The organism is Caulobacter zeae (genome assembly GCF_002858925.1).
In the GTDB taxonomy this organism is placed as follows: domain Bacteria; phylum Pseudomonadota; class Alphaproteobacteria; order Caulobacterales; family Caulobacteraceae; genus Caulobacter; species Caulobacter zeae.
The window spans coordinates 55,574-148,460 of sequence record NZ_PJRS01000001.1; the positions used below are offsets into that span (position 1 = coordinate 55,574).

The window sequence follows — 92,887 nt, forward strand, 5'->3', positions numbered from 1 at the left end:
GCCCGCGGCCCATTCCTTCTGCGCGGCGTCGCCGCCCATCGGCGTGTCGGTCCCGCCGGGCAAGAGGGCGTTGGCGCGGATCCCGCGCGCGGCGTAGTCGGCGGTCAGCCCCTTCACCAGGCCCATCAGTCCGGCCTTCGACGCGCCGTAGGCGGCCATGCCGGGTATGCCGACGCTGGTCCCCACGAAGGTCGAGACGAAAACCAAGCTGCCGCCGCCGCGCGCCAGCATGGCCGGAACCTGCGAGCGCGCCCCCAGAAAGGCCGAGGTCAGGTTGGCGGCCAGCACGGCGTTCCAGTCGTCCAGCGCGATGTCGGCGAGCGGCGCATAGGGGCCGACGGCGCCGGCGTTGTTGATGGCGATGTCCAGCCCGCCGAACCGCTCGACGGCGGCGGCGACCAGAGCCTCGTGGGTGGCGGGGTCGACGACGTCGCCCGTGACCGCATGCACCTGTCCGCCCTGGCTGCGGATCTCCTCGGCGACGATCTCCAGAGCGTGACCGCCCCGGGCGTTGATCACCACCGCCGCCCCCTCGGCGGCCAGCCGCAGGGCGGTGGCCCGACCGATCCCCGACGACGCGCCGGTGACGATCGCGACCTTGTTGTTCAGCATCGACATGCTTGCCTCCTGATCTGGAGGCCAGGGTCCGGCAAACGGCGTGGAACGGCCACCCGGATCCTGCTGCGGCCTCAGGCGTAGGCCGGATCGGCGGCGTTGATGTCGGCGGGCGCCGCGCCGCGCAGGTTCTGGCGGCGCCAGGCGTTGGGGCTGATGTCGAAGGCGCGGCGGAAGCGGTTCGACAGATGGGCCTGGTCGGAGAAGCCGCAAGCAATGGCGATGCGGCCCAGCGGCTCGGCCGAGTCCAGCATCATGGCGCGGGCCTGCTCCAGGCGCAGATTGAGGATGTGGTCGCGCGGGGCCATGCCGTAGCTGGCGGCGAAGGCGCGCGAGAAATGGCTGACGCTGAGCTTGGCGATGGCGGCCAGATCCGTCACCCGCACCGAGCCGTCGAGATTGGCGGCCAGATGGGCGTCGATGCGGCGCATCTGCCAGGGGGCCAGGCCCCCGCGGTCCAGTTCGCCCGGCGCGGCGGCTTCCAGGAGGCGCAGGCCCTCGCGCTGGACCAGGGCCATGGCTTCCTGGATGCGGCGCTCGGCTTCCGAGCGGTCCTCGCGGGCGGTGCGCTGGGCGTCGCGCAGCAGGTCGGCGATGCGCTTGGGCAGGGCGCTGGCCTGGATGTCTTCGTGCTCGCGGGGGGCGAAGCTGCGCGAGGCTTCACCGATCTGGGCGGCGCGGGCGGTCATCGTCTGGGTGGCGAACATGGTCTCAAATCTCCCCTGGCGGGCCCGGCGGCCGCGGCGTCGAAGGAGAGAATGGCGGGGTCCGAACAATCGCGAAATGGAAATGATGGAAAGTTATCTTTTCCGATTTTTACGCAATAATCGTGAGGTCTTGGACATTCCGGTCGTCGATTTCACAGCCGGCTTGTCCCAGTTCCGGCCTGGGTCGGCGCAGGGGGGCGCCCATCTATCGGCGGCAAGCCACGAGGTTCCCCATGACCGCTCCGCCCCTGACCACCAGCCGCTGGTTCAACACCAAGACGCCGCTCGACCTGCCCGCCCTGGCCGGCCGGGTGGTGGCGGTCTACGCCTTCCAGATGCTGTGCCCCGGCTGCGTGGCCAACGCCCTGCCCCAGGCCCAGCGCCTGCGCGAGGCCTTCGCCGAGACCGACCTGGCGGTGATCGGCCTGCACACGGTGTTCGAGCATCACGAGGCCAACACGCCTGCGGCCCTGGAGGCCTTCCTGCACGAGTACCGCATCAGGTTCCCGGTCGGGATCGACGCCCCCGACCCGAACGGCGGTCCTATCCCCCAGACCATGGCCGCCTACGCCCTGCAGGGCACGCCCAGCCTGCTGCTGTTCGACCGCCAGGGCCGCCTCGTGCACAAGCTGTTCGGCCACCCGCCCGACCTGACCCTGGGCGCGGCCGTCCAGGCCCTGGTGCAGTCGGGAGCGGTCGCCGCGCCCGCTGCATCGGCCGAAGCAGAAGATGGCTGCGCGGACGGCGTCTGCGCCGCACCGGTCGGCTAGCCCCCCAGCGGAAACCTCGTCCTTCGACAGGCTCAGGATGAGGTTTCCTATCCCGAACGCATCAATGATCCTCACCCTGAGCCTGTCGAAGGGCGAGGATCACGCCCCCTACCGCGCCAGCCGCCCGTCGCTCAGCGCCGCCGGCTCGAAGCGGAAGATGACCTCGGGATCCGGCTCGGGCACGCCCTTGAGGATCTTCTTGCCCGCCGCGCCCGACGGCGCGGCCGCGTGCAGCAGCCAGCGGATGATGTTCAGCCGGGCGGCCTTCTTGTGGTCGGCGCGCACGCACACCCAAGGCGCGGCCTCGGTGTGGGTGCGGGTCAGCATGTCGTCGCGGGCGGCGGTGTAGTCGTCCCACTTCTCCTGGGCGACGGCGTCCAGCGAACTGGTCTTGAAGGCCTTCAGCGGATCGTCGCGCCGGGCCTTCAGCCTTTCGGCCTGGGTGTCCTTGCCGATGTCGAGCCAGAACTTCGACAGCCGCATGCCGTTCTCGACCAGCATCCGCTCGAAGCCGGGCACGTCGCGCAGGAACTGCTCCTGCTGCTGCGGGGTGGAAAAGCCCATCACCCGCTCGACCCCGGCCCGGTTGTACCAGGAGCGGTTGAAGATCACCGCCTCGCCACAGGCCGGCAGCCATTCCACATAGCGCTGGAAGTACCACTCGCTGGCCTCGCGATCGCTGGGCTTGGGCAGGGCCGCCACGATGGTCTGCCGCCGGTGCAGGTGCTCGGTGATGCGGGCGATGGCGCCGTCCTTGCCGGCCGCGTCGCGCCCCTCGAAGATCGCCAGCAGCTTCCACTGCTTGTCGATGGCGTGCTTCTGCAAGGCGATCAGCGCGATCTGGAGGTCGCGCAGTTCCTCGTCGTAGTCGCGGGTCTTGCTCATGCCCACTCCTTGCTGCTGGCGGGAGCCTACCCCCGAAACGGAAACCTGGGCTAGAAGGAGCGCATGATCCGCCTCTTCGTGCCCCAGCCGCTGTCCAAGGACGCCGGAATCGCTCCGACCCAGGAGCAGTCGCGCTATCTCGTCCAGGTCATGCGCCTTGCCGTCGGCGCCGAGATCCTGGTGTTCAACGGGACCGACGGCGAATGGCGCGCCAGCCTGGTCGACGCCGGCAAGCGCGGCTGTCTCCTGAAGGCCGAAGAGCAGACCCGCGAGCAGACCACGCCGCCCGACCTCGACCTCGTCGTCGCCATGGTCAAGCGCGGCCGGGTCGAGACCATCGTCGAAAAGGCCGCCGAACTGGGCGCCCGCCGAGTGCGCCTGACGGTCACCCGCCGCACCAATGTCGACTACATGAAGCTGGCCCGGCTGGACGCCATCGCCATGGAGGCCGCCGAGCAGACCGGCCGCCTCGACGTGCCCGCGATCCTCGATCCCGAGAAGCTCGACAAGATCCTCGACGGCTGGGACGAAAGCCGGCGGCTGGTGTTCTGCGACGAGGGCGGCGACGCCAAGCCCGCCATCGAGGCCCTGGCCGGCACGGGCGATCCCGCCGCCATCCTGATCGGCCCCGAAGGCGGCTTCGCCCCCGAGGAACGCGAGCGCCTGCGCGCCCTGCCCTTCGTGACCCCGGTGTCGCTGGGCCCGCGCATCCTGCGGGCCGACACCGCCGCGATCAGCGCCATGACCCTGTGGCAGGCCGCGGCGGGGGACTGGCGCTAGAAGATCCTCCCCCTCTGGGGGAGGTGGCCCGCAGGGCCGGAGGGGGCCCTTTTCAGCTTCCGCGGATCTTAGCCGATCCCGCAGCTGCTCCCCCTCCCCGTCCGCTTCGCGGACACCTCTCCTAGAGGGAGAGGATCGCCTGAGACCGAACGGTAACGCTAATTGTAGCGGACCCTCTTGAGGTCGGCTAAGACAGCGCCCAACTGCGCTCCACGCGTTTCGTGGCGGTCGGGGGGAATTGGGCCCCTCCCCTCCTGTAGCATCTGTTTTTAGGGGAGACGGCGATGGCCGACACCGCCAGCCTGGATCAGCGCCCGCTGACCCTCGAAGACCTGACCGCCTACTTCGCCAAGGGCAGCAAGCCCAAGTCGGCCTTCCGCGTCGGCGCCGAGCACGAGAAGTTCGGCTTCTATCTCGGCTCCCACGCGCCGGTGCCCTACTACGGCGACAAGGGCGTGCACGCCCTGCTGGTCGGCCTGCAGCGCTTCGGCTGGAAGCCGGTGATGGAGGGCGATGTGATCATCGGCCTCGAGCGCAACGGCGCCAATGTCAGCCTCGAGCCCGGCGGCCAGTTCGAGCTCTCGGGCGCCCCGCTGCTGACCATGCACGACATCTGCGAGGAGACCGGCGGCCACCTTGACGAGGTCAAGACCGTGGCCGACGAGCTGGGCCTGGGCTTCCTCGGCGTCGGCTTCTCGCCGCAGTGGAAGCGCGAGGAGGTGCCGGTCATGCCCAAGGGCCGGTACGTGATCATGCGCAACTACATGCCCAAGGTCGGCAACCTCGGCCTCGACATGATGCTGCGCACCTGCACGGTGCAGGCCAATCTCGACTTCGAGAGCGAAGCCGACATGGTCGCCAAGTTCCGCATGAGCCTGGCCCTGCAACCGATCGCCACGGCGCTGTTCGCCAATTCTCCGTTCACGGAAGGCAAGCCCAACGGCTTCCTCTCGTCGCGCGCCAACGTCTGGACCGACACCGACCCCAACCGCACGGGCCTGCTGTCGTTCGTGTTCGAGGACGGCTTCGGCTTCGAGCGCTACGCCCAGTACATGCTCGACGTGCCGATGTATTTCGCCAAGCGCGGCGACCGCTATATCGACCTGGCCGGCCGGTCTTTCCGTGACTTCATCGACGGCAAGATCGAGGAAGTCGGCGGCGAGCGCGCCACGATCAAGGACTGGGCCGACCACGCCACCACGGCGTTCCCGGAAGTTCGTCTCAAGACCTACCTGGAAATGCGCGGCGCCGACGCGGGCCCGTGGAGCCGCCTGTGCGCCCTGCCCGCGCTGTGGACCGGCGTGTTCTACGACGACGCGGCCCTGGCCGCGGCCTGGGACCTGGCCAAGGACTGGACCGTGGAAGACCGCGAAGGCCTGCGCCGCGACGTGCCGACCCTGGGCCTGAAGGCCAAGGTCGCCGGCCGCACCGTGCAGGACGTGGCCAAGGACTTCGTCGCCATCGCCAAGCAGGGCCTGAAGGCCCGCGGCCAGCTGAACGGCGGCTTCCTCGACGAGTCGATCTATCTGGGCGAACTGGAAGAGATCGCCGACAGCGGGATCACCCCCGCCGAACGCCTGCTGGAAAAGTTCCACGGCCCGTGGGGCGGCGACATAGGCAAGCTGTTCGACGAAGGGGCTTACTGAGCGGGGGAAGACCCCCTCAGTCGCTCCGCGACAGCTCCCCCAGAGGGGGAGCACCTGCCTTGCTAAATCCTCCCCCTCTGGGGGAGGTGGCCCGGAGGGCCGGAGGGGGTCAGCGCAGCATCCCCACGACGATCCCCGCCTGGCCGCCGATATAGAGGAACCACACGGCCCACGCCGTGAGCCTCGCCGAGCCCAGCAGCTTGGCGCCCTTGAACAGGTCGAAGGCCAGGATCGCGTCAGAAGCCATGAACGCCACGGCCCCGACCGTGGCCGGCCAGCGCACGGTCGGCAGGGCGGCCGCCGAGACCACCATGGCCAGGATCGCCGCCACATAGGCCAGCACCGCCGGCCGCAGCGGCCCGAGCGACCCCCACAGCCGCCGCAGCATCACCGCGCCCACCAGGGCCGCCACCGGGGCCAGCACCAAGAAGGTCTGGCTGGGCGCCGTGCGCTCGCGCCAGAAGACGATCACATAGACGACGTGCCCGACCAGGAACGCCGCCAGGCCGAACGGCAGCCAGCGCTTGGGATCCCCGGCCAGGAAGGTGTCGCCCAGCGCGCACAGGGTCAGGGCCACGGCCAGCAGCACCGTGCCGCCCTCCAGATAGGCCAGCACCGCCAGGGCGCCGGTGGACGCCGTCTTGACCACCGTACGCAGGAAGGACGGCGGCCGTTCGACCAGCACCAGGCCATAGGCCAGGGCGCACACGCCGCAGATCGTCCACAAGACGGTGTCAGTCATCCTTGGAGAGCTTGCTCAGGAAGGCCTGGGCGGCGTCCTTGTGGCGGGCCTTCAGGTTCTTGCCGACGATTGCCAGCAGGGCGGCGATCACCGCGGCGTCGTCGGTGAAGCCGATGGCCGGCAGCACGTCGGGAATGGCGTCGGTGGGCAGCACGAAATAGGCCAGCGCCGCGAACATCATGCCCTTGGCGGCGGTCGGCGTTTCCGGATCCTTGGCGCACCACCACAGCGACAGGGCGTCGGCGGCGAACGGGATCTTCGAGGCCACCCTGCGCATCTTCGGCCAGAAGCCGCGGCTCACCCGCTGCTCGTTGACCCGCACCGTGGCCGGCACGAGCGCCTTCTTCGGATCCAGCACGTCGTCAGGCGCAACACCGCCGTTGACGTCGGGGGATGGTTTGGCGTCGGCGCTCATCGGGTTAAACCGCTCCTCAACAGAGACCAATTAAACGCAACCCCAGGGGAAACGTCCATGAAACTCGACAACACTGTCGCCGCCGTCGTCACCGGCGGGGCCTCGGGCCTCGGCGAGGCCACCGCCCGCGCCCTGGCCGCCCAGGGCGTCAAGGTCGCCATCTTCGACATGAACGAGGCGCGCGGCGAGGAAGTCGCCAAGGAGATCGGTGGCGTCTACTGCAAGGTCAACGTCACCAGCGACGCCGACGTGGACGCCGGCTTCGAAAAGGCCCGCGCCGCCCACGGCCAGGAGCGGATCCTGGTCAACTGCGCCGGGGTGGGCAACGCCGCCAAGACCGCCAGCCGCGACAAGGCCACCGGCGAGACCAAGCACTTCCCGCTCGATATCTTCGACCGGGTGATCCAGATCAACCTCGTGGGCACCTTCCGCTGCATCGCCAAGTCGGCCAAGGGCATGCTCGACCTGGAACCGCTGCAGGACGGCGAGCGCGGCGCCATCGTCAACACCGCCAGCGTGGCGGGCGAGGACGGCCAGATCGGCCAGGCCGCCTATTCGGCCTCCAAGGGCGGCGTCATCGGCATGACCCTGCCGATCGCCCGCGACCTGATGAACGACGGCATCCGCGTCAACACCATCCTGCCGGGCATCTTCAACACCCCGCTGATGAACGCCGCGCCCGACAACGTGAAAGACGCCCTGGCCGCCTCGGTGCCCTTCCCCAAGCGCCTGGGCAATCCGGCCGAGTACGCCCAGTTGGCCCTCACCATGATCACCTGCGGCTACTTCAACGGCGAGGACGTCCGCCTGGACGGCGGCATCCGCATGGCGCCGCGCTAAGATGATCCTCCCCCTGAAGGGGGAGGTGGCCCGGAGGGCCGGAGGGGGAAGTCGCGGCTGAACGTCAGCATGCAGTTCCCCCTCAGTCGCTTCGCGACAGCTCCCCCTTCAGGGGAGCATCCTGCCTCAAAGCCACTAGCGCTTTTCTTTTACGCATGTAATCTTTTCGTGAAACGAGGAGGAGACACCGTGTTCAAGACTGCGCGCCTCGCCGGCGTCAGCCTGCTGTCCGCCCTGATCGCCCTGCCGGCCGGCGCGGTGACGCCGCCGCGGCCCATGCAGGACGGCGCGCCCACGGTCGACGCCTGCGCCGCCCTCGGCTTCACCGGCCGGGCCGACGTGGACGAAAGCGTGGTCGTCTCAGGCAAACGGACCAAGCGCACGACCGTCCACGCGCCACCTCCGCCTCCTCCGCCGCCTCCTCCTCCGCCCGTGGCCTACGCCCCCTTGGCGATCCCGCCGGTCAAGGAACGCAGCGACGTCGGCGCGCTCGGCTACGCCCCCGCGCGTCCCGCCGTCATCCAGTCGGTCCCGATCCAGGCTCCGCGCGACACCGAACGCTATCCCGGCGCCGCCTCCAACCCGATCAAGCGGACGGCCGACGAGCCGGTCTCGACCTTCTCGATCGACGTCGACACCGCCGCCTACGCCAATGTCCGCCGCTTCCTCGACGACGGCCGCCCCGTGCCGCGCGACGCCGTGCGGGTCGAGGAGCTGGTCAACTACTTCGACTACGGCTATCCGCGCCCGGCCTCGGCCGACACCCCGTTCCGGGCGACCGTCGCAGTCGCGCCCTCGCCGTGGTCAGCGCAGCGCAAGCTCGTCCACATCGGCCTGCAAGGCTATGAGCGGCCCCGCGCCAACCAGCCGCCGCTGAACCTCGTCTTCCTGGTCGACACCTCCGGCTCCATGCGCGGGCCCGACCGCCTGCCGCTGGCCAAGAAGGCGCTGAACGTGCTGATCGACCAGCTGCGGCCGCAGGACCGGGTGGCCGTCGTCGCCTATGCCGGCTCGGCCGGGGCCGTGCTGGCGCCCACCGACGGCCGCTCCAAGCTGAAGATGCGCTGCGCGCTGGAGGCCCTGCAGTCGGGCGGCTCGACCGCCGGCGGCCAGGGGCTGGAGCTGGCCTACGCCCTGGCCCGCCAGAACTTCGACAAGGGCGCGGTCAATCGCGTGATCCTGCTGACCGACGGCGACTTCAATGTCGGGATCGCCGATCCCTCGCGGCTCAAGGACGTGGTCGCCGACCAGCGCAAGAGCGGCGTCTACCTGTCAGTCTACGGTTTTGGGCGCGGCAACTACAACGACGTGATGATGCAGACCCTGGCCCAGAACGGCAACGGCGTGGCCGCCTATGTCGACAGCCTGCGCGAGGCCCGAAAGCTGCTGCGCGACGACTTCGCCAGCAACCTCTTCCCCATCGCCGACGACGTGAAGATCCAGGTCGAGTTCAATCCGCGCGAGGTCTCCGAGTACCGGCTGATCGGCTACGAGACCCGCCTACTGAACCGCGAGGACTTCAACAACGACCAGGTCGACGCTGGCGAGGTCGGCTCGGGCGCCTCGGTCACCGCGCTCTACGAGATCACGCCGGCCGGCGCGGCGCCCTCGTCGGACCCGCTGCGCTACGGCGAGGCCAAGCCCGCCCCGGCCGGCGGCAAGGCGGGCGAGCTGGCCTATCTGAAGGTGCGCTACAAGCCGCCGGGCGGCAGCGTCTCGAAACTGATCGAGCGCCCTATCGGCAAGGCCGACACCTACGCCAGCCTGGCGGCCGCGCCGGAGGCCACCCGCTTCGCCGTGGCGGTGGCCGCCTACGGCCAGAAGCTGCGCGGCGATCCCTGGCTGGCGCCTGCGTTCGACTGGCCCGCCGTCACCGCCCTGGCCCAGGGCGCGCGCGGCGACGACCCCTACGGCCTGCGGGCCGAGTTCGTGCAGCTGACGCGGGCGGCTGCCGGGGTGAAGGGAGACTAGAACCCTCTCCCCCTGCGGGAGAGGGTGGCCCCACGTAGTGGGGTCGGGTGAGGGGTCGCACCAACAGAAACGCCGCGACGGCTGCTCGGCCGTCGCAGCGTTTGACGTCTGAGACACCCCTCATCCGTCGGCTTCGCCGACACCTTCTCCCGCAAGGGGAGAAGGATCCGGATCAAAGATCCTCCCCCTGAAGGGGGAGGTGGCCCGTAGGGCCGGAGGGGGGGCGGTTGCTGATGCGCCGCTGGAACTTCCCCCTCAGTCGCTTCGCGACAGCTCGCTCTTCAGGGGAAGCATCTTCGACGACCCTACTTCTTCACCCAGCCGCCGCCGAGCGGCTTCCAGTATTGGCCGGCGGCCAGGCAACCTGACCTGTGCGACAACTTGTCACAGTAAAGAATTGGTAAACCGCCGTTCCGGCGCTAACGAATCTTCTCATTGTTAGGATGGTGCTCTGCTGTAGAGCGCTGATGCGAAAGGCCTCGGTTGCCCCCGAGGCCCTCCATCTTGGAAACGCCTGTCAGCGTTTGCCGTAACAATTTCATAGGTGGCCAATTTGCCGCCTAGGTCAACTGCTGGCGGGCCCGTTTTGCGCGTTGAAAGGACGCATCAAAACGATGGCTTATCGCAAAGAAATCACGCCCAATATGGTGGGAGTGATAAAATATGCTCGTGCGCTTGGGTATAAATACCAGCAAATCGCGGCGTACTACGTCATCAACCAAGGCGGCATTGCCGACGTGATGAAGGGGCGTATCGGTCCGGAAATTCCGCCCGCCTCCATTCTTCCGACTGACTTTCCGGCTCTCTAGAAAAGGGCGCGAGCGGCAACGCTCGCGCCCAACCAGCATTCTTACCTACTTCTTCACCCAGCCGCCGCCGAGCGGCTTCCAGTATTGGCCGGCGGCCAGGCGGGCGTAGAGCTGCTTGGCGGTGGCCTGGCCGGCGGCGTCGGCGGTGACGCCGGTCTTGGCGGCGGTGTCCTTGTAGACGGCCGCGCGGCCGGTGTTGATCTCGGCCACGGCGGCGCGCAGGTCGGCGTCGCCGCCCGACACGATGCCGAGGAAGCCGTCGGCCTGCTCGCCGACCGTGCCGGCGGACTTGGCCGAGTCAACGGCGGCCTTGGCCGCGGCCGACTGGGCCATAACGGGGGCGGCGGCGACCGCGCCCAGGGCGGCGGCGATGGCCAAAACCGTCATCGTCTTGCGGATCATGGCGGTTCCTCCTTGTTAGAACAGGTTCGGGTTCTGCTGGATCAGCGTCTGGACTTCCTTGTCCAGCCGCACCCGCACGTCGGCGTCCAGCTTTGCGTAGATGTTGATCGGGTCGACCTTGACGCGGACGGTCGGGGTGCAGGCCGCAAGGCCTCCCGCCGCCAGCAGGGTCGCGATCAGGACGCGCTTGTGCATGGCTTTGTCTCCATTTCGGGCTTTAGGGTCGTCGTTCACGGCTGAACCGGCGCTGAACGGCGGGTCTCTTCGGTTTCCTCGGCGAAGCGACGGCCCCAGGCGGCCAGAAGCTCGTCGAAATTGAGCGAGGTGTCGAGCGTCAGGTCCACCGGCGTCTTGGCCGGCAGCGGGATCCGCCGCTGGAAGGCCTTGCCGCGGATCAGCTCCAGGATGCCCACCCGGGCCTTCTCGGCCACCTTTGGATCGTGCTCGCCCTTGATGTGGAACAGCATGCCCAGGCGCCCGTTCGGCGTCGAGTTGACGCCGGCCTCCAGGGTGTCGAACGACAGGTTCTCCATGGCCTGGTAGGCGAAGTCCTGGATGGCGTTCACCGGCGCATCGGCGGGCGGCTGGTTGTTGGGATTGCCTGGGCTGTCGCTCTCGCCCTGGTTGGCCTCGACGCCGGTCAAGGCCTCGCGGGCGATCGAGATGCGGCCGGGCTTGATGGCCGACAGCTTGCCGTCCAGCAGCTTGAAGCCCTTGTCGCTGAACTGGAACGGCAGGCGGCCCGAGACCACCGCGTCCAGCTTGACCTTCTCGGCCAGGGTCGAGCCGGCGGTCAGTTCGCCCAGGTCCAGGCCGTCGATGACGATGACGCCGCTGATCGGGCCGCCGTTCAGCGGCACGTCCACCGGCTCGATCGAGATCTTGCCCTTGGCGGCCGTCAGGCTGGCCTCTCTGACCTTCAGCGAGGTGGCGCCCAGGGTGAACACCGCGCCCACGGCCTCGAGCGGCACGATGGAGTCGATGCGGGTGACCTTCAGGCTCTGGTCGGGAGCGCTGGTCAGCGGGGCCAGGCTGTCGAACTTCACGTCGCCGGCCAGGGTCGCCACGAAGCCCAGCGGGCTGGCGCGGAAGTCGAGGCCCTGCGTCGAGACCTCGCCGCTGCTGGTCACGCCCTTGTCGGTCCAGTCGAACCGGCCCTTGAAGCTGGCCTTGCCCTCGGCCTCGCTGGCGAAGGCGGCCATAGGGCTGACCGCCACGGGCTGAAGGCCCGCCTCCTTGGTGAAGACGATGTTCGAGGCGTCGATGAGCGCCGAGCCGCGACCGCTCTCCACACCGTGGCGGATGTCGATGCGGCCGAGGGCGAAACCGCTGGCGGTGCCGACGTCGACGCCGCCGCTCCAGACGCCCGAGGCCAGGTTGAGCTTTCCCGTCGCCTTGACCGGCTCGAAGCGCTTGGCCGAGGCGGCGTCGATCAGCCGGCCATCGGTCAGTCGCACCTCGGCGCGGTCGAAGCCCTGCCCGCCGCCGACGAAGGTTCCGGCCACGCCTTCGGCTTTCGCTTCGGCGGCCGTGATCGTCCCGCGTCCATTGGCGAAGCGGGCCTGGGCCTCCCAGCGGCCATTGGCCACCCGCACCAGCGGCGCGGCGACGGGGCAGACGTCCAGGGCGATGTCCTGGATCGGCCGCTCGCCGGCCTCGCCCGCCTCGATGGCGGCCACCGTGACCGGCGTACAGCCCGCCAGACGGAAGTCGAACACGCCGCCGGCGGCGCGGGCCTGGCCCTTGATCGTGGCGCTGATCCCCTCGGCGGGCGGCACGTCCAGCTTGCCGGCCAGGGTGACGGGCGAGGTAAAGCCACGCGCGTCGGCCCGCCAGTCGCTTGCCTTCAGGGTCAGTTCGGGCAGGCCGCCGCCGCCCAGCGCCAGGGTCGCGGCCCCGCGCGAGACGCCGTGCAGGCTTTCCATCAGTCGCCCGCCGCCGGGGGTCAGGGTGGCCTTGGCGCCGCTGGCCGCCGTCAGGGTCACCGGCTTGCCGGCGAAGGCGGCCACGCGGCCCTCGCCGATCTCCAGGCGCAGGTCGTCGGCGTCGAGCGAGAAGTCGGCCAGGGCCTTGCGGGCCGCCGCTGCATATTCGGGACTGGGCAGGCCGGCGGTCAGGCGCTCCGCGTCGGGGGCGGCCACCGCCCCGTCGGCCCCGGCACGGCCCTCCAGGGTCAGGCTCAGGGCCTGGCCCGCCTGGAAGCGGCCCTTGGCGTCCAGCACCAGGGCCGACAGCCCCAGGCCGTCGCGCGCCGCGCGGCCGACGCCGGCCGCCACCTGGATCGGACCCGACACGCTCATCGGCCGGCCCTTGGGCGCGCTGAATACAAAGGTCTTGGACTTGATGTCGACCGCCGTGCGGGTCAGGGCCGCGCCGCCAGCCACCGCCCGCTCGGCCGTGCCGCGCAGGCGCGCCGGACCCAGCACCCGGGCGCCGGCCTTGTCGAAGTCCACCCGCAGGGCGTCGCTGTCGAGCTCGGCGGTGAAGCTGCGGGCCTCCAGCCCCGGCGCCACCAGCCGTCCGGCCCGGGCCTGGCCCGACAGCCGCGCGGCCGCGCCGCCTTGAGTGAAGTTGCCGGCAACCAGGCCCGCCAGGGTCAGGCGGGTCTCGACGTCGTCGAGGCTGGTCTCGCCGGCTCTCAATCCTTGCGCCTTGATCGACAGCTTGACGTCGGCCGGCCCGGTGGCCGCCAGGCGCTTGAGGTCGGGATAGGCCACATCGGCCTCGACCCGGGCGTCGGCGCCTTCCAGGTCGACCTGCTCGGCGTCCAGGGCGTCGATCTGCGCGCGCGCATCGATGGCCAGGCGGTCGCCGCGCTTGCGGGCCTTCAGCATCGCCCCGCGAAGTTCCACCTGAAGGTCGCCGGTGGCGTAGCGCATGGCCGCGATCGCTGCGTCCAGCCGCAACAGCTGGCCGTCGTCGAGGCTGGCGTCGCCGGTCAGGCGGGCGACGCCGCCCGGGGTCTGCAGGGTGACGCGGGCGTCCTCGACCAGCACCGCCGGACCGCCCTCCTTCTCCTCGCCGGGCGACTTGAGCGCCTCGTCGATCAGGGGCTGCAACTTGCCGAAGGTCAGCTTTTGCCCGTCATAGCGGGCCTGCAGGCGGGGGCTGGTGATGCGCACGGCCCGTGTGTCGATGGCGAACGGCCCGCCCGACCACGGGGCCTGCAGGTCGTAGGCCACCTCGATGCGCTTGGCCGAGAAATAGGGATCGTTCTTGGGGCCCAGCCGGATCGAGCCGGCAAAGCCCGAGGCGTCCAGGCTCTCGACCGAGATCAGGCCCTCGATGCCGCGCTCGGCCAGCCAGGCCTCGGCCAGCGCCTGGCTGATCTCGCGCCGGCCGGCATAGGCCGACAGGCCCAGCGCGATGAACGCCATCATGGCGAACGACGCCGCCTCCAGCCCTGCATCAGCCAGCGCGGCCTTGCTCAGGCGCGGGCTCCGCGCGGGCTTGGCGGGTTTCGTGACGGAATCGGGGTCGGCGTGAGGCTCGGCCATCGGCCGCACCATGCCGCAAGCCGTGGCGTTTGTGAGGCCTGAGTTCGAGAAAAGTCTGGAAAGCGACGGTGGGGAAACATTCCCCGCCCCAAACCTCCCGTCATTCCCGCCACAAGGGCGGGAATGACGGGAGGTTTGGGGAGTCCGGAAGCCCTAAACCGCCTTGAACCCCAGCACCTGCTGCATGTCGTAGATCCCCGGCGCCTGCCCCTGAGCCCACACCGCCGCCGCCACCGCGCCGCGCGCGAACAGGCCGCGGTCGATGGCCGAGTGGGCGATGGTCAGGCTTTCGCTTTCGCCGGCGAAGATCACGCTGTGCTCGCCGATGATGCCGCCGCCGCGCACCACCGAGAAACCGATCGAGCCTTCCTTGCGGGGCCCGGTGACGCCGTCGCGGGCGCGGTCCTCCACGTCGGAGAGAACGACGCCGCGGCCGTCGGCGGCAGCCTGGCCCAGCATCAGGGCCGTGCCCGAGGGCGCGTCGATCTTGCGCTTGTGGTGGGCCTCGAAGACCTCGATGTCCCAGTCGGCCGCCGGCAGGGCGGCGGCGGCCTGGCGCACCAGGCCCATCAGCATGTTGACGCCCAGCGAGAAGTTGCCCGAACGAACGATCGTGATCTTCTCGGCCGCCTTGGCCAGGCGCGCGTCCTGCTCGGCCGTGAAGCCGGTCGAGCCGATGATCAGGGCGATCCCGCCGCCGGCCGCGGCGATGGTCTCGGCCAGGGCGACCGAGGCCTCGGGGATGGTGAAGTCGATGATCGCCTGCGCGTCGGCCAGGGCGCTTTCCAGCGCCACGAGGCCCTCGCCTTCCGCGCCCGGACGGTCGAAGCGGGCCACGGCGGTTGCGTCGGCGCGGCCTTCCAGGGTGGCGGAGACGGCCTTGCCCATGCGGCCCAGGGCTCCGGCGACGGCGATCCGAACGGGGGACTGGGACACGGGGTTTTCTCCACGAAACTTGCGCCGCGCCTCGTCGCCCAGCCCCTCTCCGGGGTCAACGGATTTATCCGGCGGGCTTCCGTAGCGGGAGCGACCGCGAAACCGCAAACCTTTGCCCAACAAGCGTTTGTACCGGTACCATTTGATATTGTCCGGTTGTAGCCGGCCAGACGCGTCGCTAGGCTGACCCTCGCATAAGGACGCGTCGCATCGTTCGGCGGGTCCATTTCAACTGGCTACGCAGGACAGGAAACGCCGCCATGAGCGACGCGGAACGCAAGACCTTCACCGACGCGGAGGCCCTGGCCTTCCACCGCTATCCCCAGCCGGGCAAGCTGGCGGTGACCCCCACCAAGCCGATGGCGACCCAGCGCGACCTGTCGCTGGCCTACTCGCCCGGCGTGGCCGTGCCGGTGCACGCGATCGCCGCCGACCCCGACATGGCCTACGAGTACACCTCCAAGGGCAACCTGGTGGCGGTGATCTCCAACGGCACGGCGATCCTGGGCCTGGGCGACCTGGGGGCCCTGGCCTCCAAGCCGGTGATGGAGGGCAAGAGCGTCCTCTTCAAGCGCTTCGCCGACGTCGACAGCATCGACATCGAGGTCACGACGAAAGACGCCGACGAGATCATCACAGTCGTCAAGAACATCGGCGTCACCTTCGGCGGCATCAATCTGGAAGACATCAAGAGCCCAGAGTGCTTCCGCATCGAGACCGAGCTGCAGGAGCTGCTCGACATCCCGGTGTTCCACGACGACCAGCACGGCACCGCCATCATCTGCGCCGCCGGCCTGATCAACGCCTGCCACATCACCGGCAAGAACCTGGCCGATATCAAGGTGGTGCTGAACGGCCCCGGCGCGGCCGGCATCGCCTCGATGGACCTGATCAAGGCCATGGGCGTGCGCCCCGAGAACGTCATCGCCTGCGACAGCAAGGGCGTGCTCTATCGCGGCCGCACCGACGGCATGAACCAGTGGAAGAGCGCCCACGCCGTCGACACCGACAAGCGCACCCTCGCCGAGGCCGTCCAGGGCGCCGACGTCCTGCTGGGCCTGTCGGCCAAGGGCGCGTTCACGCCTGAGATGATCGCCAGCATGGCGCCCAATCCGGTGATCTTCGCCATGGCCAACCCCGATCCCGAGATCACCCCGGAGGAGGTGCACCGCGTACGCCCCGACGCCATCATGGGCACGGGCCGCAGCGACTATCCCAACCAGGTCAACAACGTCCTGGGCTTCCCCTACATCTTCCGCGGCGCCCTCGACGTGCGCGCCCGCCGCGTCAATCACGAGATGAAGATCGCCTGCGCCCAGGCCCTGGCCATGCTGGCCCGCGAGGACGTGCCCGACGAGGTGGCCGCCGCCTATCACGGCCGCCAGCTGAAGTTCGGCCCCGACTACATCATCCCCTCGGCTTTCGACCCGCGCCTGATCTGGTACGTGCCGCCGTTCGTGGCCCAGGCGGCCATGGACACGGGCGTGTCCCGCAAGCCGATCGCCGACATGGAGGCCTATCGCCAGAGCCTGGCCCAGCGCCTCGATCCCACCGCCGGCTTCCTGCAGAAGATCGCCGGCTCGGTGCTGGCCAAGCCCAAGCGCATCGTCTTCGCCGAAGGTGAAGAGCCCAGCGTCATCCGCGCCGCCTACGCCTTCCAGACCGGCGGCTACGGCAAGGCCATCCTCTGCGGCCGCGAGAACCTGGTGCACGAGAACATGAAGCTCGTCGGCCTGGATCCCGAGACCGCCGGCATCGAGATCCACAACGCCCGGCTTTCCGACCGCAACCCCGACTATGTCGACGCCCTCTATGCCCGGCTCCAGCGACAGGGCTTCCTCAAGCGCGACGTCCAGCGCCTGATCAACCAAGACCGCAACAGCTTCGCCGCCTCGATGGTGACGATGGGCGAGGCCGACGGCATGGTCACCGGCGTCACCCGCAGCTTCGACCAGGCGCTGGACGAGGTGCTGCGCGTTGTCGACCCCGCCCCCGGCGGCCGGATCATGGGCATGTCGGTGGTCCTCGCGAAGGGCCGCACCATCTTCGTGGCCGACACCAACGTCACCGAGCTGCCCGACGCCGACGAACTGGTCGAGATCGCCTGCGAGGCCGCTTCGGCCGTCACCCGCCTGGGCTTCAAGCCGCGCGTGGCCTTCATGAGCTACTCGACCTTCGGGAATCCCATGGGCGAGCGTTCCGACAAGGTGCGCCAGGCCGTGGCCACGCTGGACGAGATGGGCGTCGAGTTCGAATACGAGGGCGAAATGCCCCCCGAACTGGCCCTCGACCCCGAAAAGCGCCTCGCCTACCCGTTCATGCGCCTGACCGACAGCGCCAACATCCTGATCATGCCGGCCATCCACGCCGCCTCGATCTCGACCAAGCTCGTCCAGTCGCTGGGCGGCGCCACGGTGATCGGCCCGGTGCTGCTGGGGCTCTCCAAGTCGGTGCAGATCTGCCCGCTGGGGGCCTCGGTGTCGAAGATCCTCAACATGGCGATGATGGCCGCCTACGACCAGCCGGTGGAGGCGGGGGAGTAGGGAACCCCCTCAGTCGCTCCGCGACAGCTCCCCAGAGGGGGAGCATCTCCAAGGAGCGCCGGCGCCGATAGATCCTCCCCCTCTGGGGGAGGTGGCCCGGAGGGCCGGAGGGGGGACGTTCTCAGCTGCCGCGACGCCTGAAGCCCCCCCACCGATCGCTCGCGCGATAGCCTCCCCCACAGGGGGAGGTTTAGAATTGCCCCTTTCACCTCGTGCGCGAACGGGGCCATGATATCGGTCCCGTCGCCTGCTCCCCTCGGAGACCGCCCGGACCGATGATCGATACGGTCTCGCCCAGCCTGACCACGGCGCTGATGCACGCGCCGATGGGGATCGCCATTTTCGACCGGTCGATGCGGTACCTGGCCCACTCGGCCCAGTACCTGACCGACCAGGGCCTGCCGGCCGACCTGCCGCTGCTGGGGCGCGTGCACTACGAGGTGTTCCCCGAGATCCCGCAGTTCTGGCGCGACCTGCACGCGCGGGTGCTGAACGAAGGGGTCGAGCTGCGCGAGGACGGCGGCGACCGCTATGTCGACCGCCATGGCCGGGTCGAGTGGATCCGCTGGTCGATGGCGCCCTGGCGCACCGACGAGGGCGCGGTCGGAGGCCTGGTGCTCTATACCGAGGTCGTCACCGCCGCCGTCGAGGCGCGCCTCAGGCTGGAGGCGGCCGAGGCCCGCTATAAGGCGGTGTTCGAGCAGGCGGCCATGGGCGTGGCGCGGATCTCGCCGCGCGGGGTGTTCCTCGAGGTCAACGACCGCTTTTGCGCCATCACCCGCCGCAGCCGCCAGGTCCTGGTGGCCGGCAACGCCGCCGAGCTGATCGCGCCGCAGGACCTGCCGGGCGCGCAGGCCCACGTGCGCGCCCTGCTGGCCGGCCGGCTGGACACCTACGCGGCCGAGCGCCGGCTGATCGCCGGCGACGGCGAGGTCCTGTGGATCCGCCTGACCGTCTCCAAGGTGCAGCCGCGCGGCGGCCTGGCCTATCTGGTGGCGATCATCGCCGACATCACCGCCCGCAAGGTGGTCGAGGCCGAGCAGGAGCGCCACCAGGGCCAGCTGCGCCTGCTGATCAACGAACTGAACCACCGCGTGAAGAACACCCTGGCCACCGTCCAGTCGATGGCCGCCCAGACCCTGCGCAACGAGCCCGACCCGGTCACCGCCTTCGAGAAGTTCGAGCTGCGGCTCCTGGGGCTGTCGCTGGCCCACGACGTGCTGACCCGCGAGAGCTGGCACGGGGCGGACCTGTGCGAAGTGGCCCAGCGGGCGCTCGCGCCGTTCACCGCCGCGGCCGGCCGGGTGTCGGTGGCCGGGCCGCCCTGCTTCCTGCCGCCGGGCGGGGCGCTGACCATGTCGCTGGTCTTCCACGAGCTGGCCACCAACGCCCTGAAGTACGGGGCGCTGTCCAATCTGGACGGCTCGGTGGCGGTGGCCTGGCGGTTCGACGAGGCGACGCGGGCCCTGTCGCTGACCTGGACCGAGACCGGCGGCCCTAGGGTCGAGGGTCCGCCCTCCCGGCGCGGCTTCGGCTCGCGGCTGATCGAGCGCAGCCTGCGCGGCGAGCTGCGCGGCCAGGTCCGGATGGAGTGGCGCGAGGAGGGGCTGGTCTGCCGGCTCGAAGCCGTCGCGCCCCTGCCCACCCCGCCCTCGCCCGAGCTCGGCGTCGTCGCCAGCCTGGACGAACGGAGGTAGGACCTCCTCCCCTTTGCGTGGTCCTCGCCCTTCGACGGGCTCAGGGTGAGGACCAATTCACGGCCCTAGCAGTGGAAAGCCCTCATCCTGAGCTTGTCGAAGGACGAGGGCTTTCTCCGCCCCAAGCGTTCCAGGAGTAAAGAATGCAGCTGTCCGACCAGATCGTCCTCGTCACCGGCGCCGGCCGGGGCCTGGGGGCCGAGATCGCCCGCGCCTTTTCCCGCCAGGGCGCCCGCGTCGTCGTCAACTACCGCGCCAGCCAGGACGCCGCCGAGGCCCTCGCCGCCGAGCTGGGCGGTCCCGGGCGCGCCATCGCCGTCCAGGCCGACGTCGCCGACCGCGCCGCCGTCGAGGCCATGCTGGCCGCCGCCAAGCAGGCCTTCGGAAGCCACGTCACCACCGTGGTCAACAACGCCCTGGACTACAGCTTCAACGGCGACGCCCGCGCGCATCTGGCCAGCATCGCCTGGGAGGACTTCGAAAAGCAGAACCTCACCGTCCTCAAGGGCGCGCTGAACGTCATCCAGGCCGCCGCCCCCGACATGGCCGACGCCGGTTTCGGCCGCGTCATCAACGTGGGCACCAACCTCTTCCAGAACCCGGTCGTGCCCTATCACGACTACACCGCCGTCAAGGCCGCCCTGCTGTCTCTGACCCGCACGGCCTGCGGCGACCTGGGCCCCGCCGGCATCACCGTCAACATGGTCTCCGGCGGCCTCTTGCGCGTCACCGGCGCCAGCGCCGCCACGCCCGAGCCGGTCTTCGACCTGATCGCCGGCATGACCCCGCTGCGCTCGGTGACCACGCCCGCCGAGTTCGCCGACGCAGTGCTGTTCTTCGCCAGCCCCTGGGCGCGGGCCGTGACGGGACAGAACCTGGTGGTTGACGGGGGCCTGGTGCGGGACTGATCTGAAACGACGCTCTTTCTTTATCCCGTCATTCCCGCCCTTGTGGCGGGAAACCCTGGGTCCGCTTGCACGTGCAGCGCAGGCGGACCGCCGGCGGTCCGCCCCTACCGCACTTGCGGCTGAAAGAGGGGTTCCCGCCACAAGGGCGGGAATGACGGGAGTTGAAACAGAGGGAGGGGATACGCCCCCTGCGACGCCCTGCCCTCTTGAGCGACTCGCCCCGTAGGCGGACGGTTTCCCGGTGACGCTTAACCGTTGTCGGAGACTGCTCTCGATGACTTCCCGTGCGTTCGAACTGCAGATGCTGGGCTACGGCCTGACCACCGCCAACATCTGCTACCACCTGCCCGACCATCCGCACCTGCTTCAGCTCTATGTCTGGCAGGAGTACGACCTGGCGCCGAAGTTCCCCACCCTGAAGGGCTTCCTCGACTTCTGGAGCCGGGAACTGGACGGGGTGCTGCACTCGGTGCAGGTGGCCCACGACCGGCTGATCGGTCCGGCCGAATGGAAGGCGGTCAACGGGGTCTTCACCCTCCAGTGAACCCCGGCGGGGGTTGCGCTGGCCGCTTCCCCACCGTAACTCCCCCCGATGACCACCAAGGCCAAGATCTGCGGGCTCTCGACGCCGGAGACGGTGAAGACCGCCTTCGACGGCGGCGCGGCCTATCTGGGCTTCGTCTTCTTCGCCAGGAGCCCCCGCAACGTCGAGCCCGAGACCGCCGCCCGTCTCGTGGAGCCCCTAAAGAGTGATTTTGGGCGCGGCCGCGGCGTGCAGACGGTGGCCGTGACCGTCGATCCCGACGACGCCCTGATCGACCGGCTGATGGCCACCATGCGCCCCGACCTGATCCAGGTGCACGGCAAGGAGACCCCCAGCCGCGTGCGCGAGATCGCGCAGCGCAGCGGCGTCGGCGTCATCAAGGCCTTCTCGGTCTCCAGTTCCGCCGACGTCGACCAGGCCAAGGCCTACGAGACCGTGGCCGAGCAGTTTCTTTTCGACGCCCGGCCGGTGGAAGGATCCGCCCTGCCCGGCGGCACCGGCGCAAGGTTCGACTGGAGCCTGCTGCAAGGCCGGCGATTTTCTCGCCCGCATTTCCTCGCGGGCGGCCTGGATCCGTGGAACGTGGGCGCCGCCGTGGCCGCCTCCGGAGCCCCGCTGGTGGACGTTTCCTCTGGCGTGGAACGCGGTCCGGGCCTAAAGGACCCGGCTCTGATCACGGCGTTTCTCGACGCCGTCAAACGCGCCTGACCTAACTGGAAACGCCCGTGAACGCTCCTGTCCAAGCTTCTGACCGGCCCAACGACTGGTCCGCCTATCCCGACGCCAAGGGGCGCTTCGGCGAGTTCGGCGGCCTGTACGTGGCCGAAACCCTGATGCCGCTCGTGCTGGAGCTGGACAAGGCCTACCAGGAAGCCAAGAACGACCCGGCCTTCCAGGCCGAGCTGCGCGGCTACCTGACCCATTACGTAGGCCGTCCCAGCCCGCTCTATTTCGCCGAGCGCCTGACCCGCCATTTCGGCGGCGCCAAGATCTATTTCAAGCGCGAAGAGCTGAACCACACCGGCGCGCACAAGATCAACAACTGCATGGGCCAGATCCTGCTGGCCCAGCGCATGGGCAAGACCCGGATCATCGCCGAGACCGGCGCTGGCCAGCACGGCGTGGCCTCGGCCACCGTATCGGCGCGCTTCGGCCTGCCCTGCATCGTCTACATGGGCGCCGTCGACGTCGCCCGTCAAAAGCCCAACGTCTTCCGCATGAACCTCCTGGGCGCCGAAGTCCGCCCGGTGACCTCGGGGGCCGCGACCCTCAAGGACGCCATGAACGAGGCCATGCGCGACTGGGTCACTAACGTCGAAGACACCTACTACCTGATCGGCACCGCCGCCGGCCCGCACCCCTATCCGGCCATGGTCCGCGATTTCCAGGCGGTGATCGGCAATGAAGCCCGCGAGCAGATCCAGGAACTGGAGGGCCGTTTGCCTGACGCAGTCCTCGCCTGCGTTGGGGGCGGCAGCAACGCCATCGGCATGTTCCACCCGTTCCTCGCCGACGAGGGCGTGAAGATCTACGGCGTGGAAGCCTCGGGTCATGGCCTGGACACCGACAAGCACGCCGCCTCGCTGACCGGCGGGCGTCCGGGCGTGCTGCACGGCAACCGCACCTACCTCTTGCAGGACGACGACGGCCAGATCCTCGACGCCCACTCGATCAGCGCCGGCCTCGACTATCCGGGCATCGGTCCGGAGCACTCGTTCCTGCACGACATCGGCCGCGCCCAGTACCTGACCTGCACCGACGACGAGGCGCTGAAGGCCTTCCAGCTGTGCGCCGAGCTCGAGGGCATCATTCCCGCCCTGGAAAGCGCCCACGCCATCGCCAAGCTGCCGCAACTGGCCAAGGAGATCGGCGAGGGCGGCGTGATCGTCATGTGCCTGTCGGGTCGTGGCGACAAGGACATCTTCACCGTGGCCGACGCCCTGGGGCGCAGCATCTAGATGCTTCGACCGGCGCGCCAAGCGCCCTCGTCCTTCGACAAGCTCAGGATGAGGGCTATCTCCGACCTCGCAGTAGAAAACCTCACCCTGAGCCTGTCGAAGGACGGGGTTTTCGGCTCCGCCGTCGTCAGCGGGAACTGAGACCAATGACTAAAGACCGCATCGACCGCCGCTTCGCGGCGCTGAAGGCTGAAAACCGCGCCGGCTTCGTCGCCTATGTGATGGCCGGCGATCCCGACGCCGCAACCGCGCTCGAGATCCTGAAGGGCCTGCCCGCCGCCGGCGCCGACCTGATCGAGCTGGGCTTCCCGTTCTCGGACCCGATGGCCGAGGGCCCGACCATCCAGCGCGCCAGCCAGCGCGCCCTGGCCGGCAAGATGACCCTGAACGGCACGCTGGACCTGGCGCGCGCCTTCCGCGAGGGCGACCAGGACACCCCGCTGATCCTGATGGGCTACCTGAACCCGCTGGTGAACAAGGGCTTCGACGTCTTCGCGAAAGACGCCGCCGCGGCCGGAGTCGACGGCCTGATCGTCGTCGACTGCCCGCCGGAAGAAGCCGATCCGCTGAGCGACGCGCTGGAGGCCGAGGGGATCTCGCTGATTCGCCTGGCCTCGCCGACGACCGACGAAAAGCGCCTGCCGGCCGTCGTGCGCCGCACCTCGGGTTTCGTCTACTACGTGTCGGTGGCCGGCGTGACCGGCGTCAAGGAAGCCGACGCCGACGCCGTCGCCCCCGCCGTCGAGCGCCTGCGCGCGGCCGCGCAACTGCCTGTGGCGGTTGGCTTTGGCATCCGCACGGCCGAGCGCGCCGCCGAGGTGGCCCGCGTCGCCGACGCCGCCGTCGTGGGCTCGGCGCTGGTCGACGAGATTGAATCAGCGGGCAAGCTGAACGAAAACGTGACCCAAAAGGTTCTTTCCAAGGCGTCGGAGCTGGCTAAGGCTGTGCGATCCGCGCGACAAGATACGGTGTGAGGCTGTAAGGCTATGGCGATGGCTGAACCCCAAGGCCCCAAGAAGGGCGACAAGACCAAGAGCTCGACCGACCGCCGAGGCGGTTGGCTGTCGCGTATCGCCCCCGGCGTGCGCGGTGCGTTCGCCAAGCGCGAAACGCCCGAGAACCTCTGGGTCAAGTGCCCCGACACGGGCGAGATGATCTATCGCTCCGACCTGGAGGCGGCCCTTTGGGTCACCCCGGCCGGACGCCACATGCGCATCGGTCCCGAGGCGCGCTTCAAGTTCACCTTCGACGACGGCCAGTACGAGGCCCTGCCGACCCCGTCGGTGGTCGAGGACCCGCTGAAGTTCTCGGACGGCAAGCCCTACAAGGACCGCCTGGCCGCCGCGCGCAAGAGCACCGGCGAGCAGGACGCCATGGCCATCGGCTACGGCAAGATCGCCGGCGTCGACGCCGTGGTGCTGGTCCAGGACTTCGCTTTCATGGGCGGCTCGCTGGGCATGGCCGCCGGTGAAGGCTTCATCGCCGCCGCCAAGGCCGCCCTGGCCCGCCAGGTCCCGCTGGTCGCCTTCACCGCCGCCGGCGGCGCGCGCATGCAGGAAGGCGCCCTCTCCTTGATGCAGATGGCCCGCACCACCCTGGCCATCAACGAACTGAACGACGCGGCCCTGCCCTATGTCGTGGTCCTCACCGACCCGACCACCGGCGGCGTCACCGCTTCCTACGCCATGCTGGGCGACGTGCACCTGGCCGAGCCGGGCGCGCTGATCGGCTTCGCCGGTCCGCGCGTCATCGAGCAGACCATTCGCGAGACCCTGCCGCCGGGCTTCCAGCGCTCGGAATACCTCGTCGAGAAGGGCATGGTCGACCGCGTCACCGCCCGCAAGGACCTGCCGTCCACCCTCGGCTCGGTCCTCGGCACCCTGATGCTGGGCCGCCGCAAGGCGGCTTGAGCCTGAAGTTCCTCCCCCGTGAAACGGGGGAGGGGGACCGCGAAGCGGTGGAGGGGGCGACCGCCGCACTCCGTCCCTCGCCCCCTCCGTCACGGCGCTGATAGCGCCGCGCCACCTCTCCCGCTCGCGGGGGAGGAGCTTTCGGGGCTCCCATGACCGACCACCTCCGCGCCCACGACGCCGCGCTGGAGCGCCTGCGGGCGCTGCATCCGCTGAAGATCGACCTGTCGCTGGGCCGCATGCGCCGTCTATGCGCCGCCTTGGGCGACCCGCAGGACCGCCTGCCGCCGGTGATCCATGTGGCCGGCACCAACGGCAAGGGCTCGACGGTCGCCTATCTGCGCCACATGGCCGAGGCCGCGGGCCTGAAGGTCCACGTCTTCACCTCGCCGCATCTGGTGCGCTTCGTCGAGCGCATCCGCCTGGCCGGGACGCTGATCACCGAGGACCACCTGGCCGAGGTGCTGGAGCGGGTCGAGGCGGCCAATGACGGCCAGGCCATCACCTTCTTCGAGATCACCACGGCCGCGGCCTTCGTCGCCTTCGCCGAGGTTCCGGCCGACCTCTGCATCGTCGAGGTGGGCCTAGGGGGCGTGCTCGACGCCACCAACATCATCGCTGCACCCGCCGTCAGCGTCATCGCCCCCATCGACCTAGATCACCGCGAGTTCCTGGGCGACACCATCGAGCAGATCGCCGTCGAGAAGGCCGGGATCATCAAGCCCGGCGCGCCCGCCGTCAGCGCCCGCCAGCAGGACGCCGTCGACGAGGTGCTCGACACCGCCGCCGCCATGGCCGGGGTGGAGCTCACCCTGATGGGCCGCGAGTTCGACGCCTGGGAGGAACGCGGCCGCCTGCTGGTGCAGATGCCCGACCGCCTGCTCGACCTGTCCGCCCCGGCCCTGCCCGGCGAGCACCAGTTCGCCAATGCGGGCCTGGCCGTCGCCGCCCTGCTGGCGCTGGGCGATCCTCGCATCGACGAAGAGGCCATGGGCCGGGGGATCGCCGGCACGGTCTGGCCGGCCCGCTTCCAGCGCCTGACGGCCGGTCCCTACGCGGAGACCGCGCAAGCCGCCGGCGCCGACCTCTGGCTCGACGGCGGCCACAACCCGCACGCCGGCCGCGCCGTGGCCCGCGCGGTGGCCGATCTGGCCGCCCGCGACGGCCGCCCAGTGGCGCTGATCTCGGGCCTGCTGGCCAACAAGGACGCCGCCGGCTTCTTCGAGGCTTTCCGGGGCGTGGCGACCAAGGTCTTCACGGTCACCTTCGAAGGCCACGCCGCCGCCAGCGCGGCCGAAACCGCCGCCGCGGCCGAACTGGCCGGCCTGCGGGCGGCCGCCTGCGAAGGGTTGGACGACGCCCTCAAGCGCGCGCTGGCGCTGGACCCGGTCCCGCACGTGCTGATCTGCGGCTCGCTGTATCTGGCGGGCGAGGTGCTGGGCGCGAGCGAAGCCACTTGGCCGGCCTAAACCGCGCCTCCCCCATCCTCCCGTCATTCCCGCCCTTGTGGCGGGAAGCCCTCTGTCAGCCGCAAGGGCAGTAGGGGCGGCGTGCTGAGCACGCCGCTTGCACTTCACCTGCGAGCGGAACTAGAGGTTCCCGCCACAAGGGCGGGAATGACGGGAGCTTGGGGCCTGAGCCCTAAAAATTCCGCGTCGAGATGTCCGGCACGGCCAGCACGCCGGCCTCGCCGCTTTCGTCGCCCCAGGCCAGGCGCGTGCCGTCGGCGTTGACCGACAGGCTGCTGATGGCCGCGCCCTTCTCGGCTTTCAGGGTCTCGATGCGGCCCGAGCGCAGGTGGCAGGCCCAGATGCGGCCGTTGTCCTGGCCGGCGATCGCCACCGGCAGGGCGTCGACGCCCGCGACCTGCACCACCAGCGAATCCCGCGAGAAGCCGATCTCGGCGGCTTCCTTGCCCATCGGGCCGTTGGCGCCGGCGAACGGCCAGATCACCGCACCGTTGGCGCCGGCCGTGGCCAGCAGCGCGCCCTTGTCGAGGAAAGCCATGCTCTTGATCTTGGCAGGATAGCCGCCCATCCGCATGTCCTTGCCGTCCGACAGGCGCCAGCCGTGCAGCTGGTTCTCCTGCATGGCCGAGACCAGGAACTTGCCGTCGGGGCTGTAGGCGAGGCCGACGTGGCTGCCGGCCCATTTCATCACCGTCGGCTTCTGGTCGGCGATGCGGCCCCACCACAGCGACACGCCGCCGTAGCCGGCCGCGGCCAGGCGCTTGCCCTTCGGGTCGAAGGCCACCGCCGAAACGGTCTTCTCGTGCGCGTAGACGCGGCGGAAGCCTGGGTCGGCGGCGTCCAGCACATGGACCTCCTTGCCGGCCGTGAAGGCGATCAGGCCCGAGGCGGGGCTCGCGGCCACGTGCTCGATCCACTTGCCCTTGACCTCGGCCAGCAGGGTGGCGACCAGTTCGTCGCCTTCCAGCCGGCTCCAGACCACGCGGCCGTCGTCGCCGCCCGTCACCAGGCCGCGGCCCGACGGGTGGACGCAGGCGGCCAGCGCCGCGCCGCCCAAAGACGCCCCCTGGGCCCCGCCATGGGCCTCGACGGTGACGAAGCCGCCCTCGGCCTCGAATCGGACCGTGCCGTCGCCCAGGGCGAATCCGGCGCGGCCAGCGCGATCGAACAGGGCGGCGGTGACGTAGGCGTCGAACGAAAAGATCATGCGCGGGGGCTTAGCGCGGCCGGTTTGCGAGCGCTAGTCGCGTCTTGCGCGAAGGCCTGGCCTGGATTCCGCCTCCTGAACGCCGTTAGGCCAAAAAGACTCACAAAAGGGGTTGCCAGCGCAGCGTCTCGTCGGGCTTTACTTCCGCGCTCGTCTGCGCCAGACGTGGCATCTAACAATTTCTGGACCGCCTGGGGGCGGTCCCCGGGAGACAGTCAGGCTATGGCGGCTAAACTTGCTGGCGGCGGCGGCGGTCGCTACTCGCTGAACCAGAATTCCGAAATCAACGTCACGCCCTTCGTCGACATTCTGCTCGTTCTGCTGATCATCTTCATGGTCGCCGTGCCGATGGCCGTGACCTCGATCAAGATCGATCTGCCGCCGGCCGTCCCGCCGCCGCCGAACGCGCCGAAGCCGAAGGAACCGGTGTTCATCTCGATCCAGAAGTCGGGCGCTCTGTTCATCGCGGACAAGCAAACCAGCCTCGACAACCTGCCGATCGACCTGGACGCTTCGTTCACCTCGAAGGGTCAAGCCGGTCCGAAGGACGATCAGCGCGTCATGATCCGCGCCGACGCCGACGTGCTGTACTCGGACTTCATGGGCGTCCTGAACCAGCTGCAGACTGCTGGCTGGTACAAGGTCGGCCTGATCAACGAAGACATCCACTAAGACGTCTTCGGCGATCGCCGAAAGTATCGAGGGGCCGGCGGCGAAAGCTTCCGGCCCCTTTTTCATGCCGTTTGACCGGAGCTCCCCATGCCCGACGCCAAGACCTGGATCGCCTTCTGCCTCGTCTGCCTGGGGATGGCGCTGACGCCGGGTCCCAACATGCTCTACCTGGTCAGCCGATCGATCTGCCAGGGCAAGTGGGCCGGCATCGTCTCGCTGGCGGGCACGGCGGCGGGCTTCGTCGTCTACCTGGTCTGCGCGGCGCTGGGGATCACCGCCCTGCTGATGGCCGCCCCGATCGCCTACGACATCCTGCGCTTCGGCGGCGCCCTCTACCTGGGCTGGCTGGCCTGGCAGGCGATCAAGCCCGGCGGCCGCTCGCCCTTCCAGGTGCGCGACCTGCCCAAGGATCCGCCGGCCAAGCTGATGGCCATGGGCTTCCTCACCAACCTGCTCAATCCCAAGGCGGCGATGCTCTATCTGTCGCTGCTGCCGCAGTTCATCGATCCGAAGCACGGGAACGTGCTGTCCCAGTCGCTGCTGCTGGGCGGCAGCCAGATCGCCATCAGCCTGTCGGTCAACGCCGCGATCTGTTTGGCGGCCGGGACCATCGCCGGCTTCCTGGCCACGCGCCCCAGTTTCGCGCTCATCCAGCGCTGGCTGATGGCCAGCGTCCTGGGGGGCCTGGCCGTCCGCATGGCCACCGAAGCCCGCCGCTAGCCTCCAGGACTGCTGAGGATCGCTCAGCAGGCTATGGACGAGGCTCCAGCTAATCGCCGCCGCCCGACGGCGCTATGACGCCCTCCTGAGCAGGGAGAGGCCATGAGCCAGGTCATCGTCGTCATCGGGGCCGGCCAGATCGGCCAGACCATCGCCCGCCGCGTGGGCCTGGGCAAGCGCGTGCTGCTGGCCGACATGAAGCCGCAGAACGCAAAGGCCGCCGCCGAGGTGCTGGCCGACGCCGGCTACGACACCCATGTGGCCACGGTCGACGTCGCCTCGCGGCCGTCCGTCGAGGCCCTGGTCGCCACGGCCACGGGCCTGGGCGAGGTCGCCGGACTGATCCACGCCGCCGGCGTCTCGCCCAGCCAGGCGCCGCTGGAGATGATCCTCAAGGTCGACCTCTATGGCACGGCCCTGGTGCTGGAGCTGTTCGGCGCGGTTATCGCGCGGGGCGGCTCGGGCGTGGTGATCGCCTCGCAATCGGGCCACCGCCTGCCGCCGCTGCCCGTCGAGCAGAGCCATGCCCTGGCCACGACGCCGGCCGAAGAGTTGCTGGCCCTGCCCTTCCTGGCCCCCAGCGAGGTCACCGACCCGCTCAAGGCCTACCAGCTGTCCAAGCGCGGCAATTCCCTGCGCGTCGCCGCCCAGGCCGTGCGCTGGGGCGAGCGCGGGGCGCGGATCAACGCCATCAGCCCGGGCATCGTCATGACGCCCCTGGCTCGTGACGAGCTCTCAGGCCCGCGCGGCGAAGGCTATCGCCGGATGATCGAAGGCTCGGCCGCCAAGCGCGCCGGCACGCCCGACGAGGTCGGCGCGGTGGGCGCCCTCTTGATGGGGCCCGACGGCGGCTTCATCACCGGCAGCGACGTCCTGATGGACGGCGGCGTCACCGCCGCCTGGTGGTACGGCGACCTGGCGAAGGGATGAGCGACGAGGCCCTCCGGAAGCCCTGAAGGCCTCGCGGAGGACCCCGGCGAGGATCAACCGAACAGGATGTCCGAGCCCAGCAGATGGCCGCCATGCGAGCCCATCAGCCACTCGGTCGTCGCCCCCGTGGAGGCGTTGCGCCAGATGATGTCGGCGATGCCGTCGTGGTTGACGTCCTGGACCGCCGAGACGCTCCAGGCCGCCCCCATCGCCCCCGGATCGACCGACCCGGCCCAGCCGCCGTTGTTGAGCAGCCAGATGTCGTTCTGGCCGGTCTGGGTGTTGCGCCACAGGACGTCGTCGGTGCCGTCGCCGTTGAAGTCGCCCACGCCCGCGAACACCCACTGGGTATTGTAGAAGCCTGGCTGCACCGAGCCGGCCCAGATGCCGTCCTTCAGCAGCCAGACGTCGACCTGACCGGTGGTCGGGTTGCGCCAGAAGATGTCCGACGAGCCGTCGCCATTGAAGTCGCCCACGGCCTGCACGCCGTAGTCGGTGTTGTGGACGCCCAGAACGAAGGAGCCGGCCGCTTTGCCGTTCTCGACCAGCCAGGCCATGGTCTGGCCCGTGGCGCGGTCGCGGTACAGCAGGTCGGTGGTTCCGTCGGCGTTGAAGTCGCCGTAGTTCTCGAGCGTCCAGGCCGCGCCGGGGCCGCCCGGGCTGAAGCCGGCCTTGTAGTAGCTGTAGTTCAACAGCCAACCGTCCAGGCTGCCGTCGGCGTTCTTCCAAAGGAGGTCGTCGAAGCCATCGCCGTTGAAGTCGCCGACCGCGGCGATGGTCCCGCCGTGATTGCCCGGCGAGACGGTCCCGATCACCTGGCCATTCTGCATCAGCCAGGCCTCGCTGCGGCCGGTCGCGCTGTCCAGCCACAGGAGATCGTTGAAGCCGTCGCCGTTGAAGTCGCCCGCGCCGGCGTAGGACCAGTTGGCGGTATGCTGGCTGGGATCGGACGACCCGCGCCATTGCACGCCCGTCAGTTCCCACAGATCAAACGCCCCGGTCGCATCGTTGCGCCAGAGAACGTCGCCATAGCCGTCGCCGGTGTAGTCGGCCACGCCCGCCACCGACCAGCCCGCCACGTGAGCGCCGGTCTTGCCGAACGAATTGACCGTGCCACCGTTGGTGATGGCATAGATCTCGATGGTGTTGGCCGCGTTCAGGAACACCAGGTCCGAGACCCCGTCGCCGGTCATGTCGGTCACGCCGACCAGCGTGCCCGGCAGGTTGACCCGCAGGGTGACGTTGAATCCCGTCGCGGTCTGGGTGGCGATCTCCAGCGTATTGGTGGCGGCGTTGACCCACAGGATGTCGGCCTTGCCGTCCTTGTTGAAGTCCGTAAGGCTCTTGACCATCCAGTCGGTCGACCGCGCGCCGCCGTCGAACGTGCTGACCTGCACGCCCTGACGATAGATCTGACCGTTGAGGGCGCCGGTGGCGCTGTCGCGCCACAGGATGTCGGTCGAGCCGTCGCCGTTGAAGTCGCCAGTGCCCACGACCTGCCAGGTCGCGCCGGGGCTGTTGGGCGCGAAGCCGCCGATCCACGAACCGTTCTTGAGCAACCACACGTCGGCTTGGCCGGTGGCGTTGTTGCGCCACAGGATGTCGCTGTCGCCGTCACCGTTGAAATCGGCCACCGCCGCCACGCTCCAGCCGGCCCCGTGCGAGCCGGGAACCAGCGTGCCGGACCACTGGCCGCGCTGCTGGGTCCAGATCTGGGTCGCGCCGGTGTTGTCGGCGAACAGGATGTCCTTGGTTCCATCGCCGTCGAAATCGCCGGGGGCCGAGACGCTCCAGGCGGTTCCCAGGGCGGTGGCCCCCCCGGCGCTTGTCGTGCGGCTGGGCAAGGTTTCCTGAGCCAGGACCTTGACCCCGTAGGTCCCGATATTGGCCAGCAGGACCGCCGCGCCGGCGCCGCTGCCGTCGGCGTCCCACCACAGCGTGCCGTCGCTCGACTTGTAGATCAGGGTCGGCGCATGCGCGCCCGGCGCCTCGGCCGCGAAAACCACGCCCGCCTGGCTGAGGTCGCCGGCCTGGACGCCAAAGCCCTTGGCGTCGAGCACGATGCGGTCGACGCCTCCGCGGAAGTCGCTGATGACGTCGCCGCCCTCGCTGGGGTTGCGGAACACGAAATCGTCGGCGCCCAAGCCACCCGAGAGGAAGTCGGCTCCAGCGCCGCCGGTGATCACGTCGTCGCCGGCGCCGCCATAGATCAAGTCGGCGCGCGCGCCGCCTGTCAGGACATCGCCCGCCGCACCGCCCTGCACGATCAGTTGCGTGGTCGCCGGCGTGATCAGGTCGCTGCCCTGGACAACGGCGTTGCGCACGATCAGGCGCCCCTGGAAGACGCCGCGCGCATCAGGCGCGAACCAGACGTAGCTGTCGCCGTCCTCCTGCACCTCGATCAGCACCCGCGAGCCGGCCACGGCGCCCAGGTCCAGCTTGTCGACGCCCGGACGGAAGTCGATCACGTAGTCGGAGCGGGTTGACGACGAATGGGCCGCATTGTTGACGGCGAAGGTGTTGGCCGCACCGGCGCCGCCCTCGAGGTATTCGATCTGGTCGGGGTTGCTGCTGGCGATGCGATCCGCGCCGTAACCGCCGACAACGTGCACGCCCCAGGAGCCGCTGACCGTCTGGGACTGGCTGGCGATGGCGCTGGTGTCGACATTGGCGGCGGTCAGGGTCACGCCCTTGACCAGCACCGCCCCGCGGTAGCCGCCCAGTCCGTCGGCTTCGAACAGCAGCAGGCTGTCGCCATTGCCCTGGACCTGGATCTCGTAGGCGACGTTGGCGCCGATGCCGATCTTGTCCACGCCGACCTGGAAATCGAACACGGTGTCGGGCGCGTCGAAGCTCGATTCCAGCGCATTGACCAAGAACAGGTTCTTGGAGCCTACGCCCGCGTACAGCAGGTCGGCGCCGCCGCCCCCGCCGATGATGTTGGTCAGGGCGCTGTCGGACGGCGCGCCGACGATCTTGTCGACGCCGTCGCCGCCGAAATAGGTCTCGCCCCGGCCGTCGCCCAAGCGCGCGTCCATCTGGTAGCGGAAGCTGTTGGAAATCTGCGCCATGTAGACCGGGACCGGCGCCGAACCGGGCGCCAGGATCAGGTCGTCGCCCGAGATCCAGGCATTGGCGACGATGATCTTGCCGGCGAAATTGCCCTGGCCGTCGCCGCCGAACAGGATCGTCGTGCCGGCCGGCCCGCCGCCGCGGTTGGCGTTGTCGTTGTGGATGATCCGGACCTCGCCGGACACCATCGACAGGTCGACCTTGTCCACGCCGTGGACGAAGTCGGTGATGGTGTCGGGCCGGGCGAAGGTCGAGTCCTGCGCGGACTCGAACACGAACCGGTCCTCGCCGTCGCCGCCGCTCAGGGTGTTGGCGACCGGCAGTCCCTGAAAGGTTCCGACACCCGGGCCGCCGATGATCACGTCGTCGCCGGCCCCGCCGCTGATATTCATCACCCCGCCGCCGCCGCGGATCACGTCGTTGTACTGTGAGCCGACCACGACTTCGAAGTTGCTGAGCGTGTCGACGCCCGCGCCGCCGGTGTCCTGCGCCACGCCCACCAGGCTCATGTCCAGTGTCACGCCAGCGCTCGCGCTGCTGTAGTCCAGGGTGTCCCAGCCGCTGCCGCCGTCGAGCACGTCGTCGCCGGCTCCGCCGCTGATCCAGTCGCCGTTGTTGCCGCCGGTGATCCGATCATTTCCGGCCCCGCCGCTGATCTGGAACACCGCATTGCCGACGCCGACGATCCGGTAGTCGCCCGCGCCGGTGGTGATCACCACCGTAGCGTCGCTCGCATTGACGGTCAGGTTCTCGACGCTGGTGAACTGATAGTTGGCGCCCGCCCGGTCCAGGAAGATCTGGCGGACGTCGTAGTTCAGACCCTGCCCCACGAAGGTGATCGAGGCGCTGTCGTTACCCGCGCCGCCATCGAAGCTCTGTCCGATGAGATTGCCGCTGACGACGAAGCTGTCGTTCCCCGCGCCGCCGAAGGCCTGCACGTTGGAGATCGAGCTGATGATCACGTCGTCGCCGTCGTCGCCGTAGACCTGAGTACGAGCCGAGAGGTCGTAGCCGAAGGTCAGGCCCGGATTCCTCACCACCTCGATCGTGTCCGCCCCGGCGCCGCCGCGAACCGTCAGCGCGCCCTGCAGGACCCGGATCGTGTCGTCGCCACCGCCGCCGTCGAAGGTTCCGAGGCCGTTGGCGAGCGAGGCCGAGAACTGCAGCACGTCCGCCCCGGCGGATCCCGTGAAGCCGGTGATCCCGGCCATCAGGCTGGTCGGATTGGTCGACAGGCCCGCCATGTCGAAGTTGAGACCGCCAAGCGTGAAGGCGGCGTTGGCGCTGTTCGGCGCGAACCCCTGGACGGAGGCCGTGTAGCCGCTGGGCGCGCCGCCACCTGCGGGATGAATGTAGTTGAACCCCGAGGTGAAGACGAAGATCCAGCCGGCATAGGCCGTGCCGGCCGCGCCCACCACGGTCCAGGTGGTGCTTGTCTGCCCTGTCTGGGTCCAACGACCGGTGGAGAAGACCACGGTCCAGTCGTTCACCGGGTCCGAAACGCCGTTCACGGGGGCGACGTAAGAGAAGGATTGTCCGTAGGAGAGTTGCGGCATGACACTCCGTTTCGCGTCCGCAAGGAACGCAGCACTCTACATTTATCAACCTTGAGTGATGCGTAACATCGCCGCACGCGCGCGTCATCGCCCGATGGCCCCGGGTTCAGGGCGTCGGCGTGTTTTTATTTCGAGTTGAAACGAGCAACACAACTCACGCGATTATGCGCGTGAGTTCACCCCCTCGCCTTTACGGGAGCGGCGCCGTCGACATAGGCCTCGTTGAGATAGACCTCGGCTTCCTGCGGCGACAGGGCCGGCGCGTAGCCGAAGCCCTGGCCGTAGTCGCAGCCGAGCTTCTGCAGGGCGCTGGCCATCTCGGCGTTCTCGACGCCCTCGGCGACCACCTCGAGATCCAGGTCCTGGCCTAGCTTGACCACCGACCGGACGATCTTGGCCGAGCCGGCGTTGCCGCCCATCGTCCGCACGAAGTAGCGATCGATCTTCAGCGTGTCGAACGGCAGGCGCGTCAGGTACGACAGCGACGAGAAGCCGGTGCCGAAGTCGTCGAGCGCCAGGCCCGCGCCCGCTTCGCGCAGGGCCTTCAGGATCACCGCGGCCCGCTCGGGATCGCGCATGATGTCGCTTTCGGTGACTTCCAGCTTCAGCGCGCCGCGCGGCAGGCCGTTCTCGGCCAGCACCTGGGCCACGTCGTGCACCAGGCCCGGGCGGTCGATCTCGCCGGTCGACAGGTTGACGCTGACGGTCAGGGCGCCGACGGCCGGGTGGCTGCGGCGCCAGGCGGCCAGCTGCTTGCCGGCGCTGCGCATCATGTGCTCGCCGAGCTCGGCCATCAGGCCCATCTCTTCGATCAACGGCAGGAATTCGTCGGGCGGCAGCAGGCCGCGGCGCGGATGGATCCAGCGCGCCAGGGCCTCGAAGCCCGACAGGGCGCCGGTCGACAACCGCACGACCGGCTGGAAATAGGGGATGATCTCGCCACGGCCGATGGCGCCGCGCAGGTCGGCTTCCAGCGCCAGGCGCGACAGGCCGTCGGTCTCCATCGAGCGGCCGTAGGCGGCGGCCGAACCGCGCCCGTTGGCGGCGGCGGCCTCGACGGCCAGCTCGGCGCGGCGGACCAGCTCGGCGGCCTCCGGCGCGTCCTCGCCGCCCTCGGCCGAGACGGCGCCGATGGTCAGGGTCGGGTGTATGTCGAAGCCGGCGATGCGCAGGGGCTGCTCAAGCGCGGTGCGCAGCAGCTCGGCGGGCTCGTAGCCCTTGGGTTCGCACAACACGGCGAACTCGTCCTCGCCGACGCGGCCAAGGATCGAGCCTTCGGGGAAGGCGGCGGCCAGGCGCGAGCCCAGGGCGGCCAGGACGAGGTCGGCGCGCTCGTGGCCCAGGGCCTCGTTCAGGCGGCGCAGGCGGTCCAGGTCGGCCACGACCAGCTCATGCACGCCGTCATGGGTCAGGCGCTCGCGGGCGCGGGCGATGAAGCTGCGGCGGTCCAGCAAGCCGGTCAGCTCGTCCTTGCCCGAGGCGGCGAATTTCACTTCCGGGGCGATGACGCCGGCCGCGCGCACGCCCTCCTCCAGCCACACGCCCCGCCAGATGCAGACGCCGCCGCTGCGCATCCGCAGGCGCACGACGATCTCGGCCCCGGCCTCGCGCACCCGCAGCAGTTCCTCGGCCTGGGCGCGGTCCTGCGGCAGGGCCAAGGCGCGGAAGGCGGCGGACGAGCATTCGGGGGCCAGCGGCGACAGGCCAAGGGCCCGGGCCGCGCCGTTGATGCGCAGGCGATCGGCTTCGGGTTCCCAGTGCCACAGCGCGACCTCGGCGGCGCCCAACGCTTCCAGCGTGGTCGTCGCGTCCCAGATGCGTCGCTCGGCTACCTTGAATGACATGCCCGTTCCCACGCCGAAAAAGCCGGCGTCACAGCCCGGGCGGTCGCTATGACGGAGCGATCAACCCGAACAGACGATGATCTCGCCACTCGCCGTTAATTTTGAGATAAGCGCGGGCGTATCCCTCCTCGGAAAACCCGCAGCGCGACAACAGGTCCGCCGAGCGCGCGTTGTGCGGCATGCACGCCGCCTCCAGGCGGTGGAGGCCCAGCGGCCCGAAGGCGAAATCGATCACCGCCTTCACCGCCTCGGTCGTATAGCCCTGCCCCGCATGGGCCTGGCCGCTCCAATAGCCCAGCACCCCGGTCTGCGAGACGCCCCGGCGGATGTTGAACAGCCGCACCCCGCCGACGATGGCGTCGTCGTCCTTGCGAAACACGAAGAACGGAAAGGCCTCGCCGGCCTCCAGCTCGCGGGCGTAGGCGGCCAGCCGCTGGCGAAAGGCCGTGCGGGTCAGGTCATCGGCCGGCCAGCTGGGCTCCCAGGGCGTCAGGTAGCCGCGCGAAGCCGCCCGCAGCTGCGCCCACGGCTTGTGGTCGGCCAGGCGCGGCAGGCGCAGATAGACCCGCTCGGCGTCGATGCGGGGACCATGGTCGATGCGGAACAGGCGGAGGATGGCGGACAAGAAACGGCTCTTAGCGATATCCCGGCACCATCGCGGCTTATCGGCCGCCGAACAACGTCCGCCGGAAGATTTCCCCCGCCGAAAGCGCGGTCTTGGCGCCCAGCACGGCGGTGGCCGCCCGGGCGGGGTCCAGCATGCGCTTGCCAAGGCGGGTGATGTCGTCCGCGGTGACCGCGTCGACCCCGGCCGCCAGCTCGGCGGGCGGGAACAGCTTGCCAAAGGTCAGGGCCTGGCCGGCGTTCTGTTCGGCGCGGGCCAGCGGCTGCTCGCGGGCCATGAACATGTGCGCCTTCAGCTGGGCCTTGCAGCGGGCCAGCTCGGCCGGCTCGATGCGCTCGACCAGGGCTAGCACCTGCTCGGCGCAGACCTTGGCGGTCTCGGCCGCGTCCTTGGCCGCGCAGCCGACATAGATGCCCAGGGCCCCGATGTCGGCATAGGTGTCGGCATAGGCGTCGATATTGTAGGCGAGGCCGCGCTTCTCGCGGGCCTCCTGGAACAGGCGCGACGACATGCCCCCGCCCAGGGCCTCGGCGAAGACGCGCAGGGCGAAGTAGTCGTCGTCGCGCGAACCGAACGCCGGCAGCATCAAGACAAGATGGGCCTGCTCCAGCTTGCGGGTCTCGGCGAAGCTGTCGCCTACGAACGGCGCCGGATCGGGGATGGCCGCGCCCGGCGTCGCCGGCAGGTCGCCGAAGGCCTGCTCCGCCAGGGCCAGGATCTCGGCCTCATCCACCGCGCCCGTGGCGCTGACCACCAGCCGATCGGCGGCGTAGAGGGCCGCGCGCCACTGCGCGAGCGCCTTGGGGGTGGCGGCCTCGACGCTGTCGACCGTGCCCAGGATCGGCCGGCCGACAGGATGGTCGCCCCAGGCGCCCTTTTGCAAGAGGTCGAAGACGTAGTCGTCGGGGGCGTCGGCGGCCTCGGCGATCTCCTGGGCCACCACCTGCTTCTCGCGGGCCAGGTCGCCGGCGTCCAGCGTGGGACGGCGCACCAGGTCGGCGATCACCGCCATGGCCAGGCCCGCCCCGCCCTTCAGGGCCCGCACCTGGAAGCTGGTGCGCTCATAGCCGGTGGCGGCGTTGATCGAACCGCCCTCGGTCTCGATCACCTCGACGATGTCGCGCGCGCTGCGCCCGCCCGCGCCCTTGAACACCATGTGCTCGAGCAGGTGCGACCAGCCCGACCGCGCCGGATCCTCGTAGCCCGCGCCGCGTCCGGCGACGACGGTGAGGGCCAGGGTCTCGAGGCCAGGCATCGGATCGCAGACGACGCGGACGCCATTGGGAAGGGTATGGAGGGTCGGAAGGCTCATTTCCCTCCGTGTAGCCGCCTAAGCGCGTAAAGGCCACAGATCGAGGAACCTCCCCCTGTGGGGGAGGCGGCCGAAGGCCGGAGGGGGGCCGGTTTCAGCTTCCAGCGCGTTGGCCGATTTCACGGCCGCTCCCCCCACCGATCGCTGGCGCGATCGCCTCCCCCAGAAGGGGAGGTTCTCTCAAGTCACTTCCCCGCGAACGCCCGCACGTGGGCCTTCACGGCGGCCGAGTCAGCCGGCAGGCGGTCGAAACGCTCGGGCTTGGCCGACAGGTCAGGCGCGCCGCGCGGCACGCCCTGGACGACGCCGGTGGCGGCCAGCACGGCCTCGGGGAACTTGGCGGGGTGGGCGGTGGACAGCACCACGACCGGGATCGTGGGGTTCTCCAGGCGCAGGCGGGCCGCGGCGGCCAGGCCGACGGCGGTGTGCGGGTCGACCACCTCGCCGGTCTCGTTCAGCGTCGAGAGCATGGTCTTGGCCGTATCGGCCTCGCTGACCGAGGCGCCGGCGAACAGCTCGCGCATCATCGCGTGGGCGCTGGGCGGGATGTCGAGCGAGCCTGTGGTGGCGAAGCCCCGGAAAGCCCGCCCGGTCTCGACCCCGTCGCGGCGCACGGCCTCGAAATAGAGGCGCTCGAAGTTGGAAGCGACCTGGATGTCCATGGCCGGGCTCTGGGTGGCGGCCACCGCGCCGCGCGCGTAGCGGCCGTCCTCGAAGGCGCGGGCCAGGATGTCGTTGCTGTTGGTGGCGGCTACGACCTTGGCGATCGGCAGGCCCAGCTGCTTGGCGACGAAGGCGGCGTAGGCGTCGCCGAAATTGCCGGTCGGCACGACAAAGGCCACTTCGCGGGCCGGCGCGCCCAGGCTGACGGCGGCGGTGAAGTAGTAGACGCTCTGGGCCGCGATCCGGGCCCAGTTGATCGAGTTGACGCCCGACAGGTCCACCGCATGGCGGAACTGGTCGTCCTGGAAGGCCAGCTTGACGATGGCCTGGCAATCGTCGAACGAGCCCTGCACCGAAACGCACGACACGTTGGCGTCTTCCGCCGTGGTCATGAACCGGCGCTGGACCTCGCTGATCCGGCCCTCGGGGAAGAGCGCGACGATGCGGGCGTTGCTGCGGCCGCGGAAGGCCTCGACGGCCGCGCCGCCGGTGTCGCCCGAGGTGGCGCAGATGATGGTCATGGTCCGCGACTGGCGCGACAGCACGTAGTCGTAGAGCCGCCCCAGCAGTTGCATGGCCACGTCCTTGAAGGCCAGGGTCGGGCCGTGGAACAGCTCCAGCAGGTAGCGGTTGGCGGCCAGCTGCTTCAGCGGCGTCACCGCCGCGTGGGTGAAGCTGGCATAGGCCTCGTCGCACATCTGGGCGAGATCGTCGGCCGGGATGTCGTCGCCGACGAACTTGCCCAGCACGGCGGCGGCGACCTGGGCGTAGGTCTTGCCGGCGAAGGCGGCGATCTCTTCGGACGTGAAGGCCGGCCAGGCCTCGGGCACATACAGGCCGCCGTCGGGGGCCAGGCCCGCCAGCACCGCGTCCAGGAAACCGATCGAAGGGGACTCGCCCCGGGTCGAGACGTAACGCATCAGGGCCTCATCCTACGCCAGAGCATGGCGGCATAGATAAAGAGCAGGGTGACAGCAAGACCAAACCACGTAAGCGCGTATTCCAGGTGCCGATTGGAAATTTCTGCCGGCAGCGGCGCGGGGGTGACCCGCGGGAGGGCCGGGGTCGTGGCTTCGGCCATCAGGACGTACTTGGGCGACTTTCCAGCCTCGTCGGTGAGAAGACCTTCGCGCTCCTTGCCTCCAAGCTGATCGGTGGTGACCAGCACGCCGGTGACTCTGGAGGGATAGCCGAACACCCCATGACGATCAGGTTGGACCTGGCCGGTGAGGCCCTCGGCCACTCCAAGGTCGACAATGATCGGTCCATGGTCGGAGCCGCATATGATTTGTGGGCGCCACACCATCTGACCATCGCGCACCCCGTAGACCAGGGGGAACGACGCGCCGGGCGCCACCGGTCGGCAGCCGGTCTCGACCCGGGTCCAGGCGACGTCCTCGCCCTTGTCGGCGCGGGTAAGCGCCTGAGCCAGCGGGATGGCCGGCACGGTCTTCAGCGTCTCGATCCGCGCCAGCAGGTCTTCCTTCCAGGCCAGGCGCTTCACCTGCCAGGTTCCCAGGCCGCAGAGGATGGCGAAGGCGATCAGGGTGGCGATCGTCAGGACGATCGGAAAGCGCGGCTTGGACTTCGCGGTCTCAGACATCGCCGCGCCCCGCTTGCGAGGCCTTGTTGGCGATCTGGGCGGCGACCATCAGGCCCTTGGCGGGCCGCATCAGCACCAGGCACGCCAGCAGGGTCAGCGGCAGCCAGACGACCAGCAGCAGCCATGCCGGCCAGTTCCAGGCGAACATCGAAAACAGCGCCCCGAAGGCGCACAGCGCGCCGGCGATCAGGATGACGAAGGTGGCCGCCCCGTCGCCGCTCTCGAGCTTGGAGAGATCGTAGCCACAGGCCTCGCAGCGCGGGGCCACCTTCAGGAAGCCCTCGAACAGGAAGCCCTCGCCACAGACGGGACAGCGCCCGGCGGCGCCGGCGGCGTAGGGGTTGGTCTTGGGCATGGCGTTCCCTGCAAGACGCTGAAACGAAAAAGGCCCGGAGCGCGATCGGCGCTCCGGGCCCTTCGATAGTCGGTGACCCTAGTGCGCCGAGGCGCCGAAGATCACGTAGATGAAGGCGAACAGGAACAGCCAGACCACGTCGACGAAGTGCCAGTACCAGGCGGCCGCTTCGAAGCCGAAGTGCTGCTTGGGCGTGAAGGCGCCGTTCATCAGGCGGATCAGGCAGACGATCAGGAACAGCGTGCCCACGAAGACGTGGAAACCGTGGAAGCCGGTGGCCAGGAAGAAGGTCGAACCGTACAGGCCCGAATTGGCGGCGGCCTCGTTGTAGAACAGGTTCTCGTGGTTGATGTGGGCGTACTCGTAGACCTGGATGCAGGTGAACAGCGCGCCGAGCAGGATGGTCAGGATCAGGCCCCACTTGGCGCCCTTGCGGTCGCCTTGCTGCAGGGCGTGGTGCGACCAAGTGATGGTGGTGCCCGACAGCAGCAGGGTGAGCGTGTTGACCAGCGGCAGGTGCCAGGGCGAGACGGTCTCGACGCCGGCCGGCGGCCAGGCGGCCCAGGCGGTGCGGACTTCCTCGATGCTGGAGAAGGTGCGGTGGCCGTGGAACAGGGCCATCTCGAAGAAGATCCAGAACCACGCCACGAAGAACATCACTTCCGAGGCGATGAACAGCACCATGCCGTAGCGCAGGCCGATCGAGACGACGGGGGTGTGGTCGCCGGCGTTGGCTTCCTTGATGACGTCCCACCACCAGCCGAACATCGTGTAGAGCACGCCGGCCAGGCCGAGCGCGAACAGCCACCACTGGCCCTTCTCGATCCCGAACACGCCGCCCTTGATCCAGGCGATCAGGCCGATGGCCATGATGGTGGCCGCCATCGAGCCGACGAACGGCCACGGACTAGGCGGCAGGATGTGGTAGTCGTGTTTGACGGCGCCGTGGGCCATGTGTTGCGAACCCTCTGATTATTTGAAGTACGCGTCGCGTAGGTCCCCCAAGGCCCGCGCACTCCCTTGTGGATTGCTATAGTCCCTTGGACGGTGTTCCGCCAAGTGGTTGAACGATGCGCGGCGTCGCGTCGGCCGACTTGCCGCCCTCCTCGCCCTCCACCGCCGGGAAAAAGGTGTAGGACAGGGTGATCTCGGACTTGCCCTTGGTCTCAGGATCCTCGGCGAAGCGGGGATCGACGAAGTAGACGACCGGGAACTCGACGGTCTGGCCGGGCTCGATCGTCTGGTTCGAGAAGCAGAAGCACTCGATCTTCTGGAAATAGGCGCCGGCCTGCTCGGGCACGACGTTGTAGATCGCCCGGCCCGTCTGGGGCTTGTCGCTGTTGTTGGTGACCTTGAAGAAGGCCAGGCCCGACGCGCCCAGCTTGATGTCCTGGCTGACCTGCTCGGTGGTGAAGGTCCAGGGCAGGTTGCGGATATTGGCGTCGAAGCGGACGACGACGCTGCGATCCAGCACCTTGGTCGGAGCGGCTTCGGCGCGGCGCACCGTGCCGTCGAAGCCCGTGACCTGGCAGAACAGCTTGTAGAGCGGCACCGAGGCGTAGGCCGCGCCGACCATGCCGGCGAAGGCGCCGACGCAGATCAGCGCCACGCGCTTGTTGCGGCGGGCTTGCGGGTTGCTCGCCTTGCCGGCCTTGGCCGCCGGCCTGGGATCAGAACCGGTTTCCGACATTGGCGCCGAGCCTCACCAGGGTGACCACGAAGACCAGGGCGACAAAGGCCACCAGGCCCAGCGCCAGGGCGATGTTGCGGCCGTTGCGGGCCTTGAGCGCCTGGTCGGCGTCGGGCTTTGCGGAAACGGTCTTCTTCGGATCGGTCAAAGCGGAAGCTCCAGGGCCCGGACGCCGATCATGGCCTCGGCCAGCAGGGCGGCGAACAGGGCGAACAGGTACAGGATCGAGAAGGCGAAGAGGTTGCGGGCGTCCTTGGCCCCGCCCACCGGCGGCGGGCGCTTGCCCGGCTCGGCCGGTTCAGGGGCGGGCGCGTTGGCCACCTCGTAGAGGGCGCGGTCGGCGGCGCGAGGGTCGGCCGCATCGCCGGCGTCGCTGCGGAACACCCGCCAGGCCAGGGTCAGGAAGACGATCCCGCCCAGGGCCGAGACGGCCAGGTACAGCGGGCCGCCCAGGCCGGTGAAGGCCGGCGCCAGGCAGACCGGGATGAACACCAGGCTGTAGAGCAGGATCTGCTTGCGGGTCTCCTTGGCGCCCTTGACCACCGGCAGCATCGGCACGCCGGCCTTGGCGTAGTCGGTGCTGATGTAGAGCGACAGGGCCCAGAAGTGCGGCGGGGTCCACAGGAAGATGATCAGCACCATCAGCCAGGCGTTCAGCGGCGCGTCACCCGCAGCGGCCGCCCAGCCGATGGCCGGCGGCAGCGCGCCGGCCAGGCCGCCGATGACGATGTTCTGGGCCGTCCAGCGCTTGAGCCACATGGTGTAGACCACCGCGTAGAAGACGATGGTGAAGGCCAGCAGGCCCGCGGCCAGCCAGTTGATGGCCATGCCCATCAGCAGGACCGACAGCAGGGAGAGGACGACGCCCAGGGTCGCGGCCTCGGAGCCCTCGACCAGGCCGGCCGGCACCGGGCGGCCGCGCGTGCGGCGCATCTTGGCGTCGATGTCGGCGTCGTACCACATGTTCAGGGCGCCCGAGGCCCCCGCGCCGACGGCGATGCACAGCACCGCCACCGCGCCCAGCAGCGGGTGGATGTGGGTGCGGGCGGCCACCAGGCCGGTCGCGGCCGTGAACACCACCAGCGACATCACGCGCGGCTTGAGCAGCTGGAAATAGTCCTGCCAGCGCGCCGCGCGAACCGTGTCGGCGGGCGTGTCGGGCGAAAGGACGGCGGGCTTGGCCATGGGACTTGGAACTTACGTCTTCGAAGAGGGGTCTGGATGGTCGAAGGGCGCGGGCCGGACTATTCGCCCGATCCGCGCCCCCGCGCTTATACAGCTATCTTACCAGAGATCAGTCGCGCCAATCAGTGATGATCGTCGGCCTTGATGACCGGCGGCTCGCTGAACTGGTGGAACGGCGGCGGCGAGGACAGGGTCCATTCCAGCGTGGTGGCGCCTTCGCCCCACGGGTTGGCCTCGGCCTTGCGGCGACGGATGGCCGCCTCGATCAGCACCAGCAGGAAGACGCCGACGCCGAGGACGGTGATCATGTAGCCCACCGACGAGACGTAGTTCCACTTCGCGAAGGCGTCCGGATAGTCGACATAGCGACGCGGCATGCCGTCCAGGCCCAGGAAGTGCTGCGGGAAGAACACCAGGTTCACGCCCACGAACATGATCCAGAAGTGGGTCGCGCCGAGGAACTCGTTGTACTTCACGCCCCACATCTTCTCGAACCAGTAGTAGAAGCCCGCGAAGATGGCGAAGACGGCGCCCAGCGACAGCACGTAGTGGAAGTGGGCCACCACGTAGTAGGTGTCATGCAGGCTGTAGTCGATGCCGGCGTTCGACAGCACGACGCCGGTGACGCCGCCGACCGTGAACAGGAAGATGAAGCCGATCGCCCACAGCATGGGCGTCTTGAAGCTGATCGAACCGCCCCACATCGTGGCGATCCACGAGAAGATCTTCACGCCCGTCGGGACGGCGATGATCATCGTCGCGGCCACGAAATAGGCGCGCAGGTTGATGGGCATGCCGACCGTGTACATGTGGTGGGCCCACACGACGAAGCCGACGAAGCCGATGGCGACCATGGCGTAGGCCATGGCGAGGTAGCCGAAGACCGGCTTCTTCGAGAAGGTCGAGACGATGTGGCTGATGATGCCGAACCCCGGCAGGATCAGGATGTACACTTCCGGGTGACCGAAGAACCAGAACAAGTGCTGGAACATCACCGGGTCGCCGCCGGCGGCGGGATCGAAGAAGTGGGTGCCGAAGTTGCGGTCGGTCAGCAGCATGGTGATGGCGCCGGCCAGCACGGGCAGCGACAGCAGCAGCAGGAAGGCGGTGATCAGCACCGACCAGGCGAACAGCGGCATGCGGTGCAGGGTCATGCCCGGCGCGCGCATGTTGAAGATCGTGGTGATGAAGTTGATCGCGCCCAGGATCGACGAAGCGCCGGCCAGGTGGAGCGACAGGATCGCCAGGTCCATGGCCGGACCGGTGTGGCCCGAGGTCGACAGCGGCGGATAGATCGTCCAGCCGCCGCCAAAGCCGTGGCCCGGGCCGCCGTCGACGAACATCGAGGTGCACAGCAGGATCCAGGCGGCGACCAGCAGCCAGAACGAGATGTTGTTCATCCGCGGGAAGGCCATGTCCGGCGCGCCGATCATGATCGGGACGAACCAGTTGCCGAAGCCGCCGATCATGGCGGGCATGACCATGAAGAAGATCATGATCAGGGCGTGGGCGGTGACCACGGCGTTGTAGCCGTGCTTGCCCTTGAACACGCCCCACTCGGCAAGCAGGCCGGTCTCGGAGAAGATCTGGATGCCCGGGTGCATCAGCTCCCAGCGGATCAGGCCCGACAGGGCCCCGCCGACGATCCCGGCCATGATGGCGAACAGGATGTAGAGGGTGCCGATGTCCTTGTGGTTCGTCGAGAAGAACCAGCGCTGGAAGAAGGGCGGCTTTTCGTCGGCGCCGTGGCCGGCGTCGTGGTGATCGATGTCAGCGGCGTGAGCCATCGGACTGATATCCTAAAGCGTTCTTAGGCCGCCGGCGCGGCGGCGGGGGCCGCGGCCGGAGCGGAAGCGGGTGCAGCCGGAGCGGCGGCGGCGGGCGTGGCGGCCGGAGCCGCGCCAGGCGCGGCCGGGGCGGCTTCGGCGGTCGCCGGGGCGGCGGGCGCCTCGGCGGGAGCCTTGGACTTCACCCACGCGTCGAACTCGGCCTGCGTGACGACCTTGATCTCGATCGGCATGAAGGCGTGGTCGATGCCGCAGAGCTCCGAGCACTGGCCGTAATAGGTGCCCACCTTCTCGGCCTTGAACCAGGTTTCGTTCAGGCGGCCCGGAATGGCGTCGGTCTTCAGGCCGAAGGCCGGCAGGGCGAAGGCGTGGATCACGTCGGCGGCGGTGACCTGCACGCGCACCACCTGGTTGACCGGCACGACCAGCGCGTTGTCGGCGGCCAGGCGATAGAGGCTGTGCGGCAGGCCCTTGGCCGCCACTTCTTCCTCGCTCAGCACCTTGGAGATGATCTCCGGGACCTTCTGGTCCGGATACTCGTAGCCCCAGTACCACTGATAGCCCGTGGCCTTCACGGTCATGTAGGGCTTGGGCATGTCGTTGTACTTGAACAACAGCCGGAACGAGAAGATGGCGATGATCATCAGGATCAGCACCGGCACGATCGTCCAGATGATCTCGATCGTGGTGTTGTGGCTGAACTTGGCCGGAACCGGGTTCGCCTTCTTGTTGTAGCGGACAGCGATCCAGACCAGCAGGCCCAGGACCAGCAGGGTGATGGCCGTGATGATCGGCATCAGAACCCAGTCGTGGAACCAGATGGCGTCGTGCTTGAGCACGGACGCCGCCGGCTGGAGGGCGATGCCCCCCGGCGTCGGCTGGCCCAATAGATCGTCGGCGAAGGCATGCCCCGCGAGCGTCGTCATGACGGCGGCGGCTGCAAAGCCAAACCCCTTCCGTCCCATCCCCTGAACTTGTGCCTTCATTTCCCTCTCGGCCCGTTACGGCGGCGACCGGCTGTTACTCAGCCGTGTCTCCGCGCCGACATGCACAATACGACCGGTTACGCGGACTTATGCAATCGACTTGAAACGGTCGAAAGCACTCCCCCCACGGCGCCGGCCGGTCGCAGGCGTGCTTACGCGCTTCAATCCCTGTTGCCAAGCACCCGAAACCACACGTTGGGCAGGGGAATCGCGTCAGTTGAGAAGCATTCTCAATAACTTCGCCGATTTCATCCACACGACCGACAGGCGAATCACGTCGATCCTCGAACATTGATAACTTGTAATAACAGCTACCTTGCATCGCACACTACCTGGCCGTACAAGGTTCTCACCAACAGGAAACGAGAGCCGTGCCTGAAGCCATCGAAACCCAATTGAAGAAAGGCGTGCTGGCGCTGTGCGTGCTGGCCCTGCTGTCGAAGGCCGACAGCTACGCCTACGAGATCGCCAGCCAGCTGGCCAAGGACATCGACATGGGAGAGGGGACCATCTACCCGCTGATGCGGCGATTGCAGTCCGACGGCCTGGTCGAGACCTATCTGGTCGAGTCGACCAGCGGCCCGCCCCGCAAATACTACCGCCTCACCACCGCCGGCCGCGACAGCTTCGCCGCCCAGAAGAGCGAATGGGAAGCCTTCGCCAAGGCCGTGAACGACATCCTGGGAGCCGCCGCATGACCCGCGCCGAATTCGTCACCCGTCTGAAGCGCGGCCTGGCCGGCCTGCCGGCCTCCGCCATCGCCGACGCCGTGGCCGACTACGAGGCCCACTTCGACGACGCCATCGCCGCCGGCCGCAGCGAGGCCGAGACGGCCGCGGCCCTGGGCGATCCCGACCGCCTGGCCCGCGAGCTGCGCGCCGAAGCCGGCCTCAAGCGCTGGGAAGAGACCAAGAACCCGTCGGCCGCCGCCGGCGCCGTGTTCGCGGTGCTGGGCCTGGGCGCGATCGACATCCTGATCCTGCTGCCCATCCTGATGGGCGTGATCGGGGCGCTGTTCGGCTTCTTCATGGCCGGGATCGGCATCTTCATCGCCGGCGGCTTCGTGTTCTCGGCCGGACCGTTCATGGACCCGCCGGGCGGCCCCGCCTTCGCCATCCTCGGCGGCATCGGCCTGATGGCCGCGGCCACCGCGCTCAGCGCCGTCACCGGCCTCGTCACCGTGGGCCTGGTCAATCTGCTGGTCTGGTACGGCCGGCTCCACTACCGGCTGCTGAAGCCGGCCATCGAACCGCAAGCCTGAGGCCTGGCCATGATCCGCAACCTGACCATCATCGCCGTCGCCAGCTTCGTCCTGGCCGTGGCCTGCCTGGGAACCGCCTTCGCCATCGGCGGCCGCGACCTCGTCAAGCAGGGCGGCTGGAACTTCCCGGCCAACATCCACATCGAGGACGACGACGGCCGCGTCACCATCCGCCGCAACGGCGACGTGACGATCGAGGACCACGGCCCCAACACCAGCCGCCAGATCGCCTGGACCGGCGGCGAGGCCCTGCGCATCGACCTGCCCGCCCGGGTGATCTACACGCAAGGGCCCAAGGCCGACATCACGGTCGAGGGCCCCGAAGGCCTGGCCCGCCGCGTGGTGCTGACCAACGACCGCCTGCACTTCGACGGCGACGGCCAGGGCCGCGGCTTCCGTTTCGACCGCCACGGCATGCAGACCTTCGCGGGCAGCGACGACCTGGTGATCCGCATCACCGCCCCGGCCGTGCGCAAGTTCACCCTCAACGGCTCGGGCGACCTGGACATCCAGTCCTACGACCAGCCGGACCTGTCGCTGACCCTCAACGGCAGCGGCGAGGCCTACGCCTCGGGCAAGACCGCCAAGGTCGACCTCCGGATCGCCGGCTCGGGCGAGGCTGAACTGACCGCCCTGACCGTCACCGACGCCAAGGTCGCGATCGCCGGCAGCGGCGAGGCGAAGCTGGGCCCCACGGGCGAAGCGGACGTGCACATCGCCGGCAGCGGCGACGTCACCCTGACCGAGCGTCCGGCCAGCCTGTCCAAGTCGATCGCCGGTTCGGGCGACATCAACGAAAGCTGGTGAGCGATCCGGGGGCGGAGGGAGATGACGCGGGGCCTGCAAGCGCCTACCTTACAGGAATGACCGCTCCCCTCTCCGCCCCCTCCCTGCTGGACGCCGCCGGCGTCGACCCGCAACGCGCCCGCGCCATCCTCGGCGAGGCCCTGGCCGGGGCCGACGACGGCGAACTGTTCCTCGAGCGGTCCGAGAGCGAGGCCTTCGTCTTCGACGACGGCCGGCTGAAGACCGCCTCCTACGACTCCGGCGAGGGCTTCGGCCTGCGCGTGGTGGCCGGCGAGACGGCCGGCTACGCCCACGCCTCGGAAATCTCCGAGGCCGCCATCGGCCGGGCGGCCTCCTCCGCCAGCCTGGCCAAGCGCGGCTACGCCGGGATCTCGGCCGAGGGCCCGCGCTCGACCAACGAAAAGCTCTACGGCGAGGACGACCCCGTTTCCTCGCCCGCCTTCTCCGACAAGGTGTCCCTGCTCCAGGAGATCGACGCCTTCGCCCGCCAGCGCGACCCGCGCGTCGTGCAGGTGCTGGCCAGCCTGGCCGGCGAGCGCCGCGTGGTCGAGATCCTGCGCGCCGACGGCAAGCTGATCCGCGACGTGCGCCCGCTGGTGCGCCTGAACGTCCAGGTCACCGTCGAGAAGGACGGCAAGCGCGAGGCCGGCTCGTCCGGCGCCGGCGGCCGCGCCGGCTTCTCGGCCTGGATCAGCCCCAACAAATGGCAGGGCCAGGTCGACGAGGCCCTGCGCATGGCGCTCGTGAACCTCGACGCCGTCGCCTGCCCGGCCGGCGAGATGGACGTGGTGCTTGGCCCGGGCTGGAACGGCGTGCTGCTGCACGAAGCCGTCGGCCACGGCCTGGAAGGCGACTTCAACCGCAAGGGCATCAGCGCCTTCTCGGGCCGCATCGGCGAGCGGGTGGCCGCCAAGGGCGTCACCGTCTTCGACGACGGCTCGATCCCCGGCCGCCGCGGCTCGCTGACCATCGACGACGAGGGCACGCCGACCGAGCGCACCATCCTGATCGAGGACGGCATCCTCGTGGGCTACATGCACGACCGCATGTCGGCCCGGCTGATGGGCATGCAGGCGACCGGCAACGGCCGCCGCCAGTCCTACGCCCACATGCCGATGCCGCGCATGACCAACACCGGCATGCTGGCGGGCAACGACGATCCGGCCGAGATGATCGCTTCGATGAAAAAGGGCCTCTACTGCGCCAACTTCGGCGGCGGCCAGGTCGACATCACCAACGGCAAGTTCGTCTTCCAGTGCACCGAGGCCTACCTGGTCGAGGACGGCAAGATCACCGCCCCTGTGAAGGGCGCCACCCTGATCGGCGACGGCCCCAGCGCGCTGACCCGCGTGACCATGATCGGCAACGACTTCGACTTCGATCCCGGCATCGGCGTCTGCGGCAAGGCCGGCCAGGGCGTGCCCGTGGGCGTGGGCCAACCCAGCCTGAAGATCACCGGCCTGACCGTGGGCGGGACGAATATCTAGCCGGGAGATCCTTCCCCTCTGGGGGAGGTGTCGCCGAAGGCGACGGAGGGGGGCCGTTTTCAGCTTCCGCTGAACAGGGCCGGATTTCGACAGGCTCCCCCCCGATCGCTACGCGATCGCCTCCCCCTCTGGGGGAGGCCTCTCCGGACGAAAACTGGACGCTTCCGTCCATTGATATCCATTATTTAATCCACATTTCAAGCTTGTAACTTTCCCTCCCGATAGCCAAAGGCCCAGTTTGCCAGCCACGCAACTGGCGGGGGCCAGGGGACGGAAAGACATGCAGTTCGGATCGCTTTTCGCGGCCCTCGCGGCCGCAACGCCCGAGGCCTCGGCCCAGGCCCCCGTCGTCGCCGCGGCGACGGAAGGCGTCACCCGCTATCCCGCCGCCTTCTTCGCCGACCGCCAGCCGCTGTCGGCCTACGACATGGTCGTGCGCGTGCCCGGCTTCACCTTCGACGGCGGCGACAGCGTGCGCGGCTTCGGCGGCGCGGCCGGCAACGTGCTGATCGGCGGCCAGCGCCCGGCCACCAAGAGCGAGTCCCTGGAGGACGCCCTGCGCCGCATCCAGGCCAGCCAGGTCGACCGTGTCGAGATCATCGTCGGCGGCGCCCCAGGCGTCGACATGCAGGGCAAGAACGTCGTGGCCAATGTCGTGCTGCGCGCCGACGCCAAGGGCTCGACCCTGCTGGCCGTGGCCAGCTCGTTCCAGCAGGACGGCCGCACCACCCCCGCCATGCGCTTCGAGGGCTCGCGCCAGTACGGCGTCAACGCCTTCGACTGGTCGCTGCTGTCCTATCGCTATGTCGACGACGGCGCCGGCGAGGGCCCCAAGGTCGTGCGCCGGGCCAACGGGACCGTCAGCCCCTCCTGGCTGGACGAAACGGGCGGCGGCGACGGCCTGACCGCCAAGGCCAATCTGAAGCGCCCCCTGCTGGGCGGCCGGCTGTCGGTCAACACCGTCTACGAGCGCGAGATCTATGACTGGAGCCTGGAGGACATCCCCCCGACCGGCGGCGACCGCCTGAAGGTCATCGACGCCGACGACCGCGAGGAAGGCGAGATCGGCCTGGGCTGGGAGCGCCCCCTGACCGCCAGGTCGCGCGTCGAGCTGACCGGCCTGCTGCGCCGAAAGCACGTCGACTACGCCAGCACCTTCACCGAAGCCGGCGAAGCCGGGCGCTTCACCTCGGCCCGCGACAGCGGCGAGAGCATCGCCCGCGGCGTTCTGCGCCACACCCAGAGCCCGACCCTGTCGTTCGAGGGCGGCGGCGAGATCGCGGTGAACTTCCTGGAGAGCCAGATCGGCTACCTGGTCAACGGAACGCCCCAGGTGCTGCCGGCCGCCAACGTGCGGGTCGAGGAAAAGCGGGGCGAGGCCTTCGGCGTCGCCACCTGGCGCGCCCATTCCAAGCTGACCCTGGAAGGCGCCCTGCGGCTGGAGCGCTCGACCATCTCGCAGACCGGCGACACCAACCTCGAAAAGTCGTTCACCTATCCAAAGCCGCGCCTGTCGGTCACCTGGTCGCCCAGCGCCCACGACCAGTTCCGCGGCCGCGTCGAGCGCGAGGTCGGCCAGCTGGACTTCAGCGACTTCGTCTCGTCGACCACCTTCTCGACAGGCCGCGACACCGCCGGCGGCGCCGAGCTGGTGCCCGAGCGGACCTGGGTGTTCGAGGCGGCATGGGAGCGCAAGTTCGGCAAGGACGGCGCCGTGGTGCTGACCGCCCGCCACAAGGAGATCAGCGACGTCGCAGACCGCATCCTGGTGGTCGACAAGGCCGGCAATCTCTACGACGCCCCCGGCAATATCGGCGACGCCGCCGGCGACGAGCTGGAGCTGTCGGTGAACCTGCCGCTGGAGCGCTTCGTCCCCGGCGGCCTGCTGCGCGGCAAGGGAACCTGGACCCGGTCGGAAGTCGTCGACCCGATCACCGGCCGCAAGCGCCGGATCAGCGACCAGGAGCCCTTCGAGGGCGAGCTGCGGTTCTCGCAGGACCTGCCCAAGCGCAAGCTGCAATGGGGCGTCGAGCTGTTCTCGGGCGAGACCGAGACATCCTACGCCTTCAACGAGGTCAGCCGCTTCGAGATCGAGCCGTGGCTCCTGGCCTATGCCGAGGTCAAGCCGCGCCAGGGGCTGTCGCTGCGGGTCGAGGCCCAGAACCTCACCGGCCGCGGCCTCAGTCGCCAGCGCGAGGTGTTCGAGGGCCGCGTCCGCGCGCCCAGCGACTTCGCCTATCTCGACGACCGCCGCGTCGACTTCGACCCGTTCATCTATTTCCGCCTGCGCCAGACCTGGGGCTGAGCCGGACACCAGACAACAAGGCCGCCGCCCGCGCCTCTCGGTCCCCAACCCCAGCGGACAGAAGCGGCCACTGCGAAAGGACCCTGGCTTGCGCCGGGGTCCTTTTTTCTTGGCGGCTCGTCAGGCCTCGCCCGGCCCGACGCCCAGCGAGTCCAGCGCCCGTGCCAGGTTTTCCAGCGTGTAGGGCTTCTGCACCACCAGCCGGCCACGATGGTTCTGCGGCAAGTTGGCCTGCTCGCCATAGCCGGTGGCGAACAGGAAGGGCGTCTTCAGCTCGGCCAGCCGGTCGGCGATGGGATAGCTGTTGCGGTCGCCCAGGTTGATGTCCAGCACCGCCACGGTCGGACGATGGGCCTCGATGTTGTCGAGCGCCCCCTGCACCGTCGCCGCCGTCGTCACGCCGCGCGCGCCCAGGCGGTTGGCGATGTCCTCAGCGTCCAGCGCGATGATCAGGCTATCCTCGACCAACAGCACGTCCTGGCCCTCGAGGATCCTGGACGGCGGGGGGTGGGCGTGCCCCGGGGCCGGGCGGGGGAAGCGGACAGGTCGCGGGCCGCCCTGGCGCGGCTGCGACAGGTGCCGGGCCGGGATGCTGAACACCGCGTGGAAGCCGCGCGGGTCGTAGTCGACCTTCACCTTGCCGCCGAGGTCGTAGGGCACCGAGCGCTCGATGATCGTGGTGCCGAAGCCCTTGCGGGTGGGCGGCGTCACCGGCGGGCCGCCGGCCTCGCGCCATTCCACGGCCAGGTCGCCGCCCGCCTTGTGATGCCAGCCGATGGTCACCCGGCCGCCCTCGGCCGACAGCGCGCCGTACTTGTTGGAGTTGGTGACCAGTTCGTGGAACACCAGCGCCAGGGTCGAATAGGCCTGCGGGTTCAGCGACACCGGCTCGCCCTGCACGACGATGCGGTCGCGCTCGTCGACGAAGGCGGCCGCCTCGGCGTCGATCAGCGCCTGCAGGGGCGCGGGACCCCAGTGGTCGTCGGTGATCTGGTTGTGGGCGCGGGCCAGGGCGTGGATGCGCCCGTCGACGACCTTGACGAACTCGGCGATGTCGCCGCCGGCCGGCAGCGACTGGCGGATCAGGCCGCGGATCAGGCCCAGGATGTTGCGCACCCGGTGGTTCAGCTCGGCGATCAGCAGCTCCTGGCGGGCGCTGGCCTGCTGGCGCTCGGCCGAGGCCTGGTCGGCCAGCCGCAGAACCACTTCGATCAGGGTCGCACGCAGGGTCTCGGCCACCCGGATTTCCGAGCCCGAGAACGGCTGGGACTTGCCCTCGACCAGCTCCTTCCACTCGGCGAAGCTGGCGCGCGGGGTCAGGCGCGGGCCATTGGGGCCGTACTCCATCGGCTTGTGCGGATCGCCGGCCCACCGCACCGAATGGATCAGTTCCTTGCGGAACAGCACCACATAGTCGCGGGGCGAGCGCGAGATCGGGATCGCCAGCAGGCCGGCCGCGTCGGAGGCGAAGCCGTGGGCGTCGTCGATCAGCGAGCCGATATGGTCGGTGGCGAAGACCTTGCCGGCGGCCGTGCCGTTCAGCGCCCGGACGATCCGGCGGAAGTCGTCCAGCGGCGGGACCGTGCCCGAGAAGGCGTGGTTGCCGCCCAGCCACACGCCTACGCCATCGGCCGGGATGGCGTTGGTCAGGATGTCGCCCAGCCAGTCAGGATCCTTCAGCAGGGTCTCGTCCGAGGCGACCGCGCCCAGCAGCTGGTCGGAGATGTCGCGCGCCCGGCGCTCGTACTCCACCGTCTCCTGCCGCTCGCGGCTCTCCAGCCGCATCGAGAACATCTGGGCGAACAGCTCGCTGACCGAGCGCCGCTCGAAGGTGGGGCAGCGGGGCGAATAGTGATGGCAGGCGAACAGCCCCCAAAGCTTGCCCTCGACGATGATCGAGATCGACAGGGACGCCTGCACGCCCATGTTCTTCAGGTACTCGATGTGGATCGGCGAGACCGAGCGCAGCACCGACAGCGACAGGTCCAGCGGCTGGCCGTGCTGGTCGCGCTGCGGGACGATCGGCACGGGCGTGGCGTTGACGTCGGTGATCACCCGCAGGAGGTTGCGGCGATAGAGCTCGCGGGCCTGGACCGGGATGTCCGAGGCCGGATAGCGCAGGCCCATGAACGCGCCGATGCCCGAGCGCACGGCCTCGGCCACCACCTCGCCCGAGCCGTCGGCGGCGAAGCGATAGACCATCACCCGGTCGAACTCGATCAGGGCCCGCACCTGGCGCGCGCCCTCGCGATAGAAGGCGGCGAAATCGGACGCCCCGTCCAGGCGGGCGATCATCGAGCGCACCATGCCGGTGGCGTCGCCATGCTCGCCCGAGGCGGGCTCGGCCTCGATGACGATCTGGCCGCCTGAGAAATGCAGGGCGACGTCGAAGTTGGGACGGCCCGCCACCAGTTCCAGATCGAAAATCCGCTCCACCGCGTCGGGGCCGCGCAGCAGGGTCGAACGGTTGCGCAGGTCGTGCACCGCCTTGGGCTGGAACAGCTCGAACAGCGGCTTGCCGAACAGCTCGGCCGGCTGGAAGCCGATGAAGTCGCCGACATTGGCCGAGGCCCGCGCCACCAGCCAGTCGGCGGTCAGGGCGATCAGGAAGCCGATGGGCTGGATCGCGCCCAGGATATGGATCGGCTCGCGATCGCAGTTGGTCAGGTCGACGGGGGCGGTATCGGTCGGCAAGGCAGGCTCCGGAACGGAAAAAGCGCCTCAAGGAGCTTGGCCGTATGCATGAAGCATCTGGAACGTGGATCGGGCGCCCGGGTTCCGCGCCCTACTTGTCCACCACCTTGATGATGCGGTCGGAGGACGGACGGCCAGCCAGGCCCTTGCCGGCGGCGTAGGTGACGATCAGGGCGTCGTCCTTGATCGTCGCGCCGGGCTTGCGGCCCTCGGCCAGCAGCACGCGGCCGATCCGGTTCAGCAGGCTGCGGTCGCCGTTGCGGGCCATGCGCTCGAAAGCCTCGGCGGTGACGTTGGCGCATTCGGCGACCAGCACCGAGGTCTCGGGCCGGGCGTCCTGCACGGTCTCGAAGCTGACCCGGTGGCGGGCCGCGCGGCTGGCGCGGTCGGCCGCCTGCAGCATGCGCTGGAACAGGGCGTTGGGCGTGATGAAGGCCGGCGGCTGGATGGTCGGGGCCCGGCCCATCAGCGCCGCGGCGGCGCCGGCCGGCCGATCTGGCGTGAACAGGGTCATGCCGCCCAGCTTGGTGGCGCGCAGCACCGGCTCGCCCAACTCGTTCTTATAGATGACGTCGCCGCGCGGACCGGCGTGGGGCGACAGCACCCACACCTCGCTGCTGTTCTCGAACTTCAGCAGGGTAGTCGGGGTGGCGCGGTCGAGCACGAAGGCCCCGCCGCCGTCGGAGACGTAGCGGGCCACCGGCGGCGGCGGCGCCTTTCGAGCCTCGGCGGCGGCGCGGTCGCCGAACAGGGCGTCGCGCAGGCTGTGCTTGGACTGGGCCGCGACGGGCGTGGCGATGGTCAGGCCTGCCAGGGCGAGCATCAGCGTTGCCGCGCAGCCTCCCGGCCCCATCCTTTCCACCGTCGGTCGTATCATGCGAACGGTGATGGTCCCCGACTGGGGCGAATCTTGGACGTGGAGGCGGCGCTTCCTGGCAAGCGTCGCCGTGCGACTTTTCTGCAACGCTTCCCTTGGCGCGCGGCCCCCGCCACTCGCTCCCCATAGAGCCTGCCCGCTTCGGTCGCCCGCAACGGACAAGCAGGCTCGTCCCAAACAGGAAGAGCGCGGCGGTCCGCCACGTGCTCCCGGTTGGCGCGATTGACGCCAACCGGGACCGTCAGGTCAAGACAGAAGGTTCGAGGCCAGCCTCAGGCGAGGTACTGGCCGCCGTTCAGCGACAGGGTGGCGCCGGTGACGAAACCGGCCCGCTCGCCCGCCAGGAACGAGACCATGTCGGCGATCTCCTCGCCCTTGCCCAGGCGGCCGACGGGGATGCCGCCGATGATGCCGGCCAGCACCGTCTCGGGGACGGCGGCCACCATCTCGGTGTCGATGTAGCCTGGGCAGATCACGTTGACGGTGACGCCCTTCTTGGCGTTCTCCAGGGCCAGGGCCTTGGTGAAGCCGATCAGGCCGGCCTTGGCGGCCGAATAGTTGGTCTGGCCGACCTGGCCCTTCTGGCCGTTGATCGAGCTGATGTTGATGATCCGACCCCAGCCGCGCTCGCGCATGCCCTCGATCACCGGACGGGTCATGTTGAAGGCCGAGTCCATGTTGACCCGGATCACTTCCGACCACTGATCGTAGGTCATCTTGTGCAGGAAGCCGTCGCGGGTGATGCCGGCGTTGTTGACCAGCACGTCGACCGGACCCAGCTCGGCGGTGACCTTGGCCACCGCGGCCTGGCAATCCTCGAACGAGCCGACATTGCCCTTCACCACCGTCACGCCAAGCTCCTTGGCGCAGGCCTCGGCGGCCGCCTCATTGCCGGAATAGCCGGCCGCGACCTTGAGGCCGTCGGCCACCAGCCGCTCACAGATCGCCCGACCGATACCGCGCGTGCCGCCGGTCACGAACGCAACTCTAGCCATCCAGTAGTCTCCCGCTGCCGTTACGTCATGGTTGCACGTGGTCGCGTCCGGAGCGCAAGCCCCGGACGCAGTTTGTCACGAAGACTTCTTCCGGGCCCAGACTTCCTGGCCCAGACTTCCTGGCTCAGACGGCCTCGACGCAGAGGGCCACGCCCATGCCGCCGCCGACGCACAGCGTGGCCAGGCCCTTCTGGGCGCCCGAGCGCTTCATCTCGTGCACCAGGGTGGTCAGGATCCGCGCGCCCGAGGCGCCGATCGGGTGGCCGATGGCGATGGCGCCGCCGTTGACATTGACCTTGGCCGGGTCGAGGCCCAGCTCGCGCACCACCGAGATCGACTGGGCGGCGAAGGCCTCGTTGCTCTCGATCAGGTCGAGATCCGAAACGCTCCAGCCGGCCTTTTCCAAGGCCTTCTTGGTGGCCGGGATCGGGCCGGTGCCCATGATTTCCGGCTCGACGCCGGCGTTGGCCCACGAGACGATGCGGGCCAGCGGCTTGAGGCCGCGCTTTTCGGCTTCCGCGGCGCTCATCAGCACCAGGGCCGCGGCGCCGTCATTGAGACCCGAGGCGTTGGCGGCGGTCACCGAGCCGTCCTTGGCGAAGGCCGGCTTCAGGCCCGAGATGCTGTCCAGCGTCACGCCGTGGCGGATGTATTCGTCCTGGTCGACGACGGTGTCGCCCTTGCGGCCCTTGATGGTCACGCCGACGATCTCGTCGGCGAACTTGCCGGCCTTCTGGGCGGCCTCGGCCTTGTTCTGGCTGGCGACGGCGAACTTGTCCTGGTCCTCGCGGGTGATCTGCCAGCGGTTGGCGATGTTTTCGGCCGTCTGGCCCATGTGGTAGCCGTGGAAGGCGTCCCACAGGCCGTCCTTGATCATGGTGTCGACGAAGCCCAGGTCGCCCATCTTCTGGCCGGTGCGCAGGGCCTGGGCGTGCGGGGCCTGGCTCATGCTCTCCTGGCCGCCGACCACGACGATGCTGGCGTCGCCCGACAGGATCTGCTGGGCGCCCAGGGCCACCGCGCGCAGGCCCGAGCCGCACAGCTGGTTCAGGCTCCAGGCCGGGCTCTCGACCGGGATGCCGGCCTTGACCGAGGCCTGGCGGGCCGGGCCCTGGCCGGCGCCGGCCTGCAGAACCTGGCCCAGGATCACTTCGTCGACATCGGCCGGCGTGATCCCGGCCCGCTCCACGGCGGCGGCGATCGCGGTCTTGCCCAGCTCCGCGGCCGGCAGGCTCGAAAGCGCGCCGAGGAAGGAACCCACCGGCGTGCGGGCGGCGGAGACGATGACGATGTCGGTCATTGGCTTTGATTTTCCCGTGACTGTTCCGTGACGCCTTCGCAGGTGCGGCGCCCACACTTTTGCAGTGCAATAGCACCATGCCCAAACGAACGGCGTTCGTCACGAATACATTTTCATGTCATCATCTGGCGTCCAAGTCCTCGCGGGACTGGCGCCCTGGCTTTGCATTAGCGATAGTGCGATGCGAAAAGGCGGGCGACACCGCTGTCCCAGGGAACGAAATGTCCGAGAACCCCGAAAAAGGCGAAGCCGCCCCCGGCGCCGACAAAGTTTCCGCCGAAAAAGGTTCGGGTCAGCGCGTCGTTATCAAAAAGTACGCCAACCGCCGGCTCTACAACACCGCGTCCAGTTCCTACGTCACCCTCGAGCACCTGTCGGACATGGTGAAGGAGGGCGTCGACTTCGTGGTCTACGACGCCAAGACCAACGACGACATCACCCGTTCGGTCCTGACCCAGATCATCTTCGAAGAGGAAAACCGCGGCGGCGGCCAGAACCTGCTGCCCATCCAGTTCCTGCGCCAGCTGATCGGCTTCTACGGCAACTCCATGCAGGCCTTCCTGCCCAGCTACCTGGAGATGTCGCTGGAAAGCTTCTCCAAGCAGCAGGAGCGCATGCGCCAGCAGTTCACCGGCGCTCCGGGTCTGGCCGGCAAGGCCGCCGCGCCGGGCATGGCCATCTACGAAGAGCAGATCCGCCAGAACATGGCCCTGTTCGACCGGGCCATGAAGATGTTCTCGCCCTTCGCCTACAGCCGCCCCGAAGACGCCGCGACCGAGGCGCCCGCCGCCCCGCCGCCGCCCGCGCCGGCTCCGGCTGCCCCCAGCGAGGACAGCCTGGCCGACCTCAAGCGCCAGCTCGAAGCCATGCAGGAACAGATCGCCAAGCTGGCGACCAAGTCCTAATTTCCATCAACCATGACGGCGCATTCGTTCTTAACGGAGGCGCCGCTAGCGTGCCGACCATGACCGGTCCGATCGACCCCATCCGACGCGCGGCGAACGCGCGCCGGGCGCTGGCCGCGCCCAAGGACTCCGACCGCCACGAGGCGGACGGCGAGGAGGTCGTGTTCGTCCGCGACGAGGAAGAGGCCCCGGCCGATCCGCCGCCGCAGCCGCGCCCGCGCGGCCCGTTCGCGGCCTTCGCCGCCCAGGTCATGGGCCAGCCTGGCCAGAAGCGCGGCCTGCGCGGTGGGCAGGAAGTGCTCGACGCGGCGCGTTCGACCTATCTCGGCACGGAATATTCCGGCCCGGCCGACCGTCGTCCCAAGGCGGGCCTGATCAAGAAGACCGAGATCTAGCCGCCAGATCTGGTCGCAAGGGCGGCGACCTGGGCCTCCAGCGCCGCCACCCTGGCCTCCAGCCGCGCGATCCGCGCCGCGGCGGGATCGACCGGCGCCGCATGGGCGCCCACGCCGGCCCGCCGGGCGGCTTCTTCCCAGGAAACCCCGATCATCTCGGCAAAAACCGCCAGTTCGGCCGGTGCGATCTCGCGCTGATCCTTGAAGACCAGCTCCAGATCGGCCGCGCTGAGACCCGCCGCCGCGGCCAGGGCCGGGCGATCCAGGCCCCGCTGCGCCAACCGCGCGTCGTACCAGTCGTGATCGAAGAACAGCGCCATCCCGGATTTCTAGCGCCTCGCGCCGACTTGGCGCCAGTCTTGCTAGGTCGAGGCGCGAGTCTTTCCGGAAAGCGTCACGACCTATGCTGTCCATCCTGATCCGAGCCTTCGACGTGGCCGTCGTCACCCTGATCTTCTCGGTCCTGACCTGACACCGTTTTCCTGACAACGCTTCCCTGCGACAAAAGCGCCGAGCGACATCCATTCGCTTGATCGGAGGGACTGCCGGGTCCAATTTAACCGTGTCGCGTCCACCCCCCACAACGCGACATGCGTACCGCCGGCCCGAGGTTGCCCCTAGTCCTCGGGCCGGTTCTACGTCTGGGGTATCCCAACGACATCGCCCGGTTCACCTCCCATGGAGAGAGAGGCGGACCTCGGCTACGCCGCTTCCAGCAACATCATCGTGCCCTGGCCGCCGTCGGCGCAGATGCTGACGATGGCCTTCTCGCCCTTGCCGCGCGCGGCCAGTTCCTTGGTGGCCTGGCTGAGGATCCGCGCGCCCGTGGCCCCGAACGGGTGGCCCAGCGCGAGACTCCCGCCGGTGGGGTTCATCCGCTCGCGCGGGAAGGCGCCCAGGTCGGCCGCGACCCCGGCCCGTTCGGCCAGGAACTTTTTGCTCTCCCAGGCAGCGATGTGCGACAGCACCTGGGCCGCGAAGGCCTCGTGGATCTCCCACAGCCCGATGTCGGAAAGCGTCAGACCGTTGCGCGCCAGCATGCGCGGCACGCCGTAGGCCGGGGCCATCAGGAGGCCCTCGTTCCTCAGGTCGATGGCGGTGACCTCGTAGTCGAGGATCTTCACGCGCGGCGTGCGTTCGGGCAGGCGGGCCAGGCCCGCCTCCGACGCCACCCAAACGCTGGCCGCCCCGTCGGTCAGCGGCGAGGAATTGCCGGCCGTCAGCGTGCCCTGGCCGCTGGTCTTGTCGAACGCGGGCTTCAGCTTGGCCAGCTTCTCCAGCGTGCTGTCCTTGCGCGGGATGGTGTCGCGGCGCGCCTCGCCCACCGGGATCACCAGGTCGTCGAAGAAGCCGTTCTCCCAGGCGCGCACGGCGTTCTGGTGGCTGGCGAAGGCGATGGCGTCCTGGTCGGCGCGCGCGAGGCCCCACTCCTTGGCGGTGATCTCGGTGTGCTCGCCCATGGAAAGGCCCGTGGTGCGGTTGGCCACCTTGGGGATGAACAGCCTGGCGTCGGCGGCCTTGAAGGCGGACAGCACCGCCAGCCGGCCCTTCAGGTCGCGGGCCTGCTGGAAGCGGCGGATCCAGTCCGACAGCCGCACCGACAGGCCGATCTGCACCCGGCTCATGGCCTCGACGCCGCCGACCAAAGCCAGGTCGCGGCCGCGCCCGTCGATCATGCCGGCGGCCTCGAGCACGCCGGTCATGCTGGTCGAGCAGGCCATGACCGTGGAGAAGGCCGGGATGGTCGGATCCGCCCCGGCGTCCAACAGCACCTCGCGGGCGATGTTGCTCCAGGTGAGGTTCGGGATCACCGTGCCCCAGACCGCGAAGTCGGGCCGCGCCCCTTTCTCCAGCATGGCCTTCACCACGGGGACGGAAAGATCGATGGCGTCGTGGGCGGCCAGGGCCCCGTCGACCTTGGCGAAGGGCGAGCGCAGGCCGGCGGCGAGCCAGAGATTGGAAGCGGTCATGGTGAAACGGCGTCCGTAAGAGGGTCTGTTACCGATAGATAGGGGGCCGGACGCGCCGGCGCTTGTCGAAATCGGCCGCCCTCAGCCGTAGCGTTCCTCGGACCACGGATCGCCGCGGTTGTGATAGCCGCGCTCCTCCCAGAAGCCGGGCTTGTCGGCGGCCACGAACTCGATCCGCTTCAGCCACTTGGCGCTCTTCCAGAAATAGAGGTGCGGCACGACCAGCCGCACCGGACCGCCATGCTCGGGGGCGATCGGCGCGCCTTCCCAGCCGTGGGCCAGCAGCGCGCCCTCGTGGGCGAAGTCGTCGAGGGAAAGGTTGGTGGTGTAGCCGTCGTAGGAATGCAGCACCACGAACCGCGCCTCGTCCCTGGGCGCCACGGCCAGCACCACGTCGCGGGTCAGCACCCCGTCCCAGTGGTTGTCGTAGCGCGACCAGGTGGTGACGCAGTGGATGTCGGAAACGGGCGCGCTCTGCGGCTGGGCCAGCAGGGCCGAAAAGCTCCAGGTCGCCGGCCGCGAGACCAGGCCGTCGATGCGCAGCCGCCAGTCCTCGCGGGAGACGTCGGGCTTGAGGCCCAGGTCCAGCACCGGCCAGTCGCGGGTCAGGTGCTGGCCGGGCGGCAGGCGTTCGCTCTCCGGACGGCTCGTCTCGCCGGTCAGGAACTTGCCAGAGCGCGCCCAGGCTTCCTTGCTGCGGGTCAGCTTGCTGTCTTGCGGCGGCTGGTCGTCGTCCATCAGGGCCTCCTGGCAAGGAGGCTAACGCGCGACGGCTCCAAGGCGCTTGTAGAAACGCCGCATCGCGAAACCCTCGCCCTTCGACGGGCTCAGGGTGAGGATTTCGAGTGAAGCGTCGGCAATAGCCCTCATCCTGAGCTTGTCGAAGGACGAGGGCGGCCGCCCCTAGCGCATCTCGCCGAAGTCGACGTCGCGGCGGGCGGCGACGATGGTGACGATGAAGCCGGCCAGCACGTCCAGCAGCACCATCAGGGTGATCAGGAAGAACACCGAGGTGGCGAACGCCGGCAGCAGCAAGAGCTCCACCAGGCAGACGATGAACAGCACCATCGACAGCGAGTGGTTGATGATCGCCACCTTGCGGCTGGTCGTCGACTTCAGGAGCTCGACGAACAGCACCACCAGCGAGGCGCCCAGCAGGAGATCGCCCCAGCTGACGATCCAGTCGACGCGCGAGGCCATGTGGATGCGGAACAGCTGCTCGCCGAACCGATAGCTGGCCGCGTCCGACGAGAAACCACCGCCGACCGTCAGGGCCAGCAGGTTGTAGATCAGCACCGGCAGGGCCAGCAGCGGAAAGGCGGCGAACATTGCGGTGAATTCCCCCGAAGTCGACTTTCAGGGTTAACCGGTTTTGCGACGCCGGTGAAGCGGGGGCCGCCCATCGCGCGAGCGGATAAGACTTGCGCCTCCCAACCTCCCGTCATTCCCGCCACAAGGGCGGGAATGACGGGAAAATAAAGGAAAGCTGGAGCGCTTACCCCTAAGCCTCGTCGACGCCCTGGGGATTGCGGGCCCGCGACTGCAGCCACATCACGCCGAACAGGTCGCTGACCGAGGCCTTCAGGCGGCCGAAGTTGGTATATTTCGACACGCCCGTTTCGCGGTGACGGTGGTTCACCGGCTGGAAGGCGATCTCGTAGCCCTCGCGCAGCATCAGCGCCGGGATGTAGCGGTGGATGTGATCGAAGTAGGGCAGCCGCAGAAAGGCTTCGCGGCGGAAGGCCTTCAGGCCGCAGCCGGTGTCGTTGGCGGTGTCCTTCAACAGGCGCTTGCGCACGCCGTTGCCGAACTTGGAGGCGAAGCGCTTGGCGTTGCTGTCCTGGCGCTTGACCCGCTCGCCGCCGACCAAAGCGAGCTCGACGGGCGCCGCCTGCAACGCCTTGGCCAGGCGCGGGGCGTCGGCCGGGTCGTTCTGACCGTCGCCGTCCATGGTCACCACGATCGGGGCGCGGGCGGCCAGGATGCCGCTGCGGATCGAGCGGCTCTGGCCCGAGTTCTTGCGGTGGCCCAGCACGCGCAGTTGCGGGATCTCGGCCTTGAGGGCCGTCAGCAGGGCCTTGGTGTCGTCGCGGCTGGCGTCGTCCACGAAGATCATCTCGTAGGACTCGCCGGCGAAGGCGGCGGCGATCTCGCGCGCCAAGGCCGGCGCGGCCCCGCCTTCGTCGAACACGGGCACGACGACGGAGAAATCGGGGGTCGCGGCGGAGTTATCGGATGTCATGGCCGCTTTTACCGCAAATCTCGCGCCATGAAAGGATCGTGCTATTCCAGCACGCATGAGCGCGAACACCAGCCCCGCCCCTACTCTTGAATCCCGTCTCGACGCCTGGTCGCGCGGCTGGCGCGCGCCGGTGTTCGCCGCCCTGGTGGCGCTGATCGCCGGCCTGCCGGGCCTGTTCGCCATGCCGCCGCTCGACCGCGACGAGTCCCGCTTCGCCCAGGCCACGGCCCAGATGCTGGAGACGGGCGACTATGTGAACATCAAGCTGCAGGACCAGCCGCGCAACAAGAAGCCCGTGGGCATCCACTGGCTTCAGGCGGTGGCGGTAGAGGCCGTCTCGGCGCCGGAAGACCGGGGCATCTGGGCCTACCGCATTCCCTCGCTGCTGGGCGCCATGCTGGCCGCCGCCGCCTGCGCCTGGGGGGCCGCCGCTTTCTTCGGCCCGCGCGAGAGCCTGCTGTCGGGCGCGATCCTGGGCGCGACCTTCCTGTTGTCGACCGAGGCCTTCATCGCCAAGACCGACGCGGCGCTGTGCGGCTTTACGACCTTGGCCATGGCCGGCCTGGCGCGGATCTACGCGGCCGGGCTGGCGGGCGAGAAAGCCGGCAAGGGGCCCAAGCTGGCCTTCTGGATCGGCATGGCCATGGCCGCCCTGATCAAGGGTCCCGTGGGTCTGCTGGTCGCCATCCTGGCTATCCTCGCCCTCTGGGCCTGGGACCGCAGGATCGGCTGGCTGAAACAGCTGGGCTGGAGCTGGGGCCTGATCCTGTTCGCCGCCATCGTCCTGCCCTGGGCGACCATGATCACCATCGCCACCGACGGCGCCTTCTGGGGCGCGGCGGTGGGCGAGGACCTGGCCCCCAAGCTGGCCGGCGGCCACGAGAGCCACAGCGGCCCGTTCGGCTACTACGCCCTGCTTTCGCCGCTGTTGCTGTTCCCGGTCACCCTGCTGCTGCCGGCCGCCCTCGTCCTGGCCTGGACCGGCCGCAAGGAGCCGGGCGTGCGCTTTGCCTTGTGCTGGCTGATCCCGACCTGGCTGATGTTCGAGATCCTGCCGACGAAGCTGGCCCACTACACCCTGCCCTCGTTCGGGGCCCTGGCCATGCTGATGGCCGCCGCCCTGCGCAGCCCCCTGGGCCTTGTCCCGCGCATCATCGGCACGGCGCTGCTGGCCCTGGCGGGCGTCGCCTTCGCCGCCGTCTGCGTCGTCGCCTGGAAGACCTACGCCGCGCCCTCGGCCCTGCCGCTGGCGATCCTTTCGGCCCTGCTGTTCGTGGCCGCAGCCGTCGCCGGCGGCTGGCTGATCCTGCGCAAGCAGGCCGCCAAGGCCCTGGTCACCGCAGGCGTCCTGGGCATCCTGGCCCACGGGACCATGGCCGGCCTGCTGGCCCCGCGCCTCGACTCGTTGTGGCTGTCCAAGCGCCTGGCCCGCGCTCTCGAGGCTGCGGACCTCGCCCCCCGCGCCGGGGCCCCCGGCCCGGTGGCGGTGACCGGCTATTCCGAGCCCAGCATGGTCTTCCAGCTGGGCACCACCACCCAGCTGACCGATGCGGAAGGCGCGGCCGACGCTGTGGACGAAGGCCGCCCGGCCGTGGTCGAGGGCCGCGAGGACGAGAAGTTCCGCGCCGCCCTGGCCGCTCTGGGCCACGCCCCGCGCCAGGCCGGCGAGATCAAGGGCCTGAACTATTCCGACGGCGACGACGAGGTGCTGCGCATCTATCGCGGCGAGCCCCGCCGCCACGAAGCCGTCGAAGCGCCCGACGCCGTCACTGGCGCCGAGGCCGCTGCACCCGTCGCCGAGGAGGCCCCGCGATGAGCCGCTTCATCGAGATCGTCGAGGTCGGTCCGCGCGACGGCCTGCAGAACGAGAAGTCGATCCTGACGGTCGAGGAAAAGCTCGACCTGATCCGCCGCCTGGAAGCCGCCGGCGCCCGCCGCACCGAGGTGGTGTCGTTCGTCAATCCCAACCGCGTGCCGCAGATGGCCGGGGCCGAGGAGATCATGGACGCCCTGGGCGGCCCCGATCCCAAGCGTTCGCGCATCGGCCTGGTGCTCAACATGCGCGGCTGGGAGCGCTGCGTGTCGACCGGCTGCGACGAGGCCAATGTGGTGGTCTGCGCCTCGGACGGCTTCGGCGTGAAGAACCAGGGCGCGACGGTCAACCAGCAGCTTGATGCGCTGGCCGCCATCGTCGAGCGCCAGGCCATCGACGGCGGCCCGCCGATCACCGCCACCATCTCGGTGGCCTTCGGCTGTCCGTTCGACGGCGAGGTCTCGGAAGACCAGGTCGTGGCCATCGCCCGCGAGGCCGCGGCCATGAACGTGCCCGAGATCGCCATCGCTGACACCATCGGCGTCGCTGACCCCTGGACCGTCCGCAAGCGCATCGAGGCGGTCCGCGCCGCCGCGCCGGACGCCCGCCTGCGCATGCACTTCCACGACACCCGAAACACGGGCCTGGCCAACGCCTTCGCCAGCGTCGAGGCCGGGGTCGACATCCTCGACGCCTCGGTCGGCGGCCTGGGCGGTTGCCCCTTCGCCCCGGCGGCGACAGGCAACATCGGCACCGAGGATCTGGTCTACATGCTGGAGCGGGCCGGGTTCGAGACCGGCTACGACCTCGACGCCCTGATCGCCATCGGCCGCGACATCAGCGACCGCCTGGGCAAGGCCCCGGCCTCGTCGCTGGCGCGAGCTGGCGGGTTTCCCCCAAGATAAACCTCTCCCGTGGGGACAGGGTAAGACTTAAGCCGCGAACCGGCCCAGGTCCTGCTTGCTCTCGACCAGGTCCAGCACGTCGCCCATGCGGAAGCCGGGGTCGACCGGGTGCAGGGCGTCGTAGATCGAGCGGGCGAAGGCGAGGTCCGCCGGGGTCTTCACGCGCCAGTCCAGGCTGGACCAGTCGCGCACGGCCCGCAGGTGGGCGTGGCGGAAACGGTTCGGCTGGCTGCGGATGGCGGCGGTGGGCGAGATGCGGGCCAGCGGGTCGCGCTCCTCGGCGGCGGCGGTGCGCAGGGCCTGGGCCGAGATCACCTCGACCTCCAGGCCGGCCGGATAGGTGCGGTAAACGCGGTTGGAGGCGTAGTCGGCGCCGGTGCTGAGCGCCAGGCGCACGGTCTGGTCGATCAGGCCGGGATCGACGAACGGCGCGTCGCCCTTCAGGCGCACGATGTGGCTGACGGGGCCGGCGGCCTCGGCGCAGCGGGCGATGCGGTCGAGGATGTCGGCGCCGGCGCCGCGATGGACGGTGACGCCGCGCGAGACCAGGAACCCGGCCAGCGCGTCGTCGGCCGGCTGGTCGCTGGTGGCGACGATGATCTTGGAAAGGGTGGCCGCCTGTCGGATCCGCTCCAGCTGGCGCAGGATCATCGGCTGCCCCTGGAGGGTGGCCATCGCCTTGCCGGGCAGACGACTGGAGCCCATGCGGGCCTGCAGGACGGCGAGGATCATGGCGTTGCCTCCCTTCGAGGCGTTCATCAGGTTCTTTTCTGAACCTTGAGCTTCGAGTCGGGTCCGCCGCTAGGCGACCCAACGTCGCGGGTCGAGGGCCACCGGATCGTCGATGGCCATCTCGTCCCAGTCGAGATCCGGCGGCGGGCTGGAAGCAGCCGCCACCACGGCGGAAAGCTCGGCGGCCGAGGTCACCCCGACGATCACGGCCGAGGCCTCGGGGCGCGACAGGGCGAAGCCCAGAGCGGCCTGCAGCGGATCCGAACGGCCCTCGGCGATCATGCGGCGCACGCGCGACAGGCGGCCCGAGGCCCCCTTCAGCTGGGCCGGCACGCGGTCGGGCGGCAGGAACAGCAGGCCGTTGAGGAAGATCGAGCGAAGCTGCACCTCGACGCCCATGCCGGCGATGCGCTGCAGCGAGCCGTCGGCCAGCAGGCGCTGGTCGAGCAGGCTGGCGGGCGCCTGGATGATGTCGGGCTTGAAGCGGCGCGCCACGCCGACCGGATCGTCGGTGGCGTGGGCGGAGATGCCGATGTTGCGGAACAGGCCCTGCTCGCGCAGGCGGTGCAGGCGGTCCCACATGGCCGGGCCATGGGCGCCGAACAGTTCCGACGGCGATTGAACGACGATGGTGTCGGCGCGCTCCAGGCCCATGCGACGCAGAGAGGCGCGGGCCTCGGCCTCGACGAAGTCGGGGCCGCGGTCGGCGCGGGCGGCGGCCAGGGTCACCCGGCACGAGACCGGACGCGGGATCAGGTCGCCGAGCACGGATTCCGAGCGGCCATAGACGCCCGAGACGTCCAGCACCGACAGGCGGGCGCGGGCGGCGATGCTGAGGATGTCGCGGGCCTCGATCTCGGGAGAGCGCGAACGCGGCGACGCGTTCATGCCGTCCAGTCCGAACTGGGCGGCGGCAAGACCGAGCTTGGAGACGGTGAGCGACATGAACTTCCGCGTCGGATGAAGCACCAATGTCGGAGAGCCTACGCGCCAAGGTTTGAAGAAGGCGTTTCTGGAACCTTGCCGAGGGGTTAAGATCGCGCCGATGGACCTTACCGATCCCGCCGCCGTTTCCGGCCCCGAATGGCCCATGCACGGACTGGCCGACGACATGCGGCCGGCCCTCGAAATCGCCCTGGCTCAGGGCCCCGCGGCCCTGGCCACCATCATCGGGCTGGAAGGCGGCGGCCCGCGTCCGGTGGGCACGCAGATGGTGTTCGCGCAAGGCTTTGTCGCCGGCTTCCTGTCGGGCGGCTGCATCGAGGGCGACGTCGAACTGCACGCACGGGAAGTGCTCGAAACGGGTCTTCCCAAGCGCCTCGTCTATGGCGAGGGCAGCCCCTGGCCGGACATCCGCCTGCTGTGCGGCGCCCGCATCGAGATCCTGGTCGAACGCCTTAACGCCGACGATGGCGCGTTGCGCGACCTTTTGACTCACGCCCGAAAAAGGCGCCCGGCGCTGTGGTTCACCGACGGGACGAAGCGAGTCTGCGCGCCGGTCGGGGCGACGCCGGTTCCGTGGCCCGGCGTGTTCGTGCGCCGCTTCGATCCGGCACCGCGCCTGGTGGTGATGGGCGGCGATCCCACCGCCCTGGCCCTGGCGAGCCTCGGCGTGCAGGCCGGTTTCGAGACCACGCTGGCGCGCCCCAAGGGCCCGATAGCCGCTCCGCCCCTGCCGGGCGTGCGCTACAGCCGCGAGGCGCCGAAGGTCGCCCTCCTCGACGCAGGCCTCGACGCCTGGACCGCCGTGGCGGTGTGCAGCCACGACATGGCGCTCGACCACGAGGCCCTGCTGGCCGCCCTGCCCTCGCCGGCGCCCTATGTCGGCCTGCTGGGGGCCCGGCGGCGCCTGTCCGAACGGCTCGCCGCGCTGAAGGCCGACGGCCTGACGGAAAGGGACTTGGCCAAGCTGCGCGCGCCCATCGGCCTGGATCTCGGCGGCAAGGCCCCTTTCGAGGTGGCCGTGGCCGTGATCGGCGAGATCATCGCCACGCGCAACGGCCAGCCGGCGCTGGAGCGGCGGGCGGAGAGCCTGGCGTACTAACCCACGTCATCCCGGCCGGAGCGAAGCGGAGAGCCAGGAACCAGGGGCGAGCGGCAAGGCGTCGACAGCTGCCAACGGCGCGACCCCGACCACCGCGCCCAGTCCCCTGGGTCCTGGATAAGCGCTACGCGCTTTCCGGGATGACGACGGAAGGGGCTGCAACAAGCCCTCAGGCGCTCCAGTCCCCCGACTTCCCACCGGTCTTCTCCAGCAGCCGCACGGCCTCGATGACCATGCCCTTCTCGGCGGCCTTCAGCATGTCGTAGATGGTCAGGCAGGCTACCGAGACGGCCGTGAGGGCCTCCATCTCTACGCCCGTCGGACCGGTGGTCTTGACCCGCGCGGTCACCGACAGCCCGCCCTCGCCCGGCTCGACCTCGACCATCACCTTCGAAAGCGCCAGCGGGTGGCACAGGGGGATCAGGTCCGAGGTCTTCTTGGCCGCCATCACCCCGGCCAGCTCGGCCACGGCGCGCACGTCGCCCTTGCGGCCCGTTCCGGAAACGGCCAGGGCCAGGGTCTCAGGCGCCATCCGCACGAAGCCCGTCGCCGCCGCCTCGCGGGCCGTGGCGGGCTTGTCGGAGACGTCGACCATGCGGGCGCGGCCCTGGTCGTCGATGTGGGTCAGCTTGCTCACGTCTCGAAGAGCCCTATCGTTCCAGAAGTCGAGGCATCAGCTCGACCATGTTGCAGGGCTTGTGGCGGCTGTCGAGCTGGGCGGCGATCACCTTGTCCCAGCCGTCCTTCACCGCGCCGTTCGAGCCCGGCAGGCAGAACACGAACACCCCGTCGATGATCCCGGCGGTGGCTCGCGACTGCAAGGTCGACAGCCCCACCGTGGCGTAGGAGACGAGGTGGAACACGACCGCGAAACCGTCGATGACCTTGTCGAACAGCGGCTGCAGCGCCTCGACGGTGACGTCGCGGCCGGTCAGGCCCGTGCCGCCGGTGGTGACGATGGCGTCGACCTGCCCGCTCGCGATCCAGCCGCGCACGGTGGCGCGGATCTTCTCGATGTCGTCGCGCACCACCGCCCGGCCGGCGAACTCGTGGCCGGCGTCCTGCACGCGCTCGATCAAGATCTGGCCGGAGGTGTCGGTGCTCTCATCACGAGTGTCGGAGACGGTCAGGATCGCCACCCGCACCGGCTTGAACGGCAGCTCCGGCTTGATCCCGCCGCCCGGGGTGAGGCCTGACATGCGATGCTCCCGCTTCCTTGCTTACCGCGCGACAGGCGCCGAAACCGCTGACACTTTCGGCTGTCGCGCTTTGGTCAATCCCAACGTTGAGCGTCGGTCCTATCCTGAGCTGTCGGCTCGATCCAGCGGGCGCCGGCCGGGCCGTGCTCCTTCTTCCAGAACGGCGCCCGGCTCTTGAGCCAGTCCATCAGGAAGTCGCACGCCTCGAAGGCGGCCCGGCGGTGCTTGGACGCCGTCGCCACGAACACCACCGCCTCGCCCGGCGCGATCTTTCCCACGCGATGGACGATGCGCCAGCTCTGCAAACCAAAGCGTTCGGCGGCTTCGACTGCGAAGGTCTCGATCGCGCTTTCGGTGAAGCCGGGATAGGCCTCCAACTCCAGGATCGACGCGGCCCCGCCCTCGGCGCGGGCCAGGCCGACGAAGCTGGCCACCGCCCCGGTCTCGTCGCGGCCGGCGCAGAAGGCCGTCAGCAGCGCGCCGGGCTCGAACGGCGCTTCGGTCAGGGTGATCATCCGCCGCTCATCGGCGGCAGGAAGGCGACCTCGACGCCGGCCGCCAGAACGGCCTCGCCGCGCACCAGCGTCTTGTCGACGGCCACCTGCACGCCGGGCCCGGCGAGCGCCTCGGCCAGTTCGGCGTCGTCATTGGCGAGGCAGGCGCGCAGGGCGGCCAGGCTTTCCGCCTCGACCTCGCGCTCGCGCCAGCCGGCCTGGTCGGCGAGGCGCCCGAACAGCAGCACGCGGGCCATCGCCTAGCCTCCGGTCGTCGACATGTGGCGAGCCACGGCCGGGCGCGGCGCGTCGACCTGGAAGTCGTGCCCCTTGGGCTTGGAGCCGATCGCCGCGTGGATGGCCGCCACCAGCTCGCCGTCGGTCGCCCCGCCGCGCAGCACGGCCCGCAGGTCGCTGGCGTCGTCACGGCCAAGGCAGGTGTGCAGGGTGCCGGTGCAGGTCAGCCGCACGCGATTGCAGGCCTCGCAGAAATTGTGGCTCAGCGGCGTGATGAAGCCCAGGCGCCCGCCGGTCTCCTCGACCTTGGCGTAGCGGGCCGGGCCGCCGGTGGCGTAGGCGAGATCCGTCAGGGTCCAGTAGGAGGACAGCTCGCGCCGCACGTCGCGCAGCGACAGGAACTGGTCGGTGCGGTCCTCGTCGATCTCGCCCAGCGGCATGGTCTCGATCAGGGTCATGTCGCAGCCGCGCGCGTGCGCCCACTGGATCAGGCCCGGCAGCTCGGCGGCGTTGTCGCGCTTCAGCGCCACGGCGTTGATCTTGACTTGGATGCCGGCCGCCAGGGCCGCGTCGATCCCGCCCACAACCTTGGCCACGTCGCCGCCGCGGGTCAGACGCCGGAAGAGGTCGGGCTTGAGGGTGTCGAGCGAGACATTGATCCGCTTCACCCCCAGGGCCGCCAGGCGATCGGCGTGCTGCGCCAGCTGGGTGCCGTTGGTGGTCAGGGTCAGCTCGTCCAGCACGCCGGACTTCAGGTGGCGCGAAAGGGCCTCGACCAGCTCCATGATCCCCTTGCGAACCAGCGGCTCGCCGCCGGTCAGGCGCAGCTTGCGCACGCCCAGGCCGACGAAGGTCGAGGCCAGGCGATCCAGCTCTTCCAGCGTCAGCACCTGCGCCTTCGGCAGGAAGGTCATGTGCTCGGCCATGCAGTAGACGCAGCGCAGGTCGCAGCGGTCGGTGACCGAAACGCGCAGATAGGTCACTGCTCGGCCGAAGCCGTCGATCAGTCGGGGGCTGTCGTCAGGGGACGTCATATCGGCCATAGGATAAGCCTCCGAAGGCGTCGCGGAAAGGGATCGCATGCGACTTGAGGCCATCGTCCTGGCGGCTGGCGCGGGAACGCGCTTCGGCGGCGGCAAGCTGCTCGCCGGCTATCGCGGCCGGCCGCTGCTGGACCATGCCCTTGACGCGGCTCTGGCGGCCCCGGTGGAGCGGGTGACGGTGGTGATCCGGCCCGGAGACGCAGCGGTCGCGGCCCTGGTCGCCGCGCGTCCCGACCAGCGCCTGCGCCCCCTGCTCGCCCCCGACGCCGCCGAGGGCCTGGGCGCCTCGCTGCGCGCCGGGATCGCGTCGCTGGATCCAGCGACGACGGGCGTCTTCGTGTTCCTGGGCGACATGCCGGACGTTCCGCACGGCCTGGCGGGCGAACTGGCTACGCAGCTGGACGGATCGACCCGGATCGTTGCCCCGGTTCATGCCGGCCAGCGCGGCCACCCGGTGCTGTTCTCGAAAGCCTGCTTCCCGGACCTCCTGGCCCTTTCGGGCGATCGCGGCGCCCAGGGGCTGATGGCGGCGGCGGGCGATGCGCAGGTCATGGTCCCGACCGACGCGCCCGGCGTGCTGTTCGACGTCGACCGGCGCGAGGACCTGGCGGACTAGACGCCCTCGTCCCCGACCCGACGCTGCTCGCGCCAATGCCGCCAGACAGCCACCGCCAGCATGGCCAGGATGCCGTAGCTCCAGACCGCCAGGCTCAGCTTGTAGGTGTTGATGGTCACGCGATGGTCGATGACCGTGGCCAGGTGCGAGGCCACGCCCAGCATCTGGAACGCCGCCACCACCACCGTCCACAGCCGGCGTGACGACAGCGAGACCCAGACGAACAGGGCGGCGATCACCCCGTCGACCAGCATCAGGCCGATGTCGGCGAAACGCGCGCTGTTGCGAAAGACGATCAGCGAGACGACCCATCCGCCCAGCGTGATCATGCCGACGCGCCGCGCGGGCTTGTCTCCGAACCGTATGGCCAGACCGCAGACGACGATCGCCACGCCGAAGGAAATCAAGGCTTGTATCAAAGGAGGCCCCCCGACTCGCGGGGGCAACATGACGCAAGTCGGGCCCGGATCAAGCGTGATCCGAGCCCGTGCTCACTTGAGGGGCGACGCGCCCTAGTGGTGCGTCAGCCGGCCTTCGCCGAGGATCCGACGCACCTCGTCGATCACGACCAGGGCGCCTTCGGCGTCGTTGGCCTCTTCCATGGCGATCAGCCGATGCATGAGCGCTGTCAGCACCCGCTTCTGGATCGGGCAGAGGTCGCGCAGGCAGCGGCCGAATTCGGCGGCTTCATCGATCGCCGGCTGAAGCGCGGCGAGAACGGCGGTCATGGATTGGCTCCAGGAATAAGAGGGGGGCGCGGCGCGGCCTTAAGCGGCGCGGGCGCCGTCGATGGCGCGCAGGCCGATGGTGCGCGGCGTATCGCCGTCCTCGGACTTGCCCATGTCGCCGATGGCCAGGGCGCCGCAGCCGATCTGGGCGCGGACTTCGGCGAGATCGCTGTGCGCCTTCACGATGGTCCGACGGGCGGAAAGAATGTGGATCAGGGTGTCGCCGAGGGTCTCGATCGCTTCCTGGCCGATCACGGCCGACAGCTGCGCATCGAGCCGCAGGGAGGGCAGCAGGCCCACCAGCTCGGCGGTTTCACGCAGGGCCGCATCGATGGCGGCTTCGGCGCGCTTCAGTTTCTCGGCCCCAGCACGGGCCGCGTCGCTGCGTTTCATGCAAGACTCTCCCACTCGCGCGGGAGCCCCCCGCACGTTCAAGGCAGTTGGATTGTTGGAAAGCTGGTCGCCGGTCAGTGCGCCGGCGGCGTGCTCCAGCCCTCGCGGAACCGCTGGAGGGCGAAGAGGAATTCATGGGCTCCCATGGTCACCACGCTGAGCAGCACGCCGGCCGCCAGGGCTGAAACCAGGATCAGGCCCATCCATTGGGCGGGAGTCAGGTCATTGCGCCAACCTCCCCGCGTTCGGACCGGATCGGACTGTCGTCCGACAGGAAGGCCGTCGCCGCGAGAACCCGCAGCAGCAGCTTCGAAGGAGGATCGCCAGCCGCCTGCGCCTTGCGCAGCGCCGAAACCGTCTCCGGCACCAGGCGCTCCCGCTCGGGGGTGCCCGCCATCAGGGTCAGGCCCTCTTCCAGCGATTTCCAGCTCGCGATGAAGAAGGCCGAACCGGGAGCGCCCGAAGGCCTCGTCTTGGGTGAGTTGTCGTTCATGGCCATGGCCGCTCCCGCTGTTGAAGTCAGGAGAGACCGGCTCGGGCTCGACGGCTAGGTCTGGCGATTGCCTACGGTAGTCATTACCGGGGTCCCAATTACCGGGGGCCTGCTCCCAGGCCACGAAGGCCAGGGCGGCGTCGCGGCGCGGCATGCCGGCCAGGCGACGGCGGGCGCTGAGCACATGCATCTCGACGGTCTTGGGCGACAGGCTGAGCAGGCGCGCGATTTCCTTCGAGCGCTGATGCTGGGCGATCAGGCGCAGGATCTCGCGCTCACGAGGCGTGAGTTTCTCGAAACCAAGGCTGTCGGCAGGCTCGACCATGGCGCTAAGATGGTCCTAGCACAGCCTCTCGTCCAGCGGTCCGACGTCAATTCCGGTCGCGCCAAGGTTAACGCTCAGGCGGACCGGACGAACGGAAGCTTTGCAGTGGCCTGGCCCGACAGCGCCAGCAGGGCGTTGGCGACCGCCGGCGCGATCACCGGCGTGCCCGGCTCGCCCACCCCGCTGGGCGGCGCGACGGACGGAACGATGTGGGTCTCCACGCTCGGCGCCTCGCCGATCCGCAGCACGCGATAGGTATCGAAATTGCTCTGGTCGACCGCCCCGTCGGTGAGGGTGATCTGGCCATAGAGCGCCGCCGACAGGCCATAGCAGGTCCCGCCCTCCATCTGGGCGGCGATCTGGTCGGGCGAGACCGCCGTGCCGCAGTCGATGGCGGTGACCACCCGGCCGACCCTGGGCGCGCCGTCCACCAGCTTGACCTCGGCGACCTGGGCCACGACCGAGCCGAAGCTCTCGTGCACCGCCACGCCGCGCGTCCAGCCCGTCGCAGCGGTCACCCCGGCCTTCTCGACCGCCAGGTCCAGGGCCGCCAGGTGGCGGTTGGCGCCGGCCTTGGCGTAGAGCGCGCGGCGGTACTCGACAGGATCCTTGCCCGCCTTGCGGGCCAGCTGGTCGATGGTGTGCTCCATGACGAAGGCCGTGTGGGTGGCCCCCACCGAGCGCCACCACAGCACCGGCACGCCGACCTCCGGAAAGGCGACCTGGGCGTCGACGACGGGCGTGGCCTTCAGGTAAGGCGAATCCGACGCCCCCTCGACGGCAGTCTGGTCGACGCCCTTCGAGGGCATCGGCGAGTCCTTCATGATCGACTGGCTGACGATGCGGTGGCGCCAGGTCGCGGGCATGCCGTCCTTGTCCAGCGTGACCCGCACGGCATGGGCCACCAGCGGCCGGTAATGGCCGGCGCGCATGTCGTCCTCGCGGGTCCAGACCAGCTTCACCGGCTTGCCGCCGCCAACCTTCTTGGCCACGTGCACGCACTCGGCGACGTAGTCGGAGGTGAAGGTCGCCCGCCGCCCGAACGAGCCGCCGGCGAACAGGGTCTCGATCTCGACCGAGCCCGGCAGGGTACCGACGATCTTGGCCGCGTTCAGCTGGTCCAGGGTCTGGCCCTGAGAGCCGTGCACCAGCCGCACGTGATTGCCGTCGACGATCGCCACGCAGTTCATCGGCTCCATGGTGGCATGGGCCAGATAAGGGAACTCGTAGACCGCCTCGAAGGCGTCCGATCCTCCGGCCGCCTGGCCGGCGTCGCCCTTGGCCCCGAACGACTCCCACTTCTGGTCGGCCGGCCCCTTGCCCGTGGCGAGGTCGCGGAAGGCCGCGGCGATCTCGGCGGAGCCGCGTTTCTCGGCCTTGGCCTCGTCCCAGCGCACGTCCAGCGCCTCGCGGCCCAGGCGCGCGGCCCAGGTGGATCTGGCTGTCACCGCCACCCCGGTCGGGATCTCGAACACGTCGACCACCCCGGCGACCTTCCTGGCCGCGTCGGCGTCGAAGCTCTCGACCTTGGCCCCGAACTTGGGCGCATGGGCGACCATGGCCGTCAGCATCTCAGGCAGATGGACATCCTGGGTGTAGCGCGCGGTCCCGTCGCTCTTGGCTTGCGCGTCCTTGCGGCGCACGCGGTCGGTCCCGATCAGGGTGAAGGTCTTGGGATCCTTGAGCGTCGGATTGGCCGGCGGGGTCGCCTTGGCGGCGTCGGCCATCAGGTCAGCGAAGGCGGCGCTCTTGCCCGAGGCGTGGGTCAGCACCCCGTCCTTGACCACGATCTCGCCGGCCGGGACGTTCCAGCGGTTGGCGGCGGCCTCGACGAACATCGCCCGCGCGCCGGCCCCGGCCTTGCGCAGCTGCTCCCAGCTGTTGGAGATCGCCGAGCTGCCGCCGGTCAGCTGGGCCCCCAGGGCGCCGTTGCCGTAGAGTTTGGCGTTGGCCGGCGACTGCTCGACGCGGACCTTGGTCCAGTCGGCGTCCAGCTCCTCGGCGACGATCGCCGCCAGGCCCGCGTGATTGCCCTGGCCGAACTCGATGTGCTTGGAGATCACCGTGACGAAGCCGTCGGGCTCGAAGCGGATGAACGGACCGAACGCCCCGACCTCGACCTTGGAGCCGGCGCTCATCAGGTCGGCGGGCGAGCAGCCGACGCTCAGCGCCCCGCCCACGACCACCGCCCCGACCACCACTTCGCGGCGGCTGAAGCCTTCCCTGCCCGCCAGCTTGTTCATCGCACCTCTCCGCGCTGCACCCGCGATGTGGCGCCCGCCGCCGCCGCGACCGCCTCGTCGACGGCGGCCTCGACCTCGGCCTCCTTGGCGGCCGGCGGCGCGGCGACCACCGGGGCGGCGGCGCTGGTCGCGGCTTCCTTGATCGCCGCCCGGATCCGCTGATAGGCGCCGCAGCGGCAGATGTTCCCGCCCATGGCCGCGTCGATGTCCTCGTCGCTGGGCGACTTGGTCGCCGCCAGCAGGGCGGCGGCCGACATGATCTGGCCCGACTGGCAGTAGCCGCACTGCGGCACGTCCAGCCTGACCCAGGCCTGCTGCAGCGGATGGGCGCCGCCCAGGCCCTCGATGGTGGTGATCTTGGCGCCCGACAGGGCGGCGATCGGGGTGACGCACGAGCGCACCGGGTCGCCGTTCACATGCACCGTGCAGGCCCCGCACTGGGCCAGGCCGCAGCCGAACTTCGTGCCGGTCAGGCCCAGCTCGTCGCGCAGCACCCACAAGAGCGGCGTGTCGGGCTCGGCCTCTACCGACACCGTCTTGCCGTTGACGTCCAAGCTCGCCGCCATGCGTCGTCTCCTGCCCTCGAAATCGGAGCTAACACCGTTCCCCCGAAGCTCCGCCAGTGAAATTTAACGCCGTCAGGATGGCCTCGGCTCCAGTTCCTCGACGCCTGTTGCGCGAAAAGGCTCACGCTCGCGGCCGACGCGCCCTAGCCTTGAACCTCGACCCGCGCGCCCCACGCCAGAGGACCCCGCCTTGGACTCCTTTCCCGCCTACTTCCCCCTCGCCGGCCGCAAGGTGGTGATCGCCGGAACCGGCGAAGGCGCCGAGGCCAAGGCCCGGCTGTTCGACGGCTCGCCCGCAACGCTGGTGCGCCTCGACGGCCACGCCGCCTTCCTGCCCGGCTCCTATTCCGGCGCGGTGCTGGCGTTCGTCTCCAGCGCCGACGAGGTGTTCGCCCAGGCGGCGGCCCGCGCGGCGCGCGCCGCCGGCGTGCTGGTCAATGTCGTCGACAAGCCCGACATGTGCGACTTCAACACCCCCGCCGTCATCGACCGCGGCGAAGTGGTGGCCGCCGTCGGCACCGGCGGCGCCGCGCCCGTGCTGGCCACCATGCTGCGCTCGGACATCGAGGCCCAGGTGCCCGAGGGCGCCGGCCGCGTGGCCGCCCTGATGCGCAACTTCCAGAGCGAGGTGCGCGGCGCCCTGCCCACGCTGCACGAACGCCGGGCCTTCCTGCGCGAGGCCCTCTCTGGCGAGGCGGCCCAGGCGGCGATGACCGGCGACATGGAAAAGGCCGGCGCCCTGTTCCGCGAGGCCCTGGCCAGGAGCGTTCGCAAGGAAGGCAGGATCCGCTTCGTGGCCGGCAAGGGCCCGGCCGACCTCCTGACCCTGCGCGCCGTGCGGGCGCTGTCGGCCGCCGACGTGCTGGTCATCGACGAGGCCGCCGACCCCGAAGTCGTCACTTTGGCCCGCCGCGACGCCCACCGCCTGCCGCCGGCAGAGGCCACGCCGGAACACCTGATCGAGCTGGCCAGGAGCGGCCGCCAGGTCGTGCGGCTGGTCGCCGCCCCGGTCGAAGCCGCCGACATCCAGGCGCTGGCGGCGGCGGGGGTGGCGGTGGAAGTGCTGCTGGCGGCGCCGAACGCCTGACGGCGTCCCCCTCAGTCGCTCCGCGACAGCTCCCCCTCTGGGGGAGGTGGCCCGGAGGGCCGGAGGGGGGCCGTTTTCAGCTGCCGCCGAGCCCTGCCTTTCTACAGAAAGCGCGCCCCATTGATCGCTTCGCGATCGCCTCCCCTATAGGGGGGAGGCTCCTCAACCACCGCGCCGCATTGACTCCCCGTCCCCCCTCCGTATGTTCCGCGCCGTTCGAGTGACTGGCGTTGAAGGTGGGTGACCACCGGGGAGCCCGAACCGGTGCGCTTTCATTAGAAAGCGCACTCGGCAAGCAAGCTTGCGAGCGGACGCAAAACCGGCGTCCACTTTTGCTGCTCGCAAGCCGCCGCGCGCCTGGGCTCCTTTCTGATCGCAACCAGACCCGGAGTCCCGCCGTGCCCGCCGCCCCCGACTATCCGTCCGCCCCCGATCTCGTCGCGCCTGCGCGCGCCCTGCTGTCGGTCTCCGACAAGACCGGCCTGGTCGAGGCGGCCAAGGTCCTGCACGAGGCGGGCGTCGAGCTGGTCTCGACCGGCGGCACCAAGGCGGCCATCGCCGCGGCCGGCCTGCCGGTGAAGGACGTGTCGGACCTGACGGGCTTCCCCGAGATGATGGACGGCCGGGTCAAGACCCTGCACCCCATCGTCCACGGCGGGCTTCTCGGCGTTCGGGATGCTCCCGAACATGCCAAGGCCATGGCCGACCACGGCATCGGCGGCGTCGATATCCTCTATGTGAACCTCTATCCGTTCGAGGCCACCGTCGCGAAGGGCGGCGCCTACGAAGAGTGCGTCGAGAACATCGACATCGGCGGCCCGGCCATGATCCGCTCGGCGGCCAAGAACCACGGCTACGTGTCGGTCTGCACCGACCCCGCCGACCTCGCCGAAGTGCTGGAAGCGCTGAAGGCCGACGGCGGCACGTCGCTCGCGTTGCGCAAAGCCCTGGCGGCCCGCGCCTACGCCCGCACGGCGGCCTATGACGCGGCGATCTCGGCCTGGTTCGCCGCCCAGCTCGGCCAGGACTTCCCGGCCCGCAAGAGCATCGCCGGCGAGCTGCGCCAGACCATGCGCTACGGCGAGAACCCGCACCAGAAGGCGGCTTTCTACACCTTCCCCAATCCCCGCGTCGGCGTGGCCACGGCCAAGCAGCTGCAGGGCAAGGAACTTTCCTACAACAACATCAACGACACCGACGCGGCCTTCGAGCTGATCGCCGAGTTCGACCCGGCCCAAGGCCCGGCCGTCGCCATCATCAAGCACGCCAACCCCTGCGGCGTGGCGCTGGGCGCCACCCAGCGCGAGGCCTATGAGCGGGCTCTCGCCTGCGACCCCACCTCGGCCTTCGGCGGCATCGTCGCCACCAACACCCGCCTGACCCGCGAGGCCGCCGAGGCCATGGTCGAGATCTTCACCGAGGTGGTGATCGCCCCGGAAGCCGACGACGACGCCGTCGCCGTGTTCGCCGCCAAGAAGAACCTGCGCCTGCTGGTCACCGGCGGCCTGCCGGATCCGCTGTCGACGGGCGACACCTTCAAGAGCGTTGCCGGCGGCTTCCTGGTGCAATCGCGCGACGACGCCCGCATCAAGGCGACCGACCTGAAGATCGTCACCAAGCGCCAGCCGACGGACGAAGAGATCCGCGACATGCTGTTCGCCTTCCAGATCGGCAAGCACGTCAAATCCAACGCCATCGTCTACGCCCGCGCCGGCCAGACCCTGGGCGTCGGCGCCGGCCAGATGAACCGCAAGGACAGCGCCCGCATCGCCGCCCTGCGCGCCGCCGACTTCGGCCTGGACCTGGCCGGCTGCGCCTGCGCCTCGGAAGCCTTCTTCCCGTTCGCCGACGGTCTGATCCAGGCGGCCGAAGCCGGCGCCACGGCGATCATCCAGCCGGGCGGCTCGATGCGCGACGCCGAGGTCATCGAGGCCGCCGACAAGCTTGGCCTCACTATGGCCTTCACCGGCGTGCGAGTGTTCCGCCACTAACTCGCGTCACGAGATCCTCGCCCCCTCGGGCCGCGCCTGCGCGGCGCGCCCAAGGACAAGCTTCGACTAGCTCAGGGTGAGGATCTCGACCGACGGGCCGCAACCATCGTCCTCATCCTGAGCCCGTCGAAGGACGAGGACGACGCACGGAGTTCGACGTCGCATGGACAGCACAGCCTGGGGAGCCAAGGTCGTCGCGCGCTCGCGGTTGTTCAAGCCCGCGGGGCTGGGCCCCTTTCCCGTCGCGCTGATCCTGCACGGCTGCGGCGGCAAGACCCCGTTCCTGGAGACCTATGCCGAGGTCGCCGTGAAGGCCGGCTACGCGGCCATCGTGCTCGACTCGTTCAAGCCGCGCGGCATGAGCACGCTGGACGGCAAGCTTTTCGTCTGCACCCTGATGACCCTGCACGGCGCCAAGCGGGCCGCCGACATCTTCGGGACCCTGGCCTGGCTGAAGACGCAAGGCTGGGCCCGGGCCGACCAGGTGTTCCTGGCCGGCTGGAGCCACGGCGCCTGGTCGATCATGGACGCCTACGCCGCCGGAACCTCGGCCCCCAGCGCCACCGGCCTGGCCGACGCGGACGCCGTGGCCCTGCGCCGCCAGGTCAAGGGCGCGCTGCTGGTCTATCCGTATGCGGCCTATCCCTCGATGACCAGCCGACGCGGCTGGGGCCCCGGCGCCCCGCCGGTGTGGTCGGTGCTGGGCCAGAAGGACGGCGTGGTCGGCTGGCGCTTTCCCAAGAAGGCGCTCGACCGCCTGACCGCCGACGGCGTGAAGGTCGACCTGAAGCTCTATGCCGACGCCACCCACGCCTTCGACGACGACAAGGCCAATGACCCGCGGGCCATCTACCGCCCCGACCTCTTCCAGGAGGTGCAGGACTATTTCGGCGCGGCGTTGAAGGCCGTCGCCCCCTCCAGGCCCGCCTTCGCCTGAGCCCAAGGCCTCACACCACCAGCATCACCGCATTACCGAAGTTGTGCAGCAGCACCGGCGCCAGCACGCTGCCGGTCCGCAGGCGCAGCCACACAGCGATCAGCGACGGCAGGGCGGTCAGGGCCATGGTCAGCGTGTCGAACGCGAACCCGTCCTTGCCGTAGCCGAAGGCGTGCGCCAGGCCGAACAGCGCGCACGACAGGATCGCGCCCCAGCCGAACGTGATCCCGCCCAGCTTCCAGGGCGTCCCGAACGCCCGGTCCAGGACCAGCAGCAGCACCCCGCGATAGAACAGCTCCTCCTCCAGCCCCGGCATGGTCAGCTGGAAGGCCAGGGTCTCGGCCGAGACCTTCTCATTGGGAAAGACGAGCGCCAGCGCCAGGAACAGGCCGACATAGAGCCGCGCCACCGGCAGGGCGGCCTTCAGGCTGCCCCGGGCCTGCACGAGGGTCAGGCCGGCGGCCTTGCGGCCCACCACCGCGGCGACCGCCAGGGTGGCGGCCAGGGCCAGGATCTTGCCCTGCCAGTTCCAGTCGCCGGCCGGCAGCAGTTGGGGCAGCAGGCCGTAGCCACGCGTCAGCAGGGCGTCGTTGAGCAGGACGAAGCCCGCCGCCGCCAGCAGCCAGCGCCAGTCGACGCCGCCGCGACGCACGAGGGCGATCGCGCCGCCCGCCGCCAGCAGCATCGCCACGATCGCCAGGATGGAAATGAAGCCGTTCATGCCTGCTCCTCGAAACTCGATGGCGGCGCTGTAGAGGGCGTCGGCCCGCCCCGGCTCCTCAGAAAGCGGCTGAGCGTTCCTCAAAACCCGGCGAAACCGCCTTCGCCGCCCGCCAGGCGCTGGGCGAAACGCCTTCGGTCGCCAGGAACACGCGGTTGAACGAGGCCAGCGAGGCGAAGCCCGCGTCATGGGCGATGGCGATCAGCTTGTCGTCGCGCCGGGCCGGATCGGCCAGCAATCGCCGCGCCTCGCCCATGCGCTGGGCGTTGAGGAAGGCCCGGAAGTGGTCGTGGCCCAGCCGGTGATTGACGAAGCGGCGCACGGTGCGCTCGGGCGCGCCCATCGCCCGCACGAAGCTGGCGAAGGTCAGGTCGGGATCCAGGTGGATGCGCTCGACTTCGACCAGGGTCTTCAGGCGCTGCGCCAGCCGCGCCTGCGCCGCATCCTCGGGCGCGGGAGCCGCCGGGACGGGGGTCGGCGCCGCGCCCAGCGGCCAGACCTCGATCCGCAAAACGAGGCTCGCCAGCCAGCCGGCGAAGCCCAGCAGGGCCAGGTTCTGGACGATGGAGAAACCCAGCGGCCTCCAGTCCAGCCCCATGACCAGGTCGACGATCAGGTCGGCCAGCAACTGCCCGGCCATCAGTACGACCACCCAGATCCGCGCCGCCCGGCGGCCCTCCACCAGGTCGCCCTCGCGGTCGCCGATCACGCGCACGGCCAGGTGGCCGACCATGCCAAGGCCCATGGCCACCAGCATCCACGACAGGCCCCGCTCGGCCAGGGCCGGTCCAAACACGCCCCTATCGGCGCTGGCCACCAGGATCCAGGCGATCCCGCCGACCAGCACCGCCCCCCGCGGCCGGAAGGCCGGATCGAAGGCCGCCAGGCAGAACCACCAGAGAAAGACGGCCGCATAGCCGCTCAGCAGGTGCGCGGCCGCCCCCGCAGGTCCGGCCAGCCGCAGGACCGCATCCGGCGTATTGCCGGCCAGGAATCCGGCCAGGCATAGCGCCAGCGGCCCGAAGCTCGCCGCCAACCGCCGCCCCTTGGGGTCGCGCGCCAGCAACGCCGCCAGCCCCAGCAGCAGGGCCGCGCCGGCGATGCGCACGATGACGTCGAGTTGGCGCGGATCCATGGCCAAGGTCTAGCCGAGGACGGTCCGGCTAGGCGAGGGGTCAAGGAACCTCCCTCGTGGGGGAGGCGGCCGAAGGCCGGTGGGGGGCCGTTTTCAGCTTTCGAGGCCGCTGCCGATTTCCGGGAAACTCCCCCCTCCGATCGCTACGCGATCACCTCCCCCACAGGGGGAGGTTCCTCGCAAGACGCCACCCCTACCGCTTGATCGACACCGACACGCCCATGAAGCGCGGTTCGCCGGCGATGAAGGTGGGGATGCCGAAGGCGTCGCCGGTGTTGCCGGCGTCCTTGATGTAGTCCTGCTCCAACACGTTGGTGACGAAGGCGCCGAAGGTCAGCGGGCTGTTGTCGGGCTGGTATGTCAGGCGCAGGTTCAGGAGGCCGTAGGCCTTCTGCTTCTCGTCCTGCACCGTGTCCTTGATCACCCCGGTGGTGGTCTGCAGGGCGGTGATGTCGTTGTTGTTGTCGAAGAACATCTCCGACTGCCAGGTGTAGGTCGGGATCAGGGTGAAGCGGCCGACGCCCGTGTCGAAGCCGGCCTTCACGCCGATCGAGGCCTGATGGTCGGGCGACAAGCGGAAGTGGTTGCCGTCGAACAGGCCGTTGCCGAAGCGGGCGTGGCTGTAGCCGTAGGTGGCGAAGACCAGGAAGTCCTTGGTCGCCTGGAAGTTCACCTGGCCCTCGAAGCCGGTAGCCTTGGCCTCGCCGGCGTTCAGCGGGATCACCTGGCCCGCGTCGGTGCGCTGGCTGGTCTGGAAGTTCTCGTAGTCGTAGCGATAGATCGCGCCTTCCAGGGTCAGGCGACGGTCCAGCAGGGCGGTCTTGGCGCCGGCCTCGTAGGAGGTGACCTCTTCGGCCGCCACCTCGCGGAAGGTCGCCGCCGCGCCCGGCGTGCCGTTGCTGCCGGCCAGCACCTTGGGCCGGCGGCCGGTCGAGACCGAACCGTAGAGGCTGGTGTTATCGGCCGCCTTGTAGCGCGCCACCAGGCGGTAGGTGACGCCGTTGTCGGTGAAGTCCTGGTACTGCGCCTTGCCGTTCAGGGTAGGCTGCACGATCAGGCCGCGCTGGGTTCCGGTCTGGGCCAGCATGATGATCGACGGGCCGCTCATCGTGGCGCCGTAGCCGCTGGTCTTGTCGTCGTAGGTGTAGCGGGCGCCGGCGGTCAGCTCGAGGCGGTCGGTGGCCTTGAAGGTGACGTCGCCGAACACGTCGTAGGAGTTGGTCTCGCCGTAGTTGGTGTATTCCTCGCGTCGGGCCGACGGCAGGGCCGCCAGCGCCGGCAGGACGTTGATCACCGACATCGGCAGGGCGTTGGGGATCGGCAGCTGGCCGGTCAGGAAGAGGCCGGCGACCTTCTCGTTGATCAGCATCGGCACGCGCTGGCTGCCGTCCTCCCAGAACCAGCTGGCGCCGCCGAAGGCCGTGATGCGGCCGCCGGCGTCGTAGTTGAGGCGGAACTCCTGGCTGGCCGACTTGCCCTGCGCGTCCTCGGCGAAGGTCAGCATCGGCAGCGAGAAGCCGTCCGGATCGAACACTTCCTCACCGGTGAAGTAGCGATAGGCCGAGGTCGAGTTCAGCGTGAACTTGTCGTTGAGCCTGTAGCTGGCCAGGGCCGTCAGGCTCCACAGGCGACGGTTCAGGCCCAGTTCTTGGTTGTTCTCGAAGCCCTCGACGGTCGACAGCGCCGCGCCGGAATTGCGGCCCCGGTCGCCGAGCACCGCGCCGGTCTGCGGATTGGTCGGGGCGTAGGTCAGCGACTTGAACGAGGTGCCCGACGGATTGTCCTGCTGGTAGTTGTAGAGCACGTCCAGCTTGAAGCGGTCGCCCGGATCGTAGGCGATGGCCACGCGCACGGCCTGGGTGTCGGTGGAGTTGAAGTCCTCGCCGCCAAGCAGTTTCTCGACATAGCCGTCGCGCTTCTTGGAGCGGGCGGCCACGCGCACCGCCAGGGAGTCGCCGATCGGCACGTTCACCACGCCCTCGACCAGGGCGTAGCCGTTGTCGCCGCCCTCGATCTTCAGGTTGGCGGCGGCCTCGTGCCTGGCCTTGGCCTGGATGATGTTGACCGCGCCGATCAGGGCGCCGCGGCCATAGAGGGTCGACTGCGGACCCTTGGCGATCTCGACGCGCTCCAGGTCGAAGAGCTCGACATAGGAACCGCGCGACTTCGAGATCGACACGCCGTCCTGATAGACCGACACGCGCGGCTCGGTGGTGGCCTCGCCGCTGTCGGAGGTGATGCCGCGCATCACGAAGCCGGGGTTGTTGGGCGACTGGTTCTGCACGTCGAAGCCGGGCACGAACTGGCCCAGTTCCTCGAACTCCTGCAGGCCCAGCGCTTCGAGGGTCTCGCCCGAATAGGCGGTCAGCGCGATCGGCACGTCCAGCACGCTCTGCTCGCGCTTCTGGGCGGTGACCACCACTTCCTGCACCTCGGTCGAAGTGGGGGCGGGGGCGTCGGCGGCGATGGCCTGGCCGGCGAGGCTCAGGACCAGCAGGCTGGCTCCGGCGAGCGAGGTGGTGCGGATGGCGCGCATGGACTATTCCCCTCCAACAACTGTACGAGGCCTCGCCCCTAGGGAGCGGCCGTGTCGCCCGCGCGACGGGGTTGTGAAGGAGCCGTGAAACCCTTGGCCGACGCCGACGACGAGATCGAGGACCTGCAGGACGCCCCCGACGACGCAGGGGCCGCCGATACGGATGGCGAGCGCCGCCTGCAAGGCCGTCTCGACGGAGATCTCGTCGGCCAGCGGCTCGACAAGGCGCTGGCTGCGCTGTTCGACGAACTCTCCCGCGCCCGGCTCCAAGCCCTGATGGCCGAGGGCCGCGTCTTCCGCCTCGGGGCGGACGGCCAGCCGCAAGCGGTGACCAACGGATCGGCCAAGGCCCAGGCCGGCGACTACCTGGTGGTCGAACCGCCGCCGGCCCCGGCGATTCCCGAGCCCGAGGCCATCGCGCTCAGCGTACTCTATGAAGACGCCCACCTGATCGTGGTCGACAAGCCGGCCGGCATGGCCGTGCACCCCGCCCCCGGCAGCGAGACCGGCACCCTGGTCAACGCCCTGCTGCACCACTGCGGCGACAGCCTGTCGGGCGTCGGCGGCGTGGCCCGGCCGGGCATCGTCCATCGACTGGACAAGGAAACCTCCGGCGTCATGGTCGCGGCCAAGAGCGACGCGGCTCATCGCGGCCTGTCGGCCCTGTTCGCCACCCACGATATCGACCGCATGTACGTGGCCCTGGTGCGCGGCGCGCCGCATCCGTCGTCGGGCACGATCGAAACGCGCCTGGGCCGCTCGCCGCACGACCGCAAGAAGATGGCGGTGCTGAAGAGCGGCGGCCGCGAGGCGGTCACCCACTACAAGGTCGAGCGCACGTTCGGCGGCGATGCGGGAAAGCCGCTGGCCGCCCGGGTGTCGTGCCGGCTGGAGACCGGCCGCACCCATCAGATCCGCGTGCACATGGCCAGCAAGGGCTCGCCATGCCTGGGCGATCCGGTCTACGGCGCTGGCGCCCCCGCCGCCCCGGTCAAGGCGATCCTGGTCGAGACCGGCTTCGCGCGCCAGGCCCTGCACGCCGCCCTGCTGGGCTTCGTCCATCCGGTGACGGGACAGGCCCTGCGCTTCGAAACCCCCCTGCCCGCCGACATGGCCGCGGTGCAGGCGGGGCTGGAGGCGCTGTGAACTTGCGCCCACGAAACATTCGCGCCCTAATTCAGCTTCGCCGCCCGCGTATCGGTTGAGGGCTGGAGATCCGTCACATGCTGTTCGCCGCCCGCCTCGTTCCTGCTTTCGCCCTCCTCGCCGCGCCCGTGCTGGCGCTCGCCGCCGGCGCCGACGACGAGGTGGTGGCCACCGCCAAGACGACGTCGAGCCCGGCCCAGGCCGCGGCCGCCCCCGCGCCGGCTGCGCCCGAGACCACCCGCCCCCTGACCACCCAGGAGCAGATCGACGCCTGGCTGAAGACCTCGCCGGTCAAGACGACGGCCCAGGACGGCCCGCTGAACCTGTCGCGCGACGACGACGCCGGGCCGATCAAGCGCAAGATCCACGGCAGCGTCGAGGTCGGCGTCGGCACCGGCGGCTATCGCCACATGTCGGCCACCGCCCTGTTCCCGGTCGGCGAGACCGGCACGCTGGGCGTCGCCGTCTCGCAGACCGAGTTCGGCAAGAACGGCCGCTGGGGCTACGGCTACGACGACTTCGGCTACGGGGGCCCCGGCTATGGCGGCCTTGGCTACGGCGGGCTCGGATACGGCGGCTATGGCTACGGCCCCTACGCCCGCGGCGGCAAGAGCCAGTCGGTGGCCGTATCGCTCGACATGTCCGGCCGCGGCGCGGCCGCCGAGCGCTGCGTCGACGGCCTGCGCGCCGACGACGGCCGCTATGTCGAACCGCTGTGGGCCACGCAGATGCGCGGCTCCCAGCGCCCCTGCGACATCGACGACCGTCGCTGACCGGACGATTGCGGCGTTCGCCGAAGCTTAACGGCTTGCCGTCATGGTGCCCGCAAACGGGGACCTTCAGGCGTAAGCATGCAGCCGGAAATCACAGCGTACCACCACGCCGCCAGCGGGCGCGTGACCTATCTCGTCTCTGATCCGGCGACCCTGCTCTGCGCCATCGTCGATCCGGTGCTGGACTTCGATCCGGCCACCGGCGAGACCTCGACCGCCTTCGTCGACGCCATCATCGCCGACATTCGCGAGAAGGACCTGGGGCCGACCTGGATCCTCGAGACTGCCGTCCATACCGGCCACCTGTCGGCCGCCGGCCACCTGAAGTACGAGACCGGGGCCTCGGTCGCCATCGGCGCCTACGTCCTGGAAAGCCTGCAACGCCTCGTCCCCGCCCTCGGCGCCGAGGGCGTCGACCTCGAAGGCTGGGACTTCGACAAGCTGGCCCGCGAGGACGACGAGCCGCTGATCATGGGCGGGATCGCGTTCCACCCCATCGCCCTCTCCGGCCGCCTGCCCGGCGCCGTGGCCTACAAGGCCGGCGACGTGGTCTTCGTCGGCGACGCCCTCCTGCCGACCGGCCTGCCGGCCAGCGATGCGCCCGGCGCCGACGCCGCCGGCCTGTTCGCCGACGCCCGCAAGCTGCTGGCCCTGCCTGACGACGTGCGGGTGCTGTCCAGCTGGGCCGGCGCCGACCCGGCCGCCGCCGACACCACCGTCGCCGCCCAGAAAGCCGCCAATCCTGACGCCGGCGACGGCGTGACGGCGGCGCAGTTCACGGCCCGCCGCGCCGGCGAGAGCGCCGAACCCTCGGCCCTGACGATCGCCGCCCTCGACGTGGCGGTGCGGTCGGGCAAGCTGCCGCCGGCCGACGAGAACGGCGTGCGCTTTCCGCCGCGGAACATTCGTTCTCTTTAAAAACCCACTTGCCACGACGACCACCGGCGCGCCTAATGCTTCGCACGTGAAGTATCAGGAGCCGCCGCCATGGCCGACGAACAGAGCGCCAACCTCACCGCCGTCCAGGCCGGCAGCCTGCCCGACCATCTGGGCCTGCAATGGCAGGAGGCCAAGCCGGGCTTGGTGCGGGGCCGCTTCGACGTCGCGCGCCACCACATGGCCCCCAACGGCTTCCTGCACGCCGCCGCCGTGATCGCGCTCGCCGACTCGGCCAGCGGCTACGGCTGCGTCGTCTCGCTGCCCGAGGGCGCGACCGGCTTCACCACCATCGAGCTGAAGTCGAACTTCCTGGGCACGGCCCGCGACGGCGGCGTGGCCTGCGAGGCCAAGCTCGTGCACGGCGGCCGCAACACCCAGGTCTGGGACGCCGTCGTCACCGCCGAAGGCACGGGGAAAACCATCGCTCTTTTCCGCTGCACCCAGATGATTTTGTACCCGAAGGCCTGACCCGCGACGGAGGGTCGCGGCCCTCCGCGAGAAAAGACGAAAAACCGCGTCATAGCCTCTTGCGCTCTTCCGGCGTCGCGGATAGGTATCCCGCCCTCACTCAAGACCGGCCAAAAGCTGGTCACGAAGACCCCCTGGAGAGGTGGCAGAGTGGTCGAATGTACCGCACTCGAAATGCGGCGTGCCTGGAAGGGCACCGTGGGTTCGAATCCCACCCTCTCCGCCATTACCCCCTGAAAATCGAGCTTTAGAACTCGCCGACGAGCCAATCGTCGAGCAGGTTCAGCTGACGTGCGCAGTACAGCAGCCATGGCAGCCGCTTTCTGCTGACTCCGTCTGGGGAAACAGCCTTCAACCTTGCGATCCAGAGATCATCGCGCTCACTGAGATCCGCTCGCCCTTCGTAGCAGTCGCTGATCAGCGATTTGATGCTGAAGCCATCGAAAACCCTGATCAGTTGCCTCCGGTCCCTGATCTGAAGCAGCCTCTCAGCTTGCTCGGTGGTCAGTCCCCTGTCGAGCAACAGCAATTCGAGCTTCTTGCAGAACTTGCGCTCCCACACCGAGAGCACGTGCTCGCCAAGCGCAAGAACACTGGCGACGACACGACGCGCCAGAGCACGATCTCTCTTTATCGCTTCGACTTCACGCCACGACACCATTGCCACCTCGCCCGTAAGACGCGGATTACTGGTACGCTGGATGTGGAGAACTATGTGGAAGATGCCGTGAGTCGCGCCAACCGTGAATGACGGTTAGAAATTCAGCCCCGCCGCGTGCTCTCGCGCTCGACCAGCCGTGACGGCACGGTCCGCGCCACGCAGGTCGCGCCAGCTTCGAGGTCGAGCAGCTCCATCGCCACCGCAACGTGAGCGTCGACGTCCTGGTCGAACGAGGTCAGGCGGTAGGGGGCCCAGGCGGCCATGTCGAGATTGTCGAAGCCGACCACCAGCACGTCGCCCGGCGCGCTCAGGCCGAAGTCCTCGCGCAGCACGTCGATGACGCCGAAGGCGGCCAGGTCGTTGGCGCAGAAGAGAGCGTCCGGCCGCTCGGCTCCGGAGAACAGGTCGCGCGCCGCCTGCTCGCCGCTGGCGTAGTCGTAGCCGCCGCCCGCTCGCGTGGCCGGCGGCAGGCCCAGCGTCGCCAGGCCATGGGCGAAGCCGGCCTCGCGGGCGACCTGGGCCGGGCTGTCGGCCGGTCCGGCCACGAAGCCGAAGCGCGTCCCGCCCCGCTCGCGCAGCAGGCGGGCGGCCGCTTCGCCGGCGGCGAAATTGTCGGACGACACCGAGCGGATCCAGTCGCCGGCCAGATCCGAGTTCAGGGTGACGATCGGGATGCGCAGCTTCGACAGCTGGTCGGCGGCCGCCTGCGACGTCAGGGCCAGGGCCGAGACCACCGCGTCGACGCGATAGCCGGCCAGCTGGTCGACGACGCCGTCGAGGATGCGGTCGCTCTCGACCCGCACCAGCATCATCTGCAGCCCCGCCGCGGTTAGGGCCTTGGAGAAGGCCTCCAGCGTCATGGCGAAATAGGGATTGTAGAAACCGCCCACAACGACGGCGACGATGCCCGAGCGGTTGGTCTGCAGGATCTTGGGCAGCAGGTTGGGCCGATAGCCCAGGGCCTGCGCCGCCTCCAGGATCCTGGCGCGCGTCGCTTCGGCGATCCGGGCGCCGGGCGTGAAGGCGCGCGACACCGCCGACTGCGACACCCCCGCCGCCCTGGCCACGTCGGTCGACGACGGCGGTCGCCAGTTTCCGCTCATGCGGCGATCCCTCGCGCGATTTTCCCCTCGCCGTCCCTATTAGAGGCTTGCGTTCGGAATGGCGAGTGAATAGCTATGCACACATTCGACCAACCGCAGCGCGGCTCCTAACCGCGCGCCGTCTCCGCCGGGCCTTCGCGTCCGGGCGGGCGATAGGCGCGTGCGCGACCGGCCTCGCCGCTTTCCGTTCCAGCAAGGTCCGCCAATGAGCGTCCCCGCCCGCAGCGCCCCTTCCGCCGCGCTCGTCCAACTGGCCCTGGCCCTGGGCGGCTTCGCCATCGGCACCACCGAGTTCGCCTCGATGAGCCTGCTGCCCGACTTCGCCCGCGCCCTGGGCGTGGACGAGCCGACCGCCGGTCACGCCATCAGCGCCTATGCCCTGGGCGTCGTCGTCGGCGCGCCGGTGATCGCCGTGCTGGCGGCCAGGATCGCCCGCCGCACCCTGCTTGTCGGCCTGATGGTGCTGTTCGCCATCGGCAACGGCCTGTCGGCGCTGTCGCCCAATTTCGAGACCATGGTGATCTTCCGCTTCCTCAGCGGTTTGCCGCACGGGGCCTATTTCGGCGTCGCGGCCCTGGTCGCCGCCTCGCTGGCCGCGCCCGACAAGCGGGCCTCGGCGGTGGCGCGGGTGATGATCGGCCTGACCGTGGCCACCATCGTCGGCGTGCCCCTGGCCAACGCCGTGGGCCAATGGATCGGCTGGCGCTGGGGCTTCGTCATCGTCTCGGCCCTGGCGACCTTGACGGCCGTCTCGGTGTTCCTGCTGGCCCCGCGCGAGCCCGCGCCGAAGGACGCCAGCCCCCTGCGCGAGCTGTCGGCCCTGGCCAGCCGCCGCGTCTGGTTGACCCTGGGCATCGGCGCCATCGGCTTTGGCGGCATGTTCGCGGTCTACACCTACCTGGCCTCGACCCTGGTCGAGGTCACCCACGCCTCGCCCGCCGCCCTGCCCGGCGTGCTGATGGTGTTCGGCCTGGGCATGACCGCCGGCACCCTGGTCTGCGCCTGGGCCGCCGACCGCGCACTGATGCCGGCCGTCGGCGCCATCCTGCTATGGAGCGTCGCCTCGCTGGCCCTCTATCCGATGGCCGTCGGCAGCCTGTGGACCCTGGTCCCGGTGGTGTTCCTGATCGGCTGCGGCGGCGGCCTGGGCGCGGCCCTGCAGACCCGCCTGATGGACGTGGCCGGCGAGGCCCAGACCCTGGCGGCGGCGCTGAACCACTCGGCCTTCAACACTGCCAACGCGCTGGGCCCGTGGCTGGCCGGACTGGCCGTCTCGGCCGGCTTCGGCTGGCGCTCGACCGGCTGGGTCGGCTGCGCCCTGGCGGCCGGCGGCTTCGTGATCTGGGCGATCGCCGTCTGGGACGACCGCCGCGAGCGGGCCCTGGCGGCGGCCTAGGGGCCGGCCGGCTTCGGCGCCGGCGTCCAGGGCCAGACCTTGCGCCGGTCCGACTTCAGGATCTTGTCCTCGTAAGCCGCCTCGGTTTCTGTCAGGGGCGCGGAATACACATCGGGACCGCCGTACAGCACCATTCGGGTGCGCAGGCCGACCTCGGTGTAGGCCTCATGGCAGGACGTCGGGCGGCGACCCTGAACTCCGCCCTGGCCGGGCCCTTGAGCACATGCTCGGCCCTGACCACGGCGGGCTCCTCCTCGCTGCGATAGGGCGCGATGACCTCGCCGTCGATGACGGCCGCGGCTTCGGCGATCGTCTCGCGCGCGCGGCGCATCTTCTCGTAGTTGCTCGGTTCCTCGATCACGACGATGGAGCAGGCGCTCGCTTGCGCGCCCAGGCTCATGGCCGCGGCCGCCGCCGTTCCGACAAGACAACCCAACGCATCGCCGCTCCCCCTCGCCGCTGCGCATAGTGCATGGCGCGAAGGAGCGGCCAAGGGCCATCAGACGACAGGCTGGCCCTTCTCCATCGCCAGGGCCACGGCCTCGGCATCGGGCCCCAGGACGAGGTGGACGACAGGTCCGTCGAGGCGGACGAGGGCGCGCACGCCGGCGGCCTTGAGGGCGGGTTCGTCGAGCTTGGCGGGGTCGGCCAGTTCCAGGCGCAGGCGGCTGGAG

General features: G+C 69.6%; 89 protein-coding genes, 1 tRNA gene and 2 pseudogenes (1 of these 92 only partly in view). 39 read left to right on the plus strand and 53 right to left on the minus strand.

The annotated features are described in order from the left end of the window. Together SGCZBJ_RS00265 and SGCZBJ_RS00270 are read right to left on the minus strand one after the other, a co-directional pair. Positions 1 to 618, minus strand: the 5' portion of a protein-coding gene (locus SGCZBJ_RS00265; protein ID WP_101716037.1) for an SDR family oxidoreductase. The gene continues 132 nt to the left of window position 1, outside the view; 618 of the gene's 750 nt are visible here — the first part of the coding sequence; the start codon lies at positions 616 to 618; its stop codon lies beyond the left edge, outside the window. 71 nt (positions 619 to 689) lie between these two features. After that, the gene (locus SGCZBJ_RS00270; RefSeq protein WP_101716038.1) at positions 690 to 1,322 is read right to left on the minus strand and encodes a helix-turn-helix domain-containing protein; all 633 of its coding nucleotides are present in this window, start codon (positions 1,320 to 1,322) and stop codon (positions 690 to 692) included. 233 nt (positions 1,323 to 1,555) lie between these two features. Between SGCZBJ_RS00270 and SGCZBJ_RS00275 the strand changes: the two genes are divergently transcribed. Then, positions 1,556 to 2,092 carry a redoxin family protein gene (locus SGCZBJ_RS00275; RefSeq protein WP_101716039.1) on the plus strand — a complete coding sequence of 179 codons (537 nt, stop codon included), beginning with the start codon at positions 1,556 to 1,558 and terminating at the stop codon, positions 2,090 to 2,092. A gap of 108 nt (positions 2,093 to 2,200) precedes the next feature. Here the strand turns inward: SGCZBJ_RS00275 and ppk2 are convergent, their stop codons facing one another. After that, positions 2,201 to 2,977: a polyphosphate kinase 2 gene (gene ppk2 / locus SGCZBJ_RS00280; protein WP_101716040.1), complete on the minus strand. Its 777-nt coding sequence runs from the start codon at positions 2,975 to 2,977 to the stop codon at positions 2,201 to 2,203. 63 nt (positions 2,978 to 3,040) lie between these two features. Between ppk2 and SGCZBJ_RS00285 the strand changes: the two genes are divergently transcribed. After that, complete coding sequence (locus SGCZBJ_RS00285; RefSeq protein ID WP_101716041.1) at positions 3,041 to 3,757, plus strand: 16S rRNA (uracil(1498)-N(3))-methyltransferase; 717 nt, start codon at positions 3,041 to 3,043, stop codon at positions 3,755 to 3,757. A gap of 284 nt (positions 3,758 to 4,041) precedes the next feature. Further along, positions 4,042 to 5,403, plus strand: a complete 1,362-nt coding sequence (locus SGCZBJ_RS00290) for a glutamate--cysteine ligase (protein WP_101716042.1) — start codon at positions 4,042 to 4,044, stop codon at positions 5,401 to 5,403. A gap of 109 nt (positions 5,404 to 5,512) precedes the next feature. Here the strand turns inward: SGCZBJ_RS00290 and SGCZBJ_RS00295 are convergent, their stop codons facing one another. Together SGCZBJ_RS00295 and SGCZBJ_RS00300 are read right to left on the minus strand one after the other, a co-directional pair. After that, positions 5,513 to 6,145 (minus strand): lysoplasmalogenase, encoded by a 633-nt coding sequence (locus tag SGCZBJ_RS00295; protein WP_101716043.1) that lies wholly within the window; start codon positions 6,143 to 6,145, stop codon positions 5,513 to 5,515. Then, positions 6,138 to 6,560 carry a YkvA family protein gene (locus SGCZBJ_RS00300; RefSeq protein WP_101716044.1) on the minus strand — a complete coding sequence of 141 codons (423 nt, stop codon included), beginning with the start codon at positions 6,558 to 6,560 and terminating at the stop codon, positions 6,138 to 6,140. Before SGCZBJ_RS00300 ends, SGCZBJ_RS00295 begins: the two co-directional genes overlap by 8 nt. 57 nt (positions 6,561 to 6,617) lie before the next feature. On the opposite strand from SGCZBJ_RS00300, the gene SGCZBJ_RS00305 reads away from it, so the two are divergent. The 3 genes from SGCZBJ_RS00305 (at position 6,618) to SGCZBJ_RS00320 (ending at position 10,180) form a co-directional block, all read left to right on the plus strand. After that, positions 6,618 to 7,400 carry an SDR family NAD(P)-dependent oxidoreductase gene (locus tag SGCZBJ_RS00305; RefSeq protein ID WP_101716045.1) on the plus strand — a complete coding sequence of 261 codons (783 nt, stop codon included), beginning with the start codon at positions 6,618 to 6,620 and terminating at the stop codon, positions 7,398 to 7,400. Between the two features lie 189 nt (positions 7,401 to 7,589). After that, complete coding sequence (locus tag SGCZBJ_RS00310) at positions 7,590 to 9,371, plus strand: vWA domain-containing protein (protein ID WP_240621360.1); 1,782 nt, start codon at positions 7,590 to 7,592, stop codon at positions 9,369 to 9,371. Between the two features lie 614 nt (positions 9,372 to 9,985). Continuing rightward, complete coding sequence (locus SGCZBJ_RS00320; RefSeq protein ID WP_101716046.1) at positions 9,986 to 10,180, plus strand: hypothetical protein; 195 nt, start codon at positions 9,986 to 9,988, stop codon at positions 10,178 to 10,180. A 45-nt stretch (positions 10,181 to 10,225) separates the two neighbouring features. Here SGCZBJ_RS00320 and SGCZBJ_RS00325 read toward each other — a convergent pair whose 3' ends face one another. The 4 genes from SGCZBJ_RS00325 to dapB form a co-directional block, all read right to left on the minus strand. Then, positions 10,226 to 10,582: a YdbL family probable chaperone protein gene (locus SGCZBJ_RS00325; RefSeq protein ID WP_101716047.1), complete on the minus strand. Its 357-nt coding sequence runs from the start codon at positions 10,580 to 10,582 to the stop codon at positions 10,226 to 10,228. 15 nt (positions 10,583 to 10,597) lie between these two features. Continuing rightward, positions 10,598 to 10,777, minus strand: coding sequence for a YnbE family lipoprotein (locus SGCZBJ_RS00330; protein ID WP_058349385.1), 180 nt, complete (start codon positions 10,775 to 10,777; stop codon positions 10,598 to 10,600). A gap of 35 nt (positions 10,778 to 10,812) precedes the next feature. Then, positions 10,813 to 14,079, minus strand: a complete 3,267-nt coding sequence (locus SGCZBJ_RS00335) for an intermembrane phospholipid transport protein YdbH family protein (protein WP_101716122.1) — start codon at positions 14,077 to 14,079, stop codon at positions 10,813 to 10,815. Between the two features lie 153 nt (positions 14,080 to 14,232). Further along, complete coding sequence (gene dapB / locus SGCZBJ_RS00340) at positions 14,233 to 15,015, minus strand: 4-hydroxy-tetrahydrodipicolinate reductase (protein ID WP_101716048.1); 783 nt, start codon at positions 15,013 to 15,015, stop codon at positions 14,233 to 14,235. Positions 15,016 to 15,275: 260 nt separating this feature from the next. Here dapB and SGCZBJ_RS00345 point away from each other — a divergent pair, with 260 nt between their 5' ends. From SGCZBJ_RS00345 to SGCZBJ_RS00390, 9 genes are all read left to right on the plus strand, one after another. Continuing rightward, positions 15,276 to 17,558 (plus strand): NADP-dependent malic enzyme, encoded by a 2,283-nt coding sequence (locus SGCZBJ_RS00345; protein ID WP_101716049.1) that lies wholly within the window; start codon positions 15,276 to 15,278, stop codon positions 17,556 to 17,558. Positions 17,559 to 17,833: 275 nt separating this feature from the next. Further along, the gene (locus SGCZBJ_RS00350) at positions 17,834 to 19,255 is read left to right on the plus strand and encodes a sensor histidine kinase (protein WP_101716050.1); all 1,422 of its coding nucleotides are present in this window, start codon (positions 17,834 to 17,836) and stop codon (positions 19,253 to 19,255) included. A gap of 143 nt (positions 19,256 to 19,398) precedes the next feature. Continuing rightward, positions 19,399 to 20,163, plus strand: a complete 765-nt coding sequence (locus SGCZBJ_RS00355; protein WP_101716051.1) for a 3-oxoacyl-ACP reductase — start codon at positions 19,399 to 19,401, stop codon at positions 20,161 to 20,163. A 274-nt stretch (positions 20,164 to 20,437) separates the two neighbouring features. Beyond that, a complete protein-coding gene (locus tag SGCZBJ_RS00365; protein WP_101716053.1) occupies positions 20,438 to 20,707 on the plus strand; it encodes an usg protein in 270 nt (89 codons plus the stop codon). 48 nt (positions 20,708 to 20,755) lie between these two features. Beyond that, entirely contained in the window at positions 20,756 to 21,415 is a 660-nt protein-coding gene (locus SGCZBJ_RS00370; protein ID WP_101716054.1) for a phosphoribosylanthranilate isomerase, read from the plus strand. A gap of 17 nt (positions 21,416 to 21,432) precedes the next feature. Then, a complete protein-coding gene (gene trpB, locus SGCZBJ_RS00375) occupies positions 21,433 to 22,665 on the plus strand; it encodes a tryptophan synthase subunit beta (protein WP_101716055.1) in 1,233 nt (410 codons plus the stop codon). A gap of 146 nt (positions 22,666 to 22,811) precedes the next feature. Continuing rightward, complete coding sequence (trpA, locus tag SGCZBJ_RS00380; RefSeq protein ID WP_101716056.1) at positions 22,812 to 23,639, plus strand: tryptophan synthase subunit alpha; 828 nt, start codon at positions 22,812 to 22,814, stop codon at positions 23,637 to 23,639. Between the two features lie 12 nt (positions 23,640 to 23,651). Beyond that, on the plus strand, positions 23,652 to 24,575 hold the full coding sequence (locus SGCZBJ_RS00385; protein WP_101716057.1) for an acetyl-CoA carboxylase carboxyltransferase subunit beta: 924 nt from the start codon (positions 23,652 to 23,654) through the stop codon (positions 24,573 to 24,575). Between the two features lie 152 nt (positions 24,576 to 24,727). Further along, positions 24,728 to 26,044 carry a bifunctional folylpolyglutamate synthase/dihydrofolate synthase gene (locus tag SGCZBJ_RS00390; RefSeq protein ID WP_101716058.1) on the plus strand — a complete coding sequence of 439 codons (1,317 nt, stop codon included), beginning with the start codon at positions 24,728 to 24,730 and terminating at the stop codon, positions 26,042 to 26,044. 172 nt (positions 26,045 to 26,216) lie between these two features. Here SGCZBJ_RS00390 and SGCZBJ_RS00395 read toward each other — a convergent pair whose 3' ends face one another. Beyond that, positions 26,217 to 27,251: a WD40 repeat domain-containing protein gene (locus SGCZBJ_RS00395; protein WP_101716059.1), complete on the minus strand. Its 1,035-nt coding sequence runs from the start codon at positions 27,249 to 27,251 to the stop codon at positions 26,217 to 26,219. A 222-nt stretch (positions 27,252 to 27,473) separates the two neighbouring features. On the opposite strand from SGCZBJ_RS00395, the gene SGCZBJ_RS00400 reads away from it, so the two are divergent. The 3 genes from SGCZBJ_RS00400 (at position 27,474) to SGCZBJ_RS00410 (ending at position 29,573) form a co-directional block, all read left to right on the plus strand. Beyond that, positions 27,474 to 27,923 carry a biopolymer transporter ExbD gene (locus SGCZBJ_RS00400; RefSeq protein WP_058349874.1) on the plus strand — a complete coding sequence of 150 codons (450 nt, stop codon included), beginning with the start codon at positions 27,474 to 27,476 and terminating at the stop codon, positions 27,921 to 27,923. 87 nt (positions 27,924 to 28,010) lie between these two features. Then, positions 28,011 to 28,643 (plus strand): LysE family translocator, encoded by a 633-nt coding sequence (locus tag SGCZBJ_RS00405; RefSeq protein ID WP_101716060.1) that lies wholly within the window; start codon positions 28,011 to 28,013, stop codon positions 28,641 to 28,643. 102 nt (positions 28,644 to 28,745) lie between these two features. Beyond that, entirely contained in the window at positions 28,746 to 29,573 is an 828-nt protein-coding gene (locus SGCZBJ_RS00410) for an SDR family oxidoreductase (RefSeq protein ID WP_101716061.1), read from the plus strand. Between the two features lie 53 nt (positions 29,574 to 29,626). Here SGCZBJ_RS00410 and SGCZBJ_RS00415 read toward each other — a convergent pair whose 3' ends face one another. The 13 genes from SGCZBJ_RS00415 to coxB all read right to left on the minus strand — a co-directional run bounded on the left by SGCZBJ_RS00415 (position 29,627) and on the right by coxB (position 46,251). After that, positions 29,627 to 34,201 carry an FG-GAP-like repeat-containing protein gene (locus SGCZBJ_RS00415; protein ID WP_133149155.1) on the minus strand — a complete coding sequence of 1,525 codons (4,575 nt, stop codon included), beginning with the start codon at positions 34,199 to 34,201 and terminating at the stop codon, positions 29,627 to 29,629. 176 nt (positions 34,202 to 34,377) lie between these two features. Then, positions 34,378 to 36,045 (minus strand): putative bifunctional diguanylate cyclase/phosphodiesterase, encoded by a 1,668-nt coding sequence (locus SGCZBJ_RS00420; RefSeq protein ID WP_101716063.1) that lies wholly within the window; start codon positions 36,043 to 36,045, stop codon positions 34,378 to 34,380. A 46-nt stretch (positions 36,046 to 36,091) separates the two neighbouring features. After that, a complete protein-coding gene (locus SGCZBJ_RS00425) occupies positions 36,092 to 36,670 on the minus strand; it encodes a GNAT family N-acetyltransferase (protein WP_101716064.1) in 579 nt (192 codons plus the stop codon). A 37-nt stretch (positions 36,671 to 36,707) separates the two neighbouring features. Then, on the minus strand, positions 36,708 to 37,982 hold the full coding sequence (locus tag SGCZBJ_RS00430) for a M16 family metallopeptidase (protein ID WP_101716065.1): 1,275 nt from the start codon (positions 37,980 to 37,982) through the stop codon (positions 36,708 to 36,710). 185 nt (positions 37,983 to 38,167) lie between these two features. Continuing rightward, positions 38,168 to 39,565, minus strand: a complete 1,398-nt coding sequence (gene thrC / locus SGCZBJ_RS00435; RefSeq protein ID WP_101716066.1) for a threonine synthase — start codon at positions 39,563 to 39,565, stop codon at positions 38,168 to 38,170. Then, on the minus strand, positions 39,565 to 40,248 hold the full coding sequence (locus SGCZBJ_RS00440) for an SURF1 family protein (RefSeq protein WP_101716067.1): 684 nt from the start codon (positions 40,246 to 40,248) through the stop codon (positions 39,565 to 39,567). The genes thrC and SGCZBJ_RS00440 overlap by 1 nt, the downstream gene beginning before the upstream one ends. Next, complete coding sequence (locus SGCZBJ_RS00445; protein ID WP_101716068.1) at positions 40,241 to 40,603, minus strand: DUF983 domain-containing protein; 363 nt, start codon at positions 40,601 to 40,603, stop codon at positions 40,241 to 40,243. Before SGCZBJ_RS00445 ends, SGCZBJ_RS00440 begins: the two co-directional genes overlap by 8 nt. Before the next feature lie 78 nt (positions 40,604 to 40,681). Further along, entirely contained in the window at positions 40,682 to 41,557 is an 876-nt protein-coding gene (locus SGCZBJ_RS00450; RefSeq protein ID WP_101716069.1) for a cytochrome c oxidase subunit 3, read from the minus strand. A gap of 76 nt (positions 41,558 to 41,633) precedes the next feature. After that, positions 41,634 to 42,293, minus strand: coding sequence for a cytochrome c oxidase assembly protein (locus tag SGCZBJ_RS00455; protein WP_101716070.1), 660 nt, complete (start codon positions 42,291 to 42,293; stop codon positions 41,634 to 41,636). Then, a complete protein-coding gene (locus SGCZBJ_RS25480) occupies positions 42,274 to 42,441 on the minus strand; it encodes a hypothetical protein (RefSeq protein WP_165261189.1) in 168 nt (55 codons plus the stop codon). Before SGCZBJ_RS25480 ends, SGCZBJ_RS00455 begins: the two co-directional genes overlap by 20 nt. Continuing rightward, positions 42,438 to 43,478 carry a heme o synthase gene (gene cyoE, locus SGCZBJ_RS00460; protein ID WP_101716071.1) on the minus strand — a complete coding sequence of 347 codons (1,041 nt, stop codon included), beginning with the start codon at positions 43,476 to 43,478 and terminating at the stop codon, positions 42,438 to 42,440. The genes SGCZBJ_RS25480 and cyoE overlap by 4 nt, the downstream gene beginning before the upstream one ends. Before the next feature lie 122 nt (positions 43,479 to 43,600). Continuing rightward, on the minus strand, positions 43,601 to 45,265 hold the full coding sequence (ctaD, locus tag SGCZBJ_RS00465; RefSeq protein ID WP_101716072.1) for a cytochrome c oxidase subunit I: 1,665 nt from the start codon (positions 45,263 to 45,265) through the stop codon (positions 43,601 to 43,603). Positions 45,266 to 45,288: 23 nt separating this feature from the next. Continuing rightward, positions 45,289 to 46,251, minus strand: a complete 963-nt coding sequence (coxB, locus tag SGCZBJ_RS00470) for a cytochrome c oxidase subunit II (RefSeq protein WP_101716073.1) — start codon at positions 46,249 to 46,251, stop codon at positions 45,289 to 45,291. Between the two features lie 371 nt (positions 46,252 to 46,622). Between coxB and SGCZBJ_RS00475 the strand changes: the two genes are divergently transcribed. From SGCZBJ_RS00475 to SGCZBJ_RS00495, 5 genes are all read left to right on the plus strand, one after another. Next, positions 46,623 to 46,949, plus strand: coding sequence for a PadR family transcriptional regulator (locus tag SGCZBJ_RS00475; RefSeq protein ID WP_101716074.1), 327 nt, complete (start codon positions 46,623 to 46,625; stop codon positions 46,947 to 46,949). Next, positions 46,946 to 47,512, plus strand: coding sequence for a DUF1700 domain-containing protein (locus SGCZBJ_RS00480; RefSeq protein ID WP_101716075.1), 567 nt, complete (start codon positions 46,946 to 46,948; stop codon positions 47,510 to 47,512). Before SGCZBJ_RS00475 ends, SGCZBJ_RS00480 begins: the two co-directional genes overlap by 4 nt. 9 nt (positions 47,513 to 47,521) lie before the next feature. Continuing rightward, entirely contained in the window at positions 47,522 to 48,319 is a 798-nt protein-coding gene (locus tag SGCZBJ_RS00485) for a GIN domain-containing protein (RefSeq protein WP_101716076.1), read from the plus strand. Between the two features lie 56 nt (positions 48,320 to 48,375). Next, positions 48,376 to 49,806: a metalloprotease TldD gene (gene tldD, locus SGCZBJ_RS00490; RefSeq protein ID WP_101716077.1), complete on the plus strand. Its 1,431-nt coding sequence runs from the start codon at positions 48,376 to 48,378 to the stop codon at positions 49,804 to 49,806. 280 nt (positions 49,807 to 50,086) lie between these two features. Beyond that, entirely contained in the window at positions 50,087 to 52,111 is a 2,025-nt protein-coding gene (locus SGCZBJ_RS00495; RefSeq protein WP_101716078.1) for a TonB-dependent receptor plug domain-containing protein, read from the plus strand. A gap of 120 nt (positions 52,112 to 52,231) precedes the next feature. Here the strand turns inward: SGCZBJ_RS00495 and SGCZBJ_RS00500 are convergent, their stop codons facing one another. The 4 genes from SGCZBJ_RS00500 to SGCZBJ_RS00515 form a co-directional block, all read right to left on the minus strand. Beyond that, a complete protein-coding gene (locus SGCZBJ_RS00500; RefSeq protein WP_101716079.1) occupies positions 52,232 to 54,805 on the minus strand; it encodes an HWE histidine kinase domain-containing protein in 2,574 nt (857 codons plus the stop codon). Between the two features lie 91 nt (positions 54,806 to 54,896). Next, entirely contained in the window at positions 54,897 to 55,628 is a 732-nt protein-coding gene (locus SGCZBJ_RS00505) for a DUF4908 domain-containing protein (RefSeq protein WP_240621361.1), read from the minus strand. A 326-nt stretch (positions 55,629 to 55,954) separates the two neighbouring features. Further along, positions 55,955 to 56,677, minus strand: coding sequence for an acetoacetyl-CoA reductase (phbB, locus tag SGCZBJ_RS00510; protein WP_101716081.1), 723 nt, complete (start codon positions 56,675 to 56,677; stop codon positions 55,955 to 55,957). Positions 56,678 to 56,801: 124 nt separating this feature from the next. Further along, a complete protein-coding gene (locus SGCZBJ_RS00515) occupies positions 56,802 to 57,977 on the minus strand; it encodes an acetyl-CoA C-acetyltransferase (RefSeq protein WP_101716082.1) in 1,176 nt (391 codons plus the stop codon). A 221-nt stretch (positions 57,978 to 58,198) separates the two neighbouring features. Here SGCZBJ_RS00515 and phaR point away from each other — a divergent pair, with 221 nt between their 5' ends. Continuing rightward, entirely contained in the window at positions 58,199 to 58,882 is a 684-nt protein-coding gene (phaR, locus tag SGCZBJ_RS00520) for a polyhydroxyalkanoate synthesis repressor PhaR (protein WP_101716083.1), read from the plus strand. Positions 58,883 to 58,941: 59 nt separating this feature from the next. After that, the gene (locus tag SGCZBJ_RS00525; RefSeq protein WP_101716084.1) at positions 58,942 to 59,277 is read left to right on the plus strand and encodes a hypothetical protein; all 336 of its coding nucleotides are present in this window, start codon (positions 58,942 to 58,944) and stop codon (positions 59,275 to 59,277) included. Here SGCZBJ_RS00525 and SGCZBJ_RS00530 read toward each other — a convergent pair. The 3 genes from SGCZBJ_RS00530 to SGCZBJ_RS00540 all read right to left on the minus strand — a co-directional run bounded on the left by SGCZBJ_RS00530 (position 59,274) and on the right by SGCZBJ_RS00540 (position 61,985). After that, positions 59,274 to 59,597: a DNA-binding protein gene (locus tag SGCZBJ_RS00530; protein ID WP_101716085.1), complete on the minus strand. Its 324-nt coding sequence runs from the start codon at positions 59,595 to 59,597 to the stop codon at positions 59,274 to 59,276. The genes SGCZBJ_RS00525 and SGCZBJ_RS00530 overlap by 4 nt on opposite strands. A 381-nt stretch (positions 59,598 to 59,978) precedes the next feature. Continuing rightward, a complete protein-coding gene (locus tag SGCZBJ_RS00535) occupies positions 59,979 to 61,247 on the minus strand; it encodes an acetyl-CoA C-acyltransferase (RefSeq protein ID WP_101716086.1) in 1,269 nt (422 codons plus the stop codon). 81 nt (positions 61,248 to 61,328) lie between these two features. Beyond that, on the minus strand, positions 61,329 to 61,985 hold the full coding sequence (locus SGCZBJ_RS00540) for a sulfite oxidase-like oxidoreductase (RefSeq protein ID WP_101716087.1): 657 nt from the start codon (positions 61,983 to 61,985) through the stop codon (positions 61,329 to 61,331). Between the two features lie 9 nt (positions 61,986 to 61,994). Here SGCZBJ_RS00540 and SGCZBJ_RS26420 point away from each other — a divergent pair. Next, positions 61,995 to 62,147, plus strand: a pseudogene (locus SGCZBJ_RS26420) (hypothetical protein); the annotation flags it as partial. Positions 62,148 to 62,150: 3 nt separating this feature from the next. On the opposite strand, the gene SGCZBJ_RS00545 reads toward SGCZBJ_RS26420, so the two are convergent. Together SGCZBJ_RS00545 and SGCZBJ_RS00550 are read right to left on the minus strand one after the other, a co-directional pair. Beyond that, the gene (locus tag SGCZBJ_RS00545; protein ID WP_101716088.1) at positions 62,151 to 62,576 is read right to left on the minus strand and encodes a hypothetical protein; all 426 of its coding nucleotides are present in this window, start codon (positions 62,574 to 62,576) and stop codon (positions 62,151 to 62,153) included. A 172-nt stretch (positions 62,577 to 62,748) separates the two neighbouring features. Further along, positions 62,749 to 63,489 (minus strand): glycosyltransferase family 2 protein, encoded by a 741-nt coding sequence (locus SGCZBJ_RS00550; RefSeq protein WP_101716089.1) that lies wholly within the window; start codon positions 63,487 to 63,489, stop codon positions 62,749 to 62,751. A gap of 55 nt (positions 63,490 to 63,544) precedes the next feature. Here SGCZBJ_RS00550 and SGCZBJ_RS00555 point away from each other — a divergent pair, with 55 nt between their 5' ends. Together SGCZBJ_RS00555 and SGCZBJ_RS00560 are read left to right on the plus strand one after the other, a co-directional pair. Next, positions 63,545 to 65,305, plus strand: a complete 1,761-nt coding sequence (locus SGCZBJ_RS00555) for an ArnT family glycosyltransferase (RefSeq protein ID WP_117590360.1) — start codon at positions 63,545 to 63,547, stop codon at positions 65,303 to 65,305. Next, the gene (locus SGCZBJ_RS00560; protein ID WP_101716090.1) at positions 65,302 to 66,207 is read left to right on the plus strand and encodes a hydroxymethylglutaryl-CoA lyase; all 906 of its coding nucleotides are present in this window, start codon (positions 65,302 to 65,304) and stop codon (positions 66,205 to 66,207) included. Before SGCZBJ_RS00555 ends, SGCZBJ_RS00560 begins: the two co-directional genes overlap by 4 nt. A gap of 27 nt (positions 66,208 to 66,234) precedes the next feature. On the opposite strand, the gene SGCZBJ_RS00565 is transcribed toward SGCZBJ_RS00560, so the two are convergent. Together SGCZBJ_RS00565 and SGCZBJ_RS00570 are read right to left on the minus strand one after the other, a co-directional pair. After that, the gene (locus SGCZBJ_RS00565) at positions 66,235 to 66,939 is read right to left on the minus strand and encodes a glycosyltransferase family protein (RefSeq protein WP_101716123.1); all 705 of its coding nucleotides are present in this window, start codon (positions 66,937 to 66,939) and stop codon (positions 66,235 to 66,237) included. A gap of 69 nt (positions 66,940 to 67,008) precedes the next feature. Further along, positions 67,009 to 67,884 carry a bifunctional regulator KidO gene (locus SGCZBJ_RS00570; RefSeq protein WP_101716091.1) on the minus strand — a complete coding sequence of 292 codons (876 nt, stop codon included), beginning with the start codon at positions 67,882 to 67,884 and terminating at the stop codon, positions 67,009 to 67,011. A 100-nt stretch (positions 67,885 to 67,984) separates the two neighbouring features. Here SGCZBJ_RS00570 and SGCZBJ_RS00575 point away from each other — a divergent pair, with 100 nt between their 5' ends. Next, complete coding sequence (locus SGCZBJ_RS00575) at positions 67,985 to 68,983, plus strand: XdhC family protein (protein WP_101716092.1); 999 nt, start codon at positions 67,985 to 67,987, stop codon at positions 68,981 to 68,983. 169 nt (positions 68,984 to 69,152) lie between these two features. Here the strand turns inward: SGCZBJ_RS00575 and moaC are convergent, their stop codons facing one another. The 5 genes from moaC to moaA form a co-directional block, all read right to left on the minus strand. Continuing rightward, positions 69,153 to 69,620 carry a cyclic pyranopterin monophosphate synthase MoaC gene (gene moaC / locus SGCZBJ_RS00580; protein ID WP_101716093.1) on the minus strand — a complete coding sequence of 156 codons (468 nt, stop codon included), beginning with the start codon at positions 69,618 to 69,620 and terminating at the stop codon, positions 69,153 to 69,155. Positions 69,621 to 69,633: 13 nt separating this feature from the next. Beyond that, the gene (moaB, locus tag SGCZBJ_RS00585; protein WP_101716094.1) at positions 69,634 to 70,182 is read right to left on the minus strand and encodes a molybdenum cofactor biosynthesis protein B; all 549 of its coding nucleotides are present in this window, start codon (positions 70,180 to 70,182) and stop codon (positions 69,634 to 69,636) included. A gap of 74 nt (positions 70,183 to 70,256) precedes the next feature. After that, entirely contained in the window at positions 70,257 to 70,697 is a 441-nt protein-coding gene (locus SGCZBJ_RS00590; RefSeq protein ID WP_101716095.1) for a molybdenum cofactor biosynthesis protein MoaE, read from the minus strand. Next, on the minus strand, positions 70,694 to 70,933 hold the full coding sequence (moaD, locus tag SGCZBJ_RS00595) for a molybdopterin converting factor subunit 1 (RefSeq protein ID WP_101716096.1): 240 nt from the start codon (positions 70,931 to 70,933) through the stop codon (positions 70,694 to 70,696). Before moaD ends, SGCZBJ_RS00590 begins: the two co-directional genes overlap by 4 nt. 3 nt (positions 70,934 to 70,936) lie before the next feature. Next, positions 70,937 to 71,956, minus strand: coding sequence for a GTP 3',8-cyclase MoaA (gene moaA, locus SGCZBJ_RS00600; protein ID WP_101716097.1), 1,020 nt, complete (start codon positions 71,954 to 71,956; stop codon positions 70,937 to 70,939). A 37-nt stretch (positions 71,957 to 71,993) separates the two neighbouring features. On the opposite strand from moaA, the gene SGCZBJ_RS00605 reads away from it, so the two are divergent. After that, positions 71,994 to 72,572: a nucleotidyltransferase family protein gene (locus tag SGCZBJ_RS00605; protein WP_101716098.1), complete on the plus strand. Its 579-nt coding sequence runs from the start codon at positions 71,994 to 71,996 to the stop codon at positions 72,570 to 72,572. Here the strand turns inward: SGCZBJ_RS00605 and SGCZBJ_RS00610 are convergent. The 8 genes and pseudogenes from SGCZBJ_RS00610 to SGCZBJ_RS00640 all read right to left on the minus strand — a co-directional run bounded on the left by SGCZBJ_RS00610 (position 72,569) and on the right by SGCZBJ_RS00640 (position 77,320). After that, positions 72,569 to 72,979, minus strand: coding sequence for a hypothetical protein (locus tag SGCZBJ_RS00610; protein ID WP_101716099.1), 411 nt, complete (start codon positions 72,977 to 72,979; stop codon positions 72,569 to 72,571). The two genes, SGCZBJ_RS00605 and SGCZBJ_RS00610, sit on opposite strands and share 4 nt — an antisense overlap. Positions 72,980 to 73,084: 105 nt before the next feature. Next, the gene (locus SGCZBJ_RS00615) at positions 73,085 to 73,300 is read right to left on the minus strand and encodes a hypothetical protein (RefSeq protein WP_101716100.1); all 216 of its coding nucleotides are present in this window, start codon (positions 73,298 to 73,300) and stop codon (positions 73,085 to 73,087) included. 39 nt (positions 73,301 to 73,339) lie between these two features. Further along, on the minus strand, positions 73,340 to 73,693 hold the full coding sequence (locus SGCZBJ_RS00620) for a hypothetical protein (RefSeq protein WP_101716101.1): 354 nt from the start codon (positions 73,691 to 73,693) through the stop codon (positions 73,340 to 73,342). A 74-nt stretch (positions 73,694 to 73,767) separates the two neighbouring features. Further along, positions 73,768 to 73,896, minus strand: a complete 129-nt coding sequence (locus tag SGCZBJ_RS26315; RefSeq protein WP_276308897.1) for a hypothetical protein — start codon at positions 73,894 to 73,896, stop codon at positions 73,768 to 73,770. A 14-nt stretch (positions 73,897 to 73,910) separates the two neighbouring features. Continuing rightward, the gene (locus tag SGCZBJ_RS25485) at positions 73,911 to 74,192 is read right to left on the minus strand and encodes a hypothetical protein (protein WP_240621362.1); all 282 of its coding nucleotides are present in this window, start codon (positions 74,190 to 74,192) and stop codon (positions 73,911 to 73,913) included. Between the two features lie 142 nt (positions 74,193 to 74,334). After that, positions 74,335 to 74,511, minus strand: a pseudogene (locus SGCZBJ_RS26425) (response regulator transcription factor); the annotation flags it as partial. A 74-nt stretch (positions 74,512 to 74,585) separates the two neighbouring features. Beyond that, positions 74,586 to 76,754 carry a xanthine dehydrogenase family protein molybdopterin-binding subunit gene (locus SGCZBJ_RS00635; protein WP_101716102.1) on the minus strand — a complete coding sequence of 723 codons (2,169 nt, stop codon included), beginning with the start codon at positions 76,752 to 76,754 and terminating at the stop codon, positions 74,586 to 74,588. After that, positions 76,751 to 77,320, minus strand: coding sequence for a (2Fe-2S)-binding protein (locus SGCZBJ_RS00640; protein ID WP_101716103.1), 570 nt, complete (start codon positions 77,318 to 77,320; stop codon positions 76,751 to 76,753). The genes SGCZBJ_RS00635 and SGCZBJ_RS00640 overlap by 4 nt, the downstream gene beginning before the upstream one ends. A 190-nt stretch (positions 77,321 to 77,510) precedes the next feature. Here SGCZBJ_RS00640 and SGCZBJ_RS00645 point away from each other — a divergent pair, with 190 nt between their 5' ends. The 3 genes from SGCZBJ_RS00645 (at position 77,511) to SGCZBJ_RS00655 (ending at position 81,335) form a co-directional block, all read left to right on the plus strand. Continuing rightward, positions 77,511 to 78,407, plus strand: a complete 897-nt coding sequence (locus SGCZBJ_RS00645; RefSeq protein WP_101716104.1) for an NAD(P)-dependent oxidoreductase — start codon at positions 77,511 to 77,513, stop codon at positions 78,405 to 78,407. Positions 78,408 to 78,805: 398 nt separating this feature from the next. Further along, positions 78,806 to 80,398: a bifunctional phosphoribosylaminoimidazolecarboxamide formyltransferase/IMP cyclohydrolase gene (gene purH, locus SGCZBJ_RS00650; protein WP_101716105.1), complete on the plus strand. Its 1,593-nt coding sequence runs from the start codon at positions 78,806 to 78,808 to the stop codon at positions 80,396 to 80,398. Between the two features lie 163 nt (positions 80,399 to 80,561). Next, positions 80,562 to 81,335, plus strand: a complete 774-nt coding sequence (locus tag SGCZBJ_RS00655) for a dienelactone hydrolase family protein (RefSeq protein ID WP_101716106.1) — start codon at positions 80,562 to 80,564, stop codon at positions 81,333 to 81,335. Positions 81,336 to 81,345: 10 nt separating this feature from the next. Here the strand turns inward: SGCZBJ_RS00655 and SGCZBJ_RS00660 are convergent, their stop codons facing one another. From SGCZBJ_RS00660 to SGCZBJ_RS00670, 3 genes are all read right to left on the minus strand, one after another. Continuing rightward, the gene (locus tag SGCZBJ_RS00660; protein WP_101716107.1) at positions 81,346 to 82,056 is read right to left on the minus strand and encodes a CPBP family intramembrane glutamic endopeptidase, BDIM_20840 family; all 711 of its coding nucleotides are present in this window, start codon (positions 82,054 to 82,056) and stop codon (positions 81,346 to 81,348) included. Between the two features lie 58 nt (positions 82,057 to 82,114). Then, the gene (locus SGCZBJ_RS00665; protein WP_101716108.1) at positions 82,115 to 83,191 is read right to left on the minus strand and encodes an AraC family transcriptional regulator; all 1,077 of its coding nucleotides are present in this window, start codon (positions 83,189 to 83,191) and stop codon (positions 82,115 to 82,117) included. A 193-nt stretch (positions 83,192 to 83,384) separates the two neighbouring features. Continuing rightward, entirely contained in the window at positions 83,385 to 85,727 is a 2,343-nt protein-coding gene (locus tag SGCZBJ_RS00670; RefSeq protein WP_101716109.1) for a TonB-dependent receptor, read from the minus strand. Positions 85,728 to 85,820: 93 nt separating this feature from the next. Between SGCZBJ_RS00670 and SGCZBJ_RS00675 the strand changes: the two genes are divergently transcribed. The 5 genes from SGCZBJ_RS00675 to SGCZBJ_RS00695 all read left to right on the plus strand — a co-directional run bounded on the left by SGCZBJ_RS00675 (position 85,821) and on the right by SGCZBJ_RS00695 (position 89,279). Next, positions 85,821 to 86,873, plus strand: a complete 1,053-nt coding sequence (locus SGCZBJ_RS00675) for an RluA family pseudouridine synthase (protein WP_101716110.1) — start codon at positions 85,821 to 85,823, stop codon at positions 86,871 to 86,873. A gap of 77 nt (positions 86,874 to 86,950) precedes the next feature. Continuing rightward, the gene (locus SGCZBJ_RS00680; RefSeq protein ID WP_240621363.1) at positions 86,951 to 87,646 is read left to right on the plus strand and encodes a hypothetical protein; all 696 of its coding nucleotides are present in this window, start codon (positions 86,951 to 86,953) and stop codon (positions 87,644 to 87,646) included. Between the two features lie 78 nt (positions 87,647 to 87,724). Continuing rightward, complete coding sequence (locus SGCZBJ_RS00685) at positions 87,725 to 88,564, plus strand: MBL fold metallo-hydrolase (protein ID WP_101716111.1); 840 nt, start codon at positions 87,725 to 87,727, stop codon at positions 88,562 to 88,564. A 69-nt stretch (positions 88,565 to 88,633) separates the two neighbouring features. After that, entirely contained in the window at positions 88,634 to 89,053 is a 420-nt protein-coding gene (locus SGCZBJ_RS00690; RefSeq protein ID WP_101716112.1) for a PaaI family thioesterase, read from the plus strand. Between the two features lie 136 nt (positions 89,054 to 89,189). After that, positions 89,190 to 89,279: transfer RNA gene (locus SGCZBJ_RS00695), tRNA-Ser, on the plus strand. Positions 89,280 to 89,300: 21 nt separating this feature from the next. On the opposite strand, the gene SGCZBJ_RS00700 is transcribed toward SGCZBJ_RS00695, so the two are convergent. Further along, the gene (locus SGCZBJ_RS00700; protein ID WP_101716113.1) at positions 89,301 to 89,714 is read right to left on the minus strand and encodes a hypothetical protein; all 414 of its coding nucleotides are present in this window, start codon (positions 89,712 to 89,714) and stop codon (positions 89,301 to 89,303) included. Between the two features lie 101 nt (positions 89,715 to 89,815). Continuing rightward, entirely contained in the window at positions 89,816 to 90,817 is a 1,002-nt protein-coding gene (locus tag SGCZBJ_RS00705) for a LacI family DNA-binding transcriptional regulator (protein ID WP_101716114.1), read from the minus strand. A 205-nt stretch (positions 90,818 to 91,022) separates the two neighbouring features. On the opposite strand from SGCZBJ_RS00705, the gene SGCZBJ_RS00710 reads away from it, so the two are divergent. Further along, the gene (locus SGCZBJ_RS00710; protein WP_101716115.1) at positions 91,023 to 92,213 is read left to right on the plus strand and encodes an MFS transporter; all 1,191 of its coding nucleotides are present in this window, start codon (positions 91,023 to 91,025) and stop codon (positions 92,211 to 92,213) included. 91 nt (positions 92,214 to 92,304) lie between these two features. On the opposite strand, the gene SGCZBJ_RS00715 is transcribed toward SGCZBJ_RS00710, so the two are convergent. Continuing rightward, positions 92,305 to 92,613, minus strand: coding sequence for a hypothetical protein (locus SGCZBJ_RS00715; protein ID WP_101716116.1), 309 nt, complete (start codon positions 92,611 to 92,613; stop codon positions 92,305 to 92,307). Positions 92,614 to 92,887 lie beyond the last annotated feature (274 nt).

Coding starts and splice junctions, on each gene's coding strand:
- SGCZBJ_RS00400 (WP_058349874.1), top strand. CDS start 27,474: ATGGCGGCTAAACTTGCTGGCGGCGGCGGCGGTCGCTACTCGCTGAAC.
- SGCZBJ_RS00635 (WP_101716102.1), bottom strand. CDS start 76,754: ATGAACAAGCTGGCGGGCAGGGAAGGCTTCAGCCGCCGCGAAGTGGTG.
- SGCZBJ_RS00570 (WP_101716091.1), bottom strand. CDS start 67,884: ATGTCGCTCACCGTCTCCAAGCTCGGTCTTGCCGCCGCCCAGTTCGGA.
- phaR (WP_101716083.1), top strand. CDS start 58,199: ATGTCCGAGAACCCCGAAAAAGGCGAAGCCGCCCCCGGCGCCGACAAA.
- SGCZBJ_RS00605 (WP_101716098.1), top strand. CDS start 71,994: ATGCGACTTGAGGCCATCGTCCTGGCGGCTGGCGCGGGAACGCGCTTC.
- trpA (WP_101716056.1), top strand. CDS start 22,812: ATGACTAAAGACCGCATCGACCGCCGCTTCGCGGCGCTGAAGGCTGAA.
- SGCZBJ_RS00370 (WP_101716054.1), top strand. CDS start 20,756: ATGACCACCAAGGCCAAGATCTGCGGGCTCTCGACGCCGGAGACGGTG.
- SGCZBJ_RS00560 (WP_101716090.1), top strand. CDS start 65,302: ATGAGCCGCTTCATCGAGATCGTCGAGGTCGGTCCGCGCGACGGCCTG.
- SGCZBJ_RS00620 (WP_101716101.1), bottom strand. CDS start 73,693: ATGAAACGCAGCGACGCGGCCCGTGCTGGGGCCGAGAAACTGAAGCGC.
- SGCZBJ_RS00395 (WP_101716059.1), bottom strand. CDS start 27,251: ATGATCTTTTCGTTCGACGCCTACGTCACCGCCGCCCTGTTCGATCGC.
- SGCZBJ_RS00445 (WP_101716068.1), bottom strand. CDS start 40,603: ATGCCCAAGACCAACCCCTACGCCGCCGGCGCCGCCGGGCGCTGTCCC.
- SGCZBJ_RS00525 (WP_101716084.1), top strand. CDS start 58,942: ATGACCGGTCCGATCGACCCCATCCGACGCGCGGCGAACGCGCGCCGG.
- thrC (WP_101716066.1), bottom strand. CDS start 39,565: ATGCGTTACGTCTCGACCCGGGGCGAGTCCCCTTCGATCGGTTTCCTG.
- SGCZBJ_RS00715 (WP_101716116.1), bottom strand. CDS start 92,613: ATGAGCCTGGGCGCGCAAGCGAGCGCCTGCTCCATCGTCGTGATCGAG.
- phbB (WP_101716081.1), bottom strand. CDS start 56,677: ATGGCTAGAGTTGCGTTCGTGACCGGCGGCACGCGCGGTATCGGTCGG.
- SGCZBJ_RS00575 (WP_101716092.1), top strand. CDS start 67,985: ATGGACCTTACCGATCCCGCCGCCGTTTCCGGCCCCGAATGGCCCATG.
- SGCZBJ_RS26315 (WP_276308897.1), bottom strand. CDS start 73,896: ATGGGCCTGATCCTGGTTTCAGCCCTGGCGGCCGGCGTGCTGCTCAGC.
- SGCZBJ_RS00590 (WP_101716095.1), bottom strand. CDS start 70,697: ATGATCACCCTGACCGAAGCGCCGTTCGAGCCCGGCGCGCTGCTGACG.
- SGCZBJ_RS00615 (WP_101716100.1), bottom strand. CDS start 73,300: ATGACCGCCGTTCTCGCCGCGCTTCAGCCGGCGATCGATGAAGCCGCC.
- SGCZBJ_RS00330 (WP_058349385.1), bottom strand. CDS start 10,777: ATGCACAAGCGCGTCCTGATCGCGACCCTGCTGGCGGCGGGAGGCCTT.
- ppk2 (WP_101716040.1), bottom strand. CDS start 2,977: ATGAGCAAGACCCGCGACTACGACGAGGAACTGCGCGACCTCCAGATC.
- SGCZBJ_RS00480 (WP_101716075.1), top strand. CDS start 46,946: ATGACCCGCGCCGAATTCGTCACCCGTCTGAAGCGCGGCCTGGCCGGC.
- SGCZBJ_RS25485 (WP_240621362.1), bottom strand. CDS start 74,192: ATGGCCATGAACGACAACTCACCCAAGACGAGGCCTTCGGGCGCTCCC.
- SGCZBJ_RS00390 (WP_101716058.1), top strand. CDS start 24,728: ATGACCGACCACCTCCGCGCCCACGACGCCGCGCTGGAGCGCCTGCGG.
- SGCZBJ_RS00295 (WP_101716043.1), bottom strand. CDS start 6,145: ATGACTGACACCGTCTTGTGGACGATCTGCGGCGTGTGCGCCCTGGCC.
- SGCZBJ_RS00450 (WP_101716069.1), bottom strand. CDS start 41,557: ATGGCCCACGGCGCCGTCAAACACGACTACCACATCCTGCCGCCTAGT.
- SGCZBJ_RS00405 (WP_101716060.1), top strand. CDS start 28,011: ATGCCCGACGCCAAGACCTGGATCGCCTTCTGCCTCGTCTGCCTGGGG.
- SGCZBJ_RS00700 (WP_101716113.1), bottom strand. CDS start 89,714: ATGGTGTCGTGGCGTGAAGTCGAAGCGATAAAGAGAGATCGTGCTCTG.
- coxB (WP_101716073.1), bottom strand. CDS start 46,251: ATGAAGGCACAAGTTCAGGGGATGGGACGGAAGGGGTTTGGCTTTGCA.
- moaD (WP_101716096.1), bottom strand. CDS start 70,933: ATGGCCCGCGTGCTGCTGTTCGGGCGCCTCGCCGACCAGGCCGGCTGG.
- SGCZBJ_RS00275 (WP_101716039.1), top strand. CDS start 1,556: ATGACCGCTCCGCCCCTGACCACCAGCCGCTGGTTCAACACCAAGACG.
- SGCZBJ_RS00285 (WP_101716041.1), top strand. CDS start 3,041: ATGATCCGCCTCTTCGTGCCCCAGCCGCTGTCCAAGGACGCCGGAATC.
- SGCZBJ_RS00430 (WP_101716065.1), bottom strand. CDS start 37,982: ATGAGCCTTCCGACCCTCCATACCCTTCCCAATGGCGTCCGCGTCGTC.
- SGCZBJ_RS00320 (WP_101716046.1), top strand. CDS start 9,986: ATGGCTTATCGCAAAGAAATCACGCCCAATATGGTGGGAGTGATAAAA.
- SGCZBJ_RS00555 (WP_117590360.1), top strand. CDS start 63,545: ATGAGCGCGAACACCAGCCCCGCCCCTACTCTTGAATCCCGTCTCGAC.
- ctaD (WP_101716072.1), bottom strand. CDS start 45,265: ATGGCTCACGCCGCTGACATCGATCACCACGACGCCGGCCACGGCGCC.
- SGCZBJ_RS00410 (WP_101716061.1), top strand. CDS start 28,746: ATGAGCCAGGTCATCGTCGTCATCGGGGCCGGCCAGATCGGCCAGACC.
- SGCZBJ_RS00665 (WP_101716108.1), bottom strand. CDS start 83,191: ATGGATCCGCGCCAACTCGACGTCATCGTGCGCATCGCCGGCGCGGCC.
- SGCZBJ_RS00505 (WP_240621361.1), bottom strand. CDS start 55,628: ATGCTCGCCCTGGCAGGCCTGACCATCGCCACGCCCGTCGCGGCCCAG.
- SGCZBJ_RS00550 (WP_101716089.1), bottom strand. CDS start 63,489: ATGACATCCGATAACTCCGCCGCGACCCCCGATTTCTCCGTCGTCGTG.
- SGCZBJ_RS00515 (WP_101716082.1), bottom strand. CDS start 57,977: ATGACCGACATCGTCATCGTCTCCGCCGCCCGCACGCCGGTGGGTTCC.
- SGCZBJ_RS00290 (WP_101716042.1), top strand. CDS start 4,042: ATGGCCGACACCGCCAGCCTGGATCAGCGCCCGCTGACCCTCGAAGAC.
- SGCZBJ_RS00530 (WP_101716085.1), bottom strand. CDS start 59,597: ATGGCGCTGTTCTTCGATCACGACTGGTACGACGCGCGGTTGGCGCAG.
- SGCZBJ_RS00535 (WP_101716086.1), bottom strand. CDS start 61,247: ATGACCGCTTCCAATCTCTGGCTCGCCGCCGGCCTGCGCTCGCCCTTC.
- SGCZBJ_RS00300 (WP_101716044.1), bottom strand. CDS start 6,560: ATGAGCGCCGACGCCAAACCATCCCCCGACGTCAACGGCGGTGTTGCG.
- SGCZBJ_RS00685 (WP_101716111.1), top strand. CDS start 87,725: ATGCAGCCGGAAATCACAGCGTACCACCACGCCGCCAGCGGGCGCGTG.
- SGCZBJ_RS00365 (WP_101716053.1), top strand. CDS start 20,438: ATGACTTCCCGTGCGTTCGAACTGCAGATGCTGGGCTACGGCCTGACC.
- SGCZBJ_RS00690 (WP_101716112.1), top strand. CDS start 88,634: ATGGCCGACGAACAGAGCGCCAACCTCACCGCCGTCCAGGCCGGCAGC.
- SGCZBJ_RS00545 (WP_101716088.1), bottom strand. CDS start 62,576: ATGTTCGCCGCCTTTCCGCTGCTGGCCCTGCCGGTGCTGATCTACAAC.
- SGCZBJ_RS00385 (WP_101716057.1), top strand. CDS start 23,652: ATGGCGATGGCTGAACCCCAAGGCCCCAAGAAGGGCGACAAGACCAAG.
- SGCZBJ_RS00270 (WP_101716038.1), bottom strand. CDS start 1,322: ATGTTCGCCACCCAGACGATGACCGCCCGCGCCGCCCAGATCGGTGAA.
- SGCZBJ_RS00670 (WP_101716109.1), bottom strand. CDS start 85,727: ATGCGCGCCATCCGCACCACCTCGCTCGCCGGAGCCAGCCTGCTGGTC.
- SGCZBJ_RS00345 (WP_101716049.1), top strand. CDS start 15,276: ATGAGCGACGCGGAACGCAAGACCTTCACCGACGCGGAGGCCCTGGCC.
- SGCZBJ_RS00350 (WP_101716050.1), top strand. CDS start 17,834: ATGATCGATACGGTCTCGCCCAGCCTGACCACGGCGCTGATGCACGCG.
- SGCZBJ_RS00680 (WP_240621363.1), top strand. CDS start 86,951: ATGCTGTTCGCCGCCCGCCTCGTTCCTGCTTTCGCCCTCCTCGCCGCG.
- cyoE (WP_101716071.1), bottom strand. CDS start 43,478: ATGGCCAAGCCCGCCGTCCTTTCGCCCGACACGCCCGCCGACACGGTT.
- moaA (WP_101716097.1), bottom strand. CDS start 71,956: ATGGCCGATATGACGTCCCCTGACGACAGCCCCCGACTGATCGACGGC.
- SGCZBJ_RS00325 (WP_101716047.1), bottom strand. CDS start 10,582: ATGATCCGCAAGACGATGACGGTTTTGGCCATCGCCGCCGCCCTGGGC.
- SGCZBJ_RS00705 (WP_101716114.1), bottom strand. CDS start 90,817: ATGAGCGGAAACTGGCGACCGCCGTCGTCGACCGACGTGGCCAGGGCG.
- moaB (WP_101716094.1), bottom strand. CDS start 70,182: ATGTCAGGCCTCACCCCGGGCGGCGGGATCAAGCCGGAGCTGCCGTTC.
- SGCZBJ_RS00485 (WP_101716076.1), top strand. CDS start 47,522: ATGATCCGCAACCTGACCATCATCGCCGTCGCCAGCTTCGTCCTGGCC.
- SGCZBJ_RS00495 (WP_101716078.1), top strand. CDS start 50,087: ATGCAGTTCGGATCGCTTTTCGCGGCCCTCGCGGCCGCAACGCCCGAG.
- SGCZBJ_RS00335 (WP_101716122.1), bottom strand. CDS start 14,079: ATGGCCGAGCCTCACGCCGACCCCGATTCCGTCACGAAACCCGCCAAG.
- SGCZBJ_RS00415 (WP_133149155.1), bottom strand. CDS start 34,201: ATGCCGCAACTCTCCTACGGACAATCCTTCTCTTACGTCGCCCCCGTG.
- SGCZBJ_RS00565 (WP_101716123.1), bottom strand. CDS start 66,939: ATGATCCTCGCCGTCCTGCAGGCCCGCATGGGCTCCAGTCGTCTGCCC.
- SGCZBJ_RS00355 (WP_101716051.1), top strand. CDS start 19,399: ATGCAGCTGTCCGACCAGATCGTCCTCGTCACCGGCGCCGGCCGGGGC.
- SGCZBJ_RS00440 (WP_101716067.1), bottom strand. CDS start 40,248: ATGTCTGAGACCGCGAAGTCCAAGCCGCGCTTTCCGATCGTCCTGACG.
- SGCZBJ_RS00455 (WP_101716070.1), bottom strand. CDS start 42,293: ATGTCGGAAACCGGTTCTGATCCCAGGCCGGCGGCCAAGGCCGGCAAG.
- SGCZBJ_RS00305 (WP_101716045.1), top strand. CDS start 6,618: ATGAAACTCGACAACACTGTCGCCGCCGTCGTCACCGGCGGGGCCTCG.
- SGCZBJ_RS00640 (WP_101716103.1), bottom strand. CDS start 77,320: ATGGCGGCGAGCTTGGACGTCAACGGCAAGACGGTGTCGGTAGAGGCC.
- tldD (WP_101716077.1), top strand. CDS start 48,376: ATGACCGCTCCCCTCTCCGCCCCCTCCCTGCTGGACGCCGCCGGCGTC.
- SGCZBJ_RS00420 (WP_101716063.1), bottom strand. CDS start 36,045: ATGTCATTCAAGGTAGCCGAGCGACGCATCTGGGACGCGACGACCACG.
- SGCZBJ_RS00540 (WP_101716087.1), bottom strand. CDS start 61,985: ATGGACGACGACCAGCCGCCGCAAGACAGCAAGCTGACCCGCAGCAAG.
- SGCZBJ_RS00655 (WP_101716106.1), top strand. CDS start 80,562: ATGGACAGCACAGCCTGGGGAGCCAAGGTCGTCGCGCGCTCGCGGTTG.
- SGCZBJ_RS00660 (WP_101716107.1), bottom strand. CDS start 82,056: ATGAACGGCTTCATTTCCATCCTGGCGATCGTGGCGATGCTGCTGGCG.
- SGCZBJ_RS00710 (WP_101716115.1), top strand. CDS start 91,023: ATGAGCGTCCCCGCCCGCAGCGCCCCTTCCGCCGCGCTCGTCCAACTG.